The sequence below is a fragment of the Pseudanabaena sp. UWO311 genome, assembly GCF_006937785.1.
In the GTDB taxonomy this organism is placed as follows: domain Bacteria; phylum Cyanobacteriota; class Cyanobacteriia; order Pseudanabaenales; family Pseudanabaenaceae; genus Pseudanabaena.
Window position 1 is genome coordinate 1 of sequence record NZ_SJEE01000020.1, and the last position, 87,623, is coordinate 87,623.

The 87,623-nt window shown below is 42.0% G+C and carries 76 protein-coding genes and 1 tRNA gene; 53 read left to right on the forward strand and 24 right to left on the reverse strand.

Annotated elements, in window-relative coordinates:
• Positions 1-199: 199 nt before the first annotated feature.
• Entirely contained in the window at positions 200-718 is a 519-nt protein-coding gene (locus tag PseudUWO311_RS15345) for an inorganic diphosphatase (RefSeq protein WP_142656124.1), read from the reverse strand.
• A 385-nt stretch (positions 719-1,103) separates the two neighbouring features.
• Between PseudUWO311_RS15345 and murI the strand changes: the two genes are divergently transcribed.
• The 3 genes from murI to PseudUWO311_RS15360 all read left to right on the forward strand — a co-directional run bounded on the left by murI (position 1,104) and on the right by PseudUWO311_RS15360 (position 5,100).
• Positions 1,104-1,934 carry a glutamate racemase gene (gene murI, locus PseudUWO311_RS15350; protein ID WP_142656125.1) on the forward strand — a complete coding sequence of 277 codons (831 nt, stop codon included), beginning with the start codon at positions 1,104-1,106 and terminating at the stop codon, positions 1,932-1,934.
• A 199-nt stretch (positions 1,935-2,133) separates the two neighbouring features.
• Complete coding sequence (locus PseudUWO311_RS15355; protein WP_142656126.1) at positions 2,134-3,537, forward strand: N-acetylmuramoyl-L-alanine amidase; 1,404 nt, start codon at positions 2,134-2,136, stop codon at positions 3,535-3,537.
• A 129-nt stretch (positions 3,538-3,666) separates the two neighbouring features.
• Positions 3,667-5,100, forward strand: a complete 1,434-nt coding sequence (locus tag PseudUWO311_RS15360; RefSeq protein ID WP_142656127.1) for an N-acetylmuramoyl-L-alanine amidase — start codon at positions 3,667-3,669, stop codon at positions 5,098-5,100.
• Between the two features lie 34 nt (positions 5,101-5,134).
• On the opposite strand, the gene PseudUWO311_RS15365 is transcribed toward PseudUWO311_RS15360, so the two are convergent.
• The 4 genes from PseudUWO311_RS15365 to psbH form a co-directional block, all read right to left on the reverse strand.
• Positions 5,135-6,277, reverse strand: a complete 1,143-nt coding sequence (locus PseudUWO311_RS15365; protein WP_142656128.1) for a sugar phosphate nucleotidyltransferase — start codon at positions 6,275-6,277, stop codon at positions 5,135-5,137.
• 203 nt (positions 6,278-6,480) lie between these two features.
• The gene (gene pth, locus PseudUWO311_RS15370; protein WP_317843024.1) at positions 6,481-7,125 is read right to left on the reverse strand and encodes an aminoacyl-tRNA hydrolase; all 645 of its coding nucleotides are present in this window, start codon (positions 7,123-7,125) and stop codon (positions 6,481-6,483) included.
• Positions 7,118-7,423, reverse strand: a complete 306-nt coding sequence (locus PseudUWO311_RS15375; RefSeq protein WP_142656129.1) for a TatA/E family twin arginine-targeting protein translocase — start codon at positions 7,421-7,423, stop codon at positions 7,118-7,120. Before PseudUWO311_RS15375 ends, pth begins: the two co-directional genes overlap by 8 nt.
• Positions 7,424-7,629: 206 nt before the next feature.
• Complete coding sequence (gene psbH, locus PseudUWO311_RS15380) at positions 7,630-7,824, reverse strand: photosystem II reaction center phosphoprotein PsbH (RefSeq protein WP_142656130.1); 195 nt, start codon at positions 7,822-7,824, stop codon at positions 7,630-7,632.
• 77 nt (positions 7,825-7,901) lie between these two features.
• Here psbH and psbN point away from each other — a divergent pair, with 77 nt between their 5' ends.
• The 6 genes from psbN (at position 7,902) to dnaK (ending at position 12,772) form a co-directional block, all read left to right on the forward strand.
• On the forward strand, positions 7,902-8,033 hold the full coding sequence (psbN, locus tag PseudUWO311_RS15385; protein WP_103669666.1) for a photosystem II protein N: 132 nt from the start codon (positions 7,902-7,904) through the stop codon (positions 8,031-8,033).
• 55 nt (positions 8,034-8,088) lie between these two features.
• Positions 8,089-8,514, forward strand: coding sequence for a molybdenum cofactor biosynthesis protein MoaE (locus PseudUWO311_RS15390; protein ID WP_142656131.1), 426 nt, complete (start codon positions 8,089-8,091; stop codon positions 8,512-8,514).
• 39 nt (positions 8,515-8,553) lie between these two features.
• On the forward strand, positions 8,554-9,129 hold the full coding sequence (locus PseudUWO311_RS15395) for a DNA-3-methyladenine glycosylase (RefSeq protein WP_142656132.1): 576 nt from the start codon (positions 8,554-8,556) through the stop codon (positions 9,127-9,129).
• Positions 9,130-9,466: 337 nt separating this feature from the next.
• Complete coding sequence (locus tag PseudUWO311_RS15400) at positions 9,467-9,784, forward strand: STAS domain-containing protein (RefSeq protein WP_142656133.1); 318 nt, start codon at positions 9,467-9,469, stop codon at positions 9,782-9,784.
• 448 nt (positions 9,785-10,232) lie between these two features.
• Positions 10,233-10,652: a CAAD domain-containing protein gene (locus PseudUWO311_RS15405; protein ID WP_142656134.1), complete on the forward strand. Its 420-nt coding sequence runs from the start codon at positions 10,233-10,235 to the stop codon at positions 10,650-10,652.
• Positions 10,653-10,801: 149 nt separating this feature from the next.
• Positions 10,802-12,772: a molecular chaperone DnaK gene (dnaK, locus tag PseudUWO311_RS15410; RefSeq protein ID WP_142656135.1), complete on the forward strand. Its 1,971-nt coding sequence runs from the start codon at positions 10,802-10,804 to the stop codon at positions 12,770-12,772.
• 29 nt (positions 12,773-12,801) lie between these two features.
• Here dnaK and PseudUWO311_RS15415 read toward each other — a convergent pair whose 3' ends face one another.
• Entirely contained in the window at positions 12,802-15,981 is a 3,180-nt protein-coding gene (locus PseudUWO311_RS15415) for an adenylate/guanylate cyclase domain-containing protein (RefSeq protein WP_142656136.1), read from the reverse strand.
• A gap of 333 nt (positions 15,982-16,314) precedes the next feature.
• On the opposite strand from PseudUWO311_RS15415, the gene gltB reads away from it, so the two are divergent.
• The 6 genes from gltB to PseudUWO311_RS15445 all read left to right on the forward strand — a co-directional run bounded on the left by gltB (position 16,315) and on the right by PseudUWO311_RS15445 (position 25,349).
• Positions 16,315-20,904: a glutamate synthase large subunit gene (gene gltB, locus PseudUWO311_RS15420; RefSeq protein WP_142656193.1), complete on the forward strand. Its 4,590-nt coding sequence runs from the start codon at positions 16,315-16,317 to the stop codon at positions 20,902-20,904.
• A gap of 113 nt (positions 20,905-21,017) precedes the next feature.
• A complete protein-coding gene (locus PseudUWO311_RS15425) occupies positions 21,018-22,889 on the forward strand; it encodes an ATP-binding protein (protein ID WP_142656137.1) in 1,872 nt (623 codons plus the stop codon).
• A gap of 207 nt (positions 22,890-23,096) precedes the next feature.
• Positions 23,097-23,444 (forward strand): hypothetical protein, encoded by a 348-nt coding sequence (locus PseudUWO311_RS15430; RefSeq protein ID WP_142656138.1) that lies wholly within the window; start codon positions 23,097-23,099, stop codon positions 23,442-23,444.
• Positions 23,441-23,860, forward strand: coding sequence for an HNH endonuclease (locus PseudUWO311_RS15435; RefSeq protein WP_142656139.1), 420 nt, complete (start codon positions 23,441-23,443; stop codon positions 23,858-23,860). The genes PseudUWO311_RS15430 and PseudUWO311_RS15435 overlap by 4 nt, the downstream gene beginning before the upstream one ends.
• Positions 23,861-24,030: 170 nt before the next feature.
• Positions 24,031-24,510 carry a hypothetical protein gene (locus PseudUWO311_RS15440; RefSeq protein ID WP_142656140.1) on the forward strand — a complete coding sequence of 160 codons (480 nt, stop codon included), beginning with the start codon at positions 24,031-24,033 and terminating at the stop codon, positions 24,508-24,510.
• Between the two features lie 41 nt (positions 24,511-24,551).
• Positions 24,552-25,349: an SH3 domain-containing protein gene (locus PseudUWO311_RS15445; protein WP_142656141.1), complete on the forward strand. Its 798-nt coding sequence runs from the start codon at positions 24,552-24,554 to the stop codon at positions 25,347-25,349.
• 5 nt (positions 25,350-25,354) lie between these two features.
• On the opposite strand, the gene PseudUWO311_RS15450 is transcribed toward PseudUWO311_RS15445, so the two are convergent.
• From PseudUWO311_RS15450 to PseudUWO311_RS15460, 3 genes are all read right to left on the reverse strand, one after another.
• Positions 25,355-26,329 (reverse strand): alpha/beta hydrolase, encoded by a 975-nt coding sequence (locus PseudUWO311_RS15450; protein ID WP_142656142.1) that lies wholly within the window; start codon positions 26,327-26,329, stop codon positions 25,355-25,357.
• Positions 26,330-26,380: 51 nt separating this feature from the next.
• On the reverse strand, positions 26,381-27,916 hold the full coding sequence (locus PseudUWO311_RS15455; RefSeq protein ID WP_142656143.1) for an adenylate/guanylate cyclase domain-containing protein: 1,536 nt from the start codon (positions 27,914-27,916) through the stop codon (positions 26,381-26,383).
• A gap of 113 nt (positions 27,917-28,029) precedes the next feature.
• Entirely contained in the window at positions 28,030-29,763 is a 1,734-nt protein-coding gene (locus PseudUWO311_RS15460; protein ID WP_142656144.1) for a zinc metalloprotease HtpX, read from the reverse strand.
• A 331-nt stretch (positions 29,764-30,094) separates the two neighbouring features.
• Here PseudUWO311_RS15460 and PseudUWO311_RS15465 point away from each other — a divergent pair, with 331 nt between their 5' ends.
• Both PseudUWO311_RS15465 and PseudUWO311_RS15470 read left to right on the forward strand, forming a co-directional pair.
• On the forward strand, positions 30,095-31,414 hold the full coding sequence (locus PseudUWO311_RS15465) for a 3-isopropylmalate dehydratase large subunit (RefSeq protein ID WP_142656145.1): 1,320 nt from the start codon (positions 30,095-30,097) through the stop codon (positions 31,412-31,414).
• A gap of 125 nt (positions 31,415-31,539) precedes the next feature.
• Positions 31,540-32,178: a hypothetical protein gene (locus tag PseudUWO311_RS15470; RefSeq protein ID WP_142656146.1), complete on the forward strand. Its 639-nt coding sequence runs from the start codon at positions 31,540-31,542 to the stop codon at positions 32,176-32,178.
• Between the two features lie 169 nt (positions 32,179-32,347).
• On the opposite strand, the gene PseudUWO311_RS15475 is transcribed toward PseudUWO311_RS15470, so the two are convergent.
• The 3 genes from PseudUWO311_RS15475 to recO all read right to left on the reverse strand — a co-directional run bounded on the left by PseudUWO311_RS15475 (position 32,348) and on the right by recO (position 36,073).
• Positions 32,348-33,739: an NAD-dependent malic enzyme gene (locus tag PseudUWO311_RS15475; RefSeq protein ID WP_142656147.1), complete on the reverse strand. Its 1,392-nt coding sequence runs from the start codon at positions 33,737-33,739 to the stop codon at positions 32,348-32,350.
• Positions 33,740-33,866: 127 nt separating this feature from the next.
• Positions 33,867-35,240 (reverse strand): MFS transporter, encoded by a 1,374-nt coding sequence (locus PseudUWO311_RS15480; protein WP_142656148.1) that lies wholly within the window; start codon positions 35,238-35,240, stop codon positions 33,867-33,869.
• Positions 35,237-36,073: a DNA repair protein RecO gene (gene recO / locus PseudUWO311_RS15485; protein ID WP_142656149.1), complete on the reverse strand. Its 837-nt coding sequence runs from the start codon at positions 36,071-36,073 to the stop codon at positions 35,237-35,239. Before recO ends, PseudUWO311_RS15480 begins: the two co-directional genes overlap by 4 nt.
• A 235-nt stretch (positions 36,074-36,308) precedes the next feature.
• On the opposite strand from recO, the gene PseudUWO311_RS15490 reads away from it, so the two are divergent.
• Both PseudUWO311_RS15490 and PseudUWO311_RS15495 read left to right on the forward strand, forming a co-directional pair.
• Positions 36,309-36,809 carry a GAF domain-containing protein gene (locus PseudUWO311_RS15490; RefSeq protein WP_142656150.1) on the forward strand — a complete coding sequence of 167 codons (501 nt, stop codon included), beginning with the start codon at positions 36,309-36,311 and terminating at the stop codon, positions 36,807-36,809.
• A 109-nt stretch (positions 36,810-36,918) separates the two neighbouring features.
• Positions 36,919-37,815: an Rpn family recombination-promoting nuclease/putative transposase gene (locus PseudUWO311_RS15495; RefSeq protein ID WP_142656151.1), complete on the forward strand. Its 897-nt coding sequence runs from the start codon at positions 36,919-36,921 to the stop codon at positions 37,813-37,815.
• Between the two features lie 43 nt (positions 37,816-37,858).
• On the opposite strand, the gene PseudUWO311_RS15500 is transcribed toward PseudUWO311_RS15495, so the two are convergent.
• On the reverse strand, positions 37,859-39,925 hold the full coding sequence (locus PseudUWO311_RS15500) for an FAD-dependent oxidoreductase (protein ID WP_142656152.1): 2,067 nt from the start codon (positions 39,923-39,925) through the stop codon (positions 37,859-37,861).
• 205 nt (positions 39,926-40,130) lie between these two features.
• Here PseudUWO311_RS15500 and PseudUWO311_RS15505 point away from each other — a divergent pair, with 205 nt between their 5' ends.
• Positions 40,131-42,362, forward strand: coding sequence for a PhoX family protein (locus PseudUWO311_RS15505; RefSeq protein WP_142656153.1), 2,232 nt, complete (start codon positions 40,131-40,133; stop codon positions 42,360-42,362).
• Between the two features lie 209 nt (positions 42,363-42,571).
• Here PseudUWO311_RS15505 and PseudUWO311_RS15510 read toward each other — a convergent pair whose 3' ends face one another.
• Positions 42,572-44,131, reverse strand: coding sequence for a mercuric reductase (locus tag PseudUWO311_RS15510; RefSeq protein ID WP_142656154.1), 1,560 nt, complete (start codon positions 44,129-44,131; stop codon positions 42,572-42,574).
• Between the two features lie 614 nt (positions 44,132-44,745).
• Between PseudUWO311_RS15510 and PseudUWO311_RS15515 the strand changes: the two genes are divergently transcribed.
• Positions 44,746-45,372, forward strand: coding sequence for a hypothetical protein (locus PseudUWO311_RS15515; RefSeq protein WP_142656155.1), 627 nt, complete (start codon positions 44,746-44,748; stop codon positions 45,370-45,372).
• A gap of 465 nt (positions 45,373-45,837) precedes the next feature.
• Here the strand turns inward: PseudUWO311_RS15515 and PseudUWO311_RS15520 are convergent, their stop codons facing one another.
• Both PseudUWO311_RS15520 and PseudUWO311_RS15525 read right to left on the reverse strand, forming a co-directional pair.
• Positions 45,838-46,212, reverse strand: a complete 375-nt coding sequence (locus PseudUWO311_RS15520; protein WP_103667372.1) for a DoxX family protein — start codon at positions 46,210-46,212, stop codon at positions 45,838-45,840.
• Position 46,213: 1 nt separating this feature from the next.
• A complete protein-coding gene (locus PseudUWO311_RS15525; protein ID WP_223807601.1) occupies positions 46,214-47,098 on the reverse strand; it encodes a DUF72 domain-containing protein in 885 nt (294 codons plus the stop codon).
• A 206-nt stretch (positions 47,099-47,304) separates the two neighbouring features.
• On the opposite strand from PseudUWO311_RS15525, the gene PseudUWO311_RS15530 reads away from it, so the two are divergent.
• On the forward strand, positions 47,305-47,877 hold the full coding sequence (locus PseudUWO311_RS15530) for a phosphate-starvation-inducible PsiE family protein (RefSeq protein ID WP_142656156.1): 573 nt from the start codon (positions 47,305-47,307) through the stop codon (positions 47,875-47,877).
• Positions 47,878-48,097: 220 nt separating this feature from the next.
• On the opposite strand, the gene PseudUWO311_RS15535 is transcribed toward PseudUWO311_RS15530, so the two are convergent.
• Entirely contained in the window at positions 48,098-48,469 is a 372-nt protein-coding gene (locus tag PseudUWO311_RS15535) for a PleD family two-component system response regulator (RefSeq protein WP_142656157.1), read from the reverse strand.
• A gap of 289 nt (positions 48,470-48,758) precedes the next feature.
• Here PseudUWO311_RS15535 and PseudUWO311_RS15540 point away from each other — a divergent pair, with 289 nt between their 5' ends.
• Positions 48,759-49,751, forward strand: a complete 993-nt coding sequence (locus tag PseudUWO311_RS15540) for an ATP-binding cassette domain-containing protein (protein ID WP_142656158.1) — start codon at positions 48,759-48,761, stop codon at positions 49,749-49,751.
• Positions 49,752-49,831: 80 nt separating this feature from the next.
• Here PseudUWO311_RS15540 and PseudUWO311_RS15545 read toward each other — a convergent pair whose 3' ends face one another.
• From PseudUWO311_RS15545 to PseudUWO311_RS24920, 3 genes are all read right to left on the reverse strand, one after another.
• Positions 49,832-51,232 (reverse strand): hypothetical protein, encoded by a 1,401-nt coding sequence (locus tag PseudUWO311_RS15545; RefSeq protein ID WP_142656159.1) that lies wholly within the window; start codon positions 51,230-51,232, stop codon positions 49,832-49,834.
• Between the two features lie 55 nt (positions 51,233-51,287).
• A tRNA-Ala gene (locus PseudUWO311_RS15550) sits at positions 51,288-51,360 on the reverse strand.
• Positions 51,361-51,505: 145 nt separating this feature from the next.
• Positions 51,506-51,610 (reverse strand): DUF4351 domain-containing protein, encoded by a 105-nt coding sequence (locus tag PseudUWO311_RS24920; protein ID WP_142656195.1) that lies wholly within the window; start codon positions 51,608-51,610, stop codon positions 51,506-51,508.
• A 423-nt stretch (positions 51,611-52,033) separates the two neighbouring features.
• Here PseudUWO311_RS24920 and PseudUWO311_RS15560 point away from each other — a divergent pair, with 423 nt between their 5' ends.
• The 19 genes from PseudUWO311_RS15560 (at position 52,034) to PseudUWO311_RS15650 (ending at position 69,874) form a co-directional block, all read left to right on the forward strand.
• The gene (locus PseudUWO311_RS15560) at positions 52,034-52,216 is read left to right on the forward strand and encodes a CsbD family protein (RefSeq protein WP_142656160.1); all 183 of its coding nucleotides are present in this window, start codon (positions 52,034-52,036) and stop codon (positions 52,214-52,216) included.
• 112 nt (positions 52,217-52,328) lie between these two features.
• Positions 52,329-52,499 (forward strand): 4a-hydroxytetrahydrobiopterin dehydratase, encoded by a 171-nt coding sequence (locus PseudUWO311_RS15565; protein WP_142656161.1) that lies wholly within the window; start codon positions 52,329-52,331, stop codon positions 52,497-52,499.
• A gap of 36 nt (positions 52,500-52,535) precedes the next feature.
• Complete coding sequence (locus PseudUWO311_RS15570) at positions 52,536-53,081, forward strand: signal transduction histidine kinase (STHK), LytS (protein ID WP_142656162.1); 546 nt, start codon at positions 52,536-52,538, stop codon at positions 53,079-53,081.
• Positions 53,082-53,400: 319 nt separating this feature from the next.
• Positions 53,401-54,087 (forward strand): BON domain-containing protein, encoded by a 687-nt coding sequence (locus PseudUWO311_RS15575; RefSeq protein WP_142656163.1) that lies wholly within the window; start codon positions 53,401-53,403, stop codon positions 54,085-54,087.
• An 88-nt stretch (positions 54,088-54,175) separates the two neighbouring features.
• Complete coding sequence (locus PseudUWO311_RS15580) at positions 54,176-54,592, forward strand: hypothetical protein (RefSeq protein ID WP_142656164.1); 417 nt, start codon at positions 54,176-54,178, stop codon at positions 54,590-54,592.
• Positions 54,593-54,864: 272 nt separating this feature from the next.
• A complete protein-coding gene (locus PseudUWO311_RS15585; RefSeq protein ID WP_142656165.1) occupies positions 54,865-55,554 on the forward strand; it encodes a BON domain-containing protein in 690 nt (229 codons plus the stop codon).
• A gap of 85 nt (positions 55,555-55,639) precedes the next feature.
• Positions 55,640-56,206, forward strand: coding sequence for an HdeD family acid-resistance protein (locus PseudUWO311_RS15590; RefSeq protein WP_142656166.1), 567 nt, complete (start codon positions 55,640-55,642; stop codon positions 56,204-56,206).
• A gap of 36 nt (positions 56,207-56,242) precedes the next feature.
• The gene (locus PseudUWO311_RS15595) at positions 56,243-57,535 is read left to right on the forward strand and encodes an NAD(P)/FAD-dependent oxidoreductase (protein WP_142656167.1); all 1,293 of its coding nucleotides are present in this window, start codon (positions 56,243-56,245) and stop codon (positions 57,533-57,535) included.
• A 95-nt stretch (positions 57,536-57,630) separates the two neighbouring features.
• The gene (locus PseudUWO311_RS15600) at positions 57,631-57,939 is read left to right on the forward strand and encodes a hypothetical protein (protein WP_142656168.1); all 309 of its coding nucleotides are present in this window, start codon (positions 57,631-57,633) and stop codon (positions 57,937-57,939) included.
• Between the two features lie 24 nt (positions 57,940-57,963).
• On the forward strand, positions 57,964-60,639 hold the full coding sequence (gene mgtA / locus PseudUWO311_RS15605) for a magnesium-translocating P-type ATPase (protein WP_142656169.1): 2,676 nt from the start codon (positions 57,964-57,966) through the stop codon (positions 60,637-60,639).
• Positions 60,626-61,549 (forward strand): DnaJ C-terminal domain-containing protein, encoded by a 924-nt coding sequence (locus PseudUWO311_RS15610; protein WP_142656170.1) that lies wholly within the window; start codon positions 60,626-60,628, stop codon positions 61,547-61,549. The genes mgtA and PseudUWO311_RS15610 overlap by 14 nt, the downstream gene beginning before the upstream one ends.
• Positions 61,546-61,881: a chaperone modulator CbpM gene (locus tag PseudUWO311_RS15615; RefSeq protein WP_142656171.1), complete on the forward strand. Its 336-nt coding sequence runs from the start codon at positions 61,546-61,548 to the stop codon at positions 61,879-61,881. Before PseudUWO311_RS15610 ends, PseudUWO311_RS15615 begins: the two co-directional genes overlap by 4 nt.
• Entirely contained in the window at positions 61,878-62,729 is an 852-nt protein-coding gene (locus PseudUWO311_RS15620) for a potassium channel family protein (RefSeq protein ID WP_142656172.1), read from the forward strand. Before PseudUWO311_RS15615 ends, PseudUWO311_RS15620 begins: the two co-directional genes overlap by 4 nt.
• Before the next feature lie 228 nt (positions 62,730-62,957).
• On the forward strand, positions 62,958-64,724 hold the full coding sequence (locus PseudUWO311_RS15625) for a hypothetical protein (RefSeq protein ID WP_142656173.1): 1,767 nt from the start codon (positions 62,958-62,960) through the stop codon (positions 64,722-64,724).
• A gap of 376 nt (positions 64,725-65,100) precedes the next feature.
• Positions 65,101-65,322 (forward strand): TA system antitoxin ParD family protein, encoded by a 222-nt coding sequence (locus PseudUWO311_RS15630; RefSeq protein WP_142656174.1) that lies wholly within the window; start codon positions 65,101-65,103, stop codon positions 65,320-65,322.
• A gap of 5 nt (positions 65,323-65,327) precedes the next feature.
• Complete coding sequence (locus tag PseudUWO311_RS15635) at positions 65,328-65,615, forward strand: type II toxin-antitoxin system RelE/ParE family toxin (protein ID WP_142656175.1); 288 nt, start codon at positions 65,328-65,330, stop codon at positions 65,613-65,615.
• Positions 65,616-65,871: 256 nt separating this feature from the next.
• A complete protein-coding gene (locus PseudUWO311_RS15640; RefSeq protein ID WP_142656176.1) occupies positions 65,872-66,885 on the forward strand; it encodes a YhcG family protein in 1,014 nt (337 codons plus the stop codon).
• A 364-nt stretch (positions 66,886-67,249) separates the two neighbouring features.
• A complete protein-coding gene (locus tag PseudUWO311_RS15645; protein WP_223807602.1) occupies positions 67,250-68,596 on the forward strand; it encodes an HlyD family secretion protein in 1,347 nt (448 codons plus the stop codon).
• 6 nt (positions 68,597-68,602) lie between these two features.
• Positions 68,603-69,874: an MFS transporter gene (locus tag PseudUWO311_RS15650; RefSeq protein ID WP_142656178.1), complete on the forward strand. Its 1,272-nt coding sequence runs from the start codon at positions 68,603-68,605 to the stop codon at positions 69,872-69,874.
• Between the two features lie 11 nt (positions 69,875-69,885).
• Here PseudUWO311_RS15650 and PseudUWO311_RS15655 read toward each other — a convergent pair whose 3' ends face one another.
• A complete protein-coding gene (locus PseudUWO311_RS15655; RefSeq protein WP_142656179.1) occupies positions 69,886-70,260 on the reverse strand; it encodes a hypothetical protein in 375 nt (124 codons plus the stop codon).
• Positions 70,257-70,670, reverse strand: coding sequence for a hypothetical protein (locus PseudUWO311_RS15660; protein ID WP_142656180.1), 414 nt, complete (start codon positions 70,668-70,670; stop codon positions 70,257-70,259). Before PseudUWO311_RS15660 ends, PseudUWO311_RS15655 begins: the two co-directional genes overlap by 4 nt.
• 196 nt (positions 70,671-70,866) lie before the next feature.
• On the opposite strand from PseudUWO311_RS15660, the gene PseudUWO311_RS15665 reads away from it, so the two are divergent.
• Genes PseudUWO311_RS15665 through PseudUWO311_RS15690 form a run of 7 tightly spaced genes read left to right on the forward strand, consistent with a single transcriptional unit; the run spans position 70,867 to position 76,860 of the window.
• Positions 70,867-73,224, forward strand: a complete 2,358-nt coding sequence (locus PseudUWO311_RS15665) for a tetratricopeptide repeat protein (RefSeq protein WP_142656181.1) — start codon at positions 70,867-70,869, stop codon at positions 73,222-73,224.
• Between the two features lie 11 nt (positions 73,225-73,235).
• On the forward strand, positions 73,236-73,565 hold the full coding sequence (locus PseudUWO311_RS15670; RefSeq protein ID WP_142656182.1) for a nucleotidyltransferase domain-containing protein: 330 nt from the start codon (positions 73,236-73,238) through the stop codon (positions 73,563-73,565).
• A complete protein-coding gene (locus PseudUWO311_RS15675; protein ID WP_142656183.1) occupies positions 73,562-73,918 on the forward strand; it encodes a HEPN domain-containing protein in 357 nt (118 codons plus the stop codon). Before PseudUWO311_RS15670 ends, PseudUWO311_RS15675 begins: the two co-directional genes overlap by 4 nt.
• A gap of 12 nt (positions 73,919-73,930) precedes the next feature.
• Positions 73,931-74,530 (forward strand): Uma2 family endonuclease, encoded by a 600-nt coding sequence (locus tag PseudUWO311_RS15680; protein WP_142656184.1) that lies wholly within the window; start codon positions 73,931-73,933, stop codon positions 74,528-74,530.
• Positions 74,531-74,538: 8 nt separating this feature from the next.
• The gene (locus PseudUWO311_RS15685; RefSeq protein ID WP_142656185.1) at positions 74,539-75,102 is read left to right on the forward strand and encodes a Uma2 family endonuclease; all 564 of its coding nucleotides are present in this window, start codon (positions 74,539-74,541) and stop codon (positions 75,100-75,102) included.
• Entirely contained in the window at positions 75,089-75,232 is a 144-nt protein-coding gene (locus PseudUWO311_RS24070; RefSeq protein ID WP_190303522.1) for a hypothetical protein, read from the forward strand. Before PseudUWO311_RS15685 ends, PseudUWO311_RS24070 begins: the two co-directional genes overlap by 14 nt.
• A 29-nt stretch (positions 75,233-75,261) precedes the next feature.
• Positions 75,262-76,860 carry an MDR family MFS transporter gene (locus tag PseudUWO311_RS15690; RefSeq protein ID WP_142656186.1) on the forward strand — a complete coding sequence of 533 codons (1,599 nt, stop codon included), beginning with the start codon at positions 75,262-75,264 and terminating at the stop codon, positions 76,858-76,860.
• Positions 76,861-76,967: 107 nt separating this feature from the next.
• On the opposite strand, the gene PseudUWO311_RS15695 is transcribed toward PseudUWO311_RS15690, so the two are convergent.
• Positions 76,968-77,666, reverse strand: coding sequence for a 2,3-bisphosphoglycerate-dependent phosphoglycerate mutase (locus PseudUWO311_RS15695; protein ID WP_142656187.1), 699 nt, complete (start codon positions 77,664-77,666; stop codon positions 76,968-76,970).
• 190 nt (positions 77,667-77,856) lie between these two features.
• Positions 77,857-81,642 (reverse strand): PAS domain-containing protein, encoded by a 3,786-nt coding sequence (locus PseudUWO311_RS15700; RefSeq protein WP_190303523.1) that lies wholly within the window; start codon positions 81,640-81,642, stop codon positions 77,857-77,859.
• A 263-nt stretch (positions 81,643-81,905) separates the two neighbouring features.
• Here PseudUWO311_RS15700 and PseudUWO311_RS15705 point away from each other — a divergent pair, with 263 nt between their 5' ends.
• From PseudUWO311_RS15705 to PseudUWO311_RS15720, 4 genes are all read left to right on the forward strand, one after another.
• Entirely contained in the window at positions 81,906-83,375 is a 1,470-nt protein-coding gene (locus PseudUWO311_RS15705) for a TldD/PmbA family protein (RefSeq protein ID WP_142656189.1), read from the forward strand.
• Between the two features lie 151 nt (positions 83,376-83,526).
• Entirely contained in the window at positions 83,527-86,004 is a 2,478-nt protein-coding gene (locus tag PseudUWO311_RS15710) for a response regulator (RefSeq protein ID WP_142656190.1), read from the forward strand.
• A gap of 113 nt (positions 86,005-86,117) precedes the next feature.
• The gene (locus PseudUWO311_RS15715; RefSeq protein ID WP_142656196.1) at positions 86,118-86,735 is read left to right on the forward strand and encodes an ABC transporter ATP-binding protein; all 618 of its coding nucleotides are present in this window, start codon (positions 86,118-86,120) and stop codon (positions 86,733-86,735) included.
• A 199-nt stretch (positions 86,736-86,934) separates the two neighbouring features.
• Positions 86,935-87,390 carry a gas vesicle protein K gene (locus PseudUWO311_RS15720; RefSeq protein WP_142656191.1) on the forward strand — a complete coding sequence of 152 codons (456 nt, stop codon included), beginning with the start codon at positions 86,935-86,937 and terminating at the stop codon, positions 87,388-87,390.
• Positions 87,391-87,623 lie beyond the last annotated feature (233 nt).

Sequence of the window (87,623 nt, forward strand, 5' to 3'; positions counted from 1 at the left end):
ACTATTTGGTTGTCTAGGTTCTTGGCACTCCCTCTCAGGTCGGGTTCGCTTCGCTTTCGCTCGTCTCTCCCTTCAGCGCTTTACTAAGTTATCAAGCTTGCCTTGCTTTGTCAAGCGTTTTTTGAAATTTGTTTCGAGAAGAGTTCAACCTATCTCGTCTATTCCTTACGATAGAAGGATTATAGGCTCTAAAAAAGTTTTAGGATTTAGGCAATGCCGCTTCAATTGATTTAGTTACGAGGGCTTGCACTGCTTCTACGCCTTCCCATCCTCTGATTTCGGTAGCTTTCTTTTCTAGGTTTTTGTAAGAACGGAAAAATTCAGCGATCTCTTCGAGGCGGTGTGGGGCAATATCGGCTAGGGTCTTGACATCAGCATAGCGAGGATCTTTAGCGGGGACGCAGAGGATTTTCTCGTCCCGATCGCCTCCATCGATCATGATTAGCATCCCAATTGGACGGGCAGGGATAACACAGCCAGGGAATGTGGGTTGATCCATGATCACCATGCCATCAAGAGGGTCGCCATCGTCAGCAAGGGTGTTGGGTACGAAACCATAGTCATAGGGATATTGGACTGAGGAGTAAAGGACGCGATCAAGAGCAAAGGCGTTGAGCTCCTTGTCGAATTCGTATTTATTTTTGCTGCCCGCTGGAATTTCGATTAGGACATTAAGGATGCCTGCTTTTGGTTGTGGGGGAATACGTGATAAGTCCATTAGTAACTCCTTTGTTTAGTTTTTGAGTTTTTATTGTTCTTTGTACAGATGCTAGTCGCGTAGACGATCGCATGCTGCCTAGAAAAAGTATAGCGATCGCTAGTACCGTTAATACATAAACACTGGAAAGGAATGACAACATTAGCATCGACATTCCTGATTTAGATGTACATATACTGGGATGTAAAGCAATCCTAATTAATTTGTGATGTCAGCAAGTTTGTAAAAGAGTGCACCATAGAGGTTTACTTTCACAAACTATTTAGGATTGATATATTTGATGTGCAGCCTTGTTTATTATGTTTATAAGGTTAATTAGTTAAGCTGATATTCACGTTAAGAAAAGTATGCTTTACTGTGATGCATGTGAAGTGTGAGGATGTGCATGGTTTTGCAGCAAGAAGCTCGGTTCCCTATTGGTGTTTTTGATAGCGGGGTTGGGGGACTTACGGTTTTACAAGAAGTTCATCGCCAATTGCCTAATGAATCTGTGGTTTATTTCGGTGATACGGCAAGATTGCCCTACGGAAAGAGATCAGCTTCGGAAATCATTGAGTATGTATATGAGATTTTGCACTGGATGCAGTCTGAGCAAGTCAAGATGGCAATCATGGCTTGTAATACCAGTTCGGCATTGGCGCTAGATATAGTAAGGAAAGATTTTGATTTGCCAATTTTGGGTTTGATTTTGCCTGGGGCAAGAGCAGCTGTGGGCAAAGGCAAGCGCATTGGGGTAATTGCCACAACCGCGACTGTAAAGAGTGAAGCCTATGTAAGGGCGATTTGTGAGAGCGATCCCCAAGCACAGGTTTTTCAAGTAGATTGCCCTGAATTTGTACCTTTGATTGAGTCAGATCGCATTCATGATCCCTACACAATGCAAGTAGCAAGGAAATATTTACAGCCACTTATCGAAGCAAATATTGATACTTTGGTTTTGGGATGTACGCATTACCCCCACTTGTCAGGAGTTTTACGACAAATTTTGCCGTCCCATGTGGCACTAGTAAATCCTGCTTCTTATGTAGTGAGGGCGGCAAGTCAAGAGTTAGATCTGATGGGCTTGAAATGTCTAGATAATCGTAGCGATCGCGCTCAAACCAGATTTTTTGTGAGTGGGGAACCAGATCGGTTTGCTCAAGTTTCGCGCCGCTGGTTAGGAAAGTTACCTTTGGTGGAAAAAGTTTCTCTATCTCCTGTAGAATTGCTGTCTTAAAGCACATCGACATAATTAAAAAACAGACACAAAAATGTACCGCCCGCTGCGCGGGCAGTACATTTTTAAGGTTTTTATGTTTAACTTAGCGACTTAAAGCTTTAGCTTAGAGCTCTCTAGTCAATTTGATGGGAGTAATCTTTTGAATCAACGTTACAAACGATATCTACCGCTGGTTTTGAGCTTTGCAGCTGTATGCATGAGTACACAATCTGTTAATGCTCAAGTTGATTTTGATTTGCCACTGCAAGATACTAACCTCCAAGCACAGCTACCATCTTCGATTCAGCAGCTACAGCTCCGCAATGTTCAAGTTAGTGCTGATGGATTAGTTTTACAGATCAACGGCATTCCCAAGATGAGTGCATCGCGGATAGCTAGTCCCGATCGCATTATTTTAGATTTACAGACCACAGAAGTTGCACCATGGATACACAACTCTCTAATAGCTGTGAATCGCTATGGGGTCAAACAAATTAGGGTAGCCCAGTTTCAAAAGTCCCCTGCGATCGCTCGGTTAGTTTTTGATCTTGATAATAATAGTCCTGCCAGTTGGCAAAGTTCTTTTGATCAAACAAGAGGATTATTGGTACTTCGTCCCTTAGGAATATCAGGAACTTCAAATAATCCCAGCAATTTACCAGTGACGGGCTCGACTGTAGCTAATAACAATTTAGCAACAACTATTGATGGTTTGTCATTTAATGGTTACGGGCAACTAGTAATTCAGGCTAGTCGAGCGATCAGCTATCGTACTAGCCTAGATTTAGCAACTAATACTTACAATGTCACAATTCCTTCAACTCGGATTTCATCACAGTTACGCCGCCCAATCTTAGGATCTAATAGTCCTATTGAGCAAATTCGGCTCAATCAGGTGGGGGATGCAGTAGTTGTGAGTGTAAAAGCGCTTGCGGGTTGGCAAATTCGCGAAACCGCGAGAACCAATACACAGGCGATTTCCTTGCAGTTGGAGAGTGTTGGACAAGTCGCAACAGGTAATCCTCAAAATCCGCGATCGCAAATTCAGCCTAGCTATAGTAATAATAATGGTCGTCAGTTAGTCGTAATTGACCCTGGGCATGGGGGGCCAGATGTGGGAGCTACCAGAAATGGAGTTTACGAAAAAGATATTGTGCTGGCAATGAGTAAACAGCTAGGCAGGATATTGCAACAGATGGGATATTCTGTGATGTATACGCGCACTGAGGATATTGATCTCGACTTAGAGCCAAGAGTGCAGATGGCAGAGAATGCCAGAGCGAGCGCATTTGTGAGTGTTCATGTAAATTCTTTAGATGCAAGTGCATCACAGGTAAATGGGGTTGAAACTTATCATGCTCCAGGTGCGTCTCTAGGTAAGAATCTTGCAGAATTTGTACATGAGCAAATTATTGCTAGTACAGGTGCAACTGACCGTGGTGTGAGGTCGGCTAGATTTCATGTGATTGTCAACACTTCGATGCCCGCAATTCTGGTGGAAACTGGATTTATTACAAATCCATCAGAAGCGGCAAGATTGGTCAATAGCTCCTATCAAGAGCGAATGGCAGCTGCGATCGCCAAAGGAATCGATCAATTTTTAAGATCTTATCGAAGATAAATAGTGGGACGATCAACCTAATCGAAGTCAATAATCTTTCCAAAATCAATCCGTTTAGCTCATCTTTTGGATCTTTACACCATTGGGAGAAATATTTTGCGATATCGACAACTAGCAGTCGGAATTTTTATGACCGTAGCTACCAGCTATGGAATACCTGTATTGGAGCAATTACAGGCACAGTCTCTAAATACGGCTAATCAATCTGATGCAATAAAGCTAAAGAATATTAGACCTGCTACCAATGGCTTGATGTTGAATATGAATGCCAATCCACAGATCCGTATACAAAGAGAAGATAACCCCTCTCGTCTGATCTTAGATTTGCAAAATACTTCCTTAGCAAAGGAATTACATCAAGCCAATCTGCCGATCAATCGGTTTGGAGTCAAGCAGGTTAGAGTAGCTCAGTTTCAAAATAGTCCTGAAATAACTAGATTAGTTTTTGACTTAGATAGTAACGATCCCAACAGCAAAATTACATGGAAAAGTCAGTACATTGCTGCAACCAATACGCTTTTACTCAGCCCAGAAAATCAAGTTGCTCAAGCAATACCCATCGACTCCAACCCCACAAGTCCTGGTCCCACACCAATCAATCCTCCAAGTACAATATCAAGCCATGCTGTGATTGAAAGGTTGAGTTTTAGTAGTACTGGACAATTGCTAATTTTTGCCAACCAACCATTCAACTATCAAACAAGACTAGATCGTACCTCTGGAATATTTAATGTAATTGTTGCCAATGCCAAGATTTCATCTAACCTGCAACGTCCCAGTCTCACAGCCAATAGTCCAATTGAAAGAATTCGTCTCTCACAAGTTGGCAGCTCTGTCGAAATTGCAATTAAAACGATCGCAGGTTGGCAAGTTCGTGAAACTCAAAGATTCACAAATCAACAAATCCAATTACAAGTTTCGTTAAATAGTAATTCGCCATTTCCCAATAATCAAAACCCTTTACCAAATAATAATCCTTCTATCCCAAATCCACAGAATACAGGCGATCGCCGTCGGGGCGTAATATTCGTTGATGCAGGTCATGGTGGTAATGATCCAGGTGCTGTTGGTAACGGCATCCAAGAAAAAGATGTAGTTTTACCAATCAGTCTGAAACTAGGTCAAGCCCTACAAAGCATGGGTTATACCGTTTATTACACTCGTACTAATGATGTGGAAATCGACTTGGAACCCCGTGTTGCCGCAGCTGAAAGGATCAATGCTGATGTGTTTGTAAGTGTCCACGCCAATTCCTTAGCTCCTGGAAATAGTGGCATCAGTGGCGTAGAAACCTATCATTCCCGTAACTCAACAATTGGTAGAGAGTTGGCTAGCTATGTACATTCACAGATCATTTCTGGCACAGGGGCAAATGATCGCTCTGTTAGAGGCGCAGGTTTTTATGTAATTGCCAAAACTTCAATGCCTGCAATTTTAGTTGAAACTGGCTATGTCACAAATCCAACAGAAGCTAGAAATTTAAATAGCCCAGATTATCAAAAACGGATGGCGGATGCGATCGCGCGCGGTATCGACCAATTTATGCGAGTACGTGGCAGATAAACAATAATGGCAGCGCTAATGCGCTGCCATTATTTTAAGAAGGAGATTTAGAAAGCTCTAAAGGAGACTGAGATTTCTGCTGGTGTCTAGCATCGGTAATTAACCAATCTAGAGCGGCAGCTTGCAAGTCAATAGTTGCACCTGTTTTATCAACACAATAACGACCAAACACCAATTTATCGACTAACCGCACATCTGATAAGCGTGAATACTCAAAAATTACGCTACGTTCAACCACAGCACCACTGCAAACATGACAGTTAGGTCCGATCATCGTGGGACCAATGATGGTCGCACCATCTTCGATTTGGGTCATACCACCAATATAGACGGGTCCACGGATATCAACTTTATCCCAATTCACAGAGACATTTAAGCCTGTATAAACTCCTGGCTTAATTTCATGCCCAGGAATATTCACGTTTTTAATTTTGTCTGAGAGTACATCTTGGATGGCTTGCCAATAGTCAGGAACTTTACCAATATCAACCCATTGAAAATCCATAGAGATTGCATGGAAAGGCAAATTATCTGCCACCAGCTTGGGAAATAAGTCACTACCAAGATCAAACTCTACCCCTGAAGGAACATAGTCGAGGATTTCTGGCTCGAAAATATAAATCCCTGTATTGATCGTATTGCTAAGCGCAGCTTCAACGCTTGGCTTTTCCTGAAACTGCTTAATTCTGCCATCAGAGTCCGTAACTACAACTCCATAGCTCGATACCTGATCCCTCGGCACAGTCTTTGTAATAATCGTAGCTAGAGATTTTTTCTGACGATGCCAGTTCACCGCATAGGTGAGATCAAGATCGATTAAAGCATCACCGCATAGGACAACAAAGGTATCATCAAAAAATGGGGAGAAATCTTGGATTTTTTTGAGCCCACCAGCCGACCCAAGTGCACTGCCTTGCAGTTTGCCATCAATGATGGTTCCTTCAAAGGAATATGCCATCTGTACGCCAAACTTTTGACCGTCTCGAAAATAGTTTTCGATCTCTTCTGACAAGTGGCTAACGTTAACCATGATCTGATCAAAGCCGTGCTGTCTGAGTAACTCAACTAGAAACTCCATCACAGGCTTTTGCATGATCGGAATCATGGGTTTGGGCATAATATTCGTGATCGGGCGGATTCTAGTACCTTTACCCGCAGCCAAAATCATGGCTTTCATAAATTACATTCTCCTCATCACTACGATTAAATGGTACTTATGTATCTCTGTAATTTAGTTACTTAAGATATATCTAAGATTCATAAAAATCCGTCTTATCATACCCTGTAAGTAGTCCTAAAAAGTTTAGGAAGGACAAACCAGCAAATCCTTTAGGCTTAGATGAGCTTAAATGGAGTTGTGTAAAGCTCAGTCAATGCAATTTAAATATCAATACTACGACTGTTGTATAAGCTCATCGACTTTTCTAGACCATCCGCTAAAATGCTTGTGACCGTAGATTCGGCAAGGTTAAAAATTTCAGGCAAGATTTTAGTTTCCGAAGTTGAAAAACCTCCTAAAACGTGGTTAGTAACATTTTGATTTGCTTTGGACGCGATCGCGCCGTCAACATCATTTTTGCCCCCGCGCCCAATACCAAGACGAAGCCGAGGAAAGTTTTGCGTACCCAGATGCGAAATTATAGATTTCATGCCATTATGCCCGCCTGCGGAGCCTGAGGGACGCAATCGTAATTTTCCAAGTGGCAAATCCATATCGTCATAGATAACCAAAATATTTTCAGGATTTCCCTTAAACCAATCGGCACAGGCTCGTACAGACTGTCCTGAAACATTCATATATGTGGTGGGCTTGAGCAAACGAATTTTACCGCTACTAGCTAATCGAGTCGATAATCTCCCTTCGCCAAAAATGCCATAAAATCGCTTTTCTTTGCCAAGGGAGATGTTCCAAGATGTGGCTAAGCGATCAACCGTCATAAATCCAATATTGTGACGGGTGCGCTCATATTCCGTGCCAGGGTTACCAAGCCCCACAATTAAAGAAATAGATTGAGTCTCAAGCATCCGAGGCAGTTACTACTTCCTTAGTTTCTTCTGAAGATGTAGCTACAGAGCTAGCTACTGGGGTAGCAACATCGGAGATTACTGGAGCAGGAGATTTCTCTGCAATGGGTGCAGGTTGCTCTAAGCGATCAGCTTCACGCTTAAATTCAGATTCAAATTCGCGGGAAGCATCTTGAAAACCTTTAATGGCTTTACCCATACTGCGTCCAATTTCTGGCAACTTTTTTGGACCAAATATCAAGAGTGCCACGAGCATGATCAGAATCATTTCAGGCAAGCCAATACCAAAAATATTCATTGAGAAGACCTTTTTTATAGGACACAAAACTATTAACAAGAATTGCTGCGATACCAACAATTCTAAGTTATGGAACCAAGTTTAGGGTTTTCAGACTCGTAAATCTAAAAAAACTAAACTTGGTTTTGACAATGCAAATTTCGGCTGCAATACATTAAAGGCACGCTATGCGTGCCTTTAATGTATTGATCAGGATAGCTAGAAAATTAGCCGCCCCAATTGAGGTTGACACCATCAAGGATCAACGAGGCATTGTACAACTGGAGGATGATTACCAGAAATACAAGGAACAAGCCCATGAATACAGCCATGAGAGGTGTAGTTCCCCAACCGCGAGAAACCTTACCGTATTCTGCATTTAGGGGTCTGAGGATATCGCCAAGGCGGGTACGTTGTGACATAACTTAGTCTTCTTAAAAGGATTGTTACAAAATAGTATAATTGTAATTTAGAATAACTCAAATCATTGGTTCAATTCATGGAAAATGCAACTTCGATCGCGGTGACTGTCGCCGTATGTGTGATCTGCTTAACGGCTTATGCGATATACGTGTCTTTTGGACCACCAAACAAGGGATTAGTTGATCAGTTTGAAGAACACGAAGATTAATATAAATAAGCATTACAAGCCGAGACCTAGCTGGTCGATAACAAGTTGATCAAGAATGTTTAACCATTTTCGACTTACTCATGATGTTTTAGATGTGTCGGCTGTCTATACGATCGCCGACAATGCTTGTAATGGGGCAGTTGTATTAATGAGTGGGATGGTACGCAATCAAACGGGAGGAAGAGCCGTTGACTATTTAGACTATCAAGCCTATGAGTCTATGGCTTTACAAGTTTTTCAAAATATTAGCGATCGCTGCCATCAGAAATTTCCAGATATTACTGAAGTTGTCATTCATCATCGGCTAGGCAAACTTAAAATTGGCGAAATTAGCGTTTTAGTCGCCATTGGTTCACCGCATCGGGCTGAAGCGTTTGAGGCTTGTCGTTATGCGATCGACACTTTAAAAACAGATGCGCCGATCTGGAAAAAAGAATTTTGGCTTGATGGGGTAAGCAGTTGGGTAAATTGCCCCGTATAGAAAAAAGGAACTTTGCGCCTTTTGGGTTTGGAGTTTTTGATGCTGCTAGAAAAATCCTTTTTTGCTCGACCAGCTTATGAAGTTGCGCCTGAACTATTGGGATGCACTTTAGTTAGACGAATTGACGGACTTGAATATCTGGGAATTATTGTCGAAACTGAAGCCTATGACGCGACCGATCCAGCTTGTCATGGCTATCGACGCAAGACTAAACGTAATCGAGCAATTTTCGGCTCACCCTGTACAGTTTATGTCTATTTAATTTATGGGATGTATCACTGCGTCAATATCGTCACCGATCGCGAAGATTTTTGTAGTGCAGTTTTAATTCGTGCGATCGAATGTGATCGCTTACCGAGTTGGCACAATCTTCAGGAAAAGCCTCATCGGGCAGGTGCAGGGCCAGGCAAACTTTGTCGCTTGTTAAAAATTGATCGCCAGCTAGACGGCATTACTTTGCACCCAGATTTCGATTTATGGGTAGAAGCGCGATCTCCAGATTTTGGTGAACCAATTCACCAAACCATCAGAATCGGCATTACACAAGGAGCTGATATTCCTTGGCGCTGGTATTTAAGCGATCGCAGGTCTGTATCACGAAAAACCAGACAATAAAGGCAGCGCGGCTGCCTTTATTGTCTGGTTTTCATGTTCTACAAACATATTGATAACTTTAGAAATAACCTTTTCATAACTTTTGGATAAAGAAATATTGAATCTAGGAAGTAGGATGCTTACATGAAATAAAAAATTACAGTTGAAAAGCCAAGCTTTGTTTGGCTTGTATGAATTAATTTTTAAACAAAAAAATAATTTTTCAACTTAACACTTTATATAGAATTATCCTTCCTGAGACACATCTAGACATTTTAGTTAAATTTTTAATTAATAATTTATTAGCTCAATTCAGATATTTTTAGTACCTCGCAATTGGGGAAAAGGAGAATAAGCAATGCGTATTGAAGTAATGCAACCAACAGGTCATCTTGATGCAACCAGTACTAACCATTTTCGTCAGCAAGCTAGCAGCGTATTAGATCGGAAACCTGATGTATTACTTATTGACCTAAAACATTTAAAACAGATGGATAGCTCAGGTTTAGGGGCTTTAATTTTTGCTTTGAGGAGCGCTAAAGCGATCGGCTGTAAGTTTGCTCTCTGCTCAATCAGCGAATATATCAGCTTTTTGCTAGAAGCAACCTCAATGAAAGCTTTATTTGATGTATTTGAAAATCGCAGCCAATTTGAACATTCTTTGAAAAAAGTTTAAAGAAATCTTCAAAATCCTTTTAAATTACCCAAAAGAGATAGGGCGTAAAGCACCTCGTCTCTTTTTCTTTTTTTATATTTCGATCTCTATTCCTACAAAAAGCTGTAGCCATAGCCACTATTATACAAAAGCACAAAATAACATAACCATTTAGTGCTTTTAAAACCCTTACGGGGTTTGGTTTTCAATTCACAAAAGTGTCGTTACACTTTTGTGAATTGGTATTAGAGAGTCTGATGCCATGTATCGCGACACCTCACACTCGGATTTTAAGCCTTAACAAGTCTGACAACAGCAGCTTTAAAAAATCCCAAAAGAAATGGGGCAAAACGCCTCATCTCTTTTGAAATAACAACCACTCTGTTAGAACGATCCTGCAAACAAAACGCTACAAATATTGTTAAAATTTCCCCATCGTGACTGACTGATCAATAGGATCAAACAAATTATGGGACCTAAAGAAGACAATGTTGAAGCGATCGCAGAAGATCTAGCCGAAACTGTAAAGCCAGTGCCATCTACTCCTGAGACAACAGCAGTGACAGCTGCATCGACCTCGGTCGATGACTCACTAAAAATTAGCTACGATCTTTGGGAAAAAGTCAAACAGCTTTGGGAGGAATACTTTGGGGAAGGCAAGAAATCTAACCTCACTTTGGCAATCATCATTATCATTACTATTCCTCTATTGATCGCCACCTCAACACTTGTAGACTTCTTAAATAAACTACCTGTGTTACCTAGCGTGTTTGAATTAGTTGGGTTTGGCTACTCAGTATGGTTTGTCTATCGATACCTATTACTTGCCGATACTCGCAAAGAGCTCGTTGATGGACTCAATGCATGGAAAAACAAAGTTTTTGGCTAAATAACTAATCTTCTGACAAGGGGGTTAGTCCCCTTTGTCTATAAGCGTGATGTTTAGAGCTAGGATATTAGCTAAAGTAAAGCAAAATCAAAAATTGTTAAGCTGTTTAATAAGCAGTCTTGGGAAGTGAAGAGGTATATACGTCAAGCATGGGCAAAATTGTAGGTATTGACTTGGGTACGACAAACTCTGTGGTAGCCGTTATGGAAGGTGGCAAACCCATAGTGATTGCAAACTCAGAAGGTAGCCGCACCACCCCCTCCGTTGTTAGCTTTACTAAAGATGGTGAACGTCTTGTCGGACAAATGGCCCGTCGGCAAGCGGTGCTAAATCCTGACAATACCTTTTATTCTGTCAAGCGCTTTATCGGACGAAAACATAGTGAACTCTCGGCTGAAACTAAGCGTGTTCCCTATACAATCCGTCGCGACGATCAAGGCAATATCAAGTTACGCAGTTCTAGACTTGAAAAAGATTTTGCCCCTGAAGAAATTTCGGCAATGATAATTCGCAAACTCGTAGATGAAGCGAGTCGATATTTGGGAGAACCTGTAACGGGTGCAGTAATTACGGTTCCTGCTTATTTTAATGACTCACAAAGACAGGCAACTAAGGACGCTGGCAGAATTGCGGGGATCGAAGTCAAGCGAATTTTAAACGAGCCGACGGCTGCATCGTTAGCCTATGGCTTAGATAAGAAAACGAATAAGAAAATTTTAGTATTTGATCTTGGCGGCGGCACGTTTGATGTGTCGGTGCTAGAAGTTAGTGACGGTTTATTTGAGGTTAAAGCAACGACAGGGGATACACAATTGGGGGGTGATGATTTCGATCGCCAAATTGTGAATTATCTTGCTGAAGAATTTTTAAAATCCGATGGTGTGGATCTCCGTAAAGAGCGACAAGCTCTGCAACGTCTCACCGAAGCTGCGGAAAAAGCCAAGATTGAACTTTCAACGGTGGGAGTTACTGAGATTAATCTGCCATTCATCACGGCGACAGCAGAAGGCCCATTACATTTAGAAACAAGTTTAAAGCGATCGCAGTTTGAGCGCTTAAGTGCAGATTTATTAGAGCGTTTACAAATTCCCCTTGATCGTGTGTTGCGCGATGCTCAAATTAGTCCTCGCCAAATCGATGAAGTGGTCTTAGTGGGCGGCTCGACGCGCATTCCTGCGGTACAGGAAATGGTAGAAAGAGCGATCGGCAAACCACCTAGCCAAAGTGTAAATCCCGATGAAGTTGTCGCGATCGGCGCAGTCGTTCAAGCTGCCATTTTGTCAGGTGAAATTAAGGATGTTTTACTGCTCGATGTCACCCCATTGTCCCTCGGCGTAGAAACTTCGGGCGGCGTGGTCAAGCGCTTGATTCCTCGAAATACAACGATTCCTTGTCGCAAGATGGAATTATTTACCACAGCCGAAGACAATCAAACTTCTGTGGAAATCCATGTGATCCAAGGCGAACGAGATCTTGCGGAATATAACAAGTCTTTGGGACGCTTTAAATTAAGTGGACTTGATCCGCAACCTCGTGGCGTAGCTCAAGTTGATGTCACTTTTGACTTAAATACCGATGGGATCTTGGCAGTGACCGCTAGCGATCGCCGCACGGGAGTTGAACGCCGTGTCACGATCAAGGGCGCTTCGACCTTGGATGAAAAAGAAGTGCAGCGCATGGTCACGGAGGCGGAGCAATTTGCCGATCGCGATCGCGCTAAACGAGAACGCATCGAGAAATTAAATCGAGCTGATAATCTCGCCGTTGGGGCAGAGCGACAACTGAAGGAATTAGCGCTGAACTATGGCTATAAGCTCAGTTACGAACGCCGTAAACAAATTGAGGGATCAATCAAAAAACTAAGAGATGCGATCGCAAAAGAAGATGATGCCCTAATTGATCGTTCTCAGTCGGAGTTACAAGAAGCTCTCTATGCGCTATCAACTGAACTCTATGCTGAAGATGATGAATATGATGACGATGAAGATGATGATCTATTCGGTGGCATCCTTGAAAGTATCGGTAGTTTTGCAAGTCGCAATAAACGCGGTAAAGATGAAGATGACCGTCGTCGTCCAAATACGCGAGTGTCTTATGATGACGACGATGACTGGATGTAAATAAAAGGATTGCGCGAAGCGCAATCTTTTTATTTTGGGGAAGAGGTAAGCCAATAGGTTTGCATTAATCCTTTGCCCTTGACTTCGATCACGCCACGCTCGACTAAATCAAATTTATGTTTTAGTAGTTCATAGGTAGCGGCAGTCACTTGGATTTTACCAACTTCACTGTGGGACTCCATCCGACTCGCCACATTCACCGTGTCACCCCAGAGATCGTAAATAAACTTTTGTGTGCCGATTACCCCCGCAATTACAGCCCCCGTATGAATACCGATACGGATTTGTAGTGGTTTACCTGTCAATTTGCTAAGTTCATTCACTTTATCAACCATATCTAATGCCATAGATGCGATCGCCTCCGCATGATCTTCTGTCGGAAGAGGAATACCACCTGCCACCATGTAGGCATCACCGATGGTTTTGATTTTCTCCAATCCATACTTTTCGCAAAGGGTATCAAAATTAGAAAAAATTAGATTTAGCAGATCGACAAGTTCCTGAGGAGAGAGCTCTGAGGACATTCTGGTAAAGCTCACCAAATCGGCAAAAAGAACAGTGACTGACTCAAAGCTATCGGCAATAACTCCGTGAAATTGTTTGAGGCGATCGGCGATCGCTTTAGGCAAAATGTTTAATAATAACTTCTCGGATTTTTCTTGCTCACTATGAAGTGCTTCCTCGGCAAGTTTTCGTTCGGTAACATCATCAAGTACACCCAAAATACCAATAGTCTTGCCCTCAGCATCAATAATTGGCAACTTACTAATATCTAGCCATATTGATTTTCCCGACTTATCTGGATTAAGCTTCCGCTGAATTACATGCATTTCAGGAATATTCGATTCCATTATTTGTTGATCATGGGCGCGAAATACATTTGCTAACTCAAGATTTCCAATTAGATCGTAATCAGTTTTGCCCACTACGCTTTCTGGAGTTTCTAATTGAGCAGACATCGCCCAATTTTTATTACAGCCTCGGAAAACCAGATTGGTATCTTTCCAGAAAATCTGTTGCGGAATACTATCAATGATTAATCGCAAATAAGTTTTTTGTTCTTCGAGAGCTTGCTCCGCTCTCACGCGAGCAGTTATATCTTGAAAACTCCATACACGTCCAATAATCTGATTGCCAATCCTCTGTGGACGGGAATAACGTTCCAATACTCTGCTATCTATCAGTTCTAGCAAATCATAACTTTCGTGTTCAGGATGACGATAGAACTCTTGCGATCGCAGCATAAAGTCTTGAGGATCAATCATCATTGTCGATAGAAACTCCAATCGAAGATCAGTATTGTTTGCAGATAAAATCTCTGGAGATAGCGAGAACATATCGACAAAGCGCTGGTTATAACTATTGACATGACCAAGCTGATCCACGGCAACTACGCCATCGGCAATCGATTCAAAGGTAGCTCTTTGCAAACTCACAAACTCTTCAAGAGTGGACTCTATTTTCTTTCTTTCCGTAATATCAATTCCAATCGACAGAACCTCAACCAACTTTCCCGAACCATCCAAAATAGGGCAATTCGCCCAAGATATCCAAACTTCCTCTCCATCATTGCGAATGTTTTGACTTTCTTGAAACATAGAAACTTGGGGAGCCTTAGTGCTATTTCCCATCCAGTTCAGCAAATCAGTAATAGTTGTATCATCACTATTCTTGATAATAGTTCCACTAATATTTCTCCCAACCATCTCATCTTGATTATGAAATCCAAAGAAGGTTACCCCATATTCATTAATAAATTTAATTGTGCCAGCAATATCTCTCCGTAAAATGATGCAATTTGCCGCTTCAACAAGGGTACGGTATTTAGTCTCACTGGTTTTTAAATCAGAAGTACGCTGTTCCACCCGAATTTCTAATTCTTCTTTACTTTGGGCAAGCTCCGTAAAAGAGATTTGCAATTGTTGCGCCATTTGATTAAAGGAATCAGCCAGAATTGACAGCTCTCGAACATTCGCTGTTTGAATAGGTTTATAGGGATGACCCGTGGCAAGATCGGCTGAGGCAGAGAGCTCTGCCAGCAAATGCGAAGCATCGATTAATTTCTCTACTGGTTTAGCAATCCACTTTGATGTATAGAAGCCTGTTACACTAGCCAATATAAAGGCTAAAGCACATAAGACGATTGTGTTGCGTGTATTAATATTAATGCGATCGCGAAAGTCTTGTTCCGAAACGGCTACGAGCATCAACCAGTCTAGACCCTGTTCATTTTGCAATCGCGTAATCTGGACATATTGAGTCGCACCTTCCCATTCCATTTGGATCTGTAGATGCTTAGGAATATCAGTAGAATTAGGATACTTTTGTTGAAGATTTTGAAAAATCAATCGCAGTAAAGGATTTTGACTTTTATTAGCATGAATGCGTTGTTGTTTTTTATCTATGGAAATATAAGGTGCTTCAGAAGTTGATGTAGCGACGATCTCTCCTGATGGTTCGAGAATGAAAGCTTGTCCTGTTTTAGCGATTTTTAGTTGGCGTAGAAAGTCACCTATTTGAGCCAGCGTCAAATCGATCGCAATTACTCCGCGTAAGTTACCAGATTCATTATAAATCGGCAAAGAAGCCGTAATCCCTAAAATCGGACGCGCCACAAACAGATAAATCGGACTCCAAACAGCTTGACGAGCCTTGACAGCACTTTTATACCAAGGGCGATCGCGAGGATCGTAAATATTCGCCTCAATCTGGTTTAGGATTTTCCCAACATTATCTAATCGATAGATTAATTTTTGCTGTGAAGCTGATGAATTTGGCAAGAAAGATTGATGTAATACTAAAGCATTACCTTCCCTACGCTCGACACCAATAAATTGCCCTTGGGGATTTGCTGCGTAGAAAAAATATAAACTTTGGGCTTGGCGCATCTGTTGCCAAAATATCTTATCTAAACTATTTAAATTCTCAAAATTCAAATAGCCTGCCCTTGCCATAGCTCCATGAGACTGCAAAATTTCTAAAGGTGCATCGAAGTAACCTCTCACATGGGCTTCAATCGTGTTGGTTACTTCTTGTCCGATTTGGGGAGCTAACTCCTGAGTTGCTTCACGTCCGTTCTGTACCGATAGCCATCCTGTAATCCCCACCGCCAAAATCACTTGCGTCACGAAAGGAACAATCAGCAATATCTTGAGAGACATCTGGCGATCGCGTTGGGATTTGTGATCTTTACAGTCGGGAGCAGTCATACAAAAGCTGCGTAAAAAATGCTAGATATTCCCCATAATAAAGTGATCCTCGCTTAAAAGTATGTGTCTGCGCCTATTTGCTCAGATTTATTAGCTCAGCATCAATGAATTCCTTATGGCTAGTTTAAGACAATTTTAACTTGTTTGGTTTCGTAGTAAGGGCAACAAAAACGGCTCTGAGCATCATTTGATCTACTCAATAGATGATCAATTCCTTAAAACATCCTACCTAAGTCAGAGATTTATTAGTACAATCCAAAGTAGCGATCGTAACTACCCGATTACGATGAAGCTCACATAATAGTTCTTTAACAACATCCCTTTCAGTCCATGATGAATAGCAACGCACTGCCCGTAAAACAAGGTTTATACGATCCCCAATTTGAACATGACGCTTGTGGGGTCGGCTTTATTGTCCATAAATCAGGAAAGAAATCCCATGCGATCGTTGAGCAGGGGCTGACGATTTTGGAGAACTTGGAACATCGCGGCGCGTGCGGTTGCGAGACAAATACGGGTGATGGTGCTGGGATTTTGATGCAGATTCCTCATAAGTTTTTGGTAAAGGTAACCGCCGCTGCAAATATTATTTTGCCAGAGGTTGGTCAATATGGCGTGGGCATGGTTTACGCTTCGCCAGATCCTGAGACTCGTAAGCATGGCAGACAGGCTTTTGAAAAGTTGGTTGAGTCTGAAGGTTTAAAAGTTTTAGGCTGGCGCGATGTACCCACCGATAATTCTTCCTTGGGGGCGACAGCGCAATCGAGCGAGCCATTCATGCAGCAAGTATTTATTTTGCGATCGCCCGATCTTGCTGATGACCTCGCTTTCGATCGCAAATTATTTGTAATTCGCAAGCTTGCCCACACCGCCATTCGCGCCTCAAATATTGATGCCTATTGGTATCCCTCTAGCCTTTCCTGTCGCACCATCGTCTATAAAGGGATGTTGATGACGGCTCAAGTCGGACAGTATTACGCCCATGATCTGCACGATCCCGACATGGAGAGCGCTCTGGCTCTAGTTCACTCCCGCTTTAGTACCAATACTTTCCCTAGCTGGGAGCGATCGCACCCTTACCGCTACATTGCCCACAATGGCGAAATTAATACTTTGCGCGGCAATACTAACTGGATGATCGCCCGTCAGTCGATGTTTGAGTCGGATTTGTTTGGTGATGATATCTCGAAGATCAAGCCCGTAATCAACATTGAAGGCAGTGACTCGACGATTTTTGATAACGCTTTGGAATTGTTAGTGCTAGCAGGGCGATCGCTTCCTCATGCCGTGATGATGATGATTCCTGAGCCTTGGACAGCCCATGAGTCCATGAGTGATGAGAAGAAAGCATTTTACGAATATCACTCCTGTTTGATGGAGCCTTGGGATGGGCCTGCCTCGATCGCCTTCACTGATGGCACGATGATCGGCGCTGTGTTGGATCGCAATGGCTTGCGCCCTTCTCGCTATTACGTCACTAAGGATGATTTGGTGATCTTCGCGTCGGAAGCAGGTGTATTAGACATCGCTCCTGAAATGATTGAATCGAAGGGTCGCTTACAGCCAGGGCGGATGTTCCTTGTGAATATGGAAGAGGGGCGGATTGTTGCTGATGAAGAAATCAAGCATCAAATCGCGACTGAGCATCCATACCGTGAATGGATTAATCAGCATATGGTGGACATTGCCAATCTCAAGGATGGTGACGCGACTGAAGCCGAAGCAATTCCTCTAACTCAAAGACAAATGGCGTTCGGCTATTCCTTTGAGGATTTGCGCTTGCTATTAACTCCCATGGCACGCGATGGTGTGGAAGCTGTGGGCGCAATGGGAGCCGATACACCGCTAGCGATTCTTTCCAATCGTTCCAAACTTCTCTACGATTATTTCCAACAGCTATTCGCACAGGTTACCAATCCACCGATTGACTCTATTCGTGAAGAGATTATTACTTCTGCCGAAACTACTATTGGTGCAGAACGAAATCTCTTAAAGCCAGAACCAGAAAGCTGTCACTTGATCGAGCTAAAGACTCCTATTCTCAGCGATGCGGAACTTGCAAAGTTGAAGCATATTAACGAAGGTGGTTTTAAATCCGTCACTCTTTCCACTTTGTTCAATTCTAAATCTGGTGTATCGGGATTAGAATCGGCGATTAATGAAATTTGTGCCAAGGCGGATCAAGCGATCGCTGATGGTGTGAATATTTTAATTCTTAGCGATCGCGGTGTTGATCCTGCTAACGCGCCAATTCCTGCATTGCTTGCTGTATCAGGCTTACATCACCATCTCATCCGCACAGGCACAAGAACCAGAGTCGGCTTAGTCCTCGAATCTGGCGAACCTAGAGAAGTGCATCACTTCGCGCTCTTGATTGGCTATGGTTGCGGCGCGATTAATCCCTATCTTGCCTTTGAAACCATCAAAGACATGATCGATCAACGTCTCTTAGTCAATGTCGAGTTCAAAACTGCGGTTAAGAACTTCATCAAGTCAGCAACTAAAGGCGTAACCAAGGTTGCATCCAAAATCGGTATTTCCACCATCCAAAGCTATCGAGGTGCTCAAATCTTTGAAGCGGTTGGATTGAATCAAGATGTGATCAAGAAATACTTCACTTGGACAGCCTCACGCATCGAAGGCGCAGATTTGGAAGTAATCGCCCATGAAGCGATCGCTCGTCACACCCACGCCTTCCCCGATCGTCCCGCTAGTGGCAACACCCTCGATGTCGGTGGCGATTACCAATGGCGCAAGGATGGCGAAGCCCACCTGTTCAGCCCTGAAACAATTCACGCCTTGCAAAAGGCCGTGCGCGATGGCAACTATGAACTGTTCAAGAAATATTCGAGTTTAGTCAATGAACAGAATCAACAACATTTCACCCTGCGCGGCTTGCTCGATTTCAAATCCCGCGAATCAATTCCCATTGAAGAAGTAGAACCCATTGAATCAATTTTAAGCCGCTTCAAAACTGGCGCGATGAGCTATGGCTCGATCTCGAAGGAAGCTCATGAGGCTCTGGCGATCGCCATGAATCGCATCGGCGGCAAGTCTAACACAGGCGAAGGCGGCGAAGATCCTGATCGCTACACATGGACAAACGAGCAAGGCGATTCCAAAAATAGTGCGATCAAACAGGTTGCCTCAGGACGTTTTGGTGTAACCAGTCTGTATCTCTCCCAAGCCAAAGAGATTCAAATCAAAATGGCTCAAGGCGCAAAACCAGGGGAAGGCGGTCAACTCCCTGGAAAGAAAGTCTATCCTTGGATTGCCAAAGTTCGCCACTCCACCACAGGTGTCGGCTTGATTTCACCTCCTCCCCACCATGACATCTACTCCATCGAAGACCTCGCTGAGTTGATCCATGATCTCAAAAATGCCAACCGCGCTGCCCGTGTCAGTGTCAAGCTAGTATCGGAAGTCGGCGTAGGCACGATCGCCGCAGGGGTTTCCAAAGCTCACGCTGATGTCGTTCTCATCTCTGGCTACGATGGCGGCACTGGCGCATCACCCCAAACTTCGATCAAACACGCTGGCTTACCTTGGGAACTTGGACTCGCGGAAACCCACCAAACCCTCGTTCTCAACAACCTCCGCAGCCGCATTGTTGTGGAAACCGATGGACAGATGAAAACTGGTCGTGATGTTGTGATCGCGGCTCTACTTGGTGCAGAGGAGTTTGGCTTTGCCACCGCGCCTCTCGTCACTCTCGGCTGTATCATGATGCGCGTCTGCCATCTCAACACCTGCCCAGTTGGCGTGGCAACTCAAGATCCGCAACTACGCGAGAAGTTCACAGGCGATCCCGCCCATACCGTCAACTTCATGACCTTCATCGCGATGGAAGTCCGCGAATTGATGGCGAAACTCGGTTTCCGTACCCTTGATGAAATGGTCGGTCGCACTGAAGTGCTAGAAGCCAAGCAAGCTGTCGAGCATTGGAAACTCAAGGGCTTAGACTTCTCGAAGATTCTCTATCAGCCCGAAGTCGGTGAAGATGTTGGTCGCTATTGCCAAATCCCACAGGATCATGGTTTAGACAAATCCCTTGATATGACTGTGTTGTTGGATTTGTGTCAAGCTGCGATCGTGGATGGCGAACCCGTTGAAGCAGTAGTTCCCATTAAGAATATCAATCGTGCCGTCGGTACGATTCTCGGCAACGAAATCACCAAGCGCCATTGGGAAGGATTGCCCGACGACACAGTACATCTACATTTCCAAGGTACTGCTGGTCAAAGCTTCGGTGCTTTCGTTCCCTCTGGTGTGACGATGGAACTCGAAGGCGATACGAATGATTACCTCGGTAAAGGACTAAGCGGCGGTAAAATCATTCTCTATCCCCATAAAGCTTCGACCTTTGTCGCCGAAGAGAACATCATCGCTGGTAATGTCGCTCTCTACGGCGCAACCAGTGGCGAAGTCTACATTCGCGGTATCGCTGGCGAACGCTTTGCCGTGCGGAACTCTGGCGTAAATGCCGTAGTCGAAGGCATCGGCGATCACGGTTGCGAATATATGACTGGCGGAAAAGTGGTCGTTCTTGGATTAACAGGACGGAACTTCGCCGCTGGTATGAGTGGCGGTATTGCCTACATTCTCGATGAGGCAGGCGATTTTGCAACCCGTTGCAATACTTCGATGGTCGGCTTAGAGAAACTCGAAGATCCCGAAGAAATCAAGGATCTGAAGCAGTTGATTCAACAGCACGTTGACTATACAGAGAGTGCGATCGGTGAACGAGTTCTCTCTGATTGGAATGCGATGCTTCCTAAATTCGTGAAGGTAATGCCCAAGGATTACAAGCGGGTATTACAAGCGATTAAGGAAGCCTTAGAAGATGGTCTGAGTGGTGATGATGCCCTAAACGCCGCCTTTGAAGCCAACTCCCGCGATGTTGCCCGTATCGGTGGCAGCTAGGCTAATCAATTAAATTGTTTGTTTTGGGGGCGAAAGCCCCCATTTTTGTACAATTCTTATATATTAGTTTGTATGAATCAAATATCCGAAAAATAGGAACCGAATGAATATTTATGAAAATAAACCTTAGTAAAGCAATTTCAACATTTCATCCAAGTCCATCCTATGAACAAATATATTTTGAAGCAGTTGCCAATGCTTTGGATGCTGGCGCAGATAAAATATCGTTAAGGATAAAAATTGAGTCATTTGATAATCCCAAAAGTCTTGAACTTATAGTTGAAGATAATGGAACAGGCTTTATTAATAAAAATTTCAATAAATTTTCTCGGCTACTTGAAGTAGAAAGCAATGATCACAAGGGATTAGGTCGTCTTGTCTACTTATCATATTTCGAGAAAATCAACATTGAGAGTTATTATGCATCTAAGAAACGAATATTTACATTTGACAGTAATTTCAATGGAGAAAGTGAAGAATTAGAAAATGCAGAAGACAAATCGGGAAGCACTTTATACTTCAGCAAATATATTAAAGAAAAAATATACAGTTATGATTACTTAATTCCCGACAAAGTAAAAACAAGCTTGATAGAGCAATTTTTCCCATTGTTTTTTAGAAAAAAGGAAAGAGAAGAAATTCTCAACATTGAAATATCTTTAACTGTAGATTGTCCAAATTATGAGTATGACTTTTACTCTTGTAAAATCAACTTTAATCTTAATGATCTACCTAATTTAGAGAAAGCAACTTTCCAAGATTTGTCAGTAGATTTCTATGCAAATTTTGATATTCATTATTCTATTGACTATAATTTAGAGAAAGATAGATCTATTTATACTGCAATTTGTATCGATAATAGAGCGCTCAAATATGAATTGATTTTAATTGATTCTATTCCGCATGGATATCAAATGAGGTTTTTATTTATATCAGAGTACTTTGAGGGCAAAGCTAACTCTTCTAGACAAAGAATAGACTTGCCTGACGAAATCACTGAACGCAATTTAAAAGCAAAACTTCGAGCTGAAATTGGCAGAATAATTGAGACAAATATTCCAAGCGTTAAAACAAAAAATCAAGAAGTTAGTGATAAACTTAACAAACAATATCCTCATTTAGATGGATATTTCCCAAGTGATTCTATAGGTTTAATACAGAAAACATCATTTTTGGAAGAAGCGCAAAAAAAGTTTTTTAGTGAACAAAAACAGATTTTAGAATGTGATAATTTAGACGACTCACGATATGAGAAAGCTCTCGAACTATCTTCAAGAGCCTTGGCAGAGTACGTAATATACCGCGCTCGAATCATATCAAAGCTTAAAGAAATGTCACCTCAAAATAGTGAAGAGGATCTACACAAATTAATAGTGCCAATGAGAAAGACACTAAAGAAAGAAGTGCATGATGACGACATCTACAATAATAATGTTTGGATGCTAGATGATCGTTTCATGAGCTATAACATAATCCTAAGTGATGAGATTATGTCTAAAGTAATCAAAGAGATAACTTTAGATAAAGTTGAAGATAATAGTAGACCAGACATAACGATGGTTTTTTCGGGTAATCCTAACTTAGAACAAAAATTTAGTGCTGTAGTCGTGGAGCTAAAGAAAAAAGGACTTTCTCTAGCCAAGAATGAAGAAGTCGTAAGCCAATTAAAGCAGAGAGCTAGAAAGCTATTAAAATATTTTCCAAATAAAATTGAGAAAATATGGTTTTACGGAATAACAGATATTGATAATGAGTTTAGAATTTCTTTAAAAGAGCAGGGATTTAAAGAGCTTTTTTCTCATGGTCAAATGTTTTTTAATCTTCAACCTATTATCGTCGATGATGAGAATAATCCTTTTATGACAGACTTATTTGTTATGACTTATGAGTCTTTAATTATGGACGCAGAGAGTCGAAATGATTCATTCTTGAAAGTTCTCAGATGTCAAATTAGAAAATCTCTTGAAAACAATGTTCTCGCTTAGTAAACAATTGGAGCTAAGCCCCAAGACTTTTGTAGTAAAAGTGGAAATATTTGAAGTGATCGCTTTTTGATTGAGATTGGGGGAGATCGCTGTTTGATGTTGTTGGTTTGTTGATGGGCGATCGCTTGTATAGGGAAAGTTTTGATGATTTAGGCGATCTGATAAAATGAATTCTAAAAGCTAACATTAACAATCACTTGCTAACCTATGCAAATCACCCTAGACATACCAGACGATATCGCCGCTACTGTGCAAGATAATCTGCCGCAAATATTAGCTCTAGGATTGCGAGAAATAAACGCTAATCCCAATAACGGCTTTTCGGGATTGACCGAAATATTGCACTTTTTAGCCAAACTGCCCTCCCCTCAAGAAGTCTTAAATTTACGCCTCGCGCCAGACGCACAGCAAGAAATTGATGACCTATTAGAAAAAAATCGTACACAAGGTTTTAATGAAAGCGATCGCCTACTATGGCAGCATTATGAGTTTATCGAACATCTAGTGCGCCTTGCTAAGACTCAAGCCATGATTAAGCTCCAGCCGATTCAATGAGTAAAAGCCATATTTCCGCTAAACTCAGAAAATTAGTCAGCGATCGCGCCCAAAACTGTTGTGAATATTGCCTAATTCCCGAAAGCTTAACTTTAGTTTCTCATCAAGTAGATCATGTAATTGCTGAAAAGCATGGAGGCAAAACCACAGAAGAAAATCTAGCTTTATCTTGCTCACTGTGCAATCAAGCTAAGGGTAGTGATATTGCTTCTATTGATGTAGAAACAGGCGAAGTTATCAGACTCTACCATCCCAGACAAGATCAATGGCAAGAGCATTTTCAAATGGAAGAATGCGTAATTTATCCATTGACAGCCATTGGGCGCGTGACAACACAGCTACTGAAGATAAATCTATCAGCTTGCCTACCATATCGGAAGATGCTGGCTCAAGCAAAAATATTGATACAAAAATGATGTTGTTGGTTTGTTGAGAGGAGATCGCTTGTGAGTTGAGAGTGTTGATGTTTTGGGCGATCGCTCATGAACGAATGTGATAGTTTAGATACAACAATTCATTTTTGTAATTAAGCCTTCGGGTGACGATATGGTGATCGCGGATACACATTTTGCTGTAGAGGATAGATATGAGTATTAAGGTTCTATCTTGTTTTTTTGCGATCGCGGTTTTATCAGGCTCATTTACACAAGAGCTCGTGAGTGCTCCACTAAAGAATAATTGCACATTAAAAGAAACTAAAGGGGTAAAACAGGCAAAGTTATCTGGAGACGTGATAGGAAAGCTCACATGGAATGCTTGTACCAATATTGTCCAAGTTTTTGTTTTTGAGTTCCCCACTAAGCGAGGAGTTCTATTAACACATGCGGAAGCACTCACTAAAGCAGCAAGTCTTGTACGAGAGTGGAGGAAAGAAACACAGACAGGATTAGATCCTTTTCGTGAATTTCCTGAAGCTCTCGAAAAAAGGGCAATTCAGAAAAAGCGTTATGTCTTCGGTGAAAATATTCCAATTAGTGACTTGCGGGGCTGGGCAGGAACATCAGTTAACATTAGTTCGTCTCCTCAAACAACCCAACTTACTATTCGATATTGGGTTAATCCCTAATTGTTCTTCAGCTTTGTAGAAAGTCAGTTGGAATTGGATAAATGATAAAAAGTCTTGGAATCGCTTTAATTTTAGGATTTTCATCAATTAGTTGTCTTCCTGCTTTGGCAAGCACAAAGACTAATTTAGAATTGCCAAAATCTGAAACTGTGATTAACGAAGATATAGACAACAACGGAAAACCAGACCGCATTGTTGCCAGCTATTTTATTCGTCCAGTTTTAGTTCCCAAATATGACTCAAACGCTTGTCAGACATTATCAGGAAAATTTGTGAGATACACCTTGTATGCTGATGGACAGCAAACAGGTAAGGTCATTCTTGAACAGTCCTATGGCACTAGTCTGGCTAGTTACTGGATTCATAAATTAACTTTGGATAAAGATCTAGATGGCGATGGGCGAAAAGAACTATTGTTTTACATGGGTGATGACACCAGTCAAGAGAGTATGTATCTCTTTGTCAAGCCAGATGGAGTAAAGACAGTTTATCTCGGAGTTACGGATTTACCTGGAGCAAGTCTCAACGAAAATTTTGATTTGCAGTTTTTCAGAGGAGAAGTGGTTGCACAATGGAATCGAGCAGAACAGCTATGGAAGAGTAAAAATAGACGATTCGTATGGACGTTAGGCAATTGTGTAGAAATTCGGGAACGTCCAGATGCGCGATCAAACATTGTCAGTATGATGTCAAAGCATGAGGTTCTTACTGTTTTTCAGTCGCAAACAGATAATGGTTGGATTGGGGTAGAGTTTCCATACGGAAAGAAAGGATGGATTAAAAAGAATAATATTAGTTTTACTTCGCCAGCAAGAATGATTCGCTTTGCCAAACCATAGAATGCTTAATGCGCAGCAATTTTATCGATCGCTGTTTTTACAGCATTTATCAGTAGCTCTGGCTGGTCTACCCATACAAAATGACCACTTTGACTTGCCTCAACTTGCTGACAATCTGTGGATAATTGGCTTAGCTCAAGGTGCATTTTATCTCGTAATTGATTAATGCTCCGCAAAGGAATAAATGCAGTCCAAAATGCAGGCTTAAAGAAGGAGGAGGCTTTAATGCTAACGATAGGTAATGAGCCAAAATGTTTAGCGACACTCACTTGAGCTGAACTTTTGTCTAGATTGATAATCTCTCGGCTCATCGTTATCCAATGTTTGGGAAGACAAAAAGAATGCTTCACGCGATCGCGAGATTCTTCAGAAAAATTCCGTAACTCTGGCTTGATTAATTCAAATACTCTACATGTTCTCAATAATCGAATAACCCCAAATGCTGAGCCAAAGATAGACATCACAAAGCCTGACAGAAAAAACAACTTGAGTGCCTTTAATTGGAGCGGCATATTCAGCATCCCAATCTCATGCAGTCCATCGGTGAGGACGATACCCGAAACTTTTTGAGGAAACAAGTGTGCATATAGTCGGACATTGTAACTACCAAAGGAATCGCCTACCAAGATGTAAGGTGGCTCGATTTTGGCTTGAGTTAGCAATAGGTCTAGTTCCTTTACAATTTGCCCGCTGGTGCGAGGATGTGGGCTATGGTCGCTCCATCCATATCCTGCGCGATCGCAGATACATACTTTTCCTAGTTTGGCTAATTCCTCTATCAGCAGATAGCCTTCTACGCCGCCTAAGCTATGATCTAGCACGATTGTTGGTTTGGCTTCTCCTAGAGTATAAAGATGCAGCCGATATCCACCAACATCAATCAGTTGACCAATGGGCGATCGCTTATCTTCTAAGTAGCTAGCGATCGCTTGATAAAGTGTCGTAAAAATCAGCAGAATAACTTGGATTGCGATCGGCATTATCAGACCTTGCTATATATCTCGCTACATTTGAAATCACACAAGCTTGGATCATTCATAAACCACTTCAAAGGCTGATAGTTTGTCAGCTTTCCCTTTTAAGGATAACTCACCAACAGAACGACAGGAGATTTTGTCTTGCACAGCCGTAAAAGTTTCCTTGCTGATTAATATCTGTTTAGCAATAGCTCTACTTTCAAGACGCGCTGCCACATTCACGACATCACCAAGGACTGTATAGTCCATTCGACGTTCGCTTCCTAAACAACCAGCTATAACTTCACCTGTATTAATACCGATACCGAGATTGACAACATCTAAATTAGTCCTCATTTCGTTTATTTCAGCTACCTTGCGTTGGATAGCGATCGCGCAATTAACTGCTCTTATTTCCTGATCGATTTGTTCGGTTGGAGCACCGAATACCAGCATAATTGAGTCTCCAATAAACTTATCAATTGTGCCTTCATATTGGAAAACTATTTCAATGATGTCCTGAAAATAACTATTAAGGAGTGCAAAAATATCATCAGGAGAAGCAGTTTCGGCATAGGAGGTGAAGTTACGCACGTCACAGAATACACAAGTTACTTTACGTCTTTCACCTGCAACAATCTCGGCAAAATCTGAGCTGTGCATAATCCGATCCACCACCTGCCTAGTGACAAAGCGGCTAAACATATCTTGCATTTGGGCTGAGCGATATTTTTCATGTTCGAGTAGATGTTGAACACGTAGTATGGGATTTTGTGTGATAACTCTCTTATATGTTTCAATACCAACAGTTCCTTCTCTCAAAAGGGCGCGAGCACAATCTTGGATTGTCTGATGTTTAGTATTTGGTAAAGGGGTAATAATGTTGTTTTCTAAATAATCCTGCAAAATTGGTCTTGTCTCATCATCGATTTGCAAAATTTCGTAGACAGCACCTCGTGTTTTAGTCCCACGTTGTTCGCACAGCTCACACCCAACTTCTTTCCATAATTCTTCTGTTCGATGACTATTAGGATCTAACAACTTCATTGCTTCAACTCCAACTTGAACTGGTTGAGCGCAATTTGTACATAAGAGAGGCAAAAGCGTTTGCGACCAAATGCAAGAAAATTGCTGAAGGATTTCTGAATAATTAATTCCTATCCAGTCTCGAAAATTGTAGACAACATCGATCCCTATATAAGGCGTATCAATACAAGTAAAAATCCATCGTTTTTGTTGAGCACCAAGAAAGACTGCTTTGTAATTGATCAAGTTCAACATGTCAATGACAAAAGGGATAGACGAATCTTGAATAGAATTTTCTATTGCCTCAGTCCAAGCAGCTTCTGTTGGTACAACAACCTGAATCGACCAGTTCTCTGGAAGTACAAAAGGGAAATTTAGATCTTCTGTAAAAAGTTTGACTGATGATCCTGACTTGGTAAACTCTTGTACAACTGCCAATAAAGCTGTTAGTTTACCTGTGCCAGATTGACCTGTAGTTGCAAAAACACCTGGTGGGCTTTGAAGAATTCTATGAACAAACTCTATGGTAGTCTCCAAGTCCAACTGCTGGAGAGTCAGTATTGGTAGTGGGTTAGGAGGGTGCATGTTACTAAGCTATAAAATTTAGATTTATTGAAATTTGATAAATTGATAAACATACTAAGCAATAAAGAGAGGACGATCGCCCTCTCTTTATTGTGAGATATATGGGTTAGAAACTATTTAACGAAAAATAGTAACGCACCAATTGCTAAAAAGACGATTGACCATAACAGCCCCCAAAAGGCAGGATGACTGGAAACTTTGTTGCCATTTTTGGTAGATAGAAGTTCTAAATCCATCCAAGACGCAACACCGCGACGGAACCAACCTTTTGCTGTGGTTTCTGTTCCGATCAAGCCTTCTACACGCTTCATGCCAAAGAAGAAATTCCCCAAGGGGCCCCAACGCGAAGCATAGAGCAGATACATCATGCCAGTTTTGTCCTGCAACTTCAGGTCAGAACCAAACACATAACCCGCATCACCACGACCGATCAGAGTTCCCTCCAATTGCACAGGTTGACCGCGCAAAGGGCTAGCATAGGCATCAGACATGAGCGTAATCACATCATTCGCAGGCGCATTCTTGGAACTTGGAAACATGACCGATCGCTTAAAGATCATCACTGCACCAAGTAACAACAGAGGAATTGCCACAAATGCCTTGAGAATGCCAATACTTGTGTATGTAGCAGCACCGATCGCTAAACCAACTGCGATCGCAATAAACTCTGCACCATAAAGCAGGACATCTTGATAGAACGTGCCATAGAGACGTTTTTTGTCGAGGCGTTTACCTTCGGCAACAACATGCCCCATATCAAATTCCATATCTAAGCCCAGTTGCTCAGCATAGTTACTGAGAGCACGAACTCGCTTACCCGTCAGTGGATGAGTCGAATTTAACTCCATCCACCATGCCCAAGGATTAAATAAATCCCAGAGAAATAGGCGACCAACTTTTTCTGGAGAAGAAGAAATTTGATAGGCAGTACCAGTGGAAGCCGCAGCTTTGGCATCGTAAATACCCAGAGCGCGAGTACCTTGCATCAAACGGCTTGGTTCTTTAGACTTCTCAGTTTCTTGGACAATACCATAGGCAATTTTAACCAGAGAGCGAGATAGAGCATTAGGATTACCTGTCTGCTCAGCAGCAAAATGGTCAGCGAAATATTCTCTAGTACGTGATAGGTAAAGCACCATATATGTACCAATGATGTAAAACGCATAGGCGATAAATGCAGTTACCATCGCTGCATTTTCAGCACGTTCATCATTAATTCTTTTGCCGAGTTCACGGATAGTGACATAGAGCAAATAGGTGATCTGCACCAATGTCGAAGCCACAGTCATCACCGCAAAATCCCAATGGACGATATGACCCAGTTCATGGGCATAAACAGTAGCAGCTTCATCATCGTCAAGATACTTAAACAAACCTGCACTGACTACTAGACGAGCGCTATCTGGCAAAGCGCCATAGGTAAAAGCGGTTGGATTATTATCATCAATGATGCCGAGGCGAGGCTGCTTCAGCTTCTTAAGACTACAGATCCGCTGAATCACACGCGCCGATTCGGGACTGAGTCGCTCGATTTCTGCGATTTCTACCCAGCGAGTATGATAGAGCCAGCCTTGAGTCAAGTCCATGATCCAAGGCGACACAAAGAAAATAATCGCATTCACCACAATCGTGACTAGGACGGCAACGCCAAATCCAAGAATAGGGTTGGGACTATTGACAATAAAAATGGTAGCTGTAACTAGTGAAAATACGATTCCCACAAGTAAGGCGATCGTAATACTAGAGGCTAGCGCAAGATTCCCTGCGATTTTAGCTGTGGCAAGACTTGCGCCAACTTGAGCAGCCCGTCCTGCTTTTTGTGGAAGTTCTGATTCTGGTGTGGACATAAAATCCTCTCTCAATTTTATTGAGCCTTAGTTTGAGCCTTAGTTTGAGTATTAGTCCCGTATCATGATGTTTTTGTTGCAAGCCGCCCCAATTAACATCAACATAATTCAATACAAATTATGATATAGCGATCGTCATAATCATGATTTTACGTAAAGATTAAATTTGATCCTCAAACGAAGCCATTTTTTGAAAGTGTTGCTTTGCAACACTTTCAAAAAATGGCTTCGTTTGGGTTTGAGTGCAAGCACTGTAAAACTTCCGATCTCGGACTATAATTTAATTTACAAAACTAGTAGGAATCAACATCTACGCAAGGACATCACAATTATGGGAATGACACTCACCGAAAAGATTTTGGCAAAAGCGTCGGGCAAAAGTCACATTAGCCCAGGCGAAAATATTTGGGTGAATGCTGACCTGCTAATGACCCATGATGTCTGCGGCCCTGGTACGATCGGCGTATTTAAGCGTGAATTTGGTCAAGATGCCAAGGTGTGGGACAAAGAAAAATTAGTATTGATCCCCGATCACTATATTTTTACCAAAGATACAAGAGCTAACCGCAATATTGATATTTTGAGAGAATTTGCCAAAGAGCAAGACATTAAATATTTTTACGACATTACCGATCTTTCAGACTTTAAAGCGAATCCTGACTATAAAGGTGTTTGCCATATTGCTCTTGCGCAAGAAGGTCACACGCGACCAGGTGAGGTGCTATTTGGCACTGATTCCCATACTTGTAATGCGGGAGCATTTGGACAATTTGCCACAGGCATCGGCAATACCGATGCTGCCTTTGTTTTGGGAACTGGCAAATTATTGCTCAAGGTTCCTGCCTCGATGAAGTTTGTATTTGATGGAGAAATGCCGCCTTATTTGTTGGCGAAGGATTTGATTTTGCAAGTAATAGGCGATATCGGCGTTAGTGGCGCAAACTATCGAGCTTTACAGATTGAAGGCGAAGCGATCGCCAAAATGACCATGGAAGAGCGGATGACGATCTGCAATATGGCGATCGAGGCTGGTGGCAAAAATGCCGTGATTGCGCCAGACCAGACTACTTTTGACTATGTGCGATCGCGCACCGACAAGCCCTTTGAGTCGCTCTACGCCGACGCTAATGCCGAGTATTACTATGTCAAACATTACGATGTCTCCAAACTAGAACCCGTAGTTGCAAAACCTCACTCTCCTGACAATCGCGCACTTGTTCGCGAAGTACAAGATGTGAAGATCGATCGCGTATATATCGGCTCCTGCACTGGCGGTAAAACAGAAGACTTCTATCACGCCGCTAAATTGATCAAAGGTCAACAGGTCAAGGTTCCCACTTACCTTGTACCAGCAACACAGAAGGTTTACAATGACCTATTCAGCTTGAAGATCGATGGCTTGACACTCTCAGAAATCTTCTTGCAAGCGGGTTGTATTGAACCAGCATCTCCATCCTGTGCTGGATGCTTGGGTGGACCACAAGATACTTTTGGACGAGTCAATGAAGCAGAAGTTTGTGTCTCGACCACAAACCGTAATTTCCCTGGACGTATGGGTAATAAGCAAGCACAAATTTATCTTGCTTCGCCCTATACTGCCGCAGCTTCTGCTTTGACAGGACATATCACCGATCCACGTGATTTCATGTAATCTTAAGTCCCAAAATGGCGTTGTCATTTTGGGACTTAAGGACACAATGTAGGGACAATTCATGAATTGCCCCTACATTGAAATCGGGGTTTCACTTCTGTTCAGGTAGTACAAGTATTAATAGTTTGGTCAAAACAAAAGTTATTGAATGTTATAGCTCCCAAGGATATGAAGTCATTAACCAACCTCATATTCAGCAGCTTCCATTTGATTTAAATGGATATATTCCCAATTTACTGGTGAAAGTATCCGAAAATCAGGGATTTATTGTTGAGGTAAAAGATGTTGCAACAAACTTGCCCATTTCTCATTATCGAGAGCTAGCCAAAAATGTGGCTGAGCATGATGGCTGGCGATTTTTGCTTGTCACTGGGGAAGATGCAACACCGATCGCTGAAGAAGATATTGAGGATCATAAACTTACGCGATCACAAATTCTACATCGCAAAGAACGGATTGCCAAATTAATCTCGATTGGAGAAAATGAGGCTGCCTTTCTATCGCTTTGGATATTTGCCGAGATCTTGATGCGAAGACATGCAAGACATACCTTAATTCCTATTGATCGATTACCTACGATTTTGATGATCCACCATCTTCACGAGCAGTTGGGTATTTCTGAGCATCAGTTTGAGAGAGCAAGCAGTTTGAACGAAATTAGAAACCGCGTCGCTCATGGATTTCCTGTCAAGTCAACCAATCTCAATGAGGCACTTGAAAAGCTTCTAAATTTAGTTGATGAATTTCTTGCCATGCAAACATAAGTAGCTATAGCAATGTAAGAGATATCTAGGACAAATCAAAACCCAAATAAGTGAAGGCGGGACTTCGTGCCGCCTTCACTTATTTGGGTTTTATATCCTAAGCAAACCTTACATTGCTATAGGCAAAATTAATTACTTAAAAAATGGCGTGCAAAACACCCCATTTTCTTTATGCATTGGCTAGCCCTTGCTGGCGTGCTACTGCATGTACTGCGGCGGCTACAGCATGGGAAACGCGGGGATCAAATACAGAAGGAATAATAAAATCAGGCGCAAGATCACTGCTACTGACTAAAGAGGCGATCGCTTGGGCAGCACCTAAATTCATTTGGGTCGTGATTTTGGTAACCCTCGCGTCAAGCGCTCCACGGAAAATTCCTGGGAAGGCAAGAACATTATTGATTTGATTGGCATAGTCACTGCGACCTGTGGCAATGACAGCAACATCGTTTTCTACAAGTTCTGGTTGAATTTCGGGATTAGGATTTGCCATTGCAAAGACAATCGGTGCAGGAGCCATACTCCTTACCATTTCAGGGGTAAGCGCTCCTTTGACACTTAGCCCAACAAACATATCGGCTCCCTTGATCACATCTGCAAGAGATCCAGACATGTCACTGGCAAACTCTAGCTTTTCAGCGGTCAGATCAGGGCGATCTTTGCTAATGCAGCCTTGAGAGTCGCACATGGTAATTCGCTTCACACCTGCTTCACGCAGGAGGCGAGCAACCGCAATTCCCGAAGCACCAGCACCATTCATGACAATACGGACAGTATCAATCGGTTTGCTGACAACCTTAAGGGCATTAATTGTCGCGGCAACGACAACGACAGCAGTTCCATGTTGGTCATCGTGATAAACAGGAATATCTAATTCTTCTTTGAGGCGTTTTTCGATTTCAAAACAGCGTGGGGCACTAATATCTTCAAGGTTTATACCGCCGAATGTTGGAGAAATTCGTTTTACGGTTTCCACGATTTCATCGACATCTTTCGTATTCAGACAAATCGGGAATGCATCTAGTCCCGCAAATTGTTTGAAAAGCATGGCTTTACCTTCCATGACAGGCATGGCTGCTTCAGGGCCAATATCGCCTAGTCCCAAAACAGCCGTGCCATCAGTAACTACAGCGATCGTATTGCATTTGATCGTGTAGTCATAAACCTTGCGCTTATCTTCCGCGATCGCCATACATACTCGCCCCACCCCAGGGGTATAGACCATCGCGAGGTCATCTTGTCCTTTGACAGCAACTTTGGCTTCGAGGTGGATCTTGCCACCTTTATGAACTTGGAAAGTGCGATCGTAAACTTCAAGAACACGAATTTCGGGGACTGCCTTCACAACGGCAATCAATTTATCCATATGCTCAGTACTGTAAGCATTCACCGTAATATCGCGCACTGAAATTTTGCGAGTCTGTTGAATAAGGTCAATCTGTCCCAGATTCCCTCCCGCTTCAGCTAGAACGCCAATGACTGAAGATAGCATTCCTGCGCGGTTGAGGAGTTGCACGCGGATCGTTAAGCTAAAGCTGGGATTAGGTGTTAGTTGTTGCATCGTGAGGAGTAATTAATTGCATAGAGTCAGGCAAAGCCCGACTCTATGCAATGTTACCTGATTGTTTGTTTGTGTTGCGTTACAAATCACACATCCATAAAGAAAATGGTGCTTAGTAACACTTTCTTTATGATTCGACTAATTGACGGGCAATGTACCAAGTGAGAATCCCCGTCGCGATCGCGATCGCACTGAGCGCAAAAATCACCTTCTGCAATCCAAAATAGGATTCGGCTATTCCTGCTACTGATAAAGGCAAACTGAGGGCAATATTCACGGCATTATTTTGCAATCCAAAGACCTTACCGCGCATATCTTCAGGTGTTTCTTCTTGAATTACTGTCTGCATGGGAATTACGCATAATCCCGCAAAAATTCCCGTACCAGCGATCGCAACTAATCCTAAGCCAAAGCGATCGCTAAAAATTGCCAACATCCCCAAAAATGCTGACATCCCAAGTGAGCCAATTAGAGAAAGCATTTGACGACTACAGCGATCGCCTAGTTTTGCAACAATTCCTGCACCGATCGCCATCCCCAAACTCGCTACTGCTAATAAAAATCCAAACTGCTCCGATTTTATTTCGGGCATGACTTCGGCTAAACGTACTGCTAGTACAGTCAGCGCCGCAATAATGGAAAAGGTACAAATTAATTGAATTAGTGCCGAAAGGGAAGTCTTTTTCTGCTTGAGATATTGCAAACCATCTTTGATGTCATTCCACAAATGAAAACTATCGCGGTGCAAGTCTTCTTTAGTTTCGCCTGTTTTCAATAAAATCAGAATGATCCCCGCGACCAAATAACTACCACCAACCAGAACTTCTTGACCGACGTTATGCCAAAGATGATCGGATAGGGCTAAAAGTGGTTCACCAAGGGCAAACCCTAAAATCAGCGCCCCCATGATTGTGGTTGTGTAGAGCGAATTTGCCGACAATAACTTGGGTTTTTCGACTACGAGCGTAATCGCTGATTGTTCGGCAGGGGTGAAAAACTGCGTAAAGGTGGAGACCAGAAAAGTAATGCACAGTAGGCCCCAAAAGCCAGTTGGTGCGCCCCAAGGTAACACACTATTCTTGGTAACCCAGAGTAGCAGGGGGATGCTGAGAACCAAGACTCCGCGCAGAATATTAGAGCTAACTAAAACTGTTTTTTTATTCCAACGATCCACATATACGCCAGCGATCGATCCAAACAAAATCGCGGGAATTGTGAATGACACCATGACTGCGGAGACCCAACCGCTAATCGTTTCGCCCTCATGCTGAAATTGTGTAGAAACGATCGCAATCACAAGTACTAAAAAGATTTTATCCGCAATCTGCGAAAATACCTGCCCAGTCCAAAGTGACAAAAAGTTAGGGTTACGAAGAACAGATTTAGAATCAGCAGTCAAATCTGGAGCTATTGAGGGCTCAGGAGCACTGGCAAGAACGTCATCATGAGGCTTGGGCGGTTCTGGCAGATTGGGTGTGGGTGGATCGAATAAATGGGTCATATATTAAAAAAACAGTTATCAATCAGAGCCGAAGACTGGATTGGTCTATCAAAATGATACTGTGCATAGGCTCGTAACAATCTTTCAACTGCAAGCCAATCTGTTGTATTCGTTTCTAAAATATTATCTGCTAAATCAGTTTGCGCAAGTTCTTGCATAGCCAGAAGTTCAGCGGCTGTTAGGTAGTGACTGATGCGATTGTGCATAGCCTCACTCATGCTTGATTCAGCACCGTCATCGTTCGGATTACCGTCACTAGGATGATCGGTTATTTCAAGGTTGATGACTCCACCGCCGACAATACTAAAACCTGCTTTCCATTTTTGCTGTTCGCGATTTGCTATAACTGGGCTTTGACTAATGCAACAGCTATGTACTTGGGGCGCAAATCCTGCGATCGCAAGCAAATGGTAAGTCCCATGATTCAAATGCGCTAATACATTTTGATTTTCAGCATCCTGAATGCGATTGAGATGCTCGACTAGTAATAAAAACAACTCTTCTTGAGGTTGGGCGGATAATGCTTGCATCAGAGCCAATTCTGATAAATATTGGGCGGCAGTAAGCTTAGCTAGAGTTTTCCCCAACCCCACAAAAGATTGCAAAACTTCAGCATTTTTAATGCGATCCATATTGCGCCCTACGGAAATTTGCAAATCATTGACGACAAACAAGCCCGATCGCCCTGCCATTGCCGAGCGATGTTTTCGCGCTCCTGCGGCGACAGCTCTGATCAAGCCATGCTCCTTGGTGAGAATGGTTATTAGGCGATCGTTTTCGCCCAAGGGCATCCCCTTAAGATTTATTCCTGTGGCTCGATATTCTTTAGGCAATTTGGGACTCGTGGCTAAATAATTAGACTAAGATAGCGATATCAAATAATCGATGATTGTTTGATATCGGATCACTCACTGATTTGTTTTTTACCCGTCTTACAGCAATTATCGATCAAACGAACCATAAGAATTTTTTTAAAAGTGTTGCTTTGCAACACTTTTAAAAAAATTCTTGGTTCGGGTTTGAGCGCAAAGCGCTGTAAATACAGATTTAACCATTTCTATTGCCATAATGAATCCTGTCAATCGCGATTTGAGTTCTGTTTTAAGTCGCATCACCAATAAGTTACAACAAGATCAAATTGTTAGTGACGCGCTGCATAGGTTAAGAGAGCAGCTTGATGTTGATCGCGTAGTTTTATATTATTTTTACAAACAATGGAAAGGACAAGTCACTTTTGAGTCTATAAGTGAAAAGAAGTATTCAATTATTGGTTCAACAGGAGCTGATGATTGCTTCAATGTTGATTATGCTACACTTTATTTGGAGGGACGTATAAAGGCTACTGATGACATTGAGAAGGCGACTATTAGCGATTGTCATCAGGAGTTTTTGAGAAGTATGCAAGTGCGATCAAATCTAGTTGCACCAGTTTTAACTAATGGAAAGCTCTGGGGTTTATTAGTTGCTCATCATTGTCAAGACTTAAGATTTTGGGAAGCGTCAGATATTGACTCAATCCGAGAATATTCTCACTATCTAGCCTCTGCTCCTTCAATCATCGATTCATGATTTCAGAATGGACAGCGCTCCGCGCTGTCCATTCTGAAATCATGAATCGATATGCAAGCTCACAACAAATTTCTGCTAAAATCAAATTCTGCAAGATTAGCCTGAAAGTATGAGATTTATTAGTCCAAAAACTGATTTTGCATTCAAGAAAATCTTTGGCTCTGAACAAAGCCATGATGTCTTGATCAGTTTTTTGAATGCGATGCTTTACAACGGCGATCGCAAAATTTCGCAATTAGAAATTCTAAATCCTTATTTAACTCCGCGCATCCGAGGTGTTAAGGACACTTATCTCGATGTCAAAGCCAAGCTGGATAATGGCACAAGCGTAATTATCGAAATGCAAGTATTAAATATTGAAGGATTTGAAAAGCGAATTCTCTATAATGCTGCAAAAGCCTATTCTATTCAACTCGGTATTGGTCAATCCTATTCGCTCCTAAATCCTGTGATTGCACTGACAATTACTGATTTTGTGATGTTTCCCGAAATAAATCAATTGACTTCTCGGTTTATTTTAAAAGAGAAAGATTTTTTGATTGACTATCCCATTTATGATCTTGAGTTGGTGTTTGTTGAGTTACCAAAGTTTGACAAAGCGATCACTGATCTAGAAACCATGGCGGACAAGTGGTTATATTTCCTCAAACATGCGATCGATTTAGATGTTGTGCCAGAGAGTATGAATCTTGTGCCAGAAATTAGGCAAGCTTTTGAATTTGCGAGAGAAGGCAATCTCTCGCCTGAAGAATTAGATGAGTTAGAGCATCAGGAGTTCTTTATCCAAGATCACCGTAACGCAATCATCAAGGCTTTGAAACAAGGAGAAAAGAAAGGCTTGGAGCAAGGTTTAGAGCAAGGCTTGGAGCAAGGTAAAACTGAGGCAACGCTAGCAATGGCAACAAAATTGCTTGATCTTCTTGATGACGCGGCGGTTAGCCATGCGACTGGGTTGAGTTTGCCAGAAATAGCAAAATTAAGAAGTATGAGATCGCAACATCAATAAGACAGTAAATCTGTAGCGATCTCATGTCGTCAATTTACAGCAATCACCAGATCTTCCAATCACTCCAGTTGAGATTAAAAATAGAAGTGTCGGGAAATGCGATCGCATTATTATTCTTTACTAACATTTGCTGTAACTGCATAAGTTGTGGGCTTACCATTGGCAAATCCTCAACTAGTTGATAAGGGAGAATTCCTTCAGACAAAGCAAAATCAGCAGTTGTACCTGCGGCGGCTCCAACAGACCATTCATAGGAATGGACGCGATAGCCTGCGGCGACGATATAGCTAAAGGCGATGTTTTTGCCAGACACGATCAGATTATCAATTTTTTGAGGAATTAGCGATCGCAATGGAATTTGTCCTGGGAATGCTGGCCCGTGACCATTGCGAACTCCAGCACGTTCGGTATTTCCTGCTTTCTCAACTGGATATTCACTCAAGCAAGGATGGAAGTCTAGATAATATTGAGCAATGCCGATCGCATCAGGATAAATCGTCGAACGGGTACGACGCGGAATTTTGTTTGGATCAGTATTATTTCTAATAGTGCTAGCTGCGTCTAATCCTGACAAGGCTTTCCATAAGCTGCGGTAGGTTGATTCTGAAAGTTTATTTCGATAAAGTTCAGTACTAAAATCGACCTGTGAGACATCAATTTCCGACATACTAAATCCTTCAGGATAGCCATAGGAAGGGCGACCGATAATCCGCCTTGATTCACGAATGTACGGATATTTGGACAACCCATGTAAAGTCCCCATTGGCGAGTCAAGGCCCGTTAGTAAACGGTGATTCGGAAAAGGCTTTTTCCAATCAGTTTTTTGTTGCGAATCCGTTGTTCCTGCTACTAGCCAATAATAGAAGCCAAGCGCGATTTCTTCCCCACTTTTAAGGGTTTCTGTGCGTAAGCCACCCATCCATCCATTAGGCTCTAGTTGACCCATGCGTTGCAATTGTGCTTGAGAGTAAATGAGATTATCCTTGTCAGTCCCTGGGCGATAGTCATTACCCCATACCCAGTTCTGCATGGAGATATCACCTGCTTTCATGGCAGAAACGCCAAAGGCATTCTTCTTAGGATTTTCTGATTCAGCACTCCAGATCCGTCGATAGGTAAAGATCGTATCAAAGTTGGCGAGATTTGGCTTCGGGTCAGAACCGTAATAGGGTAAATAGCGATCGTAAGATTCAGGCTTCTTCTGTGGCTGAGCTTCCTTGGTTTGCTCCATTGCAAAGGTGTAGGTAAAACCTTGAGTGCAGTAGGCATCATTGGTCGTTACAGGTGAAGATGGATTGAGATGCGATCGCGGATCGATACCCAAGCGATAGGGAACATCAGCTAGGGCAATAATTTCCCCTGTTTCGGTGGAGTCAATTACAAACCAATCACTTGAGCGCTTTTGCATCTGAGTCTTGTCATTGACTAAAGGCACAAAGCGAATAATTTGTTTTTGTAAGCGTGGCGAATTTTCGTAGCGATATGCATCTTCAATAATTTGTGAAAGTGGCTCGGTATTTAATGGTGGCGTATTTGGTGCGGGACTATGTTGAATTGCGATCGCGCGATCGATCAGTTTTCCGTCTGCACTCATTTCCAACTTCTTAATCACGGTATTCGGAAACCATTTCAGCTTACCATTACCTTTTTGCGCTGCTTCCTGCAACATGCCCACTAGTATTTGCTGCGCGGTATTGGGGATAAAACAAGACACACTTACCCAACAATCTCCCGCATTCAACTTTCCATAATTCTGTTCAATGCGCTTCCGAAATTCTGTATATCCTTGAGGAAAAAACCACAGATTGCGCTGTTTCTTAGCTTCATCTAAAGCAGAAGTACCTTGAGCAGTGATCTGTCCACCTACCCAATCGGTAATTTCAGTCATACAGACAGTGCGTCCTGCTAGTAGACCTTCGTAAGCAGTTGCTGTACCTGCCACACCACCACCCACGATCAGGATTTCACAATCTTCATTACGCACTGATGCTTTAGGCAGAGAATTTTGGGCGATCGCAAGATCGACAATTCCTATAGATCCTACGGAAATAGAGATCGCATAGATTGAAACACAAGCTTTAGAACTGAGCTTTTTCAATGATTTTGACATTAGGGTAAATTTTTTAGATTGCAGCAGATCCTAACCTTAAGTTTACCTCGCCTTAAACTCATGACGCTAATGTTAGGAGCATAGACAAAATATTACGACGTTATAACTATAAAACCCAAACCTCAAGAGAGCGTTACACCGCAAAGCAACGCAACTCTCTCTTCAGGTTTGGCAACAGCTATAGCATCAGGAAATTATTTAAAACATGACCATTAACCGCAGAGATTTCCTAACTTTTATTGGTGGCATTAGTGGAGCGGTGCTACTTGGTGCGTCTCCTCGCGATCGTCAAATCCTCAAATTTTCGATGCCTTTCATGCAACCAGAGGAAGGCAGTGAGGCTTTTGCGGCAACATCCTCCCTGCTGAGCTTCAAGCCAATTAAGGGCGTAATGCCCTTGCTGACAGACATGATTGATCCATCAAAACAGAGTCAGGCTTACAAAAATGCTGAAGTAATTGACGATCTAGTTCTTCCTGAAGGATTTGTCTATGATGTGATCGCAACATGGGGTGATCCCGTTGGAGACTCACGATTTGGCTATAACAATGATTATCTGTCGCTGATTGAAACTAGCGAAAATGAAGGATATCTAACCGTCAATTTTGAGTATATTAGCAACATTCCTTGGGAGCAAGCTTTCACTAAAGTGATCGGCAAGTCTTTACCATTCACTGAAGTTGCCGATCAACTCAAAGCCATGGGTAGCAAAGATATTGATGCTTGGTCATTAGCTGACAATAATCCACTTAAGAACCAAATTAAATTAATTTCCAAAGAAGCATTAATTGATCTTGGTATTGGCGTAATTTCTGTAAAGCGTGATGCTAATGGTAAATGGGAGCGCACTAATTCCAAAGCCGACCGTCGCGTCACAGGGATATCGGGTTTAGAAGATGGTCGCTATCTCAAGGTTACGGGGCCAGCAGCAGAGATTTTCCGTAAGACCAAGGGTTTAGGCTATACCGATAAACTTGGCGATCGCATTATCGGGACATTCAATAACTGTGCTGGCGGCACAACTCCTTGGGGAACAGTGCTTAGTGCTGAAGAGAACTATCAAAATTTTGTACCAGAGGAGGTAATGCCCGATGGAACTTCCTTCTCACCTAGCAAAAAGAAGTTTACCAAATACGACAATGAACTAGTTGGCATTGCTAATGTATTTGGGCTAGCGGGTAATAAGTATGGCTGGATTGTGGAGATCAATCCAGCCAATCCTGATGATTTTGGCACTAAGCATACTTGGTTAGGACGCTATCGCCATGAAGCCGTGGGTATTCGTGCCGAAGCGGGTAAGCCTTTAGTATTTTATTCTGGCTGCGATCGCCGTGGTGGACATCTCTATAAATTTGTAAGTAAAGGTGTTGTTACCGATCCGAAAGACAAAGCAAATTCTAAGCTTTTAGAAACGGGAATGCTTTATGCCGCCAAGTTTAATGCCGATGGGACGGGTAGCTGGATTGCCCTAAATACACTAACCCCAATCAATCCTCACAAAATTGATGTCCTCGCAGGAAAAATGTTGCCTCTCCCTAAACGTCCCGAAGGTGGAATTTTTAATGCAACTAAGGAAGATGAGGTTACGAAATTTAAATCTAAATTCAAAACCTTGGGAGATCTATACAGTGGCAGCGATCGCGAGAAGCAAGGGGCGATTTTAATCGATGCCCATTATGCAGCTAATGCCGTCGGCGCAACCTGTACAGCAAGACCTGAAGATACCGAAGTGGCAACAGATGGCTCTTTATTTATTACCTTTACTTCTGGTTCTGCCAGTGACACCGATGGAAGTCCAGATTTGCGCATCTTTAAGGGTAAAGATGGCAAAGTATACGAATATGGCTGGATCATGCGTTTAAATGAAGAAAGCAATCAGCCTGAGGCAATGAACTTCCAATGGTCAATGGTTGCGACAGGTGGGGAACCAACCGAAGGAGGTCTTGGTTTTGCGAATCCTGATAACCTAGCGATCGATCGTGGCGGACATCTTTGGATGGTTACTGATATGTCCTCTGACAAATACAACCGTGCTATTCCCAGTCGGCAAGACAAATCTGGAAAGCCTGTCAGTCAATCAGATTTACGCGGACTTTATGGCAATAGTTCGATTTGGTTTTTGCCAACCTCTGGTGCAGATATTGGCAAAGCATTTCTATTTGGATTTGGCCCAATCGAATGCGAAACCACAGGTCAATTCTTCTCTAGCGATCAGCAGACACTTTTTCTATCGGTGCAGCACCCAGGAGAAATCAATGGTACTCGCAAGAACATGACATTTGAATCCCGTAAATTTGCGATGAGAACTACTAATGGCAAAGAGTTTATACAAACCCGAAAAGTGCCCATTGGCTCCAATTGGCCGACACTAAAGCCAAATGATCCACCTAAGCCTGCGGTAGTAGCCATTCGTAAAATCAATAACAGCGCTATCTAATACCAAAACACAAAATGGCTACGCCATTTTGTGTTTTTAAAACCCTTATAGGGTTTGGTTTTTAATTCACGAAAGTGTAGCCACACTTTCGTGAATTGGTATAAAATGACAGAACTAAGCGCTCAAAAGTGATGGGAAGGTATTCATTCAAATCATTTATAGTTCATGAATGGCGGTGCTGTGCATCGCCATTCATCATTTTAAAGTTGTTAACTAAATTTAGTTAACAACTTTAAAAATGACTGTGTGCGTGGAGTCAGCAAAGTTTTACGATAGGCATCGGCAGCTTTTTTGATCGCATCTGCTTGAGTAGGATAGGAATGGATCACGCCAGAAAGTGCATTTAAGCCCTGCTTTGTGGCGATCGCTAAAGTGATTTCGCTAATCATTTCGCCAGCATGACGTGCCACAATTGTGGCTCCAAGAATCCGATCTGATCCACGCTGATGCAAGATTTTGACAAACCCTTCCGTTTCTCCATCATAAATAGCGCGATCGACGGAAGAGAAAGGAATTTTAATCTCACTGGTTTCTAAACCTTTCGCTTTCGCTTCTTCGGCATATAAGCCCACATGGGCGATTTCGGGATCAGTATAAGTCACCCAAGGCATTACCAAATCACTGAGTTTGCTTTTGCCCAAACCAAAGGGAGCAAATAATGTGTTTTTAATCACGATTCTCGCGGCGGCATCAGCGGCATGGGTAAATTTCCAATTCATGCAAATATCTCCTGCGGCAAAAATCCGTGGGTTCGTAGTCTGGAGATAATCATTCACGATTACGCCGCGCCGCTTGTCGTAGTCTACGCCCACTGCTTCCAGATTCAATCCCACATTTGGCGATCGCCCTGCACCAACCAGAATTTCATCGACTTCAATTTGATTTACAGTTCCATTTTGCTTGTAATGGATGACTTTCCCATTGTCAGTTTTTTCAACTTTGGCGATCGCACAATCAAGCACTAAATTCAATCCCTCGCGGATAAATTTTTGCTGGACAATTTCCGCTGCGTCAGCATCTTCGCGATCGAGTAAATGCGGATTTTTATGCAGTAATGTCACTTCACAGCCTAAGCGGTAAAAAGCTTGGGCTAATTCACAACCAATGGGACCACCGCCGATCACCGCCAATCTTTTAGGGCGATCGGTCAACGAAAATACAGTCTCATTGGTTAAATATCCAGCTTCGGTCAGTCCAGCAATTTGAGGATCGGCAGCCCTTGCACCTGTGGCAATTACGGCTTTTTTAAAGCGTAGTTGTATATTATTAACTGCGATCGCCTTCTCATTAATAAATTCTGCTGAACCAAGAAATACATCCACGCCGAGATTGCGAAATCGCTCGGCGGAGTCATGGTGACTAATCCCCGCACGGATTTTGCGCATTCTTTCCATTACTGCGGCAAAGTCAATATCAATATGGTTGGGTGGATTAATGCCAAAGGGAGCCGAGTCAAACATATCCGCAACAACTCGAGACGAACGAATTACACATTTAGAAGGAACGCATCCGACATTTAGGCAATCACCACCCATCAAGTTTTTCTCAATCAAGGCAACTTTTAATCCCAAGCCTAAACCTGCCGCCCCTGCCGCTACTACCAATCCCGCCGTTCCTGCACCAATTACAACCAAGTCGTAAATAGCGGCTGGTTGAGGATTTACCCAATCTAGAGGATGTACGTTTGCGATCAAATCACGATTATAGGCATCCACAGGCTGAATGAAATCTTCATAGCGATCGCTTGAATATGCTTGGGATTGAGTCATGATTTGATACTGTTGATTAAATTAAGTAAAACGAATCAATAAACTTGTGAAAAGTGTCGCTAAGTAACACTTTTCACAAGTTTATTGATTCAGGTTTGAGCGCAAAATGCTGTAGTTCAAGTATAAGCACAGGATAAAAAATCAAAAAATAGAACGCTAAATCAGCATAAAAGTTTTATCCAGTAACTATTTTAGGCTTGGAAGCTAAAATAGTTACTGGGAGGGCATTTCAGGTTTTTTGTCCTGTACTTAGATTTTTCATTTAAGAACTAAGCGCGTTGTAAAGTCAGTCCAGAACTAATCTGGATTTTAGTAGTATATTGAGAATAAATTGACGTAAGCAATGCAAATTGTGAAAATTTGTGACGCTGCTGGTAAAAGCAAGTGCTTAATATAGGTAAAATCATGAGGAATAAATTTTAAAATACGAGATTTTAAAATTTATTCAATAGATATAGGGTTTTGCGGTAGTTTGAGGTTAGATCGATGTTTTGTGCCGCATTTGCGTATGAATCATAAGTTAGATTTACCATGAGGCTGGCAACAATACCTGATCAGATAAAGTGATACAGATTCCAAATCTTCTTTATAGTTGCCTTGCAAGTATTCAATACATGAATCCATCTGCTATACAAAATTTGCTTGACGAATCCAAATTGCTGCATGATCATGCACTAAATGACAAACAATACACTATTCCTGCATTTATTAGTAGTTGGATAGCATGGGAAGCTTTACGCACACGCTTTATAAGAGTTGTTATTCACCATAAAGGATGGCTTCTGAAAGATGCTGATAGCGTCTTGGCCAAGAAAAGAATCAGTAGCATGTCAGCGACTGAATCTGTAATATTAGGTCTAGGGTTGAAGCACCCTCATCAATGGTCTAAGAAGTCAGCAAAAGGCTGGAAAGCGCTAGCTGAGATTGAGCCATTGCGTCACAGACTTATTCATGGCTTTAAGGCTATGGATCCAATAAGAGTTCAAGCAGCTACAAAGGTAGTAATCTGCTCAGTCTCAAATCATGACTGGCTTTCGACTATTCCTATTGTTGATGCATCCAAGGAAAAAGACCGAATTGTTGTGGGTTCACTGCTTAAGCACAAGCGGTCGTCGAAAACAACTCATAATCGCTGCATACAAGAATTGGCTGATATTATGAATGTCGATCTAAACAAGGTTACAAAGCCTCTGCCAAGCCTTGATCGTCTTGAGGATATGCTTAAGGTTTTTATATCTTGAAGGAATATTTGGTATTGTGAGCAACCATGCAATATCTAACAAGCGCGTGCACTCGGAACGGATATAGACGCTATCGGTTATGATGCAAATATTGTTGCCGTCCGCTGACGCGCAAGCCGTTATACCGAATCGAAACGCCCGTTAAAGCTGTCTTTTGTTAGCCGAAAATAGGCAAGCAAAAATGGTTGACTTCGTTGATTAGTTCCGAAAGGTTATTGGCGATCGCAAAGTCAAATAATAGCACTGTTGGATAATAACGACTAGAATCGCTGAAACCCTCACAGAGAAAAGCTTTCAAGCCTTTTGATTAAATGTCCTTGAAACTTTTGCCCAGACTAGGTTACAAAACTTTTTGATTGCCCAACAGGGCTAATTATTAAGCAATCGCCAATAATTGATCACTTTTATTGCTAAGCACTAAGTACGAGACAAAAAGATTTGAGAAGCGATACAAAGTATCGCTTCTCAAATCTTCTTGGTGTACCACCAAGCCCAAGCGATGAGGACTGCTTGCAATGGCAACCGCCCCCATCGTAATAAGTCTGAGTCGGGAATTCCATCCATTTGAATACGATTAACTGCCATGTTGATATTGGCAGGAAATACAGCAATGAATAGGGCGATCAATCCCCATGCTGCGGCTTGACTGACTGGGGGAACTAACAAGCCAACTCCACCTAAAATTTCAAATACGCCACTAATGTAAACCAAAGCTAAAGGATAAGGTAAAAAAGAAGGAACGATCTTCACAAATGGATCGGGCGTTACCCAGTGAAGTGTCCCTGCGGTAATCATGAATATCGCAAGCAAGACCCGTAAAACTGATTTAATTGTGAGCATATCAAAATAGTGTTAATTGTTGCGGTGGCGGAGTTAGATCATTCCAAGGCAATGCTGGCACTGGAACATTTGCTTTTTCTAACATTTCCTGAAAATATTTAGCATTGTGTGGCGATCGCTCTTCGATTGGACAATGCATAAAAAAATAAATTTGGGTTCCATTTGCTAACCAGTCTTGCAAATAGGTCATCCATTCTTGCCAAAAACGAACATTTAAATCGCGATCTGGATGGCTAACAAAACGGACAATGCTAAAGGGTGCTGTCACCACAGGTTGCAAAGGTAAATTGGGCTTGCGCCTTTCCTGCTGCACAGGGATCGACAATGCGCGATCAATTTCCGCACCTAAGGGTAGATCGTATATTGGTCGAGAATCGAGTAAGACTCTACCAATACCTAGATTTTGCAATAAAACATTGAGGCGATCGCGATGGGGCGCTTTAAACCAATCCCCATGACGTACTTCCAGCGCAATTTGATAGTTTTTTGTCGGCAAAGCTCTGAGAAAACTTTCTAAATCAACAAAATTAACTGGGCTATAGCTCGGTGGCAGTTGGACAAATAGCACACCTAAGCGATCGCCAAATCCAGACATTAAACCTAAAAAATGTAGTGCCTGATCCAGATATGGCAATAGCAAACCATTATGGGTTAACTGTTTTGGAAACTTTGGGCAAAACTTAAAATTTGCGGGCGTATCCTTTGCCCAGCGCTCAACAGTCTGGAGATCGGGGATCACATAAAAAGTTGAATTTACCTCGACGGTTGCTAGGCGATCGCTATAGAGCTGCAAAAATTCCGTTGAGCGACTACCCCTAGGATAAAAATCTCCAACCCAACCTTTATAAGCCCAAACCGCACAACCTAAATAAAACTTCAAGTCCATATTTCTGTAACCGAGAGAAGCGCAAGCTTTCTTTAATTCTAAACGGCTTCAGAGATTGAGCCCCCAATGAGCGCAATCTCCCCAAAAAACTGATCTCATAAGTGAATCTGCCCTGCAGTATATGAATATCTGATAATAAGCTGATTGTTCTATAAGAATAAACTATGCTAATTTATGTCAAAGTTTCTTAATCAAGGGAATCAAATATGCCGCATTCAGTTGACTTAGATAAAGAGCAGACAACCATTCCTTTGAATGGCGTGGAATCAAATACGCAGCATTTAGTTGATTCAGATAAAGATCAGACAATCACTTCATGGGATGGCAAAACTCTGCGTAGTCGAATTGTCAAAACTTTGGAGCTGGTGCAAGACGCGATCGCGATCTCTCTTTGTATTGGACTGTTTTGCGTCATGGTGTTGCAACTTAAAGAGATTTTTCAATCATTATTAACCACTCTGCACTTTCATGACATAACAGCAGATATTTTATTTATCCTCATTTTAGTGGAATTATTTCGGCTATTAATTATTTATCTTCAAGAACAGCGAGTTTCCATAGGGGTTTCCGTAGAAGTTACTATCGTTTCGGTATTGCGAGAAGTGATTGTTAAAGGGTTGCTAGAGGTCGAATGGAAGCAAGTCATGGCTACCTGTGCATTTTTAATTGCGCTAGCCCTACTATTAGTAGTTCGGGTTTGGCTGCCACCCACATTTGAAGGAGTTGATCCCCAACAAATAGCCTCCGCACGACGCAAGGACAAAAAAATAACAGAATGAAATATAAAGGGGCGCGTTGCGCCCCTTTATATTTCATTCCAGCAATTCTAAATTATGAAACCTATTTTGGGTTTTCAGTGCCTGCGGCGCTGAAAACCCAAAATAGGTTTTGATGTAAGTCCGCCATTGGTGGACTTGCATCAAAACCTATTTTTATAATGAGCATTGCTAGTTTCATTTTGTAAAAGAAAAGAGGGGCGCATTGCACCCCTCCTTTCTTTTACTTGACTTGGCTAAGTAACTGCTTAATTGTTTTGATTAATTCAGGTGGATGATAGGGCTTAGTTAAGTAAGCATCTGCCCCCTGCTTCATGCCCCAGTACTTATCAAACTCCTCACTTTTGGTTGTACACATAATTACGGGTACATTCTTCGTAGAGGCATTATTTTTGATCCAACGGCATAACTCATAACCATTCATTTGAGGCATGACCACATCAGTAACAACGAGATCAGGAGTTAAAGCTTTGAGCTTTTCAACTGCCTCAGCACCGTTATTGGCTTCCGTAACTTCTATACCATGTTGCTTTAAATGTGCTGAGACCATCTCCAACACCATCGGACTATCGTCCACTACGAGGACTTTTACCATGACTGCTTTCCTTGTTTTCCAGTTGTGCGTTAGCGAAAATCGTTATCAAAACTCAATAACCTTGAATATTAAGCCAGTTTAGAACGATCAATTGCTACTGCAATCATAAAATTTCTAAAACCTTAAAAGTAAGATAAGGTTAAGAATATTGCCTAATCAACATTAACTGTTTTTTTGATTGTGTCTTTACAGAATTGTTGACTCAACTCTATTTAATCAATGAATAATACCAACGTTTGTTAATTGATATTGTTGACAGTATATCAGAATGCATCTTGGTTAGAGTGCTATGGCAATGGTTACAGTTGAAGGTTTGAGCAAAATTTATAATATTGCGGTCAAAGATGCGGGAATAGTTGGCACTCTCAAACACTTTTGGCATCGTCAATATCGGGCGATCGCTGCGGTTAAAGATATTTCCTTCGCGATCGCATCTGGTGAAATGGTTGGATTTTTGGGGCCAAATGGGGCAGGCAAAACGACAACGCTGAAAATGCTAACGGGCTTAATCCATCCTTCATCGGGGTATGTCCAAGTAGCAGGACATATCCCCTTTCAGCGAGATAATAGTTTTTTACAAAAAATCACCTTAGTCATGGGGCAGAAACAACAATTAATTTGGGATCTGCCAGCCCTAGATTCTTTAAAAATGAATGCGGCGGTGTACGACATTCCTGACAAATTATTTAAGCATCGCCTCGGTGAACTGACAGAGATGCTATCGCTGGAAGGAAAGCTCTCGCAGCCTATGCGCAAGCTCTCTCTCGGTGAGCGCATGAAGGCAGAACTACTAGCGGCTTTGTTGCATCAGCCGCAAGTTTTGTTTTTAGATGAGCCAACCTTAGGCTTAGATGTGAATGCTCAAGCGAGTGTACGAGAATTTTTGCGGGAATATAATCAGCGATACCAAGCGACGATTATATTGACAAGTCACTATATGGCAGACATTACGGCTTTATGTAAGCGGGTGTTGCTGATCCATGAAGGTGGACTAATCTACGATGGCAGTCTCGAAGGTCTGCATAATAATTTTGCGCCCTATCGAGAGGTGCGCGTTGAGCTATCCCACCCAATTACCGATCGCGAAGGTTTACAGAAATATGGTCAAATCTTAAATATTGATGGTCAAGCAGTTTGTTTTTTAGTGCCGCGAGAAAAATTGACTAAGGTGGTTTCACAAATTCTTGCCGAATTAGAGATTCTTGATTTATCGGTAAATGAACCTGCGATCGAAGAAGTAATCGGTCGTGTTTTCCGCGCTGGTAGTGTCGAGCAGAACTAATTACAACCATGCGAAGCATGGTTGTAATTGATCACAAAAAAGCAAAGCATCTGCTACACAGGCACTTTGCTTTTTTGTGATCAATTTTTTGCGTTGGGATCTAGATATTTAGCAACTTCAGCAATTGTCACTGGCTCATTTGATGGACTGGGGACATCTACAACGATTAAATAGCCATCAATTTTGCCTTTACCTACCATATTTAAAGCATTGAGAATTTTTGGCATATCAGCTTTGAGCAAACTACCGCGATCGTCATAAATTTCTAGAGCTGATAAGCAGCCAAGAGTAGCATTCCAATCAAAGTTTTTTTGGTTAACCACTGCGGGTTTGTTACGGAAAAAGTCGATCGCAGCGCCACTGCCATGAATCCGAAACAGCGATCGCCCCATCGCTCCTGCTAAATAAGCTTGCTGGATTGGTTCATAATTGCGCCATGTGGGAGGTAAAAGTGTTTGATAGGCTTGCAAATCACCTGAAAATTTACCTTTTTGTTGTGGTAAGAAAGCATTCACGCCATCCTCAAAGGGTAAAAATAAATTTACCAGCGAAAACTGTCCATAGGCGTGAAACACTTCATCATCTGGTTGTCGAGAAATGCCCTCCATGCGATAAATTCCCTGTGGAGTGCGTCCATTACTAAAATTCCAATCGAGATTATGAATAGACTGAAGTAGTAACGGTGCTGACCATAGTTGTTTATTTTGTCTAACAAATTGCCCTTGGCGATCCTTTAAAACTGATAAGCATAAAATATCGCGATTAGGACGGCAAAGAACATACATATGCGCCTGCTGTGGCGCGATTTGCCATGTCAATAAATCTGTGAGATTGGGAATTGGTATTTTTTTTGCAAGTTGGCGATCGCTTTGAATATTTTTGATCGTAGTTCGCAGATGGAGATCCTCCGACCAGTTAGGAAAACGTTGCTGCACCTTGATTTGTAGTTTATCGATTTGGCTTTGGGAGATATTTGCCGATGGATAAACGGCTGACTTCGCGATCGCGGCAAGGGAAATCGCCACCCATTGTGGGTCATCACTATAGTCAATAGTGCGTAAAAAATGCGGCTTGAGCTTGCCATAAACCGCAGGTTTGAGAGTATAAAGCTGGGTGGCAACTTGGATCGCCGTATCAATAATTCCTTTTTGAGGATCGGTGAGGTTTGCGGCTGTGGTCAACTGCAAAACCTTTTCTAAGGCTTGCAGTGCATAGTCTTGTTCGGGTGCTAAAACGCCGATCGCCCATAGGGATTCTTGCCAATGCGAGGCATTGCTTTCAGTGAGAGGATATTTCTTAAGATCAAATCTGCTAGGATTCGCTTTCTGCTGTTGGTCAAATATCTGGGCATCCCTAGCGCTCGCTGTGGCTTTAGGCTGGTAAGCGCGGATCGGTGGAGTTTGCGCTTTAACTGGTTGGAGCGGTGCAGCAACAAAAAAAGCGATCGCTGCCACAGCAGCACTAGACATGGATTGATACATAATTTCTTGTCAAAAGAAAATAGGGAAAGCACAAAGTGCTTTCCCTATTTTAGTATGGAGCTAAGCGGATTCGAACCGCTGGCCCTCTCAATGCCATTGAGATGCGCTACCAACTGCGCTATAGCCCCAAAATTAGCTAATTTATTAGCTTGTCTATAATCGCTCAAATTGAGATGTATGTCAAATGCGATCGGGAAAAGTTTATTGATTTAGGTGCGATCGCAAAATGCTGTCAGTAAATATTTGGATACTGTTGTCTTTATCTATCGTTACTTATGAATTTTGAGGAGCTGACGACTGATATTTCAACCAAGTATTCAGGCTAGCGACAGGTTCAAAATCAAATATTGCTTCGGCTAAATTTTCTAAAACTGCAATTCAATTTTTAGTCTAATTTTGCCAAGCTGCCATCCCTGTTGTTGATAAGTATTTCGCATTTTGTCAATTCAGTAAGTCTTGTCTTCTTTTTGATCGGACTCTTTACAGGCAAAAATATTGACAAGATGGTAGTGAAGTTAGATTAAGAGACAAGATTGGCGGCGTGAAGAGCCGCCAATCTCAATATCTTTTAGATGAAGGTTTGTATCTTATTCAATCAATTCACGCAGGAAATCAAGCGATCGCCTGTCACAGTAGCTCCATACAGCAAATTCTGATCAAACGAACCACAAGAAGTTTTTTAAAAGTGTTACCCCACAACAATTTTTTAAAATTTCTTAGATCGGATTTGGTTGAAAAGCGATGTAAGCCAGAGTTGTTAATTCATCTCTGGTAAATATTTCTCAAATTAAGGAGTACATCATGAGTTTAGAAAATAGAGCTAAAGCGGCTGCTAAAAATGTGGAAGGCAAAGTGCAAGAAGCAGTTGGCGATCTGACTGGCAATACCAAAGATAAGGTTCAGGGTAAGGCAAAACAGGCTGAGGCAAATGTGCGTAATGCTGCTGAAGATGTCAAAGATGAAGTAAAAAAAGCTATTGACTAATTGGTTGAGTAGGGGCAATTCATGAATTGCCTCTACTATGAAATGCAATTCTTAAGCCATTTTGGAGTAAGCCCTAACTTAGTTTAAATCCATTACACCCTATTTATTTCCTATGCCTAAAACAAAATTGACAGACAAAGAGATTACGGCAGCGATCGCAAAACTACCTGAGTGGAAAGTGGTTGATGGGAAGTTAAATAAATCTTTCAAGTTTGATAGCTTTGTTGATGCTTTTACCTTTATGACCAAAGTCGCAATGGAAATAAGCATGGTGCGCAGATAAGAGAAGAACGCAAGGAATTACATAAGGAAATTTAGAATGGCGTTAAAACATAAAAATGCGATCGGTATATTTCCCGATCGCCAAAGTGTTGAGTCAGCGATCGCGCAACTCAGAGAGACTGAATTCCCAATGAATAAAGTTTCGGTTGTTGTCGAGCATCTTAACCCAACAGACCCAACCATCGGAGGCTTAATAGAGCCAGTCGTCCAATCTGAGAAACAGTTCGCCCGCGATCGCACTAGCACTCAAATCGGACATGGTGCTTTAGATGCTGGTGCTTTGGGAGGCGTTGTCGGTGGTGTAGTCGCAGGACTCTCAACTCTAGCATTTCCCGCAGGCGGAGGGGCAGTCTTATTAGTGGGAATGGCAACAGGAGCCTTTTATGGTGCTTTATCAGGTGGATTGCTAGGAGGTGCGATCGGTGCTGGCATTTCAGAAGAGCAGTCTAAACATTACAGCAATCTTTTAGTACAAGGAAACTACCTAGTGGCGATCGAAGGAACTGATACTGAAATTGATCGTGCTGAGTCGATTCTAAAAACTAAGAATATTCAAGATTGGATAACTTTTGAAAAGTTCTAGTTAATACCAAAACACAAAATGGCTATGCCATTTTGTGTTTTTAAAACTCTTACAGGGTTTGCTTTTTAATTCATAGAAGTGTTGCCACACTTTTGTGAATCGGTATAAGATTTACGCAAAAGAATGGGAAAGAGCGATTCATGAATTACCCCTACGATAAAATTAGGCTCTCAGGGCATTTTTGTGTAAATCCAATCTTGTAAAGATTCATTAGATTTTTGTACAATCCATTCAAGTTATACGTTAAACGAACAGGATCTCAAACGGCACAATGAGAAGCTAGCCAATGTAAACGGATTAAAACGTTACGCAAAAAAATATGCCAACTCTTATCGCAGAAAAGACTGATATTGAAATCAAAACTGATGTGCTTGCTGAACTCAAATATGAGCCAAGTGTAAAGGTTACCGATATCGGGGTCTTGGTAAAAGATGGAACTGTGACACTCAATGGCTATGCGACTAGCGCAGCTGAAAAGTGGGAGGCTGTTCGGGCGACTAAACGGGTTGTTGGTGTTAAAGCGATCGCCGATGACATTGAAGTCAAACTTCACGAAACCTTTATTAACACTGACTCAGACATTGCTGCTGCTGCGATCCATCATATTGACTGGTTCACGACAATTCCTAGAGGCACTGTAAAAGTGACGGTTCGGAATGGTTGGATTACTCTTGATGGTGAGGTGGAATGGCAATATCTCAAGATTGCTGCTGGACATTTCCTACATCATTTGTCGGGAGTGAAAGGCGTATCTAACGAGATCTCGATCAAACCTAGATTGTCAGTAACAGAAGTCGCCACAGGCATTAAATCAGCATTCAAGCGTAGTGCTATGCTCGATGCCAATAAGATCCAAATCGATGTTGTTGGCAGCAAGGTGACACTAAAAGGTAAGGTTCGCAACTATGCCGAGATGGAAGAAGCAGAACGAGCGGTTTGGGCTGCATCGGGCGTACTAACAGTGGATAATCAGCTATCTGTGCAGTGGTTTGGGTACGATGCTTAGAACGGAATGAGATAAATGGCGCGAAGCACCATTTATCTCATTCAACGGTTTTAGAAAAACTCGATTAATAATCAATCAGGAAATGACCATGAGTACTACAGTTGACAACTTCACGAAAAAGCTTCATGACAATTTGGAGGTAGTTGAAGAGCGCGTGAAATCGCTAAGAGACAGCCTTCAATCTGTGCCGAAAAAGACTCGACATGAGATTCAATCTAAACTTGATGAGGCGAAAGCAACACTAAACTCCAAGAAACATGAATTCGATGAATACCGAGCCAAGCTCAAAACTCAATTTGAGGAAAAGGAATCTGAGTTGAAGTCGGATGTCGAGGAATGGAAGTCGAGTCGGAAGGTGAAAAAGCTCGAACATCGGGCTGAAAAGGCTGAAGACTATGCCGTTACTGCGATCGCTTTGTCTGTAGCGACAATAGAAGAAGCTGAAGAAGCAACTTTGTCAGCGATCGCTGCCAGACTAGATGCCGAGACTGCTTCAAAGACATAGTCTATAGCGATTTTCTGTTGAGTTTGGCTCAAAAAATGTACGAGAAGCTTAAAAATTTCTCGTACATTTTTTGTTTTGCAGTTTCGGTATAGAGGTCATTTGAAAATCGCAATAAGCTATGCAGCGCGAAGCGCTGCATAGCTTATTGCGTAAAGATTTCCTTTGTATTCAAGCAATCAATTTAATTTATACGTTACTTAATCACGATATCAATCATTGAAATGTGATGCTAGTGATTGTAAACAGATCATGCAAAACGTTAAGAGAAATAAATGACCACACTTCTCTCTATTCAAAAAACTGACACTGATCTCAAGACAGATGTGCTTGCTGAACTCAAATATGAGCCGAGTGTCAAGGTCACAGACATTGGTGTTTTAGTCAAAGATGGAACGGTGACTCTCAATGGCTATGCAACAAGCTCTAACGAGAAATGGCAAGCTGTGCAAGCGACTAGACGGGTTGCTGGGGTAAAGGCGATCGCGGATAACATCATAGTTAATTTGCCAAGTTCTTCGCTTCATACAGATGGAGACATCGCTACGGCAGCTGCGCACCACATCGACTGGTTCACGTCAATTCCGAGGGGAACCATTAAGGTAACGGTTAGTGATGCTTGGGTCACACTTGAAGGTGAAGTCGAGTGGCAATACCTAAAGACTTCTGCTGAAAACTACCTGTATAACCTTTTGGGAGTTAAAGGAGTGTCTAATCTGATCACTGTCAAGTCAAGATTGAAGGCAACTGACATTAACAATGACATTAGATCTGCCTTCAAACGTAATGCGCTTTTAGATGCGAACAAGATCCGTGTTGAAACCTCTGGGAATAAGGTCACATTGCATGGCAAGGTTCGGAACTATGCCGAGCTAGACGAAGCCGAACGAGTTGCTTGGGGCGCACCAGGAGTGCATTCTGTGGACAATCAGCTCAAGGTGGAATGGTGTAGATATGAATCGTAATGATAGGGGCAGCGCAAAGCGCTACCCCTAACCCTAAAATCCTTAGCATTACCGAATAGAATAACCTAGTCGAGAGAGATTCAACATGAGCATTACTGAATACGATGATACTGAGGAGCAAGTTGTTGGCTCTCAATGGATAACAGCGATCGCGATCGTGATGATCGTGTTGGGTATTATTGCGATCGTATTTCCCTTCTTCGCTACCATCGCTTCAACCGTTCTATTCGGGTTCTTATTTATCCTTGCTGGAATTTCCCAAATCGCTTATGCCTTTCAATCTAGAGGTGCAGGTCAATTCCTCTGGAAAACAATTCTAGGGCTGTTGTATCTCCTGTCTGGAATTTTCGTCATGTTAAATCCGCGTGAAGGAGCAATTGCTTTTACGATAGTGCTTGGCATTACCATCTTCTTGCAAGGCATCATTCAGGTATCGCTCGCTTTTCAAATGCGTTGGATCTCTTCTAATTGGGGATGGATGCTTATGAGTGGACTCATGGGCATCATTTTCGGTATTTATATTTGGTCTAGTTCTCCGCTTCATGCCGTTTGGTTCATTGGCACTCTAATTGGAATTAATCTTTTATTTGATGGAATTTGGATGTTAACTCTACATTCAGGCGAGAAGATTACTATTTCACATGATACATGAGTAAGAAGGCTATATTTTGTCACAAGGAGAATAAACATGTCTAATGTATTAGACGGGATATCAGAATTTCCGCAACGATTAATAGCTTCTGAACCTCTTCCAACCTTAATTTTAGGTGGTGGTTTTACGGGCTTGTTCACAGCATTACATTTGAGCCGTCAGCATTATACAACTCCCACAATTCTAATCGATCGCGAATGGAATTTTATTTTTAAACCGCTATTGTATGAGTTTCTCAGTGGCGAGATGAACATGCAATTTATCCGTCATCGTTATGACGCACTTTTACATAAAAGTGGCATTGCCTTCATTCGTGATGAGGTGCAATCGATTGACCTACAACAGCGACAGGTTTGCTTAGCCTCTGGCTTACATTACACCTATAGCAATTTAGTCTTGTCCCTCGGTGGTGTATCGGATTACTTTGGAGTTGCGGGAGCTAGTGCAAATGCTTTAGCCTTTCGTACCAGTGACGATGCGATCGCCTTAGCGTGGAAACTAAGAGATTGTTTGCAACGAGCTACCCAAACTTCAGAACCACAGCAGAAAAAGACCTTATTAACCATTGCCATCCTCGGCGCTGGCAGCTCTGGCGTGGAGCTAGCTGCAACGCTTGCTGACTTATTGCCAGTCTGGTACAGTCCATTGGGCGGAGATATTGCCGATATTCGGATAGTCGTCATTCAACGGGGTAAACAGATTCTCAAAGGTGACAGCGATCGCCTACGTCAGACTGCTGAAGAAGCCCTGCAAAAACGTACTATATCCGTGGAGGTAATGCTAGAAACTGCGGTAATTGAAATTCGTCCCAATATAGTCGTGCTAAAACGAAATGATCAAATTGAAGAACTCGCTGCGACGACAATTATTTGGACAACGGGAATCGCCACAAATCCTCTCATTGACTCCTTATCTATTCCTGAAGGCGGTCGAGATGAAAAGGGACGACTCAAACTAACCGACACTTTACAACTTCTCGATTTCCCAGAAGTATTTGCGGGCGGTGACTGCACCGTAATGGAGCATCCTTTACCCGCAACCGCACAGGTGGCTTATCAGCAAGGAGTTGCGATCGCCCATAATTTGCAAGCGCTTTCTGAATGTCACTCTCCGACTGCGGTTAAGGTTGGTATGCGAGGAACGCTGATGAAATTAGGATTGAATGAAGGTGTTGCCGAACTCTTCGATCGCTATGAAGTGAAAGGTCATCTCGGTCATTTAATTCGTCAAGCTGCTTACATTGAGTTGCTGCCTACGCCAGCCAAAAACTTTAAGGGAACGCTTGCATGGATATCTGATGAGCTTTTCCAGAGATGCTCTGGAATATAACTTTTTAAGAATTGAGAGAGTCGCACCCACAGGGTTCAACTCTCTCAATTCTTGTCTGATTTTTATATGAGACACATACATTAAGGAAATTATTTATGGAAACCACCAAAAAACGTAGCCAATATTTTAAATATATTCGTTATCTTCATCGCATTTTTGCTCCGATTATGTTGTTGCCTCTATTGCTAACCACCATTACAGGAATAATTTATCAAATCCTAGATCTGACAGGTAAACAAAAGAATTTTAAGTGGATCTTAGGCTGGCATAAAGGAGCCTTTGGTGTAATTAATCTAGAACACATTTATCCATTCTTAACTGCCCTTGGTTTGTTGATATTGATTTTTACGGGAATTTCAATGTGGCGCACAATGCGGCGTAATTCTAGTAAACCAGCTATTTAGCGACACAGAAAAATTGAAAATTTTATGCAGACTTTAAATCAGACTACGAACTCATCTAAAAGCCAAAAGTCTAGCACCTCCAAGGATTCATCGGCATCACTGATCAGCATAGCTCAAAGCGATGTGGACGAAGTTCTGCACTTATTTGAAACTGAGTTAGAGGGACTAAGTGAACCTGAAGCCAAGCGAAGATTAGATAAATACGGAATAAATGAAATTGCCCGTGAGAAAAAAGTTGCGTGGTATGTCCAACTTCTAAAAACGGTGACTAATCCTCTCTCAATTTTGCTGATTGTGCTAGCGATCGTTTCCCTATTTACTGGAAGTACAACTGCTGCTTTAATCATTTTTATAATGGTTCTTTTTGGTGGATTATTGAGGTTCTCGCAAGAATTTAAATCGAATAAAGCTGCCGAAAAATTACGAGAAATGGTGAGCGCTAAGGCAACGGTTAATCGTAAAAATGAGCATACAAAGCCTGCATCTCCAACCAAAGATACTACTGGAACAACTAAAGGGAAAGAAATTGAAGTAAAGCTACTAGTTGCAGGAGATATTATCTTTCTTTCCGCAGGCGATATGATTCCTGCCGATGTCAGATTGATTGAGGCGAAAGATTTATTTCTGAGCCAGTCAACGCTCACGGGTGAGTCTCTCCCTGCGGAAAAGCATGTAGATCTAAGCGATCGCAATGAGAAAAATCCCCTAGAGCTAGCCAACCTCTGTTTTATGGGTACGGCGGTAGTCAGTGGCTCAGGAACGGCGGTGGTCGTAGAAACTGGCGGACATACCTACCTTGCCTCATTAGCAAAAACTGTTAGTGGTAGCAAGCCCCGCACAAGTTTTAATAAAGGTGTCAATGGCGTAACCATGCTGCTATTGCGGTTTATGTTGGTCATGGCTCCCTTAGTCTTTCTGATTAATGGCATATTTAAAAAGAATTGGGTTGAGGCATTCACTTTTGCGTTATCAGTAGCCGTGGGACTAGCCCCAGAAATGCTACCTGTGATTGTCACCGCAAATTTAGCGAAAGGGGCGATCGCGATGTCTGACAAAAAGGTGATTGTTAAAAATATTGATGCGATTCAAGACTTTGGCTCAATGAATATTCTCTGTACAGACAAAACGGGGACTTTGACCCAAGACAAAATCGTTTTGCAGAGACACTTAGATCCCTACGGACAGGAGAGTAATGATGTTCTTAAATACGCCTATCTCAATAGTTTCTATCAGACTGGTTTAAAGAACTTGCTAGATATCGCCGTTCTTGAACATGATCAAGAACTTGAATCCTTAGAAATTGAGAAAAACTATCAGAAATTCGATGAAATTCCCTTTGATTTTGTGCGGCGGCGGATGTCCGTTGTCATCGAAGAAATGGGAAAGCAACATGTGCTGATTTGCAAAGGTGCAGTGGAGGAAGTTCTCAAGGTTTGCACTCAACTTAAAGTCCACGATCGCGTTGAGACAATGGATGAGGCTGCTCGCACCAAAGTTGCTGATTTACAAAAATCTCTTAACTCTGATGGATTACGAGTAATAGCCGTAGCCTATAAAGTGATGCCAACCGATCAAGCCCATTATGCAATTAACGATGAGAGTGATCTGATTTTATTGGGAAATATTGCCTTTCTCGATCCACCAAAAGATTCTGCTGCGGAAGCGATTAAAGCCCTCAAGCGCTCTGGTGTTGATGTCAAAATCTTAACTGGCGATAATGAAATCATTACTCAGAAAATCTGTAAAGATGTCGGATTGCCAGTCCAAAATGTTCTATTAGGTAGTGATATTGAAGCTTTATCGGACGATAAACTTGCCGAAGTCGCCGCAACCACTACTATTTTTGCAAAATTTTCTCCCACTCAAAAAGCCAAAGTTATTCAAGTTCTACGCAAAAAAGGGCTTGTTGTGGGATATATGGGCGATGGGATCAATGATGCGGCGGCTCTGCGAGAAGCTGATGTGGGGATCTCCGTAGATACGGCTGTGGATATTGCCAAAGAAGCCGCCGACATCATTTTATTGGAAAAGAATTTGTTGATTCTCGAATCTGGTGTGATGGAAGGTCGCAGAACCTTTGCGAATATCATCAAATATATCAGGATGGGGACTAGCTCTAATTTTGGCAATATGTTTAGTGTCTTGGGCGCAAGTGCGTTGCTACCCTTTTTACCGATGCAGCCCGTCCAGATATTAATCAATAATCTTCTCTACGATTTTTCGCAAACGGGAATTCCCTTTGATGATGTCGATCGCGAAGACTTAGCCAAGCCCCCGCAATGGAAAATTGATAATATTCAGCGCTTTATGATCTTTATTGGACCGATCAGTTCTATTTTTGACTATGCTACCTATGCCTTGATGTGGTTTGTATTTGGGGCAACTACTAGAGACAATCAAGCTCTTTTTCAAACGGGTTGGTTTGTGGAAAGCCTGATGACGCAAACGCTAATTGTCCATGTTATTCGCACCTCTAAAATTCCTTTCTTCCAGAGTCGAGCTTCTTTACCGATGTTGATGATCACCGCTTCGGTCATGGCTGTGGGCATATATTTACCCTTTTCTCCACTCGCCTCAAGTTTAGGGTTTATTCCTTTACCAGCCGTTTACTTTGTCTGGCTAGCTTTCATCCTCACCAGCTATTGCCTACTGACCCAATTTGTAAAGACTTGGTTTATCAAAAAATATGGCTACAGCTAAAACTGACTTTAAAGACTATTACAGCGTCTTGGGAGTGAGCAAAACCGCCACTCCTGAAGAAATCAAGCGAGCATATCGCAAGATTGCCCGTAAGCATCATCCCGATCTCAATCCTGGAGATAAAGATGCAGAGGCAAAGTTCAAAGATCTGAATGAAGCGAATGAAGTACTCTCCGATCCAGAGAAGCGTGAGAAGTACGATCGCTTTGGGCAACATTGGAATCAGCCTAATTACACTGAAGCGCCACCACCAAGTGAAACTAATACTGGGAATGGCTTCGATCAGTATGGAGACTTTGATTCGTTTATTAACGATCTTCTAGGGCGATCGCAACGTCGAACCTCCAGTGACGGATTTCGCTCTCAAGTACCTGCACCAGACACCGAAGCCGCGATCATCCTTACATTTTCTGAAGCATTTCATGGTGTCCAAAAGCGCTTACAACTTGATACCGACACAATTAATGTCCGCATTCCCGCAGGTGCAAAAACAGGAAGCCGAATTAGACTCAAAGGTAAAGGTCGCCCTAGCCCGTTCTCTCAACAGCGTGGCGATTTGTATCTCACGATTGAATTGTTACCGCATTCCTTCTTTCACTTTGAAGGCGATCGCTTTGTGTGCAATCTCCCAATTCGTCCCGATGAAGCGATTTTAGGTGCAGAAATCAATGTGCCGACACCCGATGGCAGCGTGATGATGAAAGTCCCGAAAGGATTACAAACGGGACAATCCCTAAGGTTGCGTGGCAAAGGCTGGACATTGCCCAAAGGTGGACGTGGTGATTTATTTGCCAAACTTCAGATCGTTACGCCGCAAGATCTGAATGAGATCGAGCAAGAATACTACGAAAAAATCCAAGCCAATACTAGTTTTAGCCCACGCGATCGCTTAAAGGAGATTAAATTATGAACGAAGTTCTTTCAACAAACCATTCGTCAAGCCTCTCAACGATGGTAGTTTCCCTCGAAGGCGAACAACTTTACACCTTTGAGTATGCTGCATCCATAACGGAGACTTCAATTACAGTTGTACAGGTTTATGTCGAGTTAGGTGTAATCGAACCAAATGGCACAATGTTACATTCTCGCGAAATTGCCCGAATTGCTCAAATTCAACGTTTGCGTCGGGACTTGGGGCTAAATCTAGTTGGAGCGGCGATCGTGCTAGATATGGCTCAGGAACTCGCGCAACTGCGGGCAAGACTCAAAGCGCATCAGACCCACCCAGCCAACCAACTATGAGATATCCCAACCAATTGCCAAAATCAGCACCAAAAACACCGCCCGAATCAACTCCCGATCTAGCTATAGATCGAGAACGTTACGAACTACTCCAACAGTGGGAAAGTTGGTTAGAGATGCCGATGCTAGTGCTGAGTTTTGCTTGGTTAGGACTGCTGATAGTTGAGCTAGTTTGGGGTTTGAATCCGCTCTTAGAGACGATTGGCGTTACTATTTGGATCATTTTCATTTTAGATTTTTGTCTAAAATTCTTGCTTGCGCCACACAAACTTTTTTACCTCAATCACAATTGGTTAATCGCTTTCTCTTTAATCATTCCTGCGTTACGAACTTTAAAGATCGTGCCAATCCTTCGCTCTTTGCAATCAGTTCATGCTGTGAGAGGGTTGCAGTTACTGGGAATCATGACTAGAACGAATAGAGGAATGCGCTTGCTTGGGGCTAGTATGGAACGTCGAGGAATTGGCTATGTGTTTGCCCTAACGGTGATTGTCGCTTTAGCTGGTGCGGCGGGAATCTATACATTTGAGCATAGGCTGACCGATGGGGCAGTTGGGATTGCGGATTACGGTACGGCGCTATGGTGGACTGCGATGGTGATGACCACAATCGGCTCGGATTACTTTCCCAAAACTGAGGAAGGACGGGTGCTGTGTTTTTTATTGGCGGTATATGCGATCGCCTTGTGTGGATATGCGACAGCAATATTAGCGACATTCTTTGTTGGTCAAGATGCTGAAAGTGATGAAGCTGAGATTGCAGGTACAAAATCCATTCAAGCATTGCAAGTAGAAATTGCTGCTCTACGCAATGAAATTCAAGCTTTAGCTAAACGCGATTTAGAGTAGTAGCGATCACCTTCAGCAAACCTATAGAAAATATATCGTTGAAGCGATCACACTTGAATTAAAGTAGAAATCTGCCGTATTTTGTCATTAGTAGTGTAATTAAACCGCAATTGTGTTAAAACTTTAAGTTATTCGCCAAAGTTTCAGCATATTTCTGTCTTCTAGATATCAGGATTCTAGTGGTCTGTCAGTAAACAGCAGTATTTACATTCTAGAGAAACAATAGTGATGCCATTTAACTACATTGGATCCTTCCCAATTCCCACAGCCATTCTTCCTGCAAAACTTCGTGACCTCTTGGATCCCGTCGGCTTCGATCCCCAGCAGAAGGTCGAGGTTGCCTGCTTGTTTGAATCAGATCCTCATGGATCCAATGTTGAGCATGTCCAGCTTCATACTGCTTTAGTTTTAGAAGGTGAAGACGAGCCAGTTGGACTGTTGTACGAGGCAACTAGAGGAGGTATAGTTGAATATGGAACTCCCATAGATGTGCGGGGATGTGCCGCCGAATTCTCCCCATCAATTAGTGGTCTCGACTATATCATTGCTTCTTGGGGTGATGGTTCTTTTTTTTCATTTCATCTGGCTGAAAAGGTTTGGATGACACTAGGATTGACACCACGATGTGTCGGGAACGATCAACAACGTCTTATCTACGATGATCTCGGACTACCCGAGTTTGGAGTCGTAGAAGGTGAGATTTCCAGCGAGTATTATTGGGAATCAAAGCGCAATGTCAGTTGGAAAATGACCAACGAATATCTACGAAAGTATCTTTGGCTGCGCGGAGCTAGGGCAGTTAGGATATTTTTCTATATGAAGCTGTTGCCTGATCGAGCTGCGCTTCGTGATTTGATGAGGGGGCAATCACATATTGTGTTGAAACCCAGTGAGGGCAGTGCTTGGTATTCGCTCGACATTCGCGAACATAAGGACGGCTTACTGATTCAAGTGTGGTCATCCGTAGAGGCAGCGACCTGCGAACTGTGTCCTGAACAGAGTGCAAATGGGCTTGTGTGGCCTGGAAGCACAGAGCCGATGACACATACTCGCGCCAATGCATTGGTCGAAATAAATCCAGTTTTCTTAGATGATAAGTTCCTCCAGCGTTACGAAGAGAATGCCTTCTACGATACAGTGCCATCTCAGCCTTATGGCGACTGGCATTGTAGCCCTGCGTACAAAGGGCAATGGAGCTTTACTGACTGTGTCAGGGTTGGACGAAATCTAATTAAGGTGCCTATGCGAGAGCTATACAAGCCTAAGCCTGATCGAGAAATTATCCATGCACACGCATTTGCTCTGAGTGAAGTGGAGATATCGCATTTTGATATAAATGCAGAACACATCGTCGCGAAGACAAAGCGACTTCTTGACCAGCTTTTATGGTTAGGAGATAACCTATCGAGACTTGGCGCAAGTGTTGGGCTACAAAAGACAGCGTCAGAACTGGTTGGTTTTTCCCGTGAGCAACTATATGCGAATGGCTGGATGGTTTATCCAAATCTGTGCCGATTGGCTCAGGTCGCACCCTTGAACATGACCCAACAGGCTTTTCTTGCACGGTGCAAGAGCCTGCATGAAGTCTGGCAGAAAGTGCCTAACGGGTATCTGAAGAAATTGCTCGAACAAGCAGGTTGCCCGCGTGATGCGGTTAAGGATCTAGGGTTAATCAAGTTGCTCCAGTCACTGACAAATATTGTTCAACTTTTGAATAGGCACGAGGAACCAATTGATGACTTCAGATCGCCCCATGTACGCGAGGGCTGGAGCGATAGGAATAATGCCATGGCACCTTTGTTTTTGAACAATGATCTGCGAATTACCGACGCGCACGAATCGGTCAGCGAATGCCTTAATACTCTCCAGACCATGGGTTTTGACATTGCTCATGTAAATGATGGCTATGGACTAGCTCTTGATTTTGTGATGGATGGAGTAATTGAAGCTCTGCGGTTCTTCAACTCCGCTGCCGAAGCTTTGCTAAATCGCTAGGGAGAAAAAAGCAAAAGCCCGAAGCAGATGTCAAGAAGTTGCCCTAATGTCGTATAACAAATCCAATGCATCGGTGATTGGGAATGTTATGCCAAACCGATATGCCCGTTAAAGTTATCTATTTCTACCTGGAATTAAGTAAGCAAAATGGTTGGCTTCGTTGTTGAGTTCTGAGAAGTTATCTATCGGTGATCGCAAAGATTAATAATCAATAAGTGATCGCCTAAAATCACGACTCACGGTAATAGCGATCGCCGTTAATCATCAACACTCATGACAATATTTCACAAGGCATCAGACAATCAGAGCTTAGAGACTTGGTTGCAATATGCAACAATTTGATGTATATTGCAACAAGCTTGATTGAGGTTTTACCATGTCTATCGCAATCAGAATTTCCGATCATTTAGCTCAAGAGGCAAAAAGTCGATCTAAAGCGATGCATCGCTCAGTTGCGGGTCAAATTGAATATTGGGCGGCAATGGGCAAAATCCTTGAAGACAATCCAGAGCTTTCGTTTGGCTTTGTTCAAGCAATATTGATTAGTCGTGAGCAAGCTAAGAATTCAGAATTAACGCCCTATGAGTTTAGTGAATAAATCCGATGGGTGAAATTCAAGTTTTTCAAACGCCCTTATTTTCAAAAATCAAGAAAAAGTTAAAGAAAAATCAAATCAAAGATCTTGATAATGCGGTACGAGAAATTATCAAAAATCCCGAACTTGGGGAACAAAAAAAGGGTGATTTAGCCGATGTCTGGGTTTATAAATTTAGAATGGTTGATCGAGAAAATCTCCTTGCGTATCAATGGGATGAAAAAACGAGAACTTTAATTGCCCTTGGAGTTCATGAAAACTTTTATCGTGACATCAAAAAATATAAAAATTTCTAAATTTATAAAAATTGCTGTAACATTTCTGCTGTCGCTTTAACTGTTTTTTCTAACTGAATTCACCCGCACTAGCTAAGACTAAATGTGAAAGTTGCGATCGCCCAGAAATCTCGACTCACGGTAATAGCGATCGCCTTCAGGAGATAGACTGTTGATGCGATCGCCGTGTAAAAAACAGAACAAACATTTTTAAATCCAGAAGCGCAAGGTGGAGGATAATTTGTCTGGACTAAAAAAATATCGTTAAGTCATACCTATGGAATTGACCCCGATTGTCGGTTACAGCTATCTACTAGAAAGGATTTCCCAAACTTACACAGAGGGTCGTATCCAAGCAGTTCAGGCTGTAAACATTCATCTCGTTGAAACATACTGGCAGGTAGGGCGGCACATTGTCGAGTTTGAGCAAAACGGTAAAATTCGAGCGGACTACGGCAAAGGACTCATCAGTAGCTTGTCTAAAGACTTGAATCTTCGGCATGGCAAAGGATTTAGTCGTAGTAACCTGATCCGTTGTCGTCAGTTTTACCTAAACTATCCAAAAAGTGCGACACTGTCGCAGCAATTAAGCTGGTCTCATGTGGTGGAATTACTAAAAATTGAAGATCCGCTAGAGCGCAATTTTTACGAACAGCAAACTCTGCTAGAACGCTGGTCAGTCCGTGAGCTAATCCGCCAAAAGGAAAGTGCGCTATTCCTACGCTTGGCGGCTAGTAAAGACAAGGAAGGTATTTTACAACTTTCTCAGCAAGGGCAAATTGTTGAGCAGCCAGCCGATCTATTGCGTGAGCCTTATGTGTTTGAGTTTCTAAAAATCCCTGAACCTTGGAAAGTATCAGAAAATCAACTTGAAACGCTTCTGTGTAATCACCTTCAGCAATTTCTATTGGAACTAGGCAAGGGATTTACTTTTGTAGGAAGGCAATACCGCGTAATGCTCAATAATACGCATTACAAAGTAGATCTGGTTTTTTACCACCGAATTTTGCGCTGTTTTGTGTTGATCGATCTCAAGATTAATGAGGTACAACATTACGATATTGGACAGATGAATATGTATTTGGGATATTTTGCTAATGAGGAAAATATCGAAGGAGACAATCCACCAATCGGAATTATTCTCAGTCGGCAAAAGGATGAGCTATTGGTAGAATATGCAACTTATCAAATGAATAGCCAGTTATTTGTACAGAAGTATCAGCTTTATTTGCCGAACCGTGAGGAGTTACGCCGCGAGATTGAGTTAACGTTAAGAGAAGTGGAGTTATGAGCCTACTTTCCCTTATGGGCAATTACCGATCACCCATACAACAAATCATTTGCAGTTGATTATGTTTTAAAGCACAGTAATAGCGATCGCCTATAAATCACGACTCACTGTAATAGCGATCGCCTTTAGAAGACAGATTGTTAATGCGATCGCCACTATTCGCTAACCTAAACTTAAATCTTGATTTTTAATCGAAAATTGCAAATTGTGTCGTAGTCAATCAATTCATGCACCAAACAAAACAACTACCTGTCAGATTAATAGTTAGGAAGCCTAAAATTTGCCTAATCGATGCGTTACGTTGGCAATAACACATCATCCAAATAATTAAGGCTTTCTAATTATGCGCTTATGGAGTGTAGATGTGATTACGGACAAGGATAAATTTGAAGAGCATATTAACAATCTATCGAATACATCACATCCAGCACTAGATGGGAAAAAAGAAGCAATAGTAATTTTGTCGGAGCAACCAGAAAAGCCAAAACCAAAACGCATTAAACCGATCGCATTTGTCTTAACAGGATTAGGCGTTGGCGCAGTCGTGGCTGGTATATTTGGCTATCGTTATTGGCAATATGCCTCCACCCACCAATCAACGGATAATGCGACTGTAGTTGGGCATATTCACCAAGTTAGTAGCAAAATCGCAGGAACTGTCACCCATGTTCTCGTGAGTGACAATCAGCAAGTGCAGGTTGGGCAATTATTAGTAAAGCTCGATCCTACAGACTATGAGAATAAAGTTCAGCAGGCTCAAGCCAAACTAGAAGCGTCGAAACGAACGGCAAACGCTGCTCAAGCGAATATTGACCTAGCATCTCAAACTACCAGTGGCAAGACCACTCAAGCGCAAGGAAATGTTAGCACCGCCTATGCTGCAATTGCCAACGCTCAAGCCATTATGCAAGAGGCAGAAGCAGGAATTCCCCTTGCTCAAGCACAAGTAGAGCAAGCCAATGCCAGTTTGGAAAATGCTCAGATTGATTTCAATCGCTATGATGCTCTGTTCAAGCAGGGTGCGATCGCTAGTCAGCAATTGGATTCAGCTAAAGCCACCTTGGATATTGCTAAGGCTCAGAAAAATTCGGCTTTGCAAACAGTGCAACAAGCTAGAGCAAGAGTTGCTCAAGCACAAGAGGGAATTGCCAGTGCTCAAGCTCGACTTGCTGCATCTGGTGGTGAATTGGAACAAGCTACAGCTAGCGGACAGCAAACAACAGTAAATCGTAGCGAGTATGAAGCCGCCCAATCTGCGATCGCGCTTTCAGTTGCTACTCTCAAGGATGCTCAATCACAACTTTCGTACATTGATGTCTTCGCCACAAATGCGGGGCGAATTGGCAAGAAAACTGTGGAAGTAGGTAATCGCATCCAAGTGGGAGCGCCACTTATGGCTGTCGTCGAGAATAATTATTGGATTATAGCTAATTTCAAAGAGACGCAGCTAAACCGCATCAAAACGGGACAGCTCGTAGAAGTTAAACTAGATGCATTTCCCGATCGCACTTTCATTGGTCGGGTAGATAGTATTTCTCCAGCTTCTGGTTCTCAATTCTCATTATTACCACCAGACAACGCGACGGGCAACTTCACCAAGGTCGTTCAACGCATTTCCGTAAAAATCACCTTAGATCCACAAAGTGTCAAAGGTTACGAATCACGAATTACCGCAGGCATGTCTGCGGAAGTTACGGTCGAAATCAAATAATTTTGTATGCAAACAACTGAGAACAAATCCTTATTCCCTGCTCTGCGATCGCGAAACTACCGCTTATTTTTTGCGGGTCAGGGTGTGTCTTTGATTGGTACGTGGATGACCCAAATCGCAACTGTGTGGCTGGTTTATGACCTCACTCAATCAGCTTTTATGTTGGGAATCGTAGGATTTACGAGCCAAATCCCTAGTTTTGTTCTTGCTCCTTTTGGTGGTGCATTTGTCGATCGCTTCTCTCGCCATCAAATCTTAATCGGTACGCAAATTCTTGCCATGGGGCAATCTCTAGCCCTAGCCACCTTAGCATTATCAGGCGCGATCCAAATTTGGCATGTCTTTGCTTTAAGCCTCTTTCAAGGCATCATCAACGCCGTAGATGCACCAGCGCGACAGGTATTTGTATTTGAACTAGTTGAGCAAAGAGAAGATTTAGCCAATGCGATCGCGATTAATTCAACGATGTTTAATGGAGCAAGATTAATTGGACCTGCGCTAGGTGGTTTACTGATTGCCAGAGTCGGGGAAGGATACTGCTTCCTCATTGATTGGCTTAGCTACATTGCTGTAATCATGGCTTTGCTAGCAATGCGACTTGTCCCGACAGATATCCCCATGGTGGCAGGCAGTCATTTACAAAAAATTAAAGAAGGATTTGTCTATGCCTTTAGCAGTCCACCAATTCGTTCCATTTTATTACTGTCAGGACTAGTAAGCCTCATGGGTATGCAATATGCCGTACTCGTGCCAGTCTTCGCCGACAAAATCCTCAAAGGTGATGCCCAAACCTTGGGCTTTCTCATGGCAGCATCGGGAGTTGGAGCTATATTTGGCGGTGTTTATCTAGCCACAAGGCGATCGGTCATTGGACTTGGGAAGTTCATTGTCATCAGTCCTAGTGTTTTAGGAACTGGCTTAATTATCTTTTCTTTATCTCGTTTTTTGCCACTTTCTCTATTCGCGATGTTTCTAATTGGCTTAGGCACAATTTTGCAAATCTCTGCTGGCAACATCATTTTGCAAACTATTGTCGATGACGATAAGCGTGGGCGCGTCATGAGCTTATACACAATGTCGTTTTTAGGTATGACTCCCTTTGGAAATCTCTTAGGCGGAACCTTAGGCGATCGCATTGGTGTTACCGATACTCTAATCATTGCGGGAATCGTTTGCATTTTAGGTTCGATTTACTTCAGCCGCCAATTACCAGCATTAAAGAAGATTGTTTACAAAATCTATGAGCGCAAAGGAATTATCACCAGCGCTGAATCATGATTAGATCTGCATTACCAGCCAATATAGATATCATTCTGGTTATAAGGTAAGTTATTGCTTTGCAGCTTACTATGCACATTAAAGCTACTTTGAGTAGAGATAGGAGCTATGTTAGCTTGAGCATAGATAGCATTATCTTCTACATCCTGTAATGAATCAGAGGTTTTTTGATTATGTTCTTCTGTGATGCGAACAATGCGGCGTGAAGCCGAAGCTCCTAACAATGAGCAAAAACTGATTGCTGTGAGGGATTTTCGATGAAAGGCATCTTGTTGGCAAAAGCCTACAGTAAAGCAAGCACAGCCAACTGCGATTGCTACGAGGGAGCCAACTGATGATAATAGCTGGATTTCAATAGAGCGATTTTGCTGAGAAGATAAAGTCATAACATTACACCAAATACGATTCCGACAAGAGCAAATACGAATCTATAGATAACACCCATCAATAGTTTGATATTTCTACTAACAGCGTAAAAACATAAAAGGATTGGGAAGAGTACCACAACAACCAAAATAAACAAGACTATTTTGTATGTTTCTCCTGAGCTTTGAAGAATAAGCTCATGGGTTAGAGACGACATAAATGTGTAAAAGAACATAACTAGGAGCGCATCTAACAGAGCATCTGTGGGCTTAGGAGGAATATCAAAAAGCAGATTTAGGAAATAGTTGATGTCTTTGTTGCGATCGCCTCTACCTCGTCGAATCGAAATGTCTTCAATTCGTTCACCCATAACACCTGAATTAAGATGTCTTTTTACATGATGAGATAAGTCTCTATTGTTCTCATTCATTGAATGAATCTCCTTTTTATAAGTCAGGGATCAAGAGAAATTTGCCATATATCTAGGACTTCAAAGTCTATTTCGATAATTAAAATAATGACATGTGCGTAAGATATCTGTCAGCTAACAAAGTTGTTTAAATAACTAGAGAAACCAAAAATATGTTAGTTTTTTGGTAAGTCAATATTACTAACTTGTTAGTCAAATGCCTAAGCCGATCCTTGACGACGATAACAGCTACTTTTCACAAGCAAATAAGGATTGGGATCTAGAACATTTATTAGAGGATATAGCAACAGTCAACGCTGGCAAGAAACTTGAGGGGGCGCATCTACGAAATTTGAGAGCGATTTTACTGTGTATAGCTCCTAAGGATGCGGCTACAGCATTAAATCTTACTGCAACTGGTTTAAAAACTAATTTCGCAAAAGTGTATCGACTCTTGGAAGATCTGACTGGTCAACCGCACAATACTGTTACTTACAAAAATGCCCCGCTAGTGTTGGAAAAATATCGTAAGGGAAATCTTGTTAACACAACAAAGTTTGATTTATTAGGTCGAGAAAAGGATCACATTGCACTACAAAATCTTGCAAAGCAACAAAAAATCGTCTTAATTAAAGCTAGCGCAGGGATTGGCAAATCAACACTCGCATTAGAATTTTTGAGAGCACAGTTTAAAAAAGTAATTCGGTTAGAGATGGGTTTAGAGTCGGGGAATGTTACACCAGCAGAAGAGAAAGTGTCGCAAATCTTGCAAAAAGATTTTGAGGAGGAACCTAGTCAGGATTTTGGGATTAATTTGGATATTTTGCGAGAGAAGTTAGGGGATCGGGCAAATCCTATTGGAGTGCTAATCGATAACCTCGAACCTGCGCTAGATGAGAATTATCGATTTCGGGAGAAGTTGCGCGGCTATGATACTTTGTTGACGGTGTTAGGAGATCGCGATGCTTGTTCATTTACACTGATCACTAGTCGGCGATCGTTAATTACATCAAGAGCAAAAGTACATGAGTATCCACTAGATGGGCTAGACATCACAGCATGGCGGCAATATTTCTATGATTACGACAATGGCGCAAATTCTGAGGCGCTAATGCAGATGCGTGGTGCTTATAACGGGAATGCAAAGGCAATGGATATTCTACATGGGGCGATTAAAAACCGTTTTGATGGCAATATCGGAGCCTATTGGAGTCTATACAAGGATGATTTATTGGCAGATTCGGAACTAGAAACCTTGATTTCGGTGGAGATGGATTGGTTGCGAGATAATCAACCTGATGCTTATAAGTTGCTCTGTCGGATGGGTTGTTATCGTTATCAGGATATCAAAACTGTTCATTTTGATGGGTTGATTTGCTTGCTATGGGATGTTCCTAAATTTCGGCAAAAATGGGTTGTAGATTTTCTAAGTAAAACCTCTATGATTGAGGTTGAAGGGGAATATTATTTTCTTCATCCTGCCGTTCGGGAAGCAGCTAAATTCAGATTATGGAATGAGGTTGAAGGAGATTACAACAAAACGAATATACAGGCTGCTAATTTTTGGAGAAAAACACTTAAAGATTCTAAGTTGAGGCTAGATAAGAATCCTCACAATGTGGAAATACCTTTTGAGGCATATTATCATTATATTGAAATCGAAGATTTTGAGAAAGCTGGTGAAATTATCGTGGAGCCTGTAGATAGTGAATCTTTGCTTGGGTCTTTATTCTATAGAACTGGCTTTTCCAGAAAAATGATTTTTGCAATCAAAGGGATCATAAATAAAGTTCAGAATCCCTATGTAATGGCAAAGCTTTATATTTTATTAGGCGATCATTATTGGGCAATCGGTGAAATTCGCGAATCAATTAAAAATCATGAACAATGTAGAAAAATTGCACAACATCTTATTGGAGAATATGGACAAGAAGCATCACCCAAAAATATTAACGAGCTTAAAAAATTAGAGGCAACGGCAATTTTTAACATAGGACTTTGTAAGTTATGGCTTGGAGAAACGGAAGAAGCTATTGAAGAATTTAATCAAGTTTCTATGATGGAAGATTATCCAATCAACAATTGTACAGAGTGGATCACTTCTCAAGTTTGCTTAAGCTTTTTGTCAGGTTCACTACAAAATTTGGATGACAAAAAAATAGTTGATAATAGCAAGCGGTGGCATAGCGCACTTAGACTGTTGTTCTCAGGCTTGGCTTACAAAAAGATAGGGAATAATGAAAAAGCATATGAATATTATCGTGAATGTATTTCATATGCAGACGACTACAAATTTAAGCAAATTAAAGGCAAAGCACTCATAAGTCAAGCTGAAATCGAGAGACTAAGAGATAATCACAATAATGCTCTTGAGAAGTTAAATGAATCGACAGAATTGCTTAAGCGAATTGAAGCAAAATGTGATCTCGCAGAAGCATATTTTCAACTTGGACTAACATATCAGAAGATTAGACAGCACGATGAAGCAGAAAAACATAAAGTAAAAGCACTAGAACTTTTTACACAAATGGAAGCGCCGAAACAAATTGAGAGAGTTAACAAGGTCTTTGAGTAAGGAGCGATGAGATGAGTATAACTTTGAACAGTATTCAATCAACATTGCACGAATTAAAACTAGGTTTAAAGGAACTATATGGCGATCGCCTTGTTAAGTTAATTTTATTTGGCTCCCATGCCAGAGGAGAAGCCAATCCCGACTCTGATATTGACCTATTAGCCGTTCTTAAAAGCCCTGTTTCCCAGTTCCAAGAAATTTTAAATATGTCAGAACTGCGGGTAAAAATGCTATTAGAACAGGATGAACTCGTTTCTATTATTCCCATGTCCGAAGAAGATTTCCATACAAGAAATGTTGCTTTGTTACGAAATATCCGAAAAGAAGGAATCGAATTATGAGTGAAGTCAAAAAGCTACTCTCCTTAGCTGTAGATGAACTAGACATAGCGAAGCTGTTGCTCGAACGTGGATACTATCGCACCTGTCTGTCGCGCTCATATTACTCCATGTATTACGCAACCAAAGCGTTACTACTATCCAAAGATTTAGATGTTTCGACCCATAAAGGAACTATTCGCCTGTTTAGTCAGTACTTTGTGAAAACAAGTCAATTCTCTTCAGTATGGTCAAAAATCTTAAGCGATGCCTATGAGCTAAGACAATTAAGTGACTACGATAATGAAAACCACAAGAAATGTATGATGATCGCCCCTAACTCAAGGTATAAAATAGGAGATGTCAAATATTACTGACTGTCTAAGATCATGACTCTTGCAAACATCCCCCAAACAGTCATCACCATAGAGCCAGCAAATCTCAAGCGTTGGACAGTACAGGATTATCATCGCATGAGTGAGTTGGGGCTTCTCAATGGCGATCGCACAGAACTAATTACTGGACAAATCACCCTGATGGCTGCCAAAGGAACTCCCCATGTCACCTCATTACATTTACTTGCCAATGTTTTGCGCGATCGCCTAGGTAATTCGGCATTAGTTCGCACCCAAGACCCCGTTCACTTAGATGATTTTTCAGAACCAGAACCAGATTTAGCGATCGCCCAAGGGACAGTTTTAGATTATGTTGAACAACATCCTCGTCCTGAGCAAATTTATCTTGTCGTAGCAGTTGCCGACTCCACGCTAACACAGGATTGTGAAATCAAAGATAAACTCTATGCCAAGGCTGGTATCGCTGACTACTGGGTTCTGGCTCCCCAAAAACGTCAGCTGCATATCTTTCGTAAACCAACGCCGACAGGTTACACCGAGCATCTTATTCTTACTGAGCCAAACCAAGCCTCTCTTTTAGCATTTCCTGATTTTGCGATCGCATTAACTTCGATACTCCCTCCCATCTCATGAGGTAAATTATGATTGCCACACCAAGGTTTAACTACATAACTCCAGACGAATACCTCGAAATGGAGGAAACAAGCGAAATTAAACATGAATATATCGATGGATATGTTTATGCAATGGCTGGCGCAAACGATCCTCATGTCACAATCGCCTTAAACATGGCTTTTGCAATCCGCAACCATTTGCGCGGCAAGAATTGTCGAGTCTATATGTCTGACATGAAAGCGAGAATTGATTCATTAAATCGTTTTTATTATCCAGATGTCATGGTAACTTGCGATCCTAGAGATACCCAATCGCAAAATCAAAAAAGATTTCCTAAACTGATTATCGAAGTTCTATCAAAGTCTACCGAGGGATTTGATCGCGGTGATAAGTTTACTGATTATCAACAAATAGAGAGTCTCGAAGAATATGTTCTAGTTAACACAAAACGTCAGCGCATCGATTGTTTTCGGAAAGAAGATGGACGCTGGTTTTTAGATTCATATTCTAATGCTCAAGAAAATTTTCAGTTGTCAAGTATCAACTTTGAAGGGAAATTTGTCGATCTCTATGAAGATGTCAAATTTTAGAAATACAGAAGTGTTGTCACACTTTTGTGAATTGGTATTACATGTCATATATGGCGATCGCAAAGATTACAACTTATATCGTAATCAATCAATTCATGCAGCAAATCAAGTGTTAGTCGGTCATGGTTAGGTTAACAGTAAGACTATAGAGTCAAAACCTTGCCGAATATTAGTGCTATCAGAAACCAGCGCCCAAATTCTACACTTCCCCCAGATTATGTACCTTTAAGAATCTGGATAGGAGTTGCAGCAAGTATGCTGGGCGCATTCATGGCAGTATTGGATATTCAAATTACCAACTCCTCACTCCAAGATATCCAAGCCGCATTAGGAGCAACCCTAGAAGAAGGATCTTGGATTTCCACCGCCTATCTTGTCGCTGAGATTGTCGTGATTCCATTGACGGGCTGGTTATCGCAGGTATTTTCAATTCGCCGCTACATCTTAGTTAACGCCGCCTTATTTATATTCTTTTCGATCTGTTGTGCATCCGCTTGGGACTTATCATCCATGATTGTCTTTCGGGCTCTGCAAGGAGCTACAGGAGGGATTTTAATCCCGATGGCTTTTACAAATATGCTAGTTACTCTCCCACCCTCCAAACAGCCTATAGGGATGGCATTATTTGGCATTACCGCCACATTTGCACCTTCAATTGGTCCCACCTTGGGCGGATGGCTGACGGATAATTATAGCTGGCACTATATCTTCTATTTAAATGTCATTCCAGGGCTGTTACTCCTTGCAGGAGTTTGGTATGGGATCAAGCAGCAACCACCAAAGCCAGAATTGCTAAAGCAAGGTGACTGGTGGGGAATTATTTCGATGGCGATCGGCTTGGCATCCTTACAAGTAGTCTTAGAAGAAGGTTCCCGCAAAGATTGGTTTAGCTCGTCATTGATTATCACCCTTGGCGCGATCGCAGCTACATTCCTAGCATTATTTTTCTGGATTGAATTAACGCGCAAACAGCCATTTATCAATTTACGATTACTACGCGATCGCAATTTTGGTTTGGCAAGTATCGTCAACATCTCATTGGGAATAGGTCTATATGGCTCTATTTATCTGTTGCCTCTATATCTTGTCCAAATCCAGAAATATAATGCTCTCCAAATTGGTGAAGTATTAATGTGGGCTGGGATTCCGCAATTGTTTTTGATTCCTTTTGTACCAAAATTAATTCAGCTAGTGGATAGTCGTTTGGTAATTGGTTTAGGCGTAATTGTGTTCTCGATTAGCTGTTTTATGAATTCTGACCTCACCAATCTCAGTGGCATTGAGCAGTTACGCTGGTCGCAGCTAGTTAGAGCGATGGGGCAACCGCTAATTATGGTTCCCCTATCGGCTGTCGCTACCGCAGGTTTAGCAAAGTCTCAAGCGGGTTCGGCTAGTGGTTTATTTAACATGATGCGTAATTTAGGCGGCTCGTTTGGGATTGCAGCTTTGGCAACTTTGTTAACGCAGCGCGAAAAGTTTCACTCCAATCGTTTGGGTGATGCGATCTCTTTGTATAATCCTGAAACACAGCAACGAGTGGATACTTTGACGCAGTTGTTTGTGAGTAAGGGTACAGATTTTAATACAGCACAGTCTCAAGCTTTTCAGGCGATCGCAAGTACAGTGAGTCGCGAGTCCTATGTGATGGCTTTTAATGATTGTTTCTACTTTATTGGCTTTGCTTTGCTATTGAGTGGAGTGGCAGTTTTGTTCTTTAAGAAAGTTAGAGTCTCAGATGCCTCTGGCGGCGGTCACTAGGCTATACAAAATAATAAAACCCAAAAATGTTGCGGCGGGCGTAGCCCGCCGCAACATTTTTGGGTTTTATATGGATCATTTTTTCCTTGGAGTTTTCTTAGCAATCGCTAATCGTTTAAGATTTTTTTGCTGATCACCTCTCCAGAAGTGTCAAGCTCATAGGCGATCGGTACACCTGTCGCTAGTTCTAACGCTGTCACTTCCGATGGGCTGAGATGATCTAACATCATCATGATCGATCTTAGAGAATTTCCATGGGCAGTAATTAGAACGTTGTCGCCTTGAAGAAGATGGGGTAGAATACGGCTTCTGAAATAAGCATTCACTCGCTTTTGGGTATCTTCTAAGCTTTCTCCCCCTGGTGGTCGGACGCTATAAGATCTCCGCCACTCATAGACCTGTTCACTGCCATATTTCTTAGCAGTATCCGCTTTGTTTAAGCCCTGCAAATCCCCATAAAATCGCTCATTGAGAGCTTCATTGGTAAAAATGGGGAGTTCTTCGTCTGGGTTTCCATCATAGCTATTCCAACCATGCCAAACTTGGTCAGACTTTTCATGCTTAATAATCGGAATTTTGCCACCACAAATGTCATCGCGTTCAGTCAGACAGATCATCGCTGTTTCGATCGCCCTAATTAATCTACTTGTAAAACAGACATTGACTCGATAATCACTGAGCCGACAAGATGCGATCGTTGCCTCGGCACGACCACGTTCGCTGAGCGGAACATCTACCCAGCCTGTAAATTTATTGAGCGCATTCCAAAGGCTTTGTCCATGACGAATCAAGATGAGTTGAGCCATTATTTTCTTCCAGAAACTACTAAAGAACTAAGGACATTTCTCGTAAAGAATCTACCATCATATTGATAAAAGTTGGAATTACCCCCTTTAATTCCAACTTGCAAAGGGGGAAGACTAGAAATCTTGTTCCCTCCCCTTTGCAAGGGGAGGGTTAGGGTGGGGTAAATTGTAAATAAGAAATCACGTAACATCAGTGATTAAATTCTCTGGATTGAAGTATTTGATATACATCATTATATTGCTCTTCGACATTATTTATAAGACTGGCAATTTTGGTGACATCTTCATTAGTATATTCATTAGACTTTATCAGCTCACTACATATAGATTGTAGAGCTTGGCAAGAACTAGAAAGCTGGATCGCGCCAAAGTTTCCACTTCCACTCTTAAGGTCGTGATTTACGGCTGCTATAGTTACAAAGTCTTGCTTTGTAAAAGCTTCCTTCATTTTGGCGATCGCAGATGTAGCATGTTCTAAATAAATATCAATTAATTCTTCTAAATTCTCAGAGCCTACAGACTCTTCCATGCTCGCTAAGATCGAAGAGTCAATGGGATGCTGACTATGTTCAACAATGATCGGCTGTTGGGGAATTCTTTGTAGAGATGCAATCAAACTTTTGATTTGTAAAGGCTTAGTGAGATAGTCGTCCATACCAGCATTCAGCGCCAAGTCTCGCGATTCTGAGAAAGCATTTGCCGATAGACCGATAATCCGAGGCTGTCGATTTGGTGTTTGCCGAATACTTTTAGTCGCATCCAAGCCACCCATGATCGGCATTTGGATATCCATAAAGATCAGATCGTAGGGTCGGCTTAAAAAGTTATTGACGGCTTTTTTCCCATTGTCAACAATATCTGCTTGATAACCTAAATTTTCGAGCATCAACAGTAAAATCCTTTGATTTACAGGATTATCTTCTACAATTAAGATCTGGAATGGATAACACCTAGCAAAGTTCTCATCACCCACAATATTATCGGTTTCACATGAAGGTTGAGGAATTAGTGGAGGATTTTGAGGGGAAAACGTGGTGTCTTTTTGATTAGAAAAAACATTAAGAAATACTTGATAGAGCTTTGATGTAGATATTGGCTTAGTGATGCAATCTCTAAAGCAGGTGGGATAGTTATTCTCGTTGAGAACTACATTAATTGGAGTTAAGAGAATTAAATCTAAATCAGGGAAAATCTCTTGAATACTTTTGGCTAGTTCTAAAACATCAATTTTAGAACCATCAGCCTCCACTAATTGTCGATCAATTAAAACTGCCTCAAAGTCAAATGTTGTCAGCAATTGCAGAGCTTCAGTGGCAGTGTATGCGGCTTGGATGTTCATTTCCCAAGGTTGAGCATACAATGCGATCGCCTGTTGGATTGTGGAATTAGGGTTAATGCATAAAATGCTCTTGCCTTTTAGTTCTGGGGCGATCGCATTGGTTGTATCTAAATCTTCAATGATTGCTTGAACCCGAATGGAGAAGCTAAAAGTTGCCCCCTCACCGACATTGCTGCTAACCCCAATTTCGCCATCCATCAGTTCACAAAGCTGCTTGCAAATCGCCAACCCTAAGCCAGTGCCTCCATATTGTCCTGCAATAGAATTGTCGGCTTGACTAAAGGCATTAAAAAGTTTGGCGATCGCTTCGGGCGCAATGCCGATACCTGTATCGCGCACCTCAAATTGTAATTCGTAAGTGTTAGTTTCGCGATCGATTAATTGTGAATTTACGCAAATTACAATTTCCCCAGATTCCGTAAATTTAATGGCATTACCGACTAAATTGACGAGGATTTGACGTAAACGGGTATAGTCTCCAATCAACTGTTGTGGCACATCTGGCTGAATAAATGCAATCAGTTCGATAAACTTCTCAGTCGTGCGCGATGCCATTAGCTCTAGTACTTCTTCGATGCATTGATGTAATCTAAAAGGCTTTTCTTCAAGTTCAAAATGTCCTGATTCAATTCGCGAAAAATCGAGAATATTATTGATTACCGATAGTAGAACTTCACCACCTTGGAGAATAGTATTGACATATTGTTGCTGTTGGTAAGATAGAGCTGTTCTTTGTAAGATCTCAGTCATCCCAATCACAGCATTCATCGGCGTGCGGAGTTCATGACTCATGATGGCAAGAAACTCGCCTTTAGATCTGTTTTCCGCTTCAGCGATCTGCGCAGCTATCAATTTCGCCTCAGTAAGTTTGCGATCGCTAATATCTTGTGCGGTTCCATAAAGTCTGATTATTTCTCCTTGATCATTAAATTCTGCATGACCCTTAGTTTCAAGATAGCGATCGAGATGAGCTAAACGTAGTTCTAGATAGCAAGACTCGCCAGTATCCATAGTTCGTTTGATAGCTTGACACATCTTTTGCTGATCTTCTAGGACATAATATGCTACTGCTTCCTCAAATGTAGGTACACCCAAAGCAATATCACGGTCAAAAATATTAAATAGTTCTGCTGACCAAACAACTTCTTTGGTCAAAACATCCAATTCCCAATTTCCAAGTTTAGCAACGCGCTGTGCTTCGACTAGTCTTGCTTCACTTTTTTGCAATACTTGTTCGATGGCTTTGCGATCGCTAATATCTTGAGCAGTTCCATAGAGCCTGCTTACTTTTCCATTGTCGTCATGTTCAGCATGACCGAATACTTCTATGTGGCGGTACGAGCCATCGGATTGTTGTCTCCGCAGATCTAGATGATATGACTCACCTGTATTGATTGCTTGTTGGACAGCTTGTGCATGGGTTTCTCGATCTTCGGCTATGTACAGTAGCAATACATCTTCATATGTAGGAGGACCTAGAGCAGGATCGCGCTCAAAAATACGAAACAACTCCTGTGACCAAGTAGATTCGTTAGACGAAACATTCCATTCCCAATTTCCAAGCTGAGCGACTCGTTGAGCTTCTGCTAATAGCGATTCGCTCTTTTGTAAAGCTTGTTCAATTGCTTTGCGATCGCTAATATCAAACAGAGAACCGCTCAAAACTTTAGTTTTGCCATCAGCGGCGAAGCCTAGCTGAGCTGTATCTCGTATCCAAATGATTGTGCCATTATTGGTAATCATCCTGTATTCGCAACAAAAAAGCTCTCCAGTTTCGATAGTATGTTGAAATTCTTGCTGAACGAGATCATAATCAGCAGGATATATATATTCCATCCATTTTTTAAAAAAATTGGTGTTCCACTCTAAAGTTGGAATACCTAAAAGCTCTTGCAATTGGGGACTAATATAGGTTGCCTCCAAGCCTTCAGTAAGTGTAACTACATAAAAAACATTAGAAACTTGCTCCACTAAATGACGGTACGGATCATCGATCGATCGGGACAAAGTTGCATAAGCTTGTTCAGAGGCTTTTGCCTGTTCAATTAAGTTTGTTTTAATTTCTCCATGTAAAATGATCTCAATCTGCATAGCGATTTGTTGCAGCATCAGCGCATCATCTTGATCCCATGAGCCCTGCAATGACTCTCCATCCAAAACTACGCATTGATGCAATATCAAAAATCCCCATAGTGAACTATCTCCTACTCTCTCTGACAAGACAATTGGTATAAGTAAGTAAGCCTTACCAGCAAATATTTCTGCGAAGTTAATCTCGCATCTAGATACTCCCGAAGTATAGAGATCGATGATTTGTTTTGTTATGTCCTGCCCCCATTGATATTCTTCTCTCAGAATATTTTCAATCTGCTCTTGCGAACAAGGCTCACAATTTGGCGCGATCGCTTCAGCTACGATCTTGCCACTGATTCCCATTTCATTGTAATTATCTATAAATTCATCTAGCTGATAGATTGCGATATGTCCATTCTGAACTAAATTTAGTAACTTCGTGGTGATTCCCTGAAAAACCTTTTCTAGGTTGTCTAAATGACGAATACTTTGCAAAATTTCAGAGCAAAGTAACATCCTTGAGTTCACTCTTTCCACGACAGCACCTGAAATAATGAGCCACATCGCTTCAAGTATCTCATTATTGTCAGCTGATTTCAACCTAAATATCATTAATGAAAAAAATGTTTGTTTATGGTTTACATAATTAGCCAAGAACTTGAATTCTTGGCTAATTATGTAAATCACCTAACGATGACTGATTAAAATCAACCCGTTTCAACAGGTTTTAGCTCTTAGCCCACACTTGAGTACAGGGCTGAGTTTATCTCTATGTTTGTTGATTTGTTACACTTGCAGAAGAACTAATCAACAAATTATCAGCCACTATGATCAGTAACCTGCTCCAGACCAAAGAGCTACCAAATCTACAATATTCTCCCGTTAGCGATCGCTTTGACGAAACATGGGAAGCCCCTCTCTCGATCTTGTTGGGACTCGGTCGCGCCGCAGGAGCAGATTTTGTGGAGTTTTTTCTAGAGAGAAATAATTACATTAGCTGTCTCGCTGAAGACGACGCAATTACCAGCATCTCGCCACGGCTGTCTACGGGAGCAGGGATTCGCGCCTTCAAAGGCAAAGCTGATTGCTACGTCAGTACCAATGATTTGACTTTCCTCGGATTAAAATCTGCTCTCGAAAGAGCCCTTTCCATTTTAGGATTACAACTTCCCTCTCAAAATTCAATCATTCCATCTATTCATTTGGAACTCTTTCGTGACTATGCCACCAAAAAGAACAAAGAATCATGGATCGCCCAATGTAGCCCCATGCGCGAAATGGGTGACATACTCCTTGGCACAAATCAGATGCTTGCCAAAAAAGGTAAACATATCCAATCAAGGCGATCGGGATATTTCCGCGATTGGCAGGAAATCCTAGTTGCGGCAAGTGATGGCACATTTGCTAGAGATATTCGCCTTACACAGTCGATTGGATCTAACTTACTCTGTGCTGATGGCACAAATCGTTCATCAATTGGGAAGCGTGTTGGCGGCACAAGTGACCCCAGCTATCTCCGCAATTGGAACTACGAACCAGTCGTCGATGAAATTATTGAAGCCGCAGGGAAAATGCTCTATGCCGATTATGTTGAATCTGGCTCCTATCCGATCATCATGGCAAACCAATTTGGCGGTGTGATCTTCCATGAGGCTTGTGGACATTTGTTAGAAACTACGGGCATCGAAGCTAAAACTACACCATTTGCCGAAATGAAAGGTCAAAAGATCGCCCATGAGAACCTCACAGCTTGGGATGAAGGACGCTCTGAAGAAGCCTTTGGAACCATCGATATGGATGATGAAGGAATGCCCACACAGCGCACACTCTTAATAGAGAATGGCATTCTGAAAAACTTTATTAGCGATCGCGCTGGTGAGTTACGCACAGGTCATCCGCGCACAGGTAGCGGTCGTCGTCAAAGCTATGCTTATGCAGCAGCTAGTCGGATGCGAAATACCTATATCGATGCAGGTGATTTTTCTTTAGACGATCTTTTTGCCTCAGTCGATAAAGGGATCTATTGCAAAAAAATGGGCGGCGGCAGTGTCTTGCCTACTGGTCAATTTAACTTTGCCGTTGACGAAGCTTATCTCATTGAAAATGGCAAAATTACTAAACCACTCAAGGGCGCAACCCTGATCGGCGATGCCAAAGAAATTATGCAAGAAATCTCGATGAGTTCTCGAGATCTAGAACTCGCCGCTGGTTTCTGTGGATCTGTCAGCGGCAGTGTCTATGTCACCGTCGGTCAGCCCCATATCAAAGTAGACGCGATTACCGTCGGTGGTCGTTAGCGTCAAGAACAGGCAGCGCGAAGCGCTGCCTGTTCTTAACATATTTTTATAAAAAGAACCGCCAAGCAGTTCTTTTTATAAAAATATGGCTTTTACTTCAGCACAAACCACTGTAAGCTTTCTACTAAAGTGATCAAAAGGTGATCAAGTCGTGCAAGCAAAAGCGATCGATGTTTCTCAATCAACAATACTTGTGGTTGACGATCAGCCAGATATTCGCCATGAGCTAGCATCAGCACTCGAAGAGCATGGCTATATCGTCAAAGCTACTGGAGATTGTAGTGAGGCTTTGCTAACTGTGCAATCCCATCCTCCAGAATTGATCCTGTTGAATATATTCATGTCACAAGTAAGTGACAATGAACTTTATTGTGTTCTTACAGCCAATGCGATCGCTGAAAATATCCCAATTATATTTACGAGTAGCCATGACGACACCCAAGCAAAGCTTCAAGCTTTTGAACTTGGTGGCGCAGACTACATCGTCGTCAAGCCTTTGCAACTTGCCGAGCTATTTACTCGCGTACAAGTACATTTGACATTGCGGCGACAACAACTACAACTGACTCAAAAGGCCCAAGAACTTTCACAATTAGCCCTTGACCAAGTTGAGATGGTCAAAGATCTTCAACGGACAAATTTGTTACTCCATGCTCAAAAAGAGGCTGCGATCGATGGAATTTTTGCCGTCGATGAACAAGGACGGATCGTCAGTTTTAATCGTCGCTTTTGCGAAATGTGGAATATTCCCAATGACTTATTTATTGATGATGATACTGAGCTTAAATTTAAGAACGGATCGCCTTTAGGGACATTTTTGGTTGAATCTGATCTTCCAACCGCTTTGATCAATCTGTTAGAGACTACCTACGATGCTCCCGATCTAGTTAGACATGGCGAAATTGTTTATGGCGATCGCATATTTGATTACTACACAAGCCCTGTTAGCTCTGAGCAAAAAAAGTTTTTTGGCTTGATTTGGTGTTTTCGCGATATTACTACCAAAAAACACGCAGATCGGCGACAGATGAAATTAATGAAAGATCTACGTAAAGCCAAAGAGGAAGCAGAGGGAGCAGTCAGTACCAAAGCAGCATTTCTGGCGATGATGAGTCATGAAATTCGTACACCAATTAATGGGGTGCTCGGCATGACCCAACTCCTAGCAGGCACTGAACTTAACGCCGAGCAGAATAAATTTGTCCGCACGATCCAAGTCAGCGGAGAAATGCTACTTTCAGTAATCAATGATATTTTGGACTTCTCCAAAATTGAATCGGGCAAATTGGAATTAGAAAATGCGCCTCTGGATGTCAAAGCCTTAGTGCGCGATATCTACGATGTACAGTTACCTAAGGCTAAGGAAAAAAGTCTCAGGTTTGAAGTCTTAATGCAACCCCAAGTGCCACCATTTATCATTGGTGATGTGACGAGACTGCGACAAATTTTATTAAATCTAGTTTCTAATGCACTTAAATTTACGGATACAGGTTCAGTGCGAATTGGAGTTCGCTTAGCTTCGGATCAAGTTCCCACAGACGATCGCCCTTTTCAATTGCTGTTTTTGGTCACCGATACGGGTATTGGCATTAGTAAAGAGCAGATGCATCGGCTATTCCAGCCTTTTTCCCAAGCAACGGCTTCCACCTCCCGCAAGTACGGCGGTACTGGACTGGGGCTAGTAATCTGTAAAAATTTGGTCGAAACTATGGGGGGCAAAATCCAAGTCGATAGTAAGGCTAAGCAGGGTTCTACCTTTTCATTTACGGTGATGACCCAAATCGCTAAGGAGCAGCCAAGTTATACGTTGCAAGACGCAATGAATAAGAATGTCACTGGTAATATTCGGCTAGGCGATCGCATCCCGTTGAAAATTTTAATTGCTGAGGACAACTTAATCAATCAAGAGCTAGCCATGGCGATGCTGATTAAAATGGGATATCAGCCTGATGTTGTCGATAATGGTTTGGCAGTGCTCGAAGCTTTACAAGTCAATAACTATGACTTGCTCTTACTCGATGTGCAGATGCCCGAAATGGATGGGCTAGAAACGGCTTCCTATTTGGTTAATCATTGGGATGAACTCCAAACAGGTTATGAACGTCCGACAATTATTGCGATGACAGCTAGTGCGATGCAAGGCGATCGCGAGATGTGTTTACGGGCTGGCATGGATGATTACATCAGCAAGCCGATTATGATGGATGCGCTACACCGCACGATCGAAAAATGGGCAGCGGGTTCTCAATTTGATCATGAGAGCACAGATTCAGCATCCAAAGAAGTTATTTCTTCAGTGATTGATCCAGCCGCGATTATGAATCTTGAGCAAATTAATCCCAATCTAATTGGGCGGATGATCAAATTATTCACGATCGAAGAAGCACCGATCCTATTGCAAAATCTGCGACTAGCGATCGCTAATAGCAATCTCCAAGAGGCTGGCTTTAATGCTCATACTCTAAAAGGCAGTAGTAATATTCTGGGAGCTAAAGCCTTGGGCAAGCTCTGTCTCGAAGTTGAGCTAAAGAGCAAACGAGGAGATATTCAAGGCTTGCCCGAACTCCTAGCAAAAATTGAGCAGCAATATCAAATTGCCTGTGAAGAACTTGCAAAATTGTCTAGTTAGTATTCACGCAAATAAGTAGTGTTGGCGCTTCACGCCAACACTACTTATTTGCGTTTGCATTGAAGGTTAGAATGACAAAGCTAAGCTTTGCCATTCTAACCCTCAAAAATTTTATGCTCTCGATCCGCAATCTTTGCTATCACCCTCCTGCCACCCCAGAAGCGATTCTCAACAACATATCCTTTGAGTTACAAGATCGGCAATTGGGATTGATGGTGGGGCCAAGTGGTTCTGGCAAAAGTACATTACTAGAAATTTTGGCAGGATTTGTCGAATGGAGTAGCGGCAGCATTTATTGGAAATCTCAAGAACTAATGCCCGATCACTTACAACAAATATGCGGTCTAGTATTTCAGTTTCCTGAGCGTCATTTTTGTGGGAGTACGATTTTAGAAGAATTAAGACTAGGGCATATTGATCTAGATGGCGATCGCATACAGTCCGCATTAAGTTCTGTAGGCTTAAGTCATCTCAACCCCAGCTATTCCCCTCAGTCGCTAAGTGGTGGTCAGCAGCGGCGGTTAGCTCTTGCTGTGCAGTTAATTCGTCAGCCCAGCTTGTTACTATTAGATGAGCCAACAGCAGGCTTAGATTGGTCAATGCGTAAGCAAATTCTCGGTATCTTGCAAGAACTCAAAAAGAATTGGACGATTCTTGTTGTTACCCATGATCCTGACGAGCTTGAGTCAATGGCAGATCAAACTTGGACAATTTCTCATGGCAAGATCTAATACCAAAACACAAAATGGCTTCGCCATTTTGTGTTTTTAAAACCCTTACAGAGTTTAGTTTTTAATACGCAGAGGTGTTGTCACACTTTTGTGAATTGGTATAAAGGAAACCGAAAGAGCAGGTTGCGGTGCGAAGCACCGCAACCTGCTCTTTCGGTTTCCAATGTAAACTAAGCTAAGAAATCTGTGGAATTCTTAAATGACTGATAGTAGTGATAGTTTAATCGTCAAACCAAAAAAATCTGGACTTGCTCCATTGATCCTCACGTTGGTGGAATTGTTGCGTCAGTTAATGGAAGCTCAAGTGATTCGGCGGATGGATGCCGAAAAATTAACTGAGTCTGAAATCGAGAAAGCTGCTGATAGCTTACAAGCTCTAGAACAGCAGATTTTTAATCTTTGCGAAGTTCTCGATATCGATCCTGAAGATCTTAATCTGGACTTGGGTGAATTTGGGAAACTTCTACCTAAGCGAGGTGCATATTATCCCGACAAATCATCAAGTGAGTCATCGATTTTGGAACTACTCGATCGCTTAATTAGTACAGGCATTGTTTTGGAAGGCGATGTCCAGATTGGTTTAGCAAATATTAATTTAATTGATCTTAAATTGAAGTTGCTACTGACTTCAGGTGATAAATCTGCATCTCATTAATTCATCAAGCCCAGCACTCAAGTGCTGGCTAAGAGCTAAAGTCGGTTGAAACCGACTAAAGAATATTTCCACAGTCCACTTCAGTGGACTTGAGCTTTGAGCCAAGAACTTGAGTTCTTGGTTTATTTGTTTCTACAAATTTCTCTCCAGCTACCTTAACTATTTCTTGCACTTGTGTTAACGGAATATTTTGCGATCGCGCCAACTTTGCACAGTCCTCATATTCTGGCTGA

Excerpts from the sequence above, each read along its gene's own strand:
- PseudUWO311_RS15345 (WP_142656124.1), bottom strand. The coding sequence starts at position 718 with ATGGACTTATCACGTATTCCCCCACAACCAAAAGCAGGCATCCTTAAT.
- murI (WP_142656125.1), top strand. The coding sequence starts at position 1,104 with ATGGTTTTGCAGCAAGAAGCTCGGTTCCCTATTGGTGTTTTTGATAGC.
- PseudUWO311_RS15355 (WP_142656126.1), top strand. The coding sequence starts at position 2,134 with ATGAGTACACAATCTGTTAATGCTCAAGTTGATTTTGATTTGCCACTG.
- PseudUWO311_RS15360 (WP_142656127.1), top strand. The coding sequence starts at position 3,667 with ATGACCGTAGCTACCAGCTATGGAATACCTGTATTGGAGCAATTACAG.
- PseudUWO311_RS15365 (WP_142656128.1), bottom strand. The coding sequence starts at position 6,277 with ATGAAAGCCATGATTTTGGCTGCGGGTAAAGGTACTAGAATCCGCCCG.
- pth (WP_317843024.1), bottom strand. The coding sequence starts at position 7,125 with ATGCTTGAGACTCAATCTATTTCTTTAATTGTGGGGCTTGGTAACCCT.
- PseudUWO311_RS15375 (WP_142656129.1), bottom strand. The coding sequence starts at position 7,423 with ATGAATATTTTTGGTATTGGCTTGCCTGAAATGATTCTGATCATGCTC.
- psbH (WP_142656130.1), bottom strand. The coding sequence starts at position 7,824 with ATGTCACAACGTACCCGCCTTGGCGATATCCTCAGACCCCTAAATGCA.
- psbN (WP_103669666.1), top strand. The coding sequence starts at position 7,902 with ATGGAAAATGCAACTTCGATCGCGGTGACTGTCGCCGTATGTGTGATC.
- PseudUWO311_RS15390 (WP_142656131.1), top strand. The coding sequence starts at position 8,089 with ATGTTTAACCATTTTCGACTTACTCATGATGTTTTAGATGTGTCGGCT.
- PseudUWO311_RS15395 (WP_142656132.1), top strand. The coding sequence starts at position 8,554 with ATGCTGCTAGAAAAATCCTTTTTTGCTCGACCAGCTTATGAAGTTGCG.
- PseudUWO311_RS15400 (WP_142656133.1), top strand. The coding sequence starts at position 9,467 with ATGCGTATTGAAGTAATGCAACCAACAGGTCATCTTGATGCAACCAGT.
- PseudUWO311_RS15405 (WP_142656134.1), top strand. The coding sequence starts at position 10,233 with ATGGGACCTAAAGAAGACAATGTTGAAGCGATCGCAGAAGATCTAGCC.
- dnaK (WP_142656135.1), top strand. The coding sequence starts at position 10,802 with ATGGGCAAAATTGTAGGTATTGACTTGGGTACGACAAACTCTGTGGTA.
- PseudUWO311_RS15415 (WP_142656136.1), bottom strand. The coding sequence starts at position 15,981 with ATGACTGCTCCCGACTGTAAAGATCACAAATCCCAACGCGATCGCCAG.
- gltB (WP_142656193.1), top strand. The coding sequence starts at position 16,315 with ATGAATAGCAACGCACTGCCCGTAAAACAAGGTTTATACGATCCCCAA.
- PseudUWO311_RS15425 (WP_142656137.1), top strand. The coding sequence starts at position 21,018 with ATGAAAATAAACCTTAGTAAAGCAATTTCAACATTTCATCCAAGTCCA.
- PseudUWO311_RS15430 (WP_142656138.1), top strand. The coding sequence starts at position 23,097 with ATGCAAATCACCCTAGACATACCAGACGATATCGCCGCTACTGTGCAA.
- PseudUWO311_RS15435 (WP_142656139.1), top strand. The coding sequence starts at position 23,441 with ATGAGTAAAAGCCATATTTCCGCTAAACTCAGAAAATTAGTCAGCGAT.
- PseudUWO311_RS15440 (WP_142656140.1), top strand. The coding sequence starts at position 24,031 with ATGAGTATTAAGGTTCTATCTTGTTTTTTTGCGATCGCGGTTTTATCA.
- PseudUWO311_RS15445 (WP_142656141.1), top strand. The coding sequence starts at position 24,552 with ATGATAAAAAGTCTTGGAATCGCTTTAATTTTAGGATTTTCATCAATT.
- PseudUWO311_RS15450 (WP_142656142.1), bottom strand. The coding sequence starts at position 26,329 with ATGCCGATCGCAATCCAAGTTATTCTGCTGATTTTTACGACACTTTAT.
- PseudUWO311_RS15455 (WP_142656143.1), bottom strand. The coding sequence starts at position 27,916 with ATGCACCCTCCTAACCCACTACCAATACTGACTCTCCAGCAGTTGGAC.
- PseudUWO311_RS15460 (WP_142656144.1), bottom strand. The coding sequence starts at position 29,763 with ATGTCCACACCAGAATCAGAACTTCCACAAAAAGCAGGACGGGCTGCT.
- PseudUWO311_RS15465 (WP_142656145.1), top strand. The coding sequence starts at position 30,095 with ATGGGAATGACACTCACCGAAAAGATTTTGGCAAAAGCGTCGGGCAAA.
- PseudUWO311_RS15475 (WP_142656147.1), bottom strand. The coding sequence starts at position 33,739 with ATGCAACAACTAACACCTAATCCCAGCTTTAGCTTAACGATCCGCGTG.
- PseudUWO311_RS15480 (WP_142656148.1), bottom strand. The coding sequence starts at position 35,240 with ATGACCCATTTATTCGATCCACCCACACCCAATCTGCCAGAACCGCCC.
- PseudUWO311_RS15490 (WP_142656150.1), top strand. The coding sequence starts at position 36,309 with ATGAATCCTGTCAATCGCGATTTGAGTTCTGTTTTAAGTCGCATCACC.
- PseudUWO311_RS15495 (WP_142656151.1), top strand. The coding sequence starts at position 36,919 with ATGAGATTTATTAGTCCAAAAACTGATTTTGCATTCAAGAAAATCTTT.
- PseudUWO311_RS15500 (WP_142656152.1), bottom strand. The coding sequence starts at position 39,925 with ATGTCAAAATCATTGAAAAAGCTCAGTTCTAAAGCTTGTGTTTCAATC.
- PseudUWO311_RS15505 (WP_142656153.1), top strand. The coding sequence starts at position 40,131 with ATGACCATTAACCGCAGAGATTTCCTAACTTTTATTGGTGGCATTAGT.
- PseudUWO311_RS15510 (WP_142656154.1), bottom strand. The coding sequence starts at position 44,131 with ATGACTCAATCCCAAGCATATTCAAGCGATCGCTATGAAGATTTCATT.
- PseudUWO311_RS15515 (WP_142656155.1), top strand. The coding sequence starts at position 44,746 with ATGAATCCATCTGCTATACAAAATTTGCTTGACGAATCCAAATTGCTG.
- PseudUWO311_RS15520 (WP_103667372.1), bottom strand. The coding sequence starts at position 46,212 with ATGCTCACAATTAAATCAGTTTTACGGGTCTTGCTTGCGATATTCATG.
- PseudUWO311_RS15525 (WP_223807601.1), bottom strand. The coding sequence starts at position 47,098 with ATGGACTTGAAGTTTTATTTAGGTTGTGCGGTTTGGGCTTATAAAGGT.
- PseudUWO311_RS15530 (WP_142656156.1), top strand. The coding sequence starts at position 47,305 with ATGCCGCATTCAGTTGACTTAGATAAAGAGCAGACAACCATTCCTTTG.
- PseudUWO311_RS15535 (WP_142656157.1), bottom strand. The coding sequence starts at position 48,469 with ATGGTAAAAGTCCTCGTAGTGGACGATAGTCCGATGGTGTTGGAGATG.
- PseudUWO311_RS15540 (WP_142656158.1), top strand. The coding sequence starts at position 48,759 with ATGGCAATGGTTACAGTTGAAGGTTTGAGCAAAATTTATAATATTGCG.
- PseudUWO311_RS15545 (WP_142656159.1), bottom strand. The coding sequence starts at position 51,232 with ATGTATCAATCCATGTCTAGTGCTGCTGTGGCAGCGATCGCTTTTTTT.
- PseudUWO311_RS15560 (WP_142656160.1), top strand. The coding sequence starts at position 52,034 with ATGAGTTTAGAAAATAGAGCTAAAGCGGCTGCTAAAAATGTGGAAGGC.
- PseudUWO311_RS15565 (WP_142656161.1), top strand. The coding sequence starts at position 52,329 with ATGCCTAAAACAAAATTGACAGACAAAGAGATTACGGCAGCGATCGCA.
- PseudUWO311_RS15570 (WP_142656162.1), top strand. The coding sequence starts at position 52,536 with ATGGCGTTAAAACATAAAAATGCGATCGGTATATTTCCCGATCGCCAA.
- PseudUWO311_RS15575 (WP_142656163.1), top strand. The coding sequence starts at position 53,401 with ATGCCAACTCTTATCGCAGAAAAGACTGATATTGAAATCAAAACTGAT.
- PseudUWO311_RS15580 (WP_142656164.1), top strand. The coding sequence starts at position 54,176 with ATGAGTACTACAGTTGACAACTTCACGAAAAAGCTTCATGACAATTTG.
- PseudUWO311_RS15585 (WP_142656165.1), top strand. The coding sequence starts at position 54,865 with ATGACCACACTTCTCTCTATTCAAAAAACTGACACTGATCTCAAGACA.
- PseudUWO311_RS15590 (WP_142656166.1), top strand. The coding sequence starts at position 55,640 with ATGAGCATTACTGAATACGATGATACTGAGGAGCAAGTTGTTGGCTCT.
- PseudUWO311_RS15595 (WP_142656167.1), top strand. The coding sequence starts at position 56,243 with ATGTCTAATGTATTAGACGGGATATCAGAATTTCCGCAACGATTAATA.
- PseudUWO311_RS15600 (WP_142656168.1), top strand. The coding sequence starts at position 57,631 with ATGGAAACCACCAAAAAACGTAGCCAATATTTTAAATATATTCGTTAT.
- mgtA (WP_142656169.1), top strand. The coding sequence starts at position 57,964 with ATGCAGACTTTAAATCAGACTACGAACTCATCTAAAAGCCAAAAGTCT.
- PseudUWO311_RS15610 (WP_142656170.1), top strand. The coding sequence starts at position 60,626 with ATGGCTACAGCTAAAACTGACTTTAAAGACTATTACAGCGTCTTGGGA.
- PseudUWO311_RS15615 (WP_142656171.1), top strand. The coding sequence starts at position 61,546 with ATGAACGAAGTTCTTTCAACAAACCATTCGTCAAGCCTCTCAACGATG.
- PseudUWO311_RS15620 (WP_142656172.1), top strand. The coding sequence starts at position 61,878 with ATGAGATATCCCAACCAATTGCCAAAATCAGCACCAAAAACACCGCCC.
- PseudUWO311_RS15625 (WP_142656173.1), top strand. The coding sequence starts at position 62,958 with ATGCCATTTAACTACATTGGATCCTTCCCAATTCCCACAGCCATTCTT.
- PseudUWO311_RS15630 (WP_142656174.1), top strand. The coding sequence starts at position 65,101 with ATGTCTATCGCAATCAGAATTTCCGATCATTTAGCTCAAGAGGCAAAA.
- PseudUWO311_RS15635 (WP_142656175.1), top strand. The coding sequence starts at position 65,328 with ATGGGTGAAATTCAAGTTTTTCAAACGCCCTTATTTTCAAAAATCAAG.
- PseudUWO311_RS15640 (WP_142656176.1), top strand. The coding sequence starts at position 65,872 with ATGGAATTGACCCCGATTGTCGGTTACAGCTATCTACTAGAAAGGATT.
- PseudUWO311_RS15650 (WP_142656178.1), top strand. The coding sequence starts at position 68,603 with ATGCAAACAACTGAGAACAAATCCTTATTCCCTGCTCTGCGATCGCGA.
- PseudUWO311_RS15655 (WP_142656179.1), bottom strand. The coding sequence starts at position 70,260 with ATGACTTTATCTTCTCAGCAAAATCGCTCTATTGAAATCCAGCTATTA.
- PseudUWO311_RS15660 (WP_142656180.1), bottom strand. The coding sequence starts at position 70,670 with ATGAATGAGAACAATAGAGACTTATCTCATCATGTAAAAAGACATCTT.
- PseudUWO311_RS15665 (WP_142656181.1), top strand. The coding sequence starts at position 70,867 with ATGCCTAAGCCGATCCTTGACGACGATAACAGCTACTTTTCACAAGCA.
- PseudUWO311_RS15670 (WP_142656182.1), top strand. The coding sequence starts at position 73,236 with ATGAGTATAACTTTGAACAGTATTCAATCAACATTGCACGAATTAAAA.
- PseudUWO311_RS15675 (WP_142656183.1), top strand. The coding sequence starts at position 73,562 with ATGAGTGAAGTCAAAAAGCTACTCTCCTTAGCTGTAGATGAACTAGAC.
- PseudUWO311_RS15680 (WP_142656184.1), top strand. The coding sequence starts at position 73,931 with ATGACTCTTGCAAACATCCCCCAAACAGTCATCACCATAGAGCCAGCA.
- PseudUWO311_RS15685 (WP_142656185.1), top strand. The coding sequence starts at position 74,539 with ATGATTGCCACACCAAGGTTTAACTACATAACTCCAGACGAATACCTC.
- PseudUWO311_RS24070 (WP_190303522.1), top strand. The coding sequence starts at position 75,089 with ATGTCAAATTTTAGAAATACAGAAGTGTTGTCACACTTTTGTGAATTG.
- PseudUWO311_RS15695 (WP_142656187.1), bottom strand. The coding sequence starts at position 77,666 with ATGGCTCAACTCATCTTGATTCGTCATGGACAAAGCCTTTGGAATGCG.
- PseudUWO311_RS15700 (WP_190303523.1), bottom strand. The coding sequence starts at position 81,642 with ATGTGGCTCATTATTTCAGGTGCTGTCGTGGAAAGAGTGAACTCAAGG.
- PseudUWO311_RS15705 (WP_142656189.1), top strand. The coding sequence starts at position 81,906 with ATGATCAGTAACCTGCTCCAGACCAAAGAGCTACCAAATCTACAATAT.
- PseudUWO311_RS15715 (WP_142656196.1), top strand. The coding sequence starts at position 86,118 with ATGCTCTCGATCCGCAATCTTTGCTATCACCCTCCTGCCACCCCAGAA.
- PseudUWO311_RS15720 (WP_142656191.1), top strand. The coding sequence starts at position 86,935 with ATGACTGATAGTAGTGATAGTTTAATCGTCAAACCAAAAAAATCTGGA.